Consider the following 111,996-nt stretch of genomic DNA (forward strand, 5'->3'; position numbering starts at 1 on the left):
GAGATCGCTACCACCTTCGGCTTCGCCTGTCGCAGTGCATGAGCGATGTGACTGTCCTGCTCGCCAAGGGCATGCCCGAAGATGCACAACCCGTCACCGTGGCCGAGTAACTGGTCGTAGCAGAACGACAGATAATCCGAACTGCGAATCGTCTTGAGCTTGTCTTGCGCTGGGCCTTCGTTGACGAACAGCGGCACGTCGTCGAGGGTCTTGATCGTATTGTTGATCGCGAAATTACCGAGCAACGTTCCCTCGGTCGACATCAACTTGCGCGCGGTGCCGTCCTGATTGCGCACCAGATGCAGGCCGCCGTGCAGGTACAGCAAACGTGGTTTGTCGGTGGCGCTGGCACTCAGATCGAAGCCGGGTTCGGCACCCTGGAACAGGTCGGTCACGACGTCCGGCCGATGCTGGATCGCCCAATAGCTGAGCAAGTCGTAGTTGGTGGTGAACACCGTCCGATAGCTGCCCAGTTCCTGATTGATCGTCGCCAGCGTCGAAGGCTTCACCAGCCGCCACGGGATATGCACCGCGTGCACGGTGTTGATCAGCGCTTCCTTGATCGCGTAGTAGCGATTGCGCGGTGCCGCAGAGCTGACGGCCAGGGCCTTGTTGACCCGGCTGGTGGTCTTCAGCGCCCCAAGCACTTGTTCAAAACTGCGCGTCTGCATCGCGTCGAACACGCTCAGCTCGGACTGGCTCAGCGGTTTTTCTTCGACGGTGCGGGCATTTTCGAACAGCGAGTCGTAGCCGAAGTCGTCCCACACGGCGCGGCTGGCGCCGTTACCCACCAGCAGGCCGCCGAATGAGGCGGTGGTGCGCAAGGCGTTCCAGTCTTCAAGTTGGGCATCGACATCCTGGAAATCGGTCATTGCGTTTGTCGTCTCGAAGCAAAAGGTCTGATGGACGGCGACTTTATCACGCCCGGGCGTTGAGCCAGATCAACATACCTCGTGACTGATCGGTCGACCCTGTGCGCACCCGCCGAATCGGCATTGCCGATTCGGTTTCAGCCAGGAGACTCGCGCATGAGCAGTACGTTTTTCATCCCCGCCGTGAACATCATGGGCACCGGTTGCCTCGACGAAGCCATGGACGCCATTGGCAAGTATGGTTTTCGCAAGGCGCTGATAGTCACTGACGCCGGGCTGGCCAAGGCTGGCGTGGCATCGAGGATTGCCGAGAAACTGGCGTTGCAGGACATCGACTCGGTGATCTTCGACGGCGCCAAGCCGAATCCGAGCATCGCCAACGTCGAGCACGGCCTGGGCCTGCTCAAGGAAAGTCGCTGTGATTTCGTGGTGTCTCTGGGCGGCGGTTCGCCTCACGACTGCGCCAAGGGTATCGCCTTGTGCGCCACAAACGGTGGGACGATCCGTGACTACGAAGGTGTCGATCGGTCGGCCAAACCCCAGCTACCGTTGATCGCGATCAACACCACCGCCGGCACTGCCAGCGAGATGACCCGTTTTTGCATCATCACGGATGAATCGCGCCACGTAAAAATGGCCATCGTAGACCGCAACGTTACGCCGCTGCTGTCAGTCAACGACCCAGAACTGATGGTCGCCATGCCCAAGGGCCTGACCGCCGCCACCGGCATGGACGCATTGACCCATGCCGTCGAAGCCTACGTCTCCACGGCAGCCAACCCGATTACCGATGCCTGTGCGCTGAAAGCCATCACATTGATCAGCGACAACCTGCGCCAAGCCGTGCAGGACGGCAGTGACATGATCGCGCGGGAAAACATGGCCTACGCGCAATTTATGGCGGGCATGGCGTTCAACAATGCGTCCCTTGGCTACGTTCACGCGATGGCCCATCAGTTAGGCGGGTTCTACGACCTGCCCCATGGTGTGTGTAACGCGGTGCTGCTACCTCACGTGCAGAGCTTCAACGCGCTGGTGTGCGCCCCTCGCCTGACCGACGTTGCCCACGCGATGGGGGCCGACATTCGCGGGCTCAGTCCGGAAGAGGGCGCGCAGGCGGCGATCGCGGCGATCCGCAGCCTGGCCAGGGATGTGGACATTCCCGCCGGTTTGCGTGAGCTCGGTGCCAGGCTCAATGACATCCCGGTCCTTGCCAGCAATGCCCTGAAAGACGCCTGTGGACTGACCAACCCACGGGCGGCGGATCAGCGGCAGATCGAGGAGATTTTCCGCAGCGCGTTCTAAGCGGTTCGACGGCCGGGCGCGAGCACTACGCAAAGCAGCGCGCCCAAGGCCAGCAAGGTGCATAACAGCGACAAAGGCCATGCCTGCTGGCTGGCTATCAGGCTGGCGATACCGCCGATAACGGCGGCCATCAGTTGATGAATGAAACCGCTCAACGCCATCGCATAAGCACCGCCGACCGGGGAACCGTGGTTGGCCAGGGACAAGCTGATTGGGTAAATCAGCGATTGGCCGAATACTGCAAAACAATAGGGCAACCAGAACAGCAGCGCGATAGACGTGCCTGCGAGGCTACCCAGCAACATGACTGCGCTGCCGGCCAGTATCAGCCCGACGCCCGCCGTCATCAGCCATTGCTGACCGGTATGCAGTACGAAGCGATTGACCGCCACGGCCCCGAGAAAGTACGCCGCGCTGATGGGCCAGCCCAACAAGCCGTATTCCACTGCCGACCACTTGAAGGCGCCTTGCAGAATCAGCGGTGCAGCGGTGTTGAACGCGACAATCACCCCATACCCCAAGCCACCGGCGAGGGCCGGTAACAGGAAGGCCCGATGCCGCAGAATGTGCCCGTAGCTCGTCCAGGCGGATGATGGTGTGTTCTCTTCTGCCAGCATCGGGAACGTGACCCGCACCACCACCAGCGCCATCAACAGGCTCACACCACCCAATAAGTAGAAAATCGCTGACCAGCCCAGTGTCACCTGGATGATCGACCCCAGGTATTGACCGATACCCAGCGCCACCACAAAGGAAATCGATATCCAGGACAACGCCTTGGCCAGCAGATCGCCGCGAAAACTGTCGCGGATCAGCACCCGGGCCATGACTGAAATCCCGCTGGCGCCAATCCCCTGAATCAGGCGAAAAACCAGGAACGATTCAAGTGTCTGGCCCAGAGGCAGGGCCAGGTTGCCCAGCCCATAGAGGCCGAGCGCCGCGAGCAATACCGGCTTGCGGCCAATGCGTTGGCCCAGGCTGCCCCAGAACAGCATCGGCAGCGCCATGCCGATCAGATACACCGCCAACCCCCATGAAACCTGTGAGGCATCTGCGGACAGATCCCGGGCAATATCCGGCAGCGCCGACAGATAAATGCTCATGCCCAATTGGGCGAGAAAAACCGTACAGCAGGTGATCAGGAGGGTGGTGCTGCTCTTCATTTAATCTTCCCTGTTTTTTCAGCCGCCGATGTCCCGGCCGTGAGCACGTAAAAGCTCGGTGATGAGTCCACAGAAATGGCGGATCAGCGTTGTCCCCATGTCGGCGCGCAGGGTGATTCTGATGGCTGCCTTGCCTTGTGCAACCACCGGGAAAAAGACTGCCGAGGTGAAGAATCCGTGATTGGCCAGTTCAATGGCGATGTGGTTGGCCAGCGATGCCTCACCGCAATTGACCAGTCGAATCGCCATGTTGCTGTTGTGTTGTGCGGTTCGTATGAGGCTGTCAAAGAGGCGGATATTAACCTGAAGCTTTTCCTGCAGCTCGGCGAATTCCAGGGTGTGGTGTAGCTGGATGGATGCCCGGCCCGCGCCAATGGCTGCACTGTTCAGGCTTTGCGACCAGTTGCTGGGGCCGCCGTAACGCGCAATGAGCTTCTTCTGCCGTTCACTGCCCAGCATCACCAGACCGCCGCTGGCGCCGAACGACTTGGCCAGCGAGGCGACGATGAGGCAGTCATCATCCAGGGTATGCAGCCTGGGACGCACAAGACCGGCGCCGAATGTTCCTACAGAGGAAAGCGCGTGGGAGTCGTCCAGATAGAGAAACAGCCCATAGCGGTCCTTCAGATACAAAAGGCTGTCCATGTCCGCAACCCCGCCCATGCTGTAGGCGCCGTCGGCGACATACGCGACCCTGGTGTGCTGTTGACACAGCGTCTCGAGGAAGTCCATGTCGTTATGCGGGCACGTCACGACCTTCGTTTCATCGGCACAGGCGGCTTTGAGGTGGCTTATCGAGTAATGCGCCGACCGGTCGAAAGCCATCACCGGAGGGCTATTTTCCGTGAATACGCCGCTGGCCAGCAGTGGCAGGATCCCGGCACTCGCCGCGCTGCACGACAGAGTGCTCAGGCAACTGGCGCCGAACAACTCGGACAGTTCGGTTTCGTATTGGTCCAGAATCGCCAGCTTGCAGCGGTTCTTGGAATTGGCGATGCGAAGTGTGCCGGTTTCCCACAGCGTGGTCATGGCGCCGTCGAGAATATCGGGATGGTGATCCAGCCCCAGGTATGACGTCGTACAGAAATCATGAAACGCTCTCCCGTACTGATCCAGCATGCGGTTGGCACTTTTTATCTCAACGTTGAGCCCCGCGATTTTTCCGGTTTCGGCGGCCTCCCAATCATGGTCAGCCAATGAAACGAGTTTGCGGTAGTTGGTGAAGGTGTGCGCCGTGTACGGTATCTGGCTCATGTGTAAGTGACATTCCTTGAATGAATCTATCCGTGGGTTTGTTGCAGTTTGTGTGTGTTGCCAGACTTTACAGAGAGTCCCGATGGGCTTTGAATCGGCTGTTTCCGGTAGTACTGAGAGTTGTAAGAGAATTAGTTGTAGGGCGATGCCCTGGGGTGCTGTGGGTAATTGGATGGCGGGCACGAATCGAATCCGGGCTATCCTGCCGACTCAGTCGAACCGAAATCATCGAGCCCTGCCATGCTGCAAAAAAGCCTGATCCGCCGCCTCGACCTGATCACTCTCCAGCTGTTTGTGGCCGTTCACGAAGAGGGCACCTTGACCCGTGCCGCCGCCCGCGAAGCGATCGCGGTGTCGGCGGCCAGCAAGCGGTTGATGGAGCTGGAGGAGGCGCTGGGCATCAGCCTGTTCGTACGCCAGGCCAAGGGCATGACGCTGACACCGGCCGGTGAAACCCTGCTGCACCATGCCCGGCAGATGCTGTTCAACGTCGAGAAAATGGGCCTCGAACTGGGCGAACACAGCCACGGTGTGCGCGGTTATGTGCGGATGCTCGCCAACCTGTCGGCGATCATTCAATTCCTGCCCGAAGACCTGCGGGACTTTTCCGCGCGCCATCCGCAGGTCAAGACCGACCTCGAAGAGCGCCCCAGCAGCGGGGTGATTCAAGGCGTGCTCGATGGCGTGGCGGACCTCGGGATCTGCTCCAGCGACAGCGACGTCAAGGGGCTGCACAGCGTTGTTTATCGCCAGGACAAACTGGTCGTACTTATGCCGGCCGATCATCCGCTGGCGAGTCGTTCGGCCTTGGCTTTTGCCGACACGCTGGACAGCGATTACGTCGGTCTGCATTCGGCCAGTTCCATCAACATGCGCACCCATGCGGCCGCGCGCAAGGCCGGCAAGGTGCTGAGGTTGCGGATCCATGTGCCGGGGTTCGACGCCATGTGCCGGATGGTCCAGGCCAACATGGGCATCGGCATCCTGCCGCTAAAGGCCTACGAACTGTTTGGCCGGGCGCTGGGGTTGCACGCGGTGCCGCTGACGGATGACTGGTCGGATCGTGCGTTGATTCTGGTGGTGCGCGATGAAGTGGCGCTGTCGCCGGTGAGCCGGATGTTGTTTGAGCATTTGCGCGGCCAGACCTGACAGTTCTCGATTGCATGGACGAGCATTCGCGTTTCGCGAACGGTCGTTGCCAACAGAAGGTTGGATTCCATGCCACTCGGTCCTCTAGCCTTGGCGCATATTCCAAGAACAAGAGGTACCCCCGCGATGACTGCCCCCTTGAGTGCAATCAAAGTGATCGAGATCGGCACGCTGATCGCCGCGCCGTTTGCCGCGCGCATGCTGGCCGAGTTCGGCGCCGAAGTGATCAAGATCGAAGCCATGGGCCAGGGCGATCCCCTGCGTAAATGGCGCAAGCTGCACGAGGGCACTTCGTTGTGGTGGTACCTGCAATCGCGAAACAAGAAGTCCCTGGCGCTGAATCTGAAATCCCCTGAAGGCATCGAACTGGTCAAGCAACTGGCGAGCGACGCCGATGTGCTGATCGAAAACCTGCGCCCCGGCGCCCTGGAGAAACTCGGCCTGGGCTGGGACGTGTTGCATGCCCTCAATCCCAACCTGACGCTGGTGCGCATTTCCGGTTACGGCCAGACCGGCCCGTACCGTGATCGTCCGGGTTTCGGGGCGATCGGCGAGGCGATGGGCGGGATTCGCTATACCACCGGTACTCCCGGTTCGCCGCCGGCCCGAGTGGGGGTGAGTCTGGGGGATTCCCTGGCTTCGCTGCACGCGGTCATCGGTGCCTTGATGTCGCTGCTGCGGGTCAAGACCGGGCAGGGCGGCGGGCAAGTGGTCGATGTGTCGTTGGCCGAAAGCGTGTTCAACGTCATGGAAAGCCTGGTGCCGGAATACGACATGCTCGGTCATGTGCGTGAGCGCAGCGGCGGGGCGTTACCGGGTATTGCGCCGTCCAACACCTACCTGACTGCCGACGGTGCCTACGTGGTGATCGCCGGCAACAGCGACCCGATCTACAAGCGTCTGATGGCGGTGATTGGCCGGGCCGACCTGGCCGAAGCGCCGGAGTTTGCGCATAACGATGGCCGCGCCGCCAAAAGTAATGTGCTCGACGCAGCCATTACTCACTGGACCAGCAGCCTGCCCATCGATGAGGTGTTGGCGGCTCTGGAAGCTGCCGAAGTCCCGGCCGGGCGCATCTATTCGGTGGCCGACATCGTTGCCGATCCTCACTATCAGGCGCGGGGCATGCTGCTCAACGCCGAACTGCCGGGCGGTGCCACGGTGAAGATGCCGGGCATCGTACCGAAAATGTCCGAGACCCCTGGTTGCGTGAACTGGTCGGGGCCGAGTCTGGGTCAGCACACCGACGGCATCCTCGCGGGGCTGGGCCTGACTGACCAGGACATCGAACGGTTGAAAGCTGAAGGGGTGGTGCAATGATCATTGATTATTCCCAGACGCTGATCGTTCAGGAGGTTTCCCCGCGTGACGGCTTGCAGATCGAGCCTACCTGGGTCGAAACCGCCGACAAGATTGCGTTGATCGATCAGTTGTCGCTGGCGGGTTTCAGCCGCATCGAAGCCGGTTCGTTCGTGTCGCCCAAGGCGATTCCGGCGCTGCGCGATGGCGAGCCAGTGTTCAAGGGCATCGCCCGACAGCCGGGCGTGATCTATGTCGCGTTGATCCCTAACCTCAAAGGCGCACAACGGGCACTGGACTCGGGGGCTGACGAGCTGAACCTGGTGATGTCCGCCAGCCAGACCCATAACCTGGCAAACATGCGGATGCGTTGCGAGGCGTCATTGGCCGCGTTTGGCGAGATCGTCGAGTTCGTTCGCGGCACGCCGGTGCGGCTCAACGGCAGCATCGCCACGACCTTCGGATGCCCGTTTGAAGGCACGATCGATGAGGATCGCGTGCTGCAGATTGTCGAGGCTTATCAGGAGCTCGGCATTACGGGCATTACCTTGGCCGACACCACCGGCATGGCCAATCCACGTCAGGTCGACCGCTTGGTGCGACGGGTGTTGCAACGGGTTTCACCGGCTGATCTGACCCTGCATTTCCACAACACGCGCGGCCTCGGTCTGTGCAACGTACTGGCAGCTTACGAGGCCGGAGCCCGGCGCTTTGACGCAGCCCTCGGTGGTCTTGGCGGTTGCCCGTTTGCACCGGGTGCCTCGGGCAATATCTGCACCGAAGATTTGGTCAACCTGTGCGATGAAGTCGGCATTCACACCGGCATCGACTTGCCGTTGTTGCTGCGATTGTCGCGAGGCTTACCCGCATTGCTGGGCCATGAAGTGCCCGGGCAGCTCGCCAAGGCCGGACGTAACTGCGACCTGCACCCGACACCGTCCTGAACCCACCGAACAAACACTGTAGGAGCGAGGCTTGCCCGCGAAAGCGGTCTGACATTCAGTATCGATGGAGGCCGACACACCGCCTTCGCGGGCAAGCCTCGCTCCTACAAAAGCCGCAACGAACCAGACAACAAAAACAATCGGACGCCCACGGGACGTCTGCCTGGAGAAACCACGATGAGCCTCAATGTTCTGGAGGCGGGCGTGAGCCCGTCCGTTAGTCACGACGCCGAAAAAGCCCTGGTCCGCAAAGTCGCCTGGCGACTGATGCCGCTGATCATGGTCTGCTACCTGTTCGCGTTTTTCGACCGCATCAACATCAGCTTCGCCAAATTCCAGTTGCAGGCCGACCTGAGCCTGAGCGATACCGCTTACGGCCTCGGCGCCGGGCTGTTTGTAGTCGGTTATGTGATCTTTGAAGTGCCGAGCAACATGATGCTTTACAAGGTGGGTGCCCGGCGCTGGATCGCCCGGATCATGATGTCGTGGGGGCTCGCGACGGCGGCCATGGTCTTCGTCAATAGCGAATGGCAGTTCTACGCCCTGCGTTTCGTGATCGGTGCGATGGAGGCGGGTTTTGCGCCGGGCGTGCTGTATTACCTGACGTTGTGGTTCCCGCAGCACTATCGCGGGCGCATCACCTCGATGCTGTTTCTCGCGTCGGCGTTTGCCGGGCTGGTTGGCGCACCGTTCTCCGGGTTGGTGCTGCAACACCTTGATGGCTTCCTCGATATGCGCGGCTGGCATTGGCTGTTTCTGCTCGGTGGCGTTCCTTGCATCGGCCTTGGCTTGTTGGTGCTGACCGTGCTCAAGGACCGCATCGAAGATGCCCATTGGTTGACCCCGTCGGAGAAGACACTGCTCGCCAGCCGTATCGCGCACCACGAACCCCACAAGAGCGGCGGCTCCTTGCTGGCCGCACTCCGGATTCCGGGTTTCCTGATGCTGGGGCTGATCTACTTTCTGATTCAGGTGGCATCCTACGGCTTGAATTTCTGGGCGCCGCAACTGATCCGCAGTGCCGGCACCGAGAGCCCGGTGATGATCGGCTTGCTGACCGCCATTCCCTACATCTGCGGCGCCATCAGCATGGTGGTGATCGGGCGGTTATCCGACGCCACCGGTGAGCGGCGCAAGTTTGTCGCAGGTCTGGTGGCGGCAGGCGCGGTGGGTTTCTTCTGCGCAGGAATTTTCGCCAACCACACGACTTTCCTGATTGTTGCCCTGGGCTTGCTCGGTGCCGGGATCATCGCGTCCATCCCGAGCTTCTGGACCCTGCCACCGAAACTCCTGGCCGGTGCCGGGGCAGGCGCCGCTGGCGGGATCGCGGTGATCAATACCCTTGGCCAGTTCGGTGGGATCGTCAGCCCGGTCATGGTCGGGCGGATCAAAGACCTGACCGGCAGCACCACCCCCGCGTTGTACGTCATCGGTGTCGCCGCGCTGATCGCCGCTGCGTTGTTGCTGTGGGGGTTGCCGCAGAAGCTGCGCACGCTCGACAAGTTCTGAAGTTCGCGGCGTCAGAAATACCGCTTTCGCGAGCAAGCCCGCTCCCACATTGACCGCGTCGGGCACAGGATTCGTGCCCGCCGCCACTCCCTGTGGGAGCGGGCTTGCTCGCGAAGACTGACTCTCAGCCAACAAAGCCCCCGTCGGCTGTACGCTCAAGGATGTTTAAGCTTTACTCTCCGCTCGCGACCACCCAGAGAGACTCAAGGTTACCCAACCCATGCTAACCGGCCTCAACCACCTGACCCTCGCCGTCACTGACCTGAACCGCAGCGTGGCGTTCTATCGCGATCTGCTGCAACTTCAGCTTTCAGCCACTTGGGACACCGGTGCCTATCTCTCGCTACCCGGTCTGTGGCTGTGCCTTTCTTTCGATCCACGGCGCGAATCCACGCCCGCCGCCGACTACACCCATTACGCCTTCAGCCTCGAAGCTGTGGACTTCCTGCCGTTCGTCGAACGCCTGCGATCCGCCAACGTGCGGGAATGGCGGGATAACCGCAGCGAAGGTGCGTCGTTCTATTTTCTCGACCCGGACGGGCACAATCTCGAGGCGCATGTCGGGTCTCTGGCGTCGCGGCTGGCGGCTTGTCGGCAGCGACCCTATGCGGGGATGAAGTTCTTCGACGATCAGTGAGTCGATGTTCGGCGTCCTGAGATAGAATTGCGCCCCTTCACCCGGCGTCCTCAGGAATTTCCATGACTCCATCGCTGCTAATGGCCGTTCTCGCCTCGGGCTTCATTTATGGCATTACTCCGGGGCCCGGTGTGCTGGCGGTGTTCGGCATCGGCGCGGCACGCGGACGGCGGGCCGGGGCGGGGTTTCTGTGCGGGCATTTGCTGGGCGACGTGGTCTGGTGCAGCACTGCACTGATCGCGATTGTCGGTGCGCGGGAAATCGGCAGCACTGCCTTCGATGTGCTGGGTGTGCTCAGCGGGCTTTATTTGTTCTGGCTGGGCCTGCGCGCGGTTCGCGCTCGTCGCGCCAGTGCCGAGGCGCCTCAGGGCCCGGCGCGGCAGCCATTCTGGCACGGCATCCTGTTCGGTCTGACCAACCCCAAGGCATACCCGGTGGCGGTGGCGACCTTTACTGCGCTGTTGTCCAGCCGTGCAGAGTTGCTGCATTGGTCCATGTTGCCCTGGTTGATCATCTTGAGCTTCATTGGTGGCCTTTTGGCCTACGCTATTCTCATTGGCATCGTCGGTGCGCGTCAGGTGCGCACGTTGTATCAGCGTCATGAACTGGCGATCACCCGCTTGTGCGGGGTTATGTTCATCGGTTTCGCCATCAATGCCCTGGTACATGCGCTGCCAGGGCTGGTGACGAACAAGGCTTGAGGCTGAACGCAGGGAAGCGTCGGCTGCACAGTCATCGCTCGGGCGTATGACCGGTCAGGGAGGGTTGTTCAATGTTGCATTGTCCGGACATGCTCTCGGCATCATGGAAACCAGAAATTCCGCGCCACTGGCGAGTTACATCGATCTCTTGCTGGACGCCGTCTGTGCGGTGGACAAACAAGGTCGCTTCGTATTTGTCAGCGCGGCCTGCGAGCGCATTTTCGGTTACACCCCCGACGAGCTGATCGGCCAGTCGATGATCGACCTGGTTCACCCTGCCGACCGACAGCGTACCCTCGACGCCGCGCGGGAGATCATGGGGGGCGAACCCAAGCTCAACTTTGAAAATCGTTATCTGCGCAAGGACGGCCGGGTGGTGCACATTCTCTGGTCGGCACGCTGGTCGGAGGTCGATCAGTTGCGTATCGCCGTGGCGCGCGACATCACCGAGCGCAAACAGGCCGAGTCCCGACAAGCGGCGCTGTATGCAATCTCCGAAGCGGCCCACGCGGCGGAAGATTTGCTGGCGCTGTTCAAACGCATCCATTCGATCATCGGCGAATGGCTGCCGGCGTTGAATTTCTCCGTGGCACTGTATGACGAGCACTGCGCGCGGCTGAATTTCCCCTATCACGTCGACGACCATGAGCTGCAACCCGAGGATCCCGGGACTGTTACCGGGCGTTTGTGCGCAGAAGTGATTCGCAGTGGCTTGCCGATTCTGCTGACCCCGGATCAGGACAATCTGCCGGAAGGGTTTGCGGCATTGGTCAAGGGCCAGGACTCACCCTGCTGGCTGGGCGTGCCGTTGAGTTCGCAAAACGGCACCATCGGCGCTCTGATCGTCAAAAGCGTGCCGGGCGGCGAGCGCTACACCGAGCAAGACAAGGAGTTGCTGCAGTATGTTTGCGCTCAGGTCGCGACCGCGATCGAGCGTAAGCAATTGCACGCCCGGCTCCAGCGCATGGCCCAGTACGATCAACTGACTCAGCTGCCCAATCGCGAATTGCTGCGCGAACGCCTGAAAGCTTCGCTGGCGCTGGCCCGGGCAGACTCCGGTCGAATGGCGTTGCTCTATGTCGACCTTGACCGCTTCAAGCAAGTCAACGACACCCTCGGTCATGCGGTCGGCGACATGTTGCTGCAAGCGGTCGCCAATCGGCTCAAGGGCTGCGTGCGCGAAACCGACACGGTGGCGCGCATTGGTGGTGATGAATTTGTCGTGTTGTTGCACAACATCCACGCCGCCGAAGATGCCGAGAATGTGGCGGGGAAAATCCGCCAGGTGCTGGTTCAGCCCCTGCGTCTGGACGGGCACAACCTGACGATCCAGCCGAGCATCGGCGTCGCGCGATACCCCGAACATGGCACCGAAGAAAAGCAGCTGTTCAGGCATGCCGATGAGGCAATGTACGCCGCCAAACGCCAGCACCATTCACGTCTCGAGGTCTGAAAATCCGTCACCGTTCGTCGCGACGTTGCCAGGTTTTCTAAACCTTTTCAGGCATGGAAATTCATATCCTATGCGGGCGTCTGCTCGCTGTGATCATCACCAAGAGGATGAGAACCATGCCTACTTCAAAAAATCCGAGCCCGGGTAGCGCCATCGATCGAACGAAGGCGTCTGAAGCCGCTCGCAAAGGTGGGAAAACTACCACGACGACTGTTGATAAAGACCCTGCCAAAGGCGGCATGGGCCGCAAAGGCGGTCAGAAAACTCCGTAATAGGTGAAGGTAGTTTTGTTTAATAGACGGGGGCGCAAGCTCCCGTTTGAATTTTCAGGAAGGAGGGCGCGACCATGAGCCGGATGGCCACCCGTTTACGCAATGCCGGTTTTGCCACGTTACTGGGCCTGTGCGCCAGCAGTGCCTTTGCCCAGTCTCCCGCCGAATTCGTCAATGAGGCGTCGGCCCAAGGCATGGCCGACATCGAAGCCAGCCGCCTGGCGCACCAGAAAACGGCATCCAAAGAGGTCAAGGATTACACCATCGTGGTGATCAACGATCGCACCACCGCCAACCAGCATCTGGCGAAAATTGCCAAGCAACTCGATTTACCGGTCGCGCCACGCGAAGAGGTGGTCGACAAGGCCAAAGCCTTGATACCGGAGATTAAGGACGATACCTCTTTCGATCAGGCGTACGTCGACAGTCAGGTAAAAACCACCCAGGAAGCCATCGAGCAACTTCAACAACAAGCGCAGACAACGGACGTGCCGCAAATCAAAGCCTTCGCCGAAGAAACCCTGCCCAAGCTGCAAAACCATCTGCAAATGGCCAGGGCGCTGCAAGCCAGTCGTTAGTCAGTCTGTTGCGCGGGTGACGTCGGTCACCCGCTGCCGGGATCAATCCTGATTCGAATCCTTCTTGGTTTCCTCGACGACCGTGCCGTCCAGGGAAATCGTTTCCCCCTCGCCGAGGGTGCGATATTTCTTTCTCAACGCTTCCAGCTGTTTGAGGTCCAGGGACTCGAGCCCCAGCATCGCGTTCTGCGCGTCCTTGGTCACCCGCAATAACTCATCGATCTTCAAGTGCAAAATGTCCGTGTCACGGTTCTGGGTGTTCTGGATCAGGAACACCATCAGGAAGGTGATGATCGTGGTCGAGGTGTTGATGATCAGTTGCCAGGTATCGTTGAAATGAAAAATCGGCCCACTCAGGCCCCAAAGGACAATCAGAATGATCGCGCCCATAAATGTCCGGGGTTGGCCCGCCCATAGGGAGAGTTTCTGTGCGATTTTCGCGAATTTCATTGCCGTGCTCCTTATAGGGATGCGCCTGATTTTCAGACCGCACGGGTGTCATGAAAATTCTGTTTGAAAGCCCCGTGGTTGATGAAAAGCCGGGGCTTTGAAGGGCACTTGCTGCGTTTGGAATCTTTAGAGGTATAGAGGCCTGACGTTTGACATGAGAGCCTTGGCCAGGCTTGCCAGAACAGCCTTACGATGGGCGGGTTAGACCTTAGGGGCAGGTAGCCAGAGGCCAACCGATGCGCGCAGCACTGCGGAGGCTGGCCTTAACAACCAAGCGGTGAAATGGGGCAATAACGAAGATGTAGGCCCGGCCTAGACGGTTGTGGCACTGGACCACGGTTGAAAAAACGAGTTGGCGACTGCCTTCTGGCTCTGCCTCTCCAGAACATAGGATCGATATCCGGAAGTCGAGGTGCTTGTCGTCCTCTCCCAACACGATTTCAGTCTGGTTCGTGCTGTAGACCTTGAAGATTCCAATCCGATTAGCAAGTGATGCCAGATGTTTGGTGGTTTTGAGACCAAAACAGGCAACGATAGTGTCTCGGACTTTCATGAGCCATCCGATCCAGGATGGCTGGTGGGAAAGGATGAATCGAGCTAGCAAATCTGGATTGCTGGATGTGCCCGCAGGGAGCCGAATCGCAAAAGCGTCCGCCAGGTTCATCGACTTGTAAAGGTGGGTGATGCCGGACCTCGAGGGGACTGGCACGGACATAATGAGCTCAAATTCTCGGGGCATCGGGGATCTCTCCTGAGTTCTAACTACCAATTAGACGACATGCCATGTCGCGTTTCTTGTTGCGATGGTTTGTCGTGTAACGCTCCTTGTCGCCCTGTAAGTGCTTGTCGGATACTGAACCCGATCAAGGCATCATATAACGCTTGCTGCCCAGCTGGCAGAACAGGGAGCAGCGTCGCACGGCGCTTGTCGACATCGAACCAGGATTCAACCAACCATCCCACCAGATAGAGCGCCGAAAGGCATCCGCCAGCGGTTGCGACGTTCCCCTGGCATACAAGAGGCTGGTCCATGGGCTCAAGCCCCAGAGCTTGCAAGCTCGATCGTGCATCCGGGTGTGTAGTTGCCTGGCCGCTGAGCAGCCCAAGCCGTTCGAGAATGAAAGCTCCGGCGCATATTGAGCCGATTCGCTGGCGTCTGGAGTCAAGTTCAAACGACGGCAGGAAATCTGGGGCGGCAAGTGCAGCGGGTATCCCTTCCTTGCCGCTGACGAACAATACCGCGTCGGCGCTATTGGCCTCGGAAAGCGGACCGTGCACCGAAACAGGCAGGCCGTGCGCCGATCTCACGATAGAGCTGGAACCCAATATTCGGACGTGCCAGTCCTCGGTGTTGCGGCCTAAGATGTCCCACATCAGGAATAGGTCGATATCAGTGAATTGGTCGAAAGCAACCAGAACGATTTTCTTCAAGGCGAGCTCCATGAAAAGTGCTGGCGTGCAAAACGCAACGGCCATCTTTGCTGGTGTTCGCAGCGTATCAATCGGTTGCGCACCATACACAGTCTGTATGGCGCTAAACATGGAGCGAAATAACGGGTGAGAAAACTAACTCGTAACCATTGGATCGCGGCTGGTTTTGAGGCCCTCGACCAAATAGGGCATATCGGCGTTTCGGCCGAGAGTCTATCGCGCCGATTGAATGTGACCCGCGGATCGTTCTATCACCATTTCCGCAATCGCGAAGACTTTGTCCGCACCTTGCTGGCCGCTTGGGAAGAAGACTACACGGAGCGCATGCTCGCTTATGCGGCGCAGGGTCGTAGCGCGGGCGAAACCTTGAAACGCTACTTGAGTATTGCCGCTGAGAAACAACCTGGGCGGGAAATTTCCATCCGAGCCTGGTCGCTGCATGATCCGTTGGTAGGCGAGTTTCAGCAGCGTGTTGACACAAGACGACTGGATTTCGCGATACGCACGTGCCGCCGCTTGGTCCATATGCCAGGCCAAGCAGAAGTGATTGCTCAGGTGGCCCATCTGTGCCTGATTGGAGGTCAACAGGCAGGGCTGCGGCGTGATGCCGCTCGCTTCAACAGTTTCCTGCATCGAGCCTTTTCACTTTTCGAAGGGGCTCTTCCACCGTGGCGGGCCTAGGTCATGAGCTAAATGGGGTAACTGAATAAATAGAGTTCGCGTGCCACTGCAAATGCGCGCCACTGCTCTCCTGGGTCTAAAAACAGGACAAATGAGGTGAGGGTTGACTGGCGAATGCAATCAGGTGCGCAACTGGCATGCAGTTTCGCACCTGAAAACTATTGGAGGTTGATTGACACTCCAAAGAGACCTGACGAAATGCTGGATTAATGTAATAACGAGCGGCGTCTCGCATAGGCGAAGTAGATCACCAGGCCAATTGCCAACCACGCCCCAAATGCCAGCCAGGTTGTCTGCTTGAGGAAGGTCATCAAGGTTACGCAGAACGCGATGGCGAGCAATGGAACAATGGGCACGCCCGGGCATCTGAATGCGCGAGGAAGATCGGGTCGGGTCTTGCGCAAGACGATCACTGCCACCGAGATCAGACTGAATGCGGCCAACGTACCGATGTTGATCAGCTCGGCGAGGACGTTCAGCGGAATCAGTGCCGAGATCAGCCCGAAGACTATTCCGACCATCCAGGTGGCGAAAAATGGGGTGCCGAATCGTGTATGAACCCTGGAAAGGCGCTGGGGAAGCAGTCCGTCGCGCGACATCGCGTAGATGATCCGGGTTTGACCGTAAGCCATCACCAGAATGACAGTCGTCATGCCAACGATTGCGCCTAAATCAACGAACCCGGCAACCCAGCTTTCACCGGCATGTTGCAACGCCAATGAGACCGGATGATCAACGCCAAGGAATTGGGCATAGGGCACGATGCCGGTCATGATCATTGAAACGGCAACGTATAACACCGCACAAACGGCCAAGGAACCGATAATACCGATGGGGAGGTCACGCGCCGGTTTTTTCACTTCTTCGGCGGCAGAGGAAACCGCATCGAAACCAATGAAAGCAAAAAAAACCAAGGCCGAAGCACTCAAAATGCCATGGCCACCGAAGGGCGCGAATGGTTGCCAGTTAGCCGGCTGAACATGTCGCACACCAACGGCGATGAAGAGCAGCACCACGGCGATTTTGATGATTACCATCACGTTGTTTACGCGCGCGGATTCCTTGATGCCCATGGAAAGCATCCAGGTAATTGCCAGCATAATCACCAGCGCGGGTAGGTTGAACCAGGTTTCCACGCCGGGCAAAGAGCCTGGCGCCGCCGTAAGCACAACCGGAAGATTCAGCCCAAATCCGCTCAGCAGGGACTGGAAGTAACCCGACCACCCAACAGACACAGCCGAACTGGCCAGTCCGTATTCGAGCATCAGATCCCAGCCGATCATCCAGGCCACCAACTCTCCCAGCGTCGCGTAGCTGTAGGTGTAAATCGAGCCTGCTACCGGTACAGATGAGGCGAACTCGGCATAACAGAGTGCTGCAAATGCACAGGCCAACGCCGCTATCAGGAATGAAACCATGAGGGCCGGTCCCGCAGTCAATGCGCCGGTTCCGGTCAATACGAAGATGCCCGTCCCCACGATTGCACCGATACCAATCAGGACCAAATCCATCGGCCCCAGCACTTTTTTCAACCCTGCAGGCGCTCGGGCAGCAGCAATCATTGCGTCCAGGTCTTTTGTTCTGAAAATGCTCAATATTGCCTCCGTTGTTACTTATTTTTATTGTCAGAGCCAGTGGCTTGGGTGTCGGAAATGACAAGAAATTGTATTTCAGTGCCTTGAAAATTAGTTTTCGAAACGGGTCTGTATTTAGTTATTTTTCAGTCGTTAATTATCCAAAATGTGTTCTTTACGTAATTTTCTTTCTAGTATTTGTAGTTTCTAGAAATGGATGCTTGATCAAGGACCTGCGGGATGGGGCCAATCGCCCTACCGCGTACGCATTGTTAAAGGGAGAGAACACATGGCGGAAATGGATAAGGTTGATCGTTCAATTCTGGAAATTCTGCAAATGAATGGTCGCCTGACGAACGCCGAGATCGCCGCTCGTGTTTGCCTGTCAGCGCCAGCCTGCTGGAAGCGCCTGAAGCGCCTGGAAGAGGAGGTGATTGTCGGGTATCACGCGCACTTGAACCCGAAGACCATAGGGCTGGGACTTTTCGCTTTCATCAGCGTCACCCTCGATAGTCACTCCGAGCAAGCCATGGAACATTTCGAAGCGGGCGTTCTGGCGCTGCCCAACATTATTGCCTGTCACAAAGTGTCGGGGAAATACGACTACCTCCTGCAGGTAGTCGTCAAAGACATGGAGGCATTCCATGAAGTCGCCATGCATCGCATACGTACGCTCGGCAATATCAAGGAAATGTACACCGGTTTTTCGCTCAAGGAGATCAAGCACTGCAATACCTTGCCACTGTAAATGCCTGGACTTGCTTGTTTCTGTACCTACGGTGGTGTGAGAGGACGACGGCTGTGAAGCCGCCTCCTACTCGATAATCTTTATTCACGCCGACAGCGTCACCTCAGTCTTCCACCTGAAATACCCGAGCGCTTCGCAGCGCTGGTTGATCAGCATGAAGCTCAGTTCGCAAGTTGCCACGCCCGTGCTCAGTTGCGAGCACTCCCAATAATGATCATCGGCCTTGTGGCTGCCCGGCTGGTTCGGGTTGGCGGGGTCGGGCGCGGGGACGGTCTGGTCGCCGTGGACGATCAGCTTGGGCGGAGAAAGGATCCCGGTATCGTCCACCGTGATGTTGTGGAATACCACGCTGTGTTCGGCCAGCAAACTGACGGTCCTGCCGCGAATATGAAAGACTTTTCCGTTGTGGGTGGTCAGTGTAATTTTGCTGTCATTTTTAACATTTTTCGTTTTTGGTGTAGCGCTGATGCCGAAGATGAAACCATCTTCAATCACGGTCGGCTTTTGCGGGTCAAGGCTGGGTTGCGCATAGCGCGAAAGCAGCGATTCGGCATCGACGACCAGCAGCACGCTATTGGCGGTCAGGGTACTCGCTGAAGGGGGGGTAATCGGTTCGGAAGTCATCATGGATTCCTTTCATGATGTTGACGCAAAACGGTAACCGCTTCGGTTTCAAGCAAGACATCCTGTTCCAGCCGAGGCGGCAACGGACTGGAGGTGACCCCTCGTTGCCAAGGGGTCGATTCCATCATCAGTTATGGATGGAAATGAACGGGTCCCACGAGCAGCAGCCGACAATCTGACAGTTGCGGTCGACGATCAGGAAGTTGAAATGGTAGGTCACGCGACCACACGCCAGGGTCTCCGAGGACCAGTAGTGGTTGGCAACTTTCTGACAGCTAGGCACCGAGGGATTGCTGGGGTTGGGTACCGCAACGCTAGCGGTAGCCGTGCGTGGCGAAGGCGGGGAGATCAGATCGTTGCCTTGGTTGCCGATGAATTTGTAGAAGATCACGGCCTGTTCGAAGCTCTGGGACAGGCTGGTTTCACGCCAGCGAATCAGATCGCCAACCTGGGCCTTGAGGTCCAGCTCGCCACCGGCCTGGCCACTGATCACGTTATCCTGGTTGGTGACCATGTAGACGTGCTTCCAGTCGATCAGCGTCGGTGAAGCAGGGTTTTTGCTGATGTTCGGGTAGTTTTTCAGAATGGTTTCAGTGTCGATGGAAACAAGTACATCCGTGACTCGAGACATAGTGAAGCTCCTTTTAACATAGTGATTGTCTGGCTACTTACCAGGCACGACAACGCTTGCTTGCCTTGTGGCCGTTGCGAACACACTACTGGGGAACCCACTCGATCACGGGTACGAGCTGGCCTTGCTCCTTGCCTTGAAATGACGGGTTGGGTTCCTTCCAACAGGCCGCGATAGGACTATAGATGCCATTTTCATACTGTCAAAAATGCTTTGCCGGTCGGTCGACGAACGGTCATTTCGGTTATGGCTTCCTACGATTTGGCGATAAAAAAGGCTCATCCGGATCCCCTGTGTTTTCCGATCGTCAAGTGATCCGGGTTCAGGCAATAGACAGACAAGACCTGTTAAAAAAGCAGTGAGCCAGGCAGGAGCATGGTGGAAAAGGGGGCGTTTTTTTGCTGGTTCACTCAACTTGGCTTTCAAGCCAGAGGAGGCGGCATGTTGTTACGTTACATGGTGTTGCTGGCAGTGGTGGTTACCGCAGCGGGTTGTGTGCAGGAACGGGTCGTTCATGACCGGCGTCCGGTGGAGCGTGAATATGTTGAGGTCATCGCACCGCAGCCGCCGCCGGAACGCGTTGTCGAGGTAGAGCCCGCGGGGCGACCGGGTTACCTCTGGTCCAGGGGGTACTGGCGTTGGGAAGGCGGGCGTTATGTCGCGGTTCATGGCCATTGGGTCCCGGAGCGACCGGGGTATCGTTATGTGCATCCGCACTGGGAGCAACGTAACGATGGTTGGCATTGGCGGGTGGGGGCGTGGGTTAACTGACGCGGACGATGTATCGTAGCCAACCGGTTGTCTGCCCCTGGCGACAACAATGCACCCGACAGGAGAGCGATATGAGTTGGTCCGCCAAACAATACGTAGCTTTCGAAGATGAGCGCACGCGCCCGGCGCGTGACTTGCTGGCCGCCATCCCAGCGGTGGACGTCCGTTCGGCCATCGACATCGGTTGCGGCCCCGGCAATTCGACCGAGTTGCTGGTGCAGCGTTTTCCCGATGCCGCGGTGCGTGGGTTGGACAGTTCGACCGATATGATCGAGGCCGCCCGCAAGCGTTTACCTCAGGTACGTTTCGACGTCGCTGACATTGATACCTGGAGCGACACCGGCCCGTTTGACGTGATCTTCGCCAATGCGGTGCTGCAGTGGGTGCCGGATCACGCCAGGCTGCTGCCGTCGCTGGTAAACAGGCTCACACCCGGCGGCAGCCTGGCGATCCAGATGCCCGATAACCTCAACGAACCGTCGCACCGGTTGATGCGCGAGGTCGCAGCGAACGGCCCTTGGGCTGACAAGCTGGCAAGGGCTGCCGGCCTGCGAACGGAAATGGAGGGTGCAAGCGGCTACTACTCAATGCTGCGTGGCCACTGCACTCGCGTCGATGTATGGCGCACCACTTACTATCATCCGCTCGCGGACGGCGCATCGGGCGTGGTCGAATGGTTCAAAGGCTCCGGTTTGCGGCCTTTTCTCGAACCATTGGATGACGTGGAACGGGCGCACTATCTCAAGCAGTATCAGGCGGCAATCGAGCAGGCCTATCCGGCGCTGAGTGATGGTTCGGTGCTGCTGCCGTTTCCGCGGTTGTTCATGGTGGCAACGCGCTGACGAATCAAAGGGGACACATTCGTCCCCTTGATTGATCCGATTTTCAGGCTATCAACTTTGCTGCAAGACCTTGAGCGCCGCCGAGGCTAGAAACCCTGAGCGACTTTTCTCTTCCGGATGGTGCAATACGTACTCATCGATGCGGTTGAGCAGATAGCCGGGCAGGGTGATGTTGAGTTTCTGCGCCTTGCCCAGGTATTTGGTGATATCGATATCCACCACGGCCCACGTGCACCCTGCGTACTGTGGATTGGCCGCATGCAGGGTCACTTTGTTGGCGGGCGGAATCGGTGATCCGTCTTCGGCCAGAATCTCGAAATGACCTTCGATGGCTTCGCGAGCCATGGCCATGGCGTCATCCAGATCTTCACCGGCGGAGAAGCAACCCGGAATATCCGGAACTTCTACGCCCCAGGCGTGTTCGTCATCACCCATGGAAATCGCGATGGGGTAAAGCATGTTCGTTATCCTCCGAGGGCGCAGTCCATCGGTTCGTCAGAGCAGCGCCTGTTGCAAAATACTAATGGCCGTTTTCTTGAGCAGGTCCTTTTTCGGGTGAGGAACCGTCACCAGTCCAGGCTTGGTCGGATGCTTGAAGTGGTGATGACTCCCTCTGATTCGTACCAGATACCAGCCGTCCGCAACGATTTGGCTTATCAAAAAACGGCTATTCACATCACCTCCCTGTGGTGTGCTTATGGTTACTATACCTACTGAAATTCACTAATCAACACTATAACCACCAACGCACCCTGGATACGGATGGAAGAGCTGCATGAAACGAGTCTAGGAGGGCATGTCGCGATGGTTTGGGTAGACCCCGTTTTCTGTATTGCAGGGTTTTGCCGCAGCGCCGAAGCGCCAGGAATGCTCAAATTTCAGGCATAAAAAACCGGCCGCTGCGGACCGGTTTTTTGCGTTCCCGCGCATCATGCGGCGTTTTTAAAGCAACTGATCAATCAAAACCGCATTGGTGTAGATCAAGCTTCCATCGCTCGCTCGATGCCCGACCAAATGGAACTGACCGCGCTCGTAATGCAGATAGACGCGCATCTGGCAGTCGGACAAGGGGCCATATCCCTCTGGCAAGACCAAATCCATTGTGCTCATGTCGACATCGACCATGGCTTCGGGCTCATGGGTCTCTTGTAGACGTTCTTCAGCTTGCTCCAGACGCAGATGAAGGGGGTCATCGACGTCAAAATGGATCTCACCGATCGGGATGGACTTCTGGTCGGGGCTGGGCTTGCACCAGCCTTCGATCGTCAGGGCACTCATGACGAAACCTCCGTCGTGGACTGCTGGATTTTGTGGCTGTTGTTCTCAATACCATCACTTATCTGACTGCTACGCACAGGCAGGGTTCGTCTTTTGGGCCGCTTCTGGCCGATCCCTGCCGTCCGTAATCTGAAATTGAGTATAGCTGGCAACCGGGCCTCGCTTGCCCGCCTCACGGTACAGCCCGATGGCTCTATACTTCTTACTGACTTTGCCACCGGGATGGGTGGCAGTTGTCTGCCCTGCTTGGACGTCAGTGGCGATGCTTTGGCATAACCAATGAGCAACAGGAACAGGATGAAGAGAACATGGCAATAGCAATTATCTTGATACTAATCGTTATTGCATCAGTACTCTTCCATATACTCGCGCCTTGGCATGCAACACCGGCAGCTTCCAACTGGGGATCCATAGACACCACCCTGTTTATCACCCTGATCATTAGCGGAATATTCTTCATCGCCATCACGGTTTTTATGGCGGTGGCGGTGATGCGTTATCGTCACAAGGAGGGATCCAGGGCGCACTACCAACCAGAAAGTAAAAAACTGGAACTATGGTTAATTATCGTTACTTCGGTAGGTATTGTCGCCATGTTGGCGCCAGGCCTGGTTGTTTACGATGATTTTATCCGGGTACCGAAAAATGCCTATGAGCTTGAAGTGATCGCCCAGCAGTGGCAGTGGGCCTTTCGCTTCCCTGGCCAAGACGGGAAGTTGGGTAAGTCAGATATCAAATTTGTTGATTCCACCAACCCCCTCGGCCTTGATCCCAATGATCCTGCCGGGCAGGACGATGTACTGATAAAAAGCAATGAAGTTCGTCTTCCGCTCGATAAGCCGGTGAAAGTTTTACTGCGATCCAAAGATGTGCTGCACGATTTCTATGTTCCGCAAATCCGCAGCAAGATGGACATGGTGCCGGGGATGGTGTCGTACTTTTGGTTTACTCCGACCAAAACCGGAAAGTATGAAATTCTTTGCGCTGAATATTGTGGTGTCGGTCATTACAACATGCGCGGCCAGATGATCGTGGAAGAGCAGGGCGCCTTCGATCAATGGCTGAAAAGCCAACCGACGTTTGCACAGACATTAGCCGCGGCTGCCAAGCCCAGTCAGGACAGCGTGCTGGAAAAAGGCCGCCAGTTGGTCGAAAAATACGGTTGCGGGGCCTGCCATAGCCAGGATGGCAGTGCCAGTCTCGGCCCGGGATGGAAGGGCTTGTATGGCCGCACTGAACAGCTTGCCGATGGCAGCAGTGTGCAGGTCGATGAGGCTTACCTGAAAGAGTCGATCCTCGATCCGAAGGCCCGCCTGGTACAAGGCTACCCGCCGGTCATGGTGACCTATACTCTCAATGACGATGAACTGGGTGCACTCATCGCCCTGATCAAATCACTGGGTGCTGCGCGACAAGGCGACGAATCTGCTGCCGGCCAAGCGCCGGGCCCAGGTGAGGACCTGGCGGCGCAGGGACAGCAGTTGGCTGAATCGCTCGGCTGCCTGGCCTGCCACAGTGTCGATGGCAGCAAGGGCATCGGTCCCAGCTGGCAGGGTCTGTACGGCAAGACCGAAACCCTTGCCGACGGTACGAGCATCAAGGTCGATGAGGGCTATATAAAAGACTCGGTTCTTAATCCCGCTGCCAAAATCGTCAAGGGATATGCACCCGTCATGCCGGTCTTTGCTCCCAGCGATAAGGAGTTGAATGCACTGATCGCCTTTATCAAATCCAAAGCGAATGCCGACGCTGATACGAGCAAGGCGCAGCCAGGGAAATAGCCGTAAGCAGCCAGAAGTACACCGAAACTTCGACAGGAGGATGACGTGATGGCCTATGCGGAGCAAGCCGAAACAGAAGCACTGCACGAGCCTAAAAGTTTCCTGACCAAATACATCTGGAGTCAGGACCACAAGGTCATAGCCATTCAATACTCCTTGACGGCTCTGTTCGTGGGGCTTATCGCCGTGGTGTTGTCCGACTTGATGCGCTTACAGATAGGCTTCCCTGGCAGTTTGGCGTTCATGGACGCCAATACTTACTATCAGGCGATGACCATGCACGGCATGATCATGGTCATTTATTTGCTGACGGCCCTGTTTCTGGGTGGCTTCGGTAACTATCTGATCCCACTGATGGTGGGCGCCCGCGACATGGTCTTCCCCTACGTCAACATGCTGAGCTACTGGTTCTACCTGGTGGCGGTACTGGTATTGCTCGCCGGTTTCTTTGTGCCGGGCGGTCCCACCGGTTCGGGCTGGACGCTCTATCCGCCGCAGTCCATCACCAAGGGGACACCGGGGGTCGAGTGGGGCATTGTCCTGATGCTCGTCTCTCTGGCGATTTTTATTGTCGCCGCCACCATGGGCGGGCTGAACTACGTCACCACGGTATTGCAGGCACGCACGCACGGCATGACATTGTTTCGCATGCCGCTCTCCGTATGGGGAATCTTCATGGCGTCGATCATGGCCTTGCTGGCCTTCCCTGCGTTGTTTGTCAGCGCGGTCATGATGCTGTTCGACAAGCTATTGGGTACCAGCTTCTTTATGCCGGCGATCATCTCGCTGGGGCAACAGCTCAATCATCAGGGCGGCAGCCCGATATTATTCCAGCACCTGTTCTGGTTCTTCGGCCACCCGGAAGTCTACATCGTGGCTCTTCCTGCATTTGGTCTGGTCTCCGACTTGATCAGCACCCATGCGCGTAAAAATATCTTCGGCTACCGAATGATGGTGTGGGCGATTATTGCGATTGGCGTGCTCAGCTTTGTGGTCTGGGCGCACCATATGTATGTCAGCGGGATGAACCCGTACTTTGGCTTTTTCTTCGCCGTCACCACCTTGATCATCGCAGTGCCGACTGCACTGAAAGTCTATAACTGGGTGTTGACCCTGTGGCGGGGCGACATTCATCTGACCGTGCCGATGCTGTTTGCCCTGGCCTTTATCGTCACCTTCCTGGTGGGCGGTCTGACCGGGTTGTTTCTCGGCAATGTGATCGTGGACATTCCGCTCTCGGACACCTATTTCGTCGTCGCCCATTTCCATATGGTCATGGGGGTCGCACCGGTACTGGTGGTGTTCGGCGGCATCTATCATTGGTTTCCGAAAGTCACCGGGCGCATGTTTAACGACACCCTGGGCAAGCTGCATTTCTGGATTACCTTTCTGGGTACCTACGCCATTTTCTTCCCCATGCACTACTTGGGTTTCCAGGGTATGCCGCGCCGTTACTACGCCTATGAAAACTACGCGTTCATCCCGCAGTCGGCGCAAGAGTTGAATGCCTTCATTACGGTGGTCGCATTGACCGTCGGCGTTTCCCAGTTGCTGTTCGTGTTCAACATGGCTTGGAGTGTATTTAAAGGTAAGCCCGCAGGCAGTAATCCCTGGGGCGCGGCCAGCCTGGAATGGCAAACACCGAACACCCCACCGGTACACGGTAACTGGGGAGCGAAACTGCCGGTGGTGCATCGCTGGGCCTATGACTACAGCGTGCCGGGGATAGAGCAGGATTTCGTGCCGCAAACGGTCTCTGCCGAGGAGCTGGAGCAAATGCGGCAACTCAGTGCCGGAACCAAGATAGCGGACGTTAAAACATGAACAGACTGCTATTGAGAAACGCCGACGACGCTGACCCCGGCGGCAGCTGGAATCGCGATCCTGAAGGTATTCAGGCCGACGCCGATAGAAGCCGAACCGCAAGGGTAGGCCTGCGCTTGTTTCTGGCTGTGGTGAGTTCGTTATTCTTTCTCTTCCTGCTCGCCTTCATTGCCCGCTCACAAATGGCCGACTGGCTCCCCCTGACAGACCCCTTGGCGCCTTTAGCCAACCCATGGCCGTTGTGGGTGAATTCGGCTTTTCTGGTACTGAGTTGCATCGCACTGCAGTGGTCGCGCATGGCCGCCCGACAGGATCGACTGGACGCAACGGTCATGGGGTTTGTAGTGGGGGGGGTATTTGCAATTGCCTTTCTGGTGGGGCAACTCTGGGTCTGGCAGCAGTTTGTCGCCTGGGGCTACTTTGTCGCCAGTAATCCGGCCAACAGTTTCTTCTACCTGTTGACCGGTGTGCATGGCCTTCACCTGCTGGGCGGGCTGATTGCCTGGGGCATAACCGTCGCTAAATTCCTGCGTCACGTGCCGTTGCCGCAACTGCGCGTCAGCGTAGAGCTCTGTACCACCTATTGGCACTACTTATTGGGTCTTTGGTTCGTGCTCTTCGCGCTGCTGACCAGCACGCCGCAAACCTATGAAGCCATCGCCAGATTCTGCGGCCTGAGGTGAAAAGCCATGGCATCGCACCCATTAGCACCGGCCGAGTCAAGTTCATCCAATCCACCAAGCCCGCCGCCTGCCCCGGGATGGCAGGGCATCGCCAGCGACTGGGCCTCGGATAGGGAGGCTTTCAGGCAGGTCCCCTGGGGCAAGGCGATGATGTGGATATTCCTGCTTAGCGACACGTTTATATTCACCTGTTTTTTAACCGGCTACATGTCGGTCCGCATGACCATCACCGCCCCTTGGCCGAACCCTAGTGAAGTGTTCGCATTGACGATTGGCGGTAGAGAAATCCCGCTTATTCTGATTGCCATCATGACCTTTGTGCTGATCAGCAGCAGCGGCACCATGGCCATGGCTGTTAACTTCGCCTATCGCCGTGATCGCGCGAAAACCACAGCCCTGATGCTGGCGACCGCTGCCTTGGGCGTGACCTTCGTCAGCATGCAGGCATTTGAATGGAGCAAGCTTATCGCCGAAGGCGTGCGTCCCTGGGGGAACCCCATGGGCGCGGCGCAATTTGGGGCCAGCTTCTTCATGATTACCGGTTTTCACGGACTGCATGTGTCAATCGGCGCCATCTACCTCAGCATTGTGGCGATGAAAGTCATGCGAGGAGATTATGAGCGCTCCGGAAATTATCAGAACGTCGAAATAGCCGGGCTTTACTGGCACTTCGTGGACTTGGTGTGGGTGTTTATTTTTGCTTTCTTCTATTTATGGTAGAGGAGCGCGGGTGATGGCGCATGCTCAGGGTCAACAACATCCGATCAGTTTGTACCTCAAAATCTGGGGGCTGTTATTCGTCCTCAGCACGATGTCGTATCTGGTCGATTATTTTCACTTCCATGGCTACCTTCGGTGGGCCCTGATTATCACTTTCATGTTGTTGAAGGCAGGTTTAATTGTCTCCATCTTCATGCACATGGCCTGGGAACGGTTGGCCATGGTCTACGCCATATTGGTGCCACCGTTGTGTTTGCTGGTGCTCGTCGGGTTGATGGCCACCGAGGCGGATTATGTTTTCCTCAGCCGGGTCATCTTCTTCGGTCAATAAACAGCTTACGGAGGGCTTTGAGCCTCCGGGGTCAACCCGCAATAAATGGCGTTATATCGTTCGCTTGAACTGATGCCATTTGTGCAGCCAGGCGACTGTCCAGTGAGGGGATGCCGTACCCGTGCCGGCGATCTTCAGTTTTGGATGATGTTCAATGACCCGATCCAATACCGGCTCCTGATTCGGATCAACATCCACGAAGAAGATATGTTTGCCGTCTTCCACCATCTGTTTAAAGTTGCGGAAGTGCGCGTTAGGTACCTGAATACCAAAAAAGCCGCCTTCCCAGATGCAGAAGCCAAATATAACAATGGCAAGGAAGATAAAAGGTACCCAGCCTGCGGCGGTTTCGGTCCAGCCCAGCCAATAGGCACCGCCAAGGATCAGCGCTGCGAGTGGCACACCAACCACTGCACCAATCTCGCCAGAGTGAACAACATCCTGTTTCATCAACGAGTTGACCTCGTGGAGATGATGTTCTTCAACATCAGCCACTTGTTCGCTGAGCACATGAATTTGTTCGGTATTGATGCCGTTGGCTTCCAGTTCGGTTTCAAGGGCTTCGAGATCGTCGAGATTGTCACTGATGTAATAGTGTCGGTTCATGCCACACCTCCCATCTCGTGTTGGCCGTAGGCCTCCTCTGTCCCGCAGCCGTAAACTGAGATTTGCAGTCGGTATCTGCGCCCGTGGGGAACGTTGCACACTTCATGCAATCCGTAGGAAGTATAGCATTCGCTAGTATGCGGGGCCGGAGGTGTCAAGGACTGGAGGGCCCCCAAATCCCAGGCACAAAAAAACCGGCCATCAAGGCCGGTTTTTTCTTTACTTGCATCCCCCGTCAAGAAACGACGTGAGACTGAAATCTGATTGGAGCGGGTGAAGGGAATCGAACCCTCGTTATCAGCTTGGGAAGCTGGAGTAATGCCATTATACGACACCCGCTCAGAGCGGCTGACTTTGTACCAGATGTGAGCGCGGATTTGAAGTTTTTCTTTATGCGCGATGGCTTTAGCGTCGGGTGAAACACAAACAGGGACCGCTTGGCGGTCATTCGCGGGCAAGCCTCGCGCCTACGGGAGTGCGTTCAACACAGTAGGGCGGGACTTGCTCGCGATGACTCTGTTTCAGATTGCAAATGCATGGTGGTCCTGGACGTACTGGTAACGCGGTCGGCTTTCGAGTTGCGTCGGTTTCAGGAAGCCCAGCAGTGCGTTACGGCTGTCTTGGCAAGCGGTTTTGTGTTCCATGTCGAGGAAGTGGCCGGTGGCCTGAAGGGTGCTGAAGGTGCTGTGTTGCACATGGCCGGCGAACAGCCTGGCATCGGCGGGGGCGGTGTACTCGTCCCATTCGCCGTTCATGAACAGCACTGGCACATTGATTTTCTTTGCCGCGTTCAGGTAGCAGTTGCGGTCGCTGTTGAGCACGTCGCTGATGTGGAAGTGCATCTGCCCGTATTCGTGTTCGGCCAACGAACTGACGTGACGGTGGTTGAAGCGCTTGAACAGCGAAGGCAGGTGTTTGCCGATGGTGCTGTTCACCAGATGGCCGACGCGGTCACCGTCCCGGTTGCCGAGGTAATCGACACCGCGCTGAAGGTAGTCGAGCATGTGCTCGTTGACCACCGGCGAGAACGAGCTGATCACAGCCTTTTCGATGCGCCGTGGCCGGTGGGCTAGGGCGACGAGCGTGGCGGCGCCACCAAAGGAGAACGACAGCACGTGTTCGGCGGCGAAGTGGTCGATCAGCTCCAGGAGGATCTGCCCTTCGATTTCCTTGGTCAGCATTTTCTCATGCAGGTTGTGAGCCTTGGACTTGCCCGCGTAGGGCTGGTCGTAGCACACCACATTGAACTGCGGATAAAGGTTTTTCACGGTTTGGGCAAACGACGCAGTCGTGGACATCGAGCCGTTGACCAGAATGATGGTCTTTTCTGCGGCGTCTGCGCGATAGAACTCCGTGTAAACCCGATACTGACCCTGTATATCCAGCACAGCGATTTCTGGCCTCATGACATAAGACTCCTGGCAAGCGGGTATGCGCGCAAATCAGATTGCACGAGCTTTGTGACAGGTAGGCATACGCCTGGAATTTTTGAAGGCCCATGTCGATCCATTGCACGCCGGTCGACGGGTATTGTTATAAGCGGGCAGTTTGCCGGGGGAAGGCGGAACCTGAGGGTTCTCTGCCGGCAAAAAGTTTCTTAGAGTAGTTTTGGTGACTCGCCGGTCACATTTCGCGCCGACGTCCTGATTCAAGCAGGGGTCACGTCATCGCGCAAGTATCTTTCGAAAAATGTTCGACAACTTCTGCTGAGCGGTCGTCGGCTTAGATCAATCGGATCTCTTCGATGCTCAACGGCCGGTATTCGCCGGGCTTCAGCGCGTCGTCGAGCAGCAGCGGCCCCATGCGTTCGCGGTGCAGGCGCAATACCTTGTTGTCGAAGTGGCCGAACATCCGTTTTACCTGATGATAACGGCCCTCGACGATGCTCAGGCGCGCCGATTTTGCCCCGAGCAAGACCAGTTCGGCAGGCTGGGTTGTAAGGTCTTCGAAGGCGAAGTACAGGCCTTTGGCGAACGTGATCGCGTAGTCGGCAGTGATCTCCTGCTCCGTCTCGACGTAGTACACCTTGGGCAGTTTGGTCTGTGGCTGGGTCAGGCGTCGCGACCAGGTGCCGTCGTTGGTGATCAGCATCAGGCCGGTGGTGTTGAAGTCCAGGCGACCGGCGATGTGCAGGTCATCCTTGTCCGCTTCATGGATCAGGTCGAGCACCGTCGGGTGTTGCGGGTCGCGGGTCGCACTGACGCAGCCGGGCGGTTTGTGCAGCATGAAGTAGCGGGCCGGTTTACCGACCTGCAGCACTTCGTCGTCGACTTCCACGCGGCTGAACTCGAGAACCTCGGCGTGAGGGTCGCTGACGATAGTTCCGTCGACCCTGACGCGCTTTTCCACCAGCAACAGGCGTACCTGCTTGCGGTTGAAGCGGGGCAGGTTGCTGAGGAAACGGTCAACGCGCATGGCCAGGGATCGGTGGGAAAAGGGCTGCGTATGTTACGTGATCGGCCAGGCGGTTGCTTGCAACTGCGCCTCGACCCGGGCGCAGGCCGGGCACAGGCAGGACTTGTCACGCAGCTCGGCCGGCAGCGTTTCGAACACCGCCGGGTCGATGCTGACGCCGTAGCACCAGCAGGCACGATCGACGGTTCGTGGGTCGGCCAGGCTGCAGTCGTTGGAAGCGCCGCAGGCCGGGCAGAGGTCTGGCTTATTCATGAAAGGGTCATTCGGTAATGGCCGGTTTGCTTGGCCCGAGCTGCGCATGATCGTCCCGCAAGCTGCCATGTGCAAGCTAACGCTCGCACATTCCTGAAGGAGTCTTGCCGGTGATCAGGCGATCAACCCAGGCTTTTCAAATACGCCCGCCACCCGCCCAAATGACTGATTTCCACCGCCCCGTCCAGCCCATACGGCTCACAGATAAACCCGCTCTCCCAACGCCCATCCGCCAGTTGCACCTTGCCCAGTCCCAGTGGAGCAGGAATCCCGGTGAGGAACGACCCCAGCTCACTGCTCGGCAATTCCCAGACTTCCACCGCAATCGCCACGCCGCCCTCTTTAACGCGGACCATGCCGGGGCGATACGGTGGGCCGCCGGCCAAGGCATACAGCTGATAGTCGGGAGAACTCTGAGTTGTTTCTACCAGCCGCGCTCCACGCTGTTTGAGTTGCCAGTTCAGCGCCAGCCCCTCCAGGTGCGCGCCGCAGACCACCAGTCGTGCCCGGTCATTGTGCGCGATGGCGGCCGGTGCGGGTGACGCCAGGCCCTGCTGACGTTGCAGGGCATCTGCCACGCTCAACAGATACTGATCGGTAAACGCGCGACCAAACAAGGTCACGCCCCATGGCAAACCATTGCCCATCAATCCGCTGGGCACGGCGACGGCAGCGTAGTCGAGCAGGTTCATGAAGTTGGTGTAGTAGCCCAGTTCCGAGTTGCGCAGTACCGGTTCGGCGGCAAGTTCCGCCAATGTCACCGGACGGCCAATGGTTGGCGTCAGCACGCAGTCGAGGCCCACCAATGCTCTGTCGCACAGCGCCTTCAAGGCTTGCAGCCGGTAGTGGGCGCGGAAGGTTTGCACGCCGGTCACCGCCGGGGCCTTGGCCAGCACGGCACGAATCACTGGCAACACGGCTTGAGGATTTTGCTCCATCAATTTGCCGGCCACGCTGTAACGCTCGGCCACCCATGGCCCTTCGTAGAGCAACCGCGCCGCTTCCAGGAAGGGCGACAAATCCAGTTCGACCGCTTCACCGCCCAGGGCTTTAAGCTGGTCGATGGCGTCGCCAAACAACAACGGGCCTTCAGGGCAGCCGAAGAACGCCAGGTCCTGCGCACGGGGCACACCGAAACGAAACGCGCGCGGCGTGCCGAAGGCCGAGCCGTCATTCCACAGCGGATTGCTGCGACTGTATTCATCCCGTGGGTCGAGATGAGCGGTCAGTGCCAACAATTGACTGGCTTCCCGGGCTGTGGCCGTAAAGGTCGTGACGCAATCGAGCGTGCGACAGGCCGGAACCACCCCGGCCGTGGAGATCAGCCCTTTGGTGGCTTTCAAACCGACCAGATTGTTCAGCGCCGCCGGTACGCGCCCGGAACCTGCGGTGTCGGTGCCCAGGGCAAAACTCGCCACGCCGAGCGCCACCGCCAGTGAAGAGCCGGCGCTGGAACCGCCCGACGGATATTCCGGCAACACGCTGTTCGGGCAAGCGCCATACGGCGAGCGGCTGCCGTTGAGGCCGGTGGCGAACTGGTCGAGATTGGTCTTGCCCAGCGGGATCGCGCCCAGCGCCAGCAGTTGCTCGACGATGGTCGCCGAACGTTCCGGCACGTAGGCAAACGCCGGGCACGCCGCCGTGGTCGGAATGCCCGCCAGATCGATATTGTCCTTGATCGCGAACGGCACGCCGTACAGCGGCAGGCTGCCTGGGTCACGACCATCGAGGGCGGCGAGGTACGGTTCCAGTTCCTCGGCGCTGAGTAAATGGATGAACAAGTGATAGTCCGGGTTCAGCGCCGCGGCTTTTTCCCGCAGGCTCGGCAGCAATTGCCGAGGCGTGATGTGGCCGTCACGGTAAGCGTTGCGCAGGGCGTCGAGTTGCAGATTGATGTTCATGGTTCAGATCCTTGTTGAAATGGCTTCAGTCGAGTTCCAGCACCACGACGCGCTGTCCGGCGCGCACTGGCGAACCCGGTTGCACACGAATCTCGCGCACCACACCGGCCATGGGCGCGAGCAGCGGGATTTCCATCTTCATCGACTCCAGAATCACCAGCACATCACCGGCGACCACTTGGCTGCCGACCTCCACCTGAACCTGCCAGAGGTTGCCGGCGATGTGGCTGTCGATGCTCTGCTGACCGTCGGCCAACAGCGCCTCTTCGGTCACTTGCGGCGTCGGTTCTTCACTGTCGAAATGCGCCTGACCGCTGGCGATCCAGCGCTCGCGCTCGGCGTTGAACGCACCTTTTTGCTGATCTCGAAACGCCGCAATGCTGTTGGCTTCCTTCGCCAGAAACGCCTGGTAATCCGCCAGGTTCAACTGACTGTGCTCGATGTTCAGAGCGAAGCGCCCGAGCGGGAAATCCCGTCGAATGCGCAGCAGTTCATCGGCGCTTACCGGGTAGAAGCGGATTTGATCGAAGAACCGCAGCAGCCACGGTTTGCCATCGAACGCGGCGACCTCGCGGTAGCGATTCCACATCTGCAAGGTCCGGCCGACGAATTGATAACCACCGGGGCCTTCCATGCCGTATACGCACATATAGGCGCCACCGATGCCCACCGAGTTTTCAGCGGTCCAGGTGCGGGCCGGGTTGTATTTGGTGGTGACCAGGCGATGCCGTGGGTCGAGCGGGGTGGCGACCGGAGCGCCGAGGTAGACATCGCCCAGCCCCATCACCAGATAGCGGGCGTCGAACACCGTGCGCTGCACTTCGTCGAGGTTCGGCAGATCGTTGATGCGGCGGATGAACTCCAGGTTGCTCGGGCACCATGGGGCGTCCTTGCGCACGGTGGTCATGTATTTCTCGATGGCCAACTGGCAAGCCGGGTCATCCCACGACAGCGGCAGGTGCACGATGCGTGAGGGAACCTGCAAGTCTTTGGCGGCGCACACGGCGTCCCACTCACCGGCGACGATGCCCAGCAGATCGGCAAGCGGCAGTTGCTCCGGTTGGTAATGCACCTGCAGCGAACGGATGCCCGGCGTCAGGTCGATCACCCCGTGCAGGCGTTTGCCTTGCAATGCCTGCATCAGCGCGTGGGCGCGGAAGCGCAGGACCAGGTCCAGTTCCGGTGCGCCGATTTCCAGTAACAGGTGAGTATCCCCCGACAACCGGGCGACCAACCGTGTATCTCCCTGGCCGATATCCAGCATCACAGGCGACACAACCCCCTGTGGGAGCTGACTTGCCTGCGATGAGGCCCGATCAGACACCGCATCAACTTCATCGCAGGCAAGCCAGCTCCCACAGGAATCCCATTTCAAGGCGAGGTTACGGGCGGTCTCGAGATCGACTGGTTGGAACTGCACCTTGTCTCCAGCCTTGAGCTGCCCGAGCTGCCAAAGATCCGCTTCGATCACCGTCACCGGGCAGACGAACCCACCGAGGCTCGGACCATCGGGACCGAGGATCACCGGCATATCACCGGTGAAATCCACCGCGCCAATGGCGTACGGATTGTCGTGAATATTCGAGGGATGCAACCCGGCTTCGCCACCGTCGGCCCGTACCCATTCCGGCTTCGGCCCGATCAGCCGCACACCGGTGCGGCTGGAGTTGAAATGCACTTCCCATTGAGTGGCGAAGAAGGTGCCGATGTAGTGTTCGGTGAAGTATTCCGGCGCGCCATGGGGGCCGTAGATCACCCGAATTTGCCGCACGGCCGGCAACTCGGTGACCTGCTCATCAGGCAATTGAACACCCGCGCTACGGTCGATCAAGGCTGGCACATGCAACACGTCCCCGGCACGCAACGCACGACCGCCATGGCCACCGAACTGACCGAGGGTGAAGGTACTTTTGCTGCCCAGGTAGTCCGGTACTTGCAGGCCGCCGCGCAGGCACAGATAGCTGCGAGCGCCTGCACCGGCGATTGTGCCGAGATGTACTGTGGCCCCGGCCGGAATCAGCAGCGCAGTGTTCATCGGTGCCGCTTCGCCGTTCAGCGTCAATGGAATCTGCGCACCGGTCACCGCCACAACCGCATCACAATTGAAGCGCAGCATCGGCCCGCTCATGGTGATTTCCAGGGCCGCTGCGCCTTCATCGTTACCCAGTAAAAGATTACCCAAACGCAATGCACGACTGTCCATCGGCCCCGACGGCGGCACGCCCACCGCCCAGTAACCAAGACGCCCCGGATAGTCCTGAACGCTGGTCTGGGTGCCGGCGCTGATCACCTCGAAGGTGTTGGCCTGGTAGACCAGCGCTTCCAGACAACGGGTCCATGGCTGGCCGCTGGCAAAGGGCGCATCGAGCAGAATCTGTCGCAGGTAATCGCGGTTGGTTTCCACGCCGTACAACAGGCTGTCGCCCAAGGTTTGGAGCAGGTCAGCGCGGGCTTCTTCGCGAGTCGGCGCCCAGCGGATGACCTTGGCAATCATCGGGTCGAAGTACGGCGGGATCTCGCAACCGGCCTCGACCCACGTGTCGATGCGCAGGTGTTTGCCATCGGCGACGGGGAAACTTACCGCCGTCAGCAGACCGGGGCTCGGTTGAAAATCGCGCCCCGGATCTTCGGCGTAGAGCCTTGCCTGGATCGCGTGGCCGTCGGCTTTCAAGCCTTGGCTCAATGCGTTCAATGGCGGTAAATCTCCGGCCGCCAGTTCCACCATCCAGCGCACCAGATCCACGCCCCACACTTGCTCGGTGACACCGTGCTCCACCTGCAAACGGGTGTTCACTTCAAGAAAATAGAAACGCTGGGCGTCACTGTCGAAGACGAACTCCACGGTGCCGGCGCTGCGGTAATTCACTGCCTTGGCGAGTTTGATCGCGGCAAGGCAGAGCGCTTCGGCCATGCCGTCGGGCAGGTTGGGTGCCGGGGTTTCTTCAAGGACTTTCTGGTTGCGCCGCTGCACCGAACAGTCGCGCACGCCGAGGGCAATCACCTCGCCCTGGCCGTCGCCGAACACCTGCACTTCCAGATGTCGCGCGCGCTGGATGTACTTCTCGATGAACACACCGGCGTCGCTGAAGTTGTTCTGCCCGAGGCGTTTGACCGCTTCGAAGGATTCGCCCAATTCGGCGGCGCTGCGGCACACGCGCATACCGATGCCGCCACCGCCGGCGGTGCTTTTGAGCATCACCGGGTAGCCGACCTGTTCGCCGGCGATCAATGCCGCGTCAAGGCTGTCGAGCAGTTCGGTGCCTTCGAGCATCGGCACGCCGTGTTGTTTGGCCAGGGCGCGGGCGGTGTGTTTGAGGCCAAACACGCGCAGTTGCTCTGGCGTGGGGCCGATGAAGGCGATATCGGCTGCTTCGCAGGCCTCGGCGAACGCGGCGTTTTCCGAGAGGAATCCGTAGCCGGGATGGATCGCCGTAGCGCCGGTGGATTTGGCGATGGCGAGGATTTTGTCCACGGCAAGGTAAGTGCCGACCGCGGCGCCTTCACCTAGCCTGTGAGCTTCATCGGCGTGCAGGATATGCAGGCTGGCGGCGTCGGCTTCGGAGTAAACGGCGACGCCCTTGACCTGCAACTCTCGCAGGGTCCGCAGAATGCGGCAGGCAATGGCGCCACGGTTGGCGATGAGGACTTTTTCGAACATGGCATAACCCCTGGAGGCGATAGCGCATCAGCCTCGACCTGGGATGCGGGCCGTCCCGCAGTTTTTCGAGATGCACCCGGGCCGTCCCGGATGAACAAAATTCACGCTTTTTTGTGGCGAGGGAGCTTGCTCCCGCTCGGCTGCGCAGCAGTCGCAAAACCTGCTGCTGTGGTCCGTCAGACATAGCGCGATAGCAGGGTTTGGGGCCGCTTCGCGACCCAGCGGGAGCAAGCTCCCTCGCCACAGGGATCAGCGTTGTTTGAGGCACTGGCCGGAGCGGGCCTGACACAGGGCAAATAACCACCGCCGCAAACGCGCAAGTTTCAGTTCCATACCAAAAGCTCCGCAGGCGTGGGGTTGTAGGCGTTGCACGGGTTGTTCAGTTGCGGGCAGTTGGAGATCAGCACGATCACGTCCATCTCGGCGCGCAGGTCGACGTATTTGCCGGGCGCTGAAATCCCGTCTTCAAACGTCAGCCCGCCATCGGCCGTCACCGGCACATTCATGAAGAAATTGATGTTCGGCCCGATGTCGCCCTTACCCAGGCGCCCGTCGTGGGCGCAGGCGCGCAGGTAGTTGTCGCGGCAGCTGTGCATGTAGCGTTTTTCCAGGGCGTAACGCACGGTGTTGCTCTCTTGCGCGCAGGCACCGCCGAGGGTGTCGTGACGCCCGCAGGTGTCTTCGACGATGGTCAGCATTGGCTTGCCGAGGTTGGAATAGAGCACGCTGCCGGTGCTCAGGTAGACGCTGTTCTGCCGACGCAACGTGCGTTGCACGTCATAGCGTTCCTTGGGATTGGCAAGGCTGTAGAACAAAGTGTCGACCGCCTGATTGCCTTCCAGGTCGAGGATACGCAGGGTCTGGCCGGCCTTGACCTCCATCAGCCAGGGTTCACCGGCGGCGATGGTGGCGCGGTAGACCGCTGTTTCCGGTTGCTTGTGGGCGGTGGCGATAGCGAGTGACATGGCAGCGATCCTCAGGCGAACAGACGGTCGGTGTTGATGAAGCCGCGCTCGTTTTCCGGGCGCGAGGTGCGGCAGTGTTCGGCGACGCTGGCATCGGCGTTCATCCAGCTCAGCTTCAGCGGTTTCGGTGCGTATTCCGGCGACGGATCCATCGGGTGTTGCAACGCGGTGAGTACCACCAGGGTGTCCATCGGCGCGTACAACTCGATGTAATCACCGGCCTTGGAATTGCCTTCGACGAAGTGGAAGCGGCCAGCCTCATCGACGTTCACCCGGCTGAACAGGTTGAGCGTCATCAGCAGGTCGGACAGGCCCAGTCCCCACTTGCCCAGCTCCACCAACAAGTTGTCGGTGCCGTTGCGGAAGAAACCGTTGCGCAGCTCTTGATAGCGGCCCTGGCCATATTTTTGTGCGACTTCTTCAGCGCAGAGCACGCCGCCGAGGCTGTCGCTCCAGCCACAGGTGTCGGCGGTGATGGCCGCCAGCACGCGGCCCATGTCCGAGTACAGGCAATGGCCGGTGGTGAGCTTGGCGGTGTGTTGGCATTTGAGGCTGTCGGGCAGATTCAGGCGTTCGGTTTTTTCGTTGGCGTTGAGCAACGTCAGGCTGACGTTGGCACCGCCGCGCAGGTCGGTCAGGCGCAGCAATTGGCCGCGTCTCAGGACGAATGAACGATGGCCGCCGCCGGGGAGCATTTCTTCGGCGAACGGCGGGAACAGTTGGGTCGAATCAGTCATGTGCAGATTCCTCTAAGCGATACGAAGCGTGCCTGCCAACTGAGCTGGCAGGGCGTCGACGGCGGCGCGGTTGGCGCGGCGGTCGCTGTTCAAAGGGATGTCGTAGGTGATGCGTGCGCCATAGGCGCCGGGGGCGTGCGGGTCGACACGGACCTTGTCGAACACCAGCAAGCGGGTGCCGAGACTGAAACCTTCGGACAGGTCGTGGGTGACCATGAACACCGTCAGTTGCGTCTCGCGCCACAGCTCCAGCAGCAGGCTGTGCATGTCTTTGCGGATGCCCGGATCGAGGGCGCCGAACGGTTCGTCGAGGAGCAACACGCGGGGTTTCATGATCAGCGCCTGGGCAATCGCCAGTCGTTGCTGCATACCACCTGAGAGCTGCGCCGGGTACTTGTCCAGTGAATGGCCAAGGCCGACTTTGTGCAGCAACACCGAGGCGTGATCGCGTGCCTCTTTCTTAGTGCTGCCGAACAACCGCCCCAGTAATGGCGAGCGCGGCAGTTCGAGGCCGAGGGCGACGTTGTCCAGCACGGTCAGGTGCGGGAACACCGAATAGCGCTGGAACACCACGCCACGGCTCGAATCCGGTTCGCCAGCCAATGCCTGACCGTCCAACAGAATCTCGCCACGACTGGCGCGTTCTTGGCCGAGCAATAGCCGCAGGAAGGTCGATTTGCCGCAACCCGACGCGCCGACCAAGGTGCAGAACTCACCTTCGTTGACGCTCAGGTTCAGCCCTTCAAGCACCACCTGATCGGCGTATTGCTGCCAGACGTTTTTCACTGTGATGAAGCTCATGCCCGCGCCTCTTCATAACTCATTTGGAGGCACCTTGGTGCCAGGGAAAGGCCCGTTGGGTCAGGTGCTTGAGGCCCCAGTCCATCAGCCAGGCGAGCAGGGTGATCCACGCCACGTAGGGCAGAATCACGTCCATCGCCAAGTAGCGGCGCACCAGGAAGATCCGGTAACCCAAACCGTCCGTGGAGGCGATGGCTTCGGCGGCGATCAAAAACAACCACGCCGAGCCGAGCATCAGTCGCAACGAGATCAGCAGGCGCGGCAGCAATTGCGGCAGCACCACGCGCAGCATCAGAGTCCAGGTTGAAGCACCGAGGGTCTGCGCCTTGATCAGCAATTCCAGCGGAATTTCCCGGGCGCGCTGTTCCAGATCACGGGCCAGGCATGGGGTGATGCCGATCACGATCAGCATCACTTTCGACAACTCCCCCAACCCGAACACGATGAACAGAATCGGCAGGATCGCCAGCGGCGGCACCATCGACAGCACCGTCAGCACGGGCGACAACGGCGCACCAAACAGCGGCAGCGTACCGGCGGCGATGCCCAGGCACAGCCCGGCCAGCGCACTGATGCCGAGGCCGATGGCCAACCGCCGCACGCTGGAGGCGGTGTCTTGCCAGAGCAGGTATTCACCAGTGCGGGCGTCGGCGGTGAAGGCCAGGCGTTTCACCGCGTCGGTCATCTGCACGGCACTGGGCAGCAGTTTGTCGTTGGGGTTGTCCATCAGCCGTTCGGCCGAGCCCATGAAGTAGGCGAACAGCACCAGGGCGAACGGCAGGATCACCAACAGCAGGCGACTCGGGCGATCCGGGTGGCGATTGATCAGGCGCATGGCCAGCTCCTCCTGTCTTACAGCTTGGCGTCGGCGGCCATCTGCACGTAAGTCGGGTCGAAGCGCAGCTTGAGGTTGCCTTTATCGCCGCTGGTCACGCCATTGGCGAAGGCCATGCCGATGGCGCTGGTGTCCTTGGCGCCTTCACCCAGCAAGCCGTGCTGGAACGAGAACTCGGCGACCTTGCGCATGGTGTCGGGCAGTTGCTTGCTGGTGGAGAACGCCAGGGCTTCTTTGGGCGTGGCGAACAGTTTGGTGGTGTCTAGTTGCGCCTGGAAACCGGCCAGGTCGGTGCCCGAAGCTTTGGCCATGTGTTCGAGGGCGGCCTGGCTGGTGGCGTTTTTCGCGTTCATCAACGCGACCACTTCGAACCAGGCGCCGGTCAGGGCTTTGCCCAGGGCCGGGTTGTCTTTGAGGGTGGCGCTGTTGACCACCATCATGTCCATGATTTCGCCGGGGATCTGGCTGGAATTGAACACTTCAGTCACCGCAGGCTTGGCCTTGATGTCCGAGAGCATCGGGTTCCAGGTGGTGACAGCGTTGACCTGCTCGGTGTTGAAGGCGGCGGAGATGTCGGCGTCGGAGGTGTTGACCACTTTCAGGTCCTTCTCGGTGAGGTCTACCGAATCCAGAGCACGGGCCAATAGATAGTGGGACACGGACAGCTCCACCAGATTGACGTCCATGCCTTTGAGGTCAGCGACTTTCTTGCCTTCGCCTTTGAGCACGATGCCGTCGTTGCCGTTGGAGAAGTCGCTGACGATCAGCGCCGTACTGTCGACGCCACCGGCAGCCGGAATGGTCAGCGCGTCCATGTTGGTCATGGTGCAGCCGTCGAACTGGCCGGCGGTGTATTGGTTGATGGATTCGACGTAGTCGTTGAGCTGCACCACATCAATCTTGATGCCGTACTTTTTCGCCCATTTGTCGACGATGCCTTGGCTGCCGGCATATTCCCAAGGCATCCAGCCGGCATAAATCGTCCAGCAGACGCTGAAATGGTCTTTCTGTGCGGCGTGGGACGAGACGCTCACGAGGGCTGCAAAAGCAGCGGCGAGCAGGGCGGGTAAACGAAGTCGGGACATGGGATGGTTCTCCAGTTGATCAAGGGCGGACAGGAAGGCAGCGGCACCGCGAACGGTGGCTTGTCTCCCGGGCTTTTGTCCCGCCGTGTAACCTCAACTGGAGGTCGCCAACTCTCGGACCAGTCACTCGCGATTGCGAGCCGGAACCCTAGTCAGCCATTGCAAATTGTGGTGCCGCGAACCTGTGATGACTCCTGCACGTCTTTGGTTAAGCGAGAGCCGTGCCAAGTCGGCTTGAGCGCTCTGGCTGGGGGCATGGAAGGGAGGGCGAGACAACCAGGGGAGGGCGCTTTGCCTTGTCATGGTGCGCAGCGCATGGGTATGCACCGTAGAAGGACAGCTAGCCGCTGATCTGAAGGTCGATGCGATCAGGCACTCGGTGCCTGTTTTAAAGTCAAAACAGGTGTGACTCGACTGCCGTTGCAGGTCTTTCAGGAGGCCTCCATGTTCTGTCAGAAAAAGCTCCGCCAAATACTGCTCAGTGTGTTTTTTGGTTTGGGTCTGTCCGGGTGTTACTACTATGTAGGGGGCGCCGATGTTTATCCGGCACCTTATTACTACCCCGGCTATTACTACTCACCTTACTACTACTACGGCGGCCCACGCTTTTACGGGGGTTATCGTTACTACTATTTCAGTGGGCCTCGCTATTACCATGGTGATCACGATCGCGGGCATCGCTAAACGGCTCATGAGCACAACGGCGCCTGCGGCTTACGCAGGCGCCGTTTTCTTTTGCGCAGGATGAAAAACCTTTCATCGGCTACTTGTATCGGCGTGTTACAGAAACGCACCAGATCCCGATTTCACTGTCTGATCTTTCGACAGTCGCCGAACAATTGACTGTCGCCTGCCAGCGTCGCTGGTGTGGCTCACTCGCGGTCCAGGAGGCCGCCATGCTCTGTCGAAAACAGCTCCGCCATATTCTGCTGATCGTTCTATCGGGATTGTTTCTTGGTGCGTGCGTGCCCTATTCCGATGGCGACAGCTACTACCGCTCGGATGTCTACACGTCCCCAGCGCCGTATTACTCCGATGGTGGTTACTACACAGCTCCGCGCAGGTATTACTCGCCGCCTGCACGGTATTACCAGCCATCGCCACGTTATTACTACCAGCCGCGGGTTTATCAACCGGCACCGCGCTATTACGACTACCGCGGCAACCAGAGTCGCGGATGGGACCGTCATGACCGCGGTGGTTGGGATGGTCGTCGCGACGGTTGGGATGGTCGTAGTCGCGGCAACTGGAACGACGATTCCCGGGGCCACAGTGGACGGGATCACCATGGCGGAAGAGGCGATCATGGCGATAACGATGGCCGAGGCGGCCGTCGCTAACTCCTCAATAGAAAGCGGCGCATGAAGCGCCGCTTTTTTGTGCCCGGATTTCAGTATTCCGACAGATCGGCCAACGGATGCCGACCTTCCCAGACCTTGTGAAAATGCGCTTCCACCGCCGCCTCCGGCACCGTGTTGATATCCGGCCAGTGCCAGTGAGGTTTCTGGTCCTTGTCGATCAACCGCGCGCGCACGCCCTCGCTGAATTCCGGATGACGGCAGCAATTGAGGCTCATGGTGTATTCCATCTGAAAGACTTGAGCCAGCGACAGGTGCCGGGCGCGGGCGATCTGTTCCCACACCAGATGAGCGGTCAGGGGCGAGCCTTCAATCATGGTGCAGGCCGCACGACTGAGTAGCGGGTCTTTATGAACGCGTAGCGCACTGATGGCCTTCCAGGCACAACGAACGTCGCTGACATCCAGCAACTCGTCGATCTGCTGGCGTCGCGGCAGCCACTGCGCTTCGGGCATTTTTACGAGCGCTTCTTGTTGCAAGGCCTTGAGCAGACTGTTGAGCTGCATGGCGGTCTGTTCCTGCCAGTTCAATTGCAGCAAACCTTCGATCAGCTCCGGCTGTTGTTGATCGAGCAAAAAGCGGTCCGCGAGGTCCAGATCGATTGCATCGCGACCGTTCATCCGGGCGCCGGTCAAGCCGAGAAACAACCCGAGCTTGCCGGGCAGCCGCGACAGAAACCAGCTGGCGCCGACGTCCGGGTACAAACCGATACTGATCTCCGGCATCGCCAGTCGGCTGCTCGGCGTGACAACCCGAATGCCCGCCCCTTGCAGCAGCCCCATGCCGCCACCCAACACGTAACCATGACCCCAGCAGATCAACGGTTTCGGGTAGGTGTGCAACTTGAAGTCGAGGCGATATTCTGCCGCGAAGAAGTGCGCAGCCAGGGGCGGTACTTCCCCGGGATGGGCGCGACACGCTTCCACCAGACTGCGCACTTCACCGCCGGCGCAAAAGGCCTTGTCGCCATTGCCGCGCAGCAGTACACAAACGATCTGTGGTTCCTTGGCCCAGGCGTCCAGTTGATCGCGCAAGGCGTTGATCATCGGCAAGGAGAGGGCGTTGAGGGACTTTTCGGCATCCAGGCTGGCGATGCCGATGCGTGCGCCGTCGGTGCCGGTGAGTTCTTCGAAGTGCAGATTCATCATGACCTCGATCGGGAATTTGAGCGTTCAGTATGATCGCTCTATAGGAAAATGCCGGATCTGCGTCAGATCAATTGACAAGCGTGATGGGCTTTCCTAGGGTTCGCCCCATTGTTTTTGCCGGATGTAACCATGACTGCTGACGACCGTATCAAACTCGAACCGAGCTGGAAGGAGGCCCTCCGTGCCGAATTCGACCAGCCTTACATGGCAGAGTTGCGCACTTTCCTGCAACAGGAACGCGCGGCGGGCAAGGAGATCTATCCGCCGGGACCGTTGATTTTCAATGCGCTCAATTCCACGCCGCTGGACAAGGTCAAGGTGGTCATCCTCGGGCAGGATCCATACCACGGCCCGGGTCAGGCCCATGGGCTGTGCTTCTCGGTGCAACCGGGTGTACCGGCGCCGCCGTCGCTGGTGAACATCTATAAAGAGTTGAAACGCGACCTGAACATCGACATCCCCAACCATGGCTACCTGCAGAGTTGGGCAGAGCAGGGCGTGTTGATGCTCAATACCACCATGACCGTGGAGCGGGCGAATGCCAACGCCCACGCGGGCAAGGGCTGGCAGCACTTTACCGACCGGATTATCGAAGTGGTCAGCGAGCACCAGCCGCATCTGGTGTTTTTGCTGTGGGGCGCGCATGCCCAGAGCAAGCAGAAACTCATCGACGCCACCAAGCATTTGGTATTGACGTCGGTTCACCCGTCACCGCTGTCCGCTTATCGCGGCTTCCTCGGGTGCGGGCATTTCAGTCGGGCGAACAAGTTTCTGGAACAGAATGGCGAGACGCCGATCGAGTGGCGGTTGCCGCCGGTGTGAAGAGTGTGAAGAGTGTGGCGAGGGGGCTCATATCAGACGGAATCCGGCTCCCGGTTCCAATACCTGAACAACGGCTCTGCCAAAAACAACACGAACAACAGCCGCATCACCTGCATCGCCGTCACCAGCGGTACCGATAGTTGCAGGGTTTCAGCCGTCAAACTCATCTCGGCAATCCCGCCGGGCATCATGCCCAGCGTCAGCGAACGCAGATCCAGATGGGTCAATACACTCAACCCCAGTGCCGCCAGCGTGGCGATCAACATGGTCAAGACCGTGCCGATCAGGGTCCGGCCCATGAAGGACGGTGCCCGTCGGAAGAACTGTCGATTGAAGTGGCAGCCCAACCCGCTGCCGATCAGCCACTGGCCGATCTGACTGCCGCCGTTGGGCAAGCCGATGTGCAGGTCCCAACCAATGCTCACTGCCGCACTCACCAGCAACGGCCCGAACAGCCAGGGGTTGGGTTGCCGCAGGCGCTCCCAGATCCAGGCGGCCAGGGCGCCCGCCGGGAACAGAAGGGCCAGCCACCACCAGTTGACGGTCGCTGCATGCAAGGCCGGCGCACCGTCGCCCAACAGATACTTGAACGCCGCTGGCACACACAGCACCACCACCAGCACCCGCAAGCTTTGTCCCGCCGCGACACGGCTGAGCACCGCGCCATTGCGGGCGCCGAGGTTGACCATCTCCCCGGAGCCACCGGGCATGCTGGAAAAGAACGCCGTGGCGCGATCTTCGCCGGTACGCCGCATCAACCAGACCCCGACCACCGCGGACAGGCTGGTGACCAACGCACCGAAGAAGATCAGACCGAAGTGGCTCAGCACCTGCTCCATCACCACCGGGGTGAAGTGCAGGCCGATGCCGATGCCGACAACCCACTGGCCGCACTTGCGCCCGCCAGGGATTTCCGCCAGTTGCCAGGGTGTCAGGCAGCGCACGAGGATGATCGCCAGTAACGAGCCGACCATCCACGGCAGTGGCCAGCCGATCTGGCTGGCGAGGTAACCGCCCAGCAGACCGACCAGCGGTGTACCCCACCAGGCTTTGAAGGGTGTTCGATCAGGCATCGGCGATAGCGCGCCGGGCGACCGAACGTTTGCGCCAGATGCGCAGCAGCGGCATCAGCAACATGATGGCAGTCAGCACCCAGCAACCGAACGTGATCGGGCTCGACCAGAGGATTTCCAGTGCACCGTTGGAAATCGACAGCGCGCGACGCAGGTTCTGTTCCATCAGACCACCGAGGATGAAGCCCAGCAGTACCGGCGACAACGGGAAGTCCAGCTTGCGCAGGATGTAGCCGAAGATGCCGATGCCGATCATCAGGAACAGGTCGAAGGTGGTGGCGTGTACGGCGTAGACGCCGATCCCGGTGATGATCGCGATCACCGGCACCAGTGCCCAGTTCGGCACGGCGAGGATGCGGGTGAAGATGCGGATCATCGGGATGTTGAGGATCACCAGCATCACGTTGGCGACGAACAACGACGCGATCAGGCCCCAGACGATGTCTGGCTGCTGCTGGAATAACAGCGGGCCCGGGGTGATGTTGTACAGCGACAGTGCGCCGATCATCACCGCCGTGGTCCCCGAGCCCGGAACACCGAGGGTCAGCATCGGCACCAGGGCACCGCAGGCTGCGCCACCGATGGCGGTTTCCGGAGCCGCGAGGCCACGCATGTCGCCTTGGCCGAAAGTGCCCTTGGCGCCGGCGATACGTTTCTCGGTCATGTAGGCCACCGCGCTGGCCAGCGTCGCGCCGGCACCCGGCAATACGCCCATGATGAAGCCCAGCAAACCGCAACGGACGTTTACAACGAACACCGCCGAGGCTTCCTTGAAGTTGAACATCATGCGCCCGGTGGCTTTCACCGCTTCCTGGCCACGGTGGGTTTTTTCCAGCAGCAAGAGGATTTCGCTGATGGAGAACAGGCCCAATACCAGCACGACGAACTGAATGCCGTCTGTCAGATGAATGTTATCCCCGGTGAAGCGGTATACGCCGCTGTTGGCATCGATGCCGACGCTCGACAGAAACAGACCGATCAGCGCTGCAATGAAGGTCTTCAGCGGTCGGTCGCCGGCCATGCCGCCGAGACAGACAATCGCAAACACCATCAGCACGAAATACTCCGCCGGCCCGAAGGCAATCGCCCATTTCGCCAGCAACGGGGCGAACAGCACCATGCCACAAGTCGCGATGAAGGCACCGATGAACGAACTCCACGCCGACAGCGACAGCGCTACACCGGCCAGACCCTTGCGGGCCATCGGGTAACCGTCGAGGGTGGTCATGACGGTGGAGGCTTCGCCCGGAATGTTCAGCAGGATGGAGCTGATCCGGCCGCCGTATTCGCAACCCAGGTACACCGCCGCCAGCAGGATCAACGCCGACTCCGGTGGCAGGCCGAGGGCGAACGCGATCGGAATCAGCAACGCCACGCCGTTGATCGGCCCCAGCCCCGGCAGCAGCCCGACGACGGTGCCGATCAAGGTGCCGCACAGTGCGGTCACCAGGTTGTACGGGCTCAGCGCAACGCCGAAGCCCTGACCCAAATAGCCAAGAGTATCCATATCAGTTCTCCAGAACGTCGAGCACGCCCAACGGCAGTGGCACGTCCATCAACTTGTCGAACAGCAGATAAAGACCGATGGCCATCAGGCTGATGATCACCGCGCTGGGCAGCCAGCGGCCGCCATACAGGCGTGCCATCGGGACCCCGATCAGAATGCTGGCGACGATGAAACCAAGGGGTTCGAAGGCCCCGGCGAACACCAGCAACAGCGCCACGCAGATGCCGATCTTGATCAGGGTTTCGCGGTCCAGTTTTGGGTCGTCATCGCTGTGCACGATCGGCGCCGGCCGAAACACCATGTACAGCAAAGCCAGGCCCATCAGGCCGAGCATCAGCAGGGGGAAGGCGCGAGGCCCGACCGGTTCGTAGGAAAAAGCCGCTTGATACGGCCACGCCATCAGCGCCAGGCCGACACAGGCCAGCAACAGCACCGAAGCAAAAATGCGTTGTATGAGCATGGGGAACTCCTGGGCCACGACCCCGAGAACCGGGGCCGCAGCCGCTAGACAGAGGCGATCACTGGATCAGGCCGAACTCTTTGGCCAGCACTTTGTAGTCCGCGACCTGCTTCTTCACGTAGGTGTCGAGCTCCGGGCCGGTCATGGCGAACGGGAACAGTTCACGCTGATCGCGCAGCTTGGCGAAATCCTCGGAGGCCAGCAGTTTGTCGAAGGCGTTTTTCCACCAGGCGTAGTCTTCGTCGCTGACTTTTGGCCCGAGGTAGAAGCCGCGAACCACCGGCCAGACGATGTTGTAGCCTTGCTCTTTAGCGGTCGGAATGTCTTTCATTTCCGGCTCGTCCAGACGCTTCTCGGAGAACACCGCCAGCAGACGCATGTCACCGCTCAGGATGTGTGGCATGGAGTCGGAGATGTCGGTGCTGCCAACCTGGATGTGGCCGCCGAGCAGGGCGGTGGCGATTTCACCGCCGCCTTCGAGGGCGACGTAACGCAGGTCGCGCGGGTTGATCCCGGCCGCTTTGGCGATCAGGGCGGTTTGCATCCAGTCCTGGCTGCCGACGGTGCCGCCGGAACCGATCACCACCGAGCTTGGGTCTTTCTTCAGGGCTTTGACCAGATCGTCCAGGGTCTTGTAAGGCGAATCGCTTTTCACCGCGATGGCGCCATAACTGGTGCCAACCGCCGCCAACCAGCGCACGGCGCTTTCATCGAAACGCCCGAATTTGCCTTGCGCCAGGTTCAGCAGCGAACCGCTGGACCAGGCCACCAGCGTACCGGCATCGGCCGGGCGCTGAGCGACCACAGCGTTGTACGCCACCGCGCCGACACCGCCGGGCATGTAGGTCACGCGCATCGGTTTGGTCAGCAGTTTTTCGTTGACCAGCGCGCTTTGCGCCAGTTTGCAGGTGAGGTCGAAACCACCGCCCGGCGAGGCTGGGGCGATGCATTCCGGGCGTTTGGGTTCGGCCAGCAATTGGCCGGCGAACAGCATGATGCCGGTGGCCAGAGCAACTTTACGCAGTGATAGGTTCATTCAAGTCTCCTTAAGAGTTTTTGTTATGGACGTACTGAATTACCAAAGGGCAACGCTATAGCTCACCAGCAGACGCACTTCATCGGCATCGCGAGCGGAGTAGTTGGAACGGTAGGTGGCATTGCGCAGGCGTACGGCAACGTCCTTGAGGGCGCCGCTTTGTACGACGTATTTGATCTCGGTGTTGCGTTCCCACTCTTTGCCTTCATCACCGTTCTTGAGCTTGATGTTGTCGCCGCTCACGTAACGGCTCATGAAGCTCAGGCCGGGAACGCCGAGTTTGGCGAAATCATAGTCGTAACGTGCCTGCCAGGAGTGTTCTTCGGCGCCGGCAAAGTCATTGATCTGCACGAAGTTGACCAGGTACGGATCGCTGCCATCGACGTAGGGGAAGGCGCTGTCACCGGACATGCGCTGATAGCCGGCGCTGAGTTTATGCCCGCTCAAGGCGTAGCTCACCAGCCCGTTCAGGGATTTGTTGTCGATCTTGCCGCCACGGGCCGCGCCCTCATCGTCACTGATGGCAAACCGCAGGTCGGTACCGAAAGTGCCGGGGCCGAACGGTTGCGAAGCGACAACACCGAGGAAGTGCTGGTTGTAGACTTCATCGAGTTGAGCGAAGTGGTAGCTGCCGGTGATCTTGTCGGTGAACTTGTAGTCCACGCCGCCAAAGTCAAAATGCTTGCCTGCCACGGTGCCGGCGAAGCGGCTGTTCTTGTTGTTGAGGGCGATGTCTTCGAAGTCGGTGCTGTCGCGGTCCTTGGCTTTCTCCAGACGCCCGCCGGTGAAGGTCAGGTTCTTGATCTCTTTGGAGGTCAGCATCCCGCCTTCAAAGGTCTGCGGCAGAATGCGGCCGTCGTTGGGCTTGAGGATCGGCAGTTCCGGAATCAGGCTGCCGATTTTCAGTTCCGTGGCGGAGATCTTCACTTTGCCGGTCAGGCCGAGCTTGGAATACTCGTTCGCCGCGCGCCCGTCGTCATGGGTTGGCAGCAGGCCGGTACCGGTGCGGTCCGGACTCGAATCGAGTTTTACCCCCAGCATGCCCAGCGCATCGACACCAAACCCCACGGTGCCGTCGGTGTAACCCGATTGCAGATTGAGCATGAACCCCTGGGCCCATTCGTCCCGCTTGGATTGCTGGGCGCTGGTGCCATCGCGAAAGTCGCGGTTGAAATACATGTTGCGGGTTTCGAAGGTTGCCTTACTGTCTTCGAAGAAGGCAGCCTGGCTCAACGGCGAAAAGCCGGCGAGGGCGGCGGCACTGACAAGGGCGGTGTGGTTGAGGCGGGAAAAACGAACAGGCGGGCGAGCCTGAAGCTGCATGGACAGCATGGTGACATACTCCGTTTATTATTCTTATTGGCGAAAACGCTTCGGGGCGTTTTTCGTATCGCTATGTGCTCTGACTACGGCAGTGAAAGCTGTCCGTAGCGGGACTCTAACCGGCCAACCTTTCGCTAACCTTTCAGCTGACTCTCACGGTTTTCGGGCTTCACAGCGACGGATGCGGCTGTAAACTCCGCGCCAAAGAATGGCGTCGACCATCCCTGAATGAGGTAAAGATCCATGCGTGTTCTGCTCGTCGAAGACCATCTGCAGCTTGCCGAAAGTGTCGCCCAGGCGCTCAAGAGCACCGGGCTGACCGTGGATGTGCTGCACGACGGTGTGGCGGCCGACCTGGCCTTGAGCAGCGAGGAATACGCCATGGCGATCCTCGATGTCGGCCTGCCGCGCATGGACGGTTTCGAAGTGCTGGCGCGCTTGCGGGCCCGGGGCAAGAACCTGCCGGTGCTGATGCTGACCGCCCGCAGCGACGTCAAGGACCGGGTCCATGGCCTGAACCTGGGGGCTGACGATTACCTGGCCAAACCTTTCGAACTGACCGAACTCGAAGCCCGGGTCAAAGCCTTGCTGCGCCGCAGTGTGCTCGGCGGTGAACGCCAGCAACGCTGTGGCGTGCTGGCTTACGATCTGGACACCCGGCGCTTCACCCTCGGCGAAGAATTGCTGACCCTGACCTCCCGCGAGCAGGCAGTGCTCGAAGCCCTGATCGCCCGTCCCGGCCGGGTGATGAGCAAGGAGCAATTGGCGGCTCAGGTCTTCGGCCTGGATGAGGAGGCCAGTCCCGATGCCATCGAGATCTACGTCCACCGCTTGCGCAAAAAACTCGACGGCCAACCGGTGGCCATCGTGACCTTCCGTGGCCTTGGCTATTTGCTGGAAAGCCGCGATGCATAAGCTCAGCAGCCTGCGTTGGCGGTTGCTGTGGAACCTCGCGCTGCTGCTGGTGGTGTTGATGCTCGCCAGTGGTTTGAGTGCGTACTGGAACGGTCGCGAAGCCGCCGACACCGCGTATGACCGGACCTTGCTGGCCTCGGCGCGGACCATCGCCGCCGGCCTGTCCCAGCGCGACGGCAGCCTCAGCGCCAACGTGCCTTACGTGGCCCTCGACACGTTCGCCTACGACAGCGCCGGGCGGATTTTTTACCTGGTCAACGACATCAATCAGAAGCTGATTTCGGGCTACGAAAACCTGCCGCCACCACCACCGGGAACGCCGCGCACCGATGACTATCCGGCGCTGGCGCGTTTCTACAATGCTACCTATCAAGGGCAGAACGTGCGGGTGGTCAGCCTGCTCAAAGCGGTCAGCGAACCGAACATGAACGGCATGGCGGAAATCCGCGTGGCGGAAACCGATGAGGCGCGGGTCCGTATGGCGCGCAGCCTGATGGCCGACACCTTGTTGCGGCTGGGCATGCTGGCGATCGGTGCGTTGTTGCTGGTGTGGTTTGCGGTCAGTGCGGCGCTGCGTCCACTGGAGCGCTTGCGTACCGCGGTGGAAGAGCGTCAACCCGATGACTTGCGCCCCTTGCCGCTGGTGGAAGTGCAGCACGAGCTGGGGCCGCTGGTGCGTGCGCTCAATCACTTTACCGAGCGGTTGCGCGGGCAGTTCGAGCGCCAGGCGCAATTCATCGCCGATGCCGCCCATGAACTGCGCACGCCGCTGGCGGCGCTCAAGGCTCGCCTCGAACTGGGCTTGCGCTCGAACGAACCCGAAATCTGGCGCAGCACCCTGGAAACGGCCGCCCAGGGTACGGATCGCCTGACCCATCTGGCCAATCAATTGCTCTCGCTGGCACGGGTCGAGAATGGCGCCCGGGCCATCGCCGAGGGCGGTGCGCAGTTGCTCGATCTCAGTCAATTGGCCCGTGAACTGGGCATGGCCATGGCGCCGCTGGCCCATGCACGTGGCGTGGCACTGGCGCTGGAAGCTGACGAGCCGGTGTGGATGCGTGGTGAGCCGACGCTGCTGAACGAGCTGTTGAGCAATCTGGTGGACAACGCACTGGCCCACACGCCACCGGGCGGCAATGTGATTCTGCGGGTCACGGCGCCGGCGGTGCTGGAGGTCGAGGACGATGGTCCGGGAATTCCCCTTGAAGAGCGGGAACGGGTGTTCGAGCGCTTTTACCGGCGCAACCAGCAGGTGGCTGGGTCGGGATTGGGGCTGGCGATTGTCGGCGAGATCTGCCGCGCCCATCTGGCGCAGATCAGCCTGCACGATGGCGAGTTGGCGGGGCTGAAAGTGCGGGTAAGTTTTATTGCGGGGGAGTGAACACACTCATACCTGCGGAGAGAGGCTTGTTGTGGCGAGGGAGCTTGCTCCCGTTGGGCAGCGAAGCGGCCCCAAGAAGGGACTGCTGCGCAGTCCAACGGGGGCAAGCCCCCTCGCCACAGAAATCAGTAAAACATCGACCGCGACTCTTCCAGATCCTTGCACATCGCTTCGTTCTCCGGATCGATCCCCAGCTTCTCGAAGGCAGGCACACTGACCGGGTCGATGCGAGCCAGAGGATGGTCGGTGTCCTTGTGGCAATACAGGCTGGCCACTTGCACCAGATCGACATAGTCGACCCGCGCCGATTGCCGCTTGAAATCCAGATACAGCCCCGGCAATTGCACCAGCATTTCCGGAAAATCCCAGACCCTGAGCAATTTATCGCCGAGCAGCGGATGGATGCGTTCGATCACATGGTTGAGGCTGACCGGGTCTGACAGCAATTCATAGTGATCTTCGGCGTAGGTCAGGATCGGCAGCACGCCAATCTGATGCACCAGCCCGCCGAGCGCCGCTTGATCAGGCTTGAGTTGTGTGTAGCTGCGGCACAACGCATAGCTGACGCCGGCGATTTCCAGGCTTTTGCGCCAGACCTCGCGCATTTTCTGTTCCACCACTTCGGAACGGGCATTGAAAATCTGTTCCATCACCAGGCCGATGGCCAGGTTGCTGCTGTAATTGACGCCCAGCCGGGTGATGGCCGTGTGCAAGTCAGTCACTTCCTGGGTCGCGCGCAGCAACGGGCTATTGACCACTTTGATCAGGCGCGCCGACAGCGCGGTGTCACGGCCGATCACTTTGCTCAGGGTGCTGACACTGATTTCCGGGTCTTCGGCGGCCTTGCGAATCTGCAGGGCCACTTCCGGTAATGTTGGCAGAACCAGGTCATCATTATCGATGGCCTCAACCAAATCCTGTTGGACCTTATCCGCCAGCTCACTCATTTCTTTTCTCTAGGGTATTGCGACAAGTGCTGCTGTTAACGCTGGATTTCGCGATCACGATCCAGTTGGTAAGGCAGGTCGAGCAAATGCAGGCCCGGACCTTCGAGTGCGCCAAGGTGCAGGTTGCCATCTTCTGCAGCTTCGGCTTGCAGCACGGCCAGGAGTTCAATGTTTTGCTCGGTGCGAGCAGCGATCACCACTTCACCGATCGAACTGCCGTGAGTCGGGGAGAACAGTGGCGTGCCGGGTTCAGGCAGTTCACTACCTTCCAGTTGCAAGCGATACAGACGACGCTTGAGTTTGCCCAGGTATTGCATGCGCGCAACGATTTCCTGGCCAGTGTAGCAACCCTTCTTGAAGCTCACGCCGCCGACGGCTTGCAGATTGAGCATCTGCGGGATGAACAGCTCGCGGGTGCTTGGCATGACCTGGCCGATCCCAGCGCGGATCTGGCCCAGCAGCCATTGATTCAGTTCGCCTTCGGCCAGCAGGGCGGACAGCTTGCCCTTGATGGTGTCGGCTTGATCGGCGTTCACCCAGAGTTCAGCGCGCTCAGGCGAGACGCGAAGGGCGATCAGGCCGTCATTGCGCACGACGCTGTCGGTGTCGACCGGTAGCGCCAGGCCCAGGCTGGCCAGTGCCGCATCGCCATGCTCAAGGCCAAAACGAACCCAGCCGGCACTTTCGTCGGTCAGTTTCGATTTGGAGAACACCGCGTACTTTTTCAGGTCCGCCAATTGCGGCTCCAGCAGCTCGCTGGCCATCGCCATGAGCACACCGTCGCCTTCCAGCAGAATGCGGAAACTCGACTGCATCCGGCCTTTCTGCGTGCAACGCGCGCCAAGGCTGGCCTGGGTTTCGCTCAGGTAATTGAGGTTGCAAGTCAATTGGCCTTGCAGGAATTTGCTGGCATCCGAGCCGCGTACCGCGAGAACGCCTTCGTGAGACAGGGTGCAGAAAAAAGCAGAATCGGCCATGGGTCATCGCAGGGTAAAGAGTCTGAGGGACATCATAAGGGGGCGCCCTTGAAATGGGTAGTTCACAAAGGATCGTCAGTGCCGACCAAAGCCGACTGTTCGGCTCGCCTCGGGGCTGTATACTTGCGGCCTATTTGAGGAGCGCTCCATGGTCGATAACGTTGAACTGAACCGCCTCTTTTGGCACAGCCGTCGCGGCATGCTGGAACTTGACGTGCTTCTGGTGCCGTTCGTGAAAGAGGTTTACGCGAATCTGAACGAGGTAGATCGCGCGCTGTATGTCCGCCTGCTGGAGTGCGAGGATCAGGACATGTTCGGCTGGTTCATGGAACGCGCCGAATCGGAAGATCCGGAGCTGCAGCGCATGGTTCGCATGATCCTGGATCGTGTCCAGCCCAAGTAACGCGTTCGAATGCCGCTGGCATGCCTCACGGCAGTTGCTGGCGGCCTATCTTCTCGCCCAGCTGTTCGCGTTGGGTTCGCTGTTTCTTCTCTCGATACCGCTCTGGGCCAACCTGCTCGGCGTAGCGTTGTGCGTGGCTCACAGCATTTGGGTATTGCCGCGACAGATTCTGCTGACACACCCACAGGCTTTTCGCGGCTTGCGTCGCGATGCCGATGGCTGGCAGTTGTGGAGTCAGGCGCAAGGTTGGCAACCCGTACAGCTACGGCCGGACAGCCTGGCGCTGCCGTTGGTTGTGGTGCTGCGCTTTCGCCTGCGGGGCGAGCGAGGTGTCAGGGCGATATGCGTGCCGCGGGATTCGCAGGCGGTGGATGTGCACCGACGCCTGCGGGTTCGGCTCAAGTTCAGTCGGCGTAGGTGGGCGGCACCAGAATAGTGTCCAGGGCGACCGGCAGCAGGTTCGGGTAGTCGAGGGTGTAATGCAGGCCGCGACTTTCCTTGCGTTCCATGGCCGACCGGATCATCAGGTCTGCTACCTGAGCCAGGTTCCTCAGCTCGATCAGGTCTCGGCTCACTTTATAGTTGCTGTAGAACTCGTCGATTTCGTCCAGCAATAACTGCACTCGGTGCTGGGCTCGTTGCAGGCGCTTGTTGGTGCGCACGATGCCCACATAGTCCCACATGAATCGCCGCAGTTCGTCCCAGTTGTGCGCGATGATCACGTCTTCGTCGGAGTCGGTGACCTGGCTGGCATCCCAGACGGGCAGGGCGGTCGGAATCGACACCTCTGGCAACTGCTCAAGAATGTCCGTCGCCGCCGAACGGGCATAAACGAAACATTCCAGCAGCGAGTTGCTGGCCATGCGGTTGGCGCCATGCAGGCCGGTGAAGCTGGTTTCACCAATCGCATACAGGCCCGGCACGTCGGTGCGACCCCGCTGATCGACCATCACGCCGCCGCAGGTGTAGTGCGCCGCCGGCACCACCGGAATCGGTTGTTTGGTGATGTCGATCGAGAATTCCAGGCAGCGTTCATAGACCGTCGGGAAGTGCGTCTTGATGAAGTCTTCAGGCTTGTGGCTGATGTCCAGGTAAACGCAGTCGATGCCCAGGCGCTTCATCTCATGGTCGATGGCGCGGGCGACGATGTCCCGTGGTGCCAGTTCGGCCCGTGGATCGAAGCGCTGCATGAAGCGTTCGCCGTTAGGCAGCTTCAAGTGTCCGCCTTCGCCGCGCAGGGCTTCGGTTATCAGGAAACTCTTGGCTTGCGGGTGATAAAGGCAGGTCGGGTGGAACTGGTTGAACTCCAGGTTCGCCACCCGGCAGCCCGAACGCCAGGCCATGGCGATGCCATCACCGCAGGCGCCATCAGGGTTGCTGGTATAGAGGTAGACCTTCGCCGCGCCGCCCGACGCAAGGATCACGAAGCGCGCACCGTAAGTGTCGACTTCACCCGTGCTGCGGTTGAGGACGTAGGCACCGAGGCAGCGGTCGCCTTCAAGGCCCAGGCGCTTTTCGGTGATCAGATCGATTGCGACCCGCTGTTCCAGCAGCTCGATGTTGGGCCGCTGTATGGCCTGGTCGAGCAGGGTTCTGAAGATCGCCGCACCTGTCGCATCGGCGGCGTGGATGATGCGTCGATGGCTGTGACCGCCTTCGCGGGTCAGGTGAAACTCGAAACCGCCGTCTTCGGTGCCGGACTGTTCGTCACGGGTAAAGGGTACGCCTTGGTCGATCAGCCATTGAATCGCTTCTCTGCTGTGCTCGACGGTAAAGCGCACGGCGTCTTCATGGCACAGGCCACCCCCGGCGTTGAGGGTATCGTCGACGTGGGACTCGACAGTATCGGTGTCATCCAGGACGGCGGCGACACCGCCCTGGGCCCAGAAGGTCGAGCCATTGGCGAGGTCGCCTTTGCTCAATACGGCGATGCGCAAATGACCGGGCAAGGTCAGCGCAAGACTCAAGCCGGCAGCACCGCTGCCAATTACCAGAACATCGTGTTGAAACTGTTGGCTCATTTCAGGATTCCGCTCAAAGCGACCCGGGTCGGGGGTGGCGCAAGACAGCTGGATCGGCGAGTCAGGACAGCCACACAGCCCACTAGTATATAGAGGGGGGGAGCGGCACAATAGCCGGGCCCACATGGCATTGTGAAACTACTGTGACGGAAAAGACTGGACTCTTCGTCGGAAGTTTTTTTGACTGTGTTGGCGACAAGGCGACTGTATCGTGGATTTAACAGTCTTTTTCGTTTCACGGTTGCACAATGTCGGTTTCAGGCGGCTATAAATATGGAACTTTTGCCAAAGGCTCAAGATCAATAGACGGTTGCCTGGAACAAGGGACAGTGTCGGTTTCGGTGCGGGACTTGCGGTTAGGTCCCTGCTGACGAATCCGATGACAAGATTATTCGCGCAGCCTGGGTTTCCCGCGCTGCGCTTTTCGTGCGTGCCAAATCAGAGCCCGCAGGAAACTTGCTTGGAGGGGGAGAACTTTTGCGAAAAGCCCGAGTCTATGTTTGCAAGTCTGGTCGTTCAGTAATGCAAGCCTCCTTCGAGCTTATCGAGGAGTGTTCATGCTAACCCAGGAAGAGGATCAGCAGCTGGTCGAGCGCGTTCAACGCGGCGACAAGCGAGCTTTCGATCTGCTAGTGCTGAAATACCAGCACAAAATTCTCGGGTTGATCGTGCGTTTCGTGCACGACACCCATGAAGCCCAGGATGTCGCACAGGAAGCCTTTATCAAGGCATACCGTGCACTTGGTAATTTTCGCGGAGACAGCGCGTTTTATACGTGGCTTTACCGTATCGCCATCAACACGGCGAAAAACTATCTGGTTTCACGCGGCCGTCGGCCGCCGGATAGCGATGTCAGTTCCGAGGATGCAGAGTTCTACGATGGCGATCATGGCCTCAAGGATCTCGAGTCGCCAGAACGTGCATTGCTGCGGGATGAGATCGAAGGCACCGTCCATCGAACCATTCAGCAACTGCCAGAAGATTTGCGTACGGCTTTAACTTTACGTGAATTCGATGGTCTGAGTTACGAGGACATTGCCAGCGTCATGCAGTGTCCGGTGGGTACCGTGCGCTCCCGGATCTTCCGCGCCCGGGAGGCCATCGATAAAGCCCTGCAGCCGTTGTTGCAGGAAAACTGAGACAGCGGCGACAGCCAAGAGAGGAACGCCATGAGTCGTGAAGCCCTGCAGGAATCGCTGTCCGCAGTGATGGATAACGAAGCGGACGAACTGGAATTGCGTCGGGTGTTGAATGCCTTCGACGATGTTGAAACCCGCGAAACCTGGGCTCGTTACCAGATCGCTCGGGCAGTCATGCACAAGGACCTGCTGCTCCCTCGTCTGGAAATCGCTGCAGCAGTTTCTGCTGCGCTGGCTGACGAAGCCGTACCGGCAAAAACCTCTCGTGGTCCATGGCGCAGCCTGGGTCGTCTGGCAGTCGCTGCTTCGGTGACCATTGCCGTGCTGGCAGGTGTACGTCTGTACAACCAGGACGAGATCGCAGGTGTCGAACTGGCTCAGCATTCTAATCAGCCAAGTCTGACCACTCCTCAGGTCAAGGGTCCCGCTGTATTGGCAGGCTACAATGAGAGTTCGGACGCCACTGGCCCTATGGCCAACGGTGTATTGCAAGGTCAGCCAGGCTGGCACGATCAGCGTCTGCCAGGTTACTTGCGCCAACATGCTCAACAGGCTGCACTGAAAGGTACTGAGAGCGCTCTGCCTTACGCTCGTGCAGCAAGCCTGGAAAACCGTTAAGGAGGATCATGCGCGCCATACCTCTACTTACGCTTCTGCTCAGTGGCTGGTTTATTGTTCCAGCCCATGCCGATGAAGCCCAGGACTGGCTGAAGCGTCTGGGACAGGCGGAGCAAACGCAGAGCTTTCACGGTACTTTCGTCTACGAGCGTAACGGTAGTTTTTCTACCCATAACATCTGGCATCGCGTCCAGGATGGCAAAGTCCAAGAGCGTTTACTTCAGCTCGACGGTTCGGCCCAGGAAGTCGTGCGCATTGATGGGCATACTCAATGCGTCAGCGGCACCCTGATGGCAGGGCTGGGGGACTCACCCAACTCCGCTGCTCGTGCACTCGATCCACAAAAGCTAAAGAATTGGTATGACCTTGCCGTCATCGGCAAGTCGCGCGTGGCCGGGCGTTCGGCGGTGATCGTCTCGTTGACACCTCGCGATCAGCACCGCTATGGTTTTGAACTGCATCTGGACAAGGAAACAGGCTTGCCGTTGAAGTCATTGTTGCTCAATGACAAAGGGCAACTGCTGGAACGGTTCCAGTTCACCCGGCTGGATACTGCCGAGGTGCCTTCCGACAGCGATTTGCAGGCAGGTTCCGAGTGCAAGCCCATTAACCTGGACAGTGACAAGGCGTCCGCCGTCAAGACTGCGCAGGTCTGGCATTCTGACTGGTTGCCGCCAGGTTTCGAACTGACCAGCAGTAACTCTCACAAGGATCCGGATACCAAAGTCCAGGTCAACAGTCTGATGTTCGACGACGGTCTGGCCCGATTCTCGGTGTTCCTTGAGCCATTGAATGGGGCAACAGTCACCGACACCCGTACCCAGCTGGGGCCAACAGTCGCTGTGTCCCGTCGCTTGACCACTCCGCAAGGCGAAATAATGGTGACCGTGGTCGGTGAAATACCGATTGGTACCGCCGAACGGATTGCGCTGTCCATGCGCAACGATGCCGCGGCTACCAACAAGCAGTGAGCTGATCAGTCATGCTCATCAATCGGGGCTGTAGGGTGCGGGAGGTTGGCAATGGCTGCCCCGTCGTTGAGGCCTCGAAATGTTTTGCCGAGCATTTTCATTTGCAAATATCCCGAAAATTTTTTATAGGTCAGAGCCCCTCGGCTCTGGCCTTGTTTGTTGTTCCCGGAACAAAAATACCGGCGTATCGTTTCCGGTGTTCCTTGCTCCATATCGCTTAACCATGCTCGTCGTAACGGGAGCCGTATGTCGATACCACGCTTGAAGTCTTATCTCTCCATTTTTGCCACCGTGTTGGTGCTCGGTCAGGCGGTCACTGCGCAAGCGGCCGACTTGCCTGACTTCACGCAACTGGTCGAGCAGGCCTCGCCCGCGGTGGTGAATATCAGTACTACCCAGAAGTTGCCGGAACGCAAAGTGTCCAGCGAGCAAATGCCTGATCTTGAAGGCTTGCCGCCGATGCTGCGCGAGTTCTTTGAACGTGGTATGCCGCAGCAGCCACGCTCACCTCGTGGCGATCGCCAGCGCGAAGCGCAGTCCCTGGGATCGGGTTTCATCATTTCGCCTGACGGCTACATCCTGACAAACAACCATGTGATCGCCGATGCCGACGAGATTCTCGTGCGCCTCGCCGATCGCAGTGAGTTGAAAGCCAAGCTGATCGGTACCGATCCGCGTTCCGACGTCGCCTTGCTGAAAATCGAAGGCAAGAACCTGCCGGTTCTGAAGCTCGGCAAATCGCAGGACCTGAAGGCCGGTCAGTGGGTCGTGGCCATCGGCTCGCCGTTCGGCTTTGATCACACAGTGACTCAAGGTATCGTCAGTGCCATCGGTCGCAGCCTGCCGAACGAAAACTATGTGCCGTTCATCCAGACCGACGTGCCGATCAACCCGGGTAACTCCGGTGGTCCGCTGTTCAACCTGGCCGGTGAAGTGGTCGGCATCAACTCGCAGATCTACACCCGTTCCGGCGGCTTCATGGGCGTGTCGTTCGCGATCCCTATCGATGTGGCGATGGACGTTTCCAATCAGCTGAAAAGCGGCGGTAAAGTCAGCCGTGGCTGGTTGGGTGTGGTGATCCAGGAAGTGAGCAAAGATCTGGCCGAGTCGTTCGGTCTTGAGAAACCGGCCGGTGCGCTGGTGGCTCAGATCCAGGATGACGGTCCGGCTGCCAAGGGTGGCCTGCAAGTGGGCGACGTGATCCTGAGCATGAACGGTCAACCGATCGTCATGTCCGCCGATCTGCCGCACTTGGTGGGTGCGCTGAAGGCAGGCTCGAAAGCCAATCTTGAGGTGATCCGCGAAGGCAAACGCAAGAATGTCGAGCTGACCGTCGGCGCTATCCCTGAAGAAGGCAAAGAGCTGGACGCCCAGCCTAAATCTGGCGCGGAGCGCAGCAGCAATCGCCTGGGTGTTTCCGTGGCCGAATTGACCGATGAGCAGAAGAAAGCCTACGACCTTAAAGGTGGTGTGGTAATCAAGGACGTGCAGGACGGTCCTGCTGCCCTGATCGGCTTGCAGCCTGGTGATGTGATCACTCACCTGAACAACCAGGCGATCGGCTCCACCAAGGAGTTCACCGAGATTGCCAAGGCGTTGCCGAAGAACCGCTCGGTGTCGATGCGGGTTCTGCGCCAGGGTCGCGCCAGCTTCATCACCTTCAAGCTGGCTGAATAAACCGGTTGTCGGCTGAATAAAAAACCGCCTCGAAAGAGGCGGTTTTTTTGTACCTGAATTTTGACCTCGAAGCGGTCAGCCCATCATGTCCTTGACCATGCGTTCCTGCTCTATCAGCTCGCGTTGCCGTGCGTCGATCCGCGATGACAGCGGGAAGTTGCTGCCCGCCTTGCGTTTGGCGAAGTCCAGTTGCTGGATCGCCTGGCGATAATCGCCGATCAGTGCGAAGTACTCTGCACGAGCTTGATGCAGGCCGATGATGTTGCCCGACAGGCCGCGAGTCTCGGCCACCAGGTACCAGACGTCCGGATCTTCGGGGCGGGTCTTGAGCAGGTTCTCCAGCGCTTTTTCCGCATCGGCTGCTCGATTCTGCTTGAGCAGCAGATCGACACGCACCTGATTCAGTGGGTAGTTGCCCGGATACTGAGTCAGCATCCGGTCAACCCGTGACTGAGCATCGGGCAGACGATTATTGGTGATGTCCAGATCGACCTGCGCCAGGTTGTAGATGATCTCGTTCGGCGACTTGGTCAGCAGCTGCTTGAGGTTCTCGCGAGCTTCATTCAGCTGGCCGCCCTTGATCTGGGCGATTGCCAGGCCATAGCGCGCGACGTCGTTTTTCGGGTTTTCATCGAGTTGGGCGCGGAAGCGCTTGGCACCCAAGCCTGGGGTTTCTTCATAGATCAGCTGCACGCGTGCACGAATCAGCTGATAACGCATGCTGTCTTCGATACCGCCCGGTTTGGCCTGTTCGGCACGGTTGCGGGTGTCGGCGATACGCGATTCGGTCACCGGGTGAGTCAGCAGGAATTCCGGCGGCTTGGCATCGTAGCGGTACTGGCGCATCAGCCGTTCGAACATGGTCGGCATCGAGCGCGGATCGTAACCGGCCTTCTCCAGATTCATGATGCCGATACGGTCGGCTTCCTGTTCGTTCTGGCGCGAGAACCGTCGTTGTTCCTGCATCGCCGCCGCCTGGGTGCCGGCAATGGTTGCGATCCCGGCATCGCCTGCGCCGGCAGCGGCAATCACGATCCCGGCCAGCAATGCAGCCATCATAGGAACTTGCATGCGTTGCGAGGCTTCGACACCACGGGCGAAGTGACGCTGCGACAAGTGGGCCAGTTCGTGGGCCAGGACCGAGGCATATTCGCCTTCGGTCTGGGCGTTGAGGAACAAGCCCCCGTTGACGCCGACGATCCCGCCCGGCGCGGCGAAAGCGTTGAGCTGTGGGCTGTTGATCAGGATGAACTCCAGGCGCCGGTCATTGACCTGGCTGGTCTCCACCAGTCGGTAGACGCTCGACTCGACGTAATCCTTGAGTTGCGGATCGTTGAGTTGCGACACCTGGCTGCGCAGCATCGCCAGCCACGCACGGCCCAGTTGGTATTCCTGTTGCGGCGAGACGATGGCAGAACTGGCGTCACCGAGTGACGGCAAGTCGTCGGCGAAGCCCGGTGAGGCGAGCAGGCAAGCGAGCGTCAGCAGGGTAGGGCGCAAAAAAGTCATGCACAAAGCCTTAGTCGACAAAGACGTTACTGTAGCCGGACACTACGCTTGGGACCAGATATTCTAAGCGACTCAACCCCTGCCCCGGAGTGATTCGATGACTGACGCTGTAACCCACGACGCCGAGCTGGACGCCAGCGGTCTGAATTGTCCGCTGCCGTTGCTCAAGGCCAAGATGGAACTCAACCGACTGGCCAGCGGGGCGGTGCTCAAGGTGATTGCCACCGATGCGGGCTCTCAGCGCGATTTTCGCACCTTTGCCCGATTGGCCGGTCATACGCTGCTTCGTGAAGAAGATGAGGCGGGCGTTTACCGCTATTGGTTGAAAAAAGCCTGAAACCTGCGGCGTTCGTTCCTAAGGATTATTGATGTTCAAAGTGTTACGCGACTGGATTCAGCGCTATTTCTCGGATGAAGAGGCCGTGGTGCTGGCGGTGCTGCTGTTTCTGGCATTTACCGCCGTACTCACCCTGGGTGGAATGCTTGCGCCAGTGCTGGCCGGGATGGTGCTGGCGTATCTGATGCAGGGGTTGGTGGTGATCCTCGAGCGCCTGCGTCTGCCGGGGGCCGCGGCGGTGGGGCTGGTCTTCGCGTTGTTCATGGGGGGGCTGCTGGTATTCATCCTCGTCGTGGTGCCATTGCTTTGGCATCAGTTGATCACGCTGTTCAACGAATTGCCCGGCATGCTCGCCAAGTGGCAATCACTGCTATTGCTGCTGCCCGAGCGTTATCCGCATCTGGTGTCGGATGAGCAAGTGCTACAGGCAATCGAAGTGGCGCGGGGCGAGATCGGCAAATTCGGCCAGTGGGCGCTGACGTTCTCGTTGTCGAGCTTGCCGCTGCTGGTGAACATCATGATCTACCTGGTGCTGGTGCCGATCCTGGTGTTCTTCTTCCTCAAGGACCGGGAGATGATCGGCCAGTGGGTGCGTGGTTACCTGCCGCGGGAGCGAGCGCTGATCACTCGGGTCGCCCAGGAAATGAACCGGCAGATTGCCAATTACATTCGTGGCAAGGTCATCGAAATCTTCATTTGTGGGGGCGTGACCTACATCGCTTTCGTGGCGCTGGGGCTCAACTATGCGGCGCTGCTGGCGTTGTTGGTGGGTGTGTCGGTAGTGGTGCCCTATGTCGGGGCGGTGGTGGTGACCGTGCCGGTGCTGCTGATTGCGCTGTTCCAATGGGGGTGGAGCGATCAGTTCATCTATTTGATGGCGGTCTACGGGATCATCCAGACGCTGGACGGTAACGTGCTGGTGCCGCTGCTGTTCTCGGAGGCGGTCAACCTGCACCCGGTGGCGATCATCTGCGCGGTGCTGCTGTTTGGCGGGTTGTGGGGCTTTTGGGGCGTGTTCTTTGCGATTCCCCTGGCGACGTTGTTCAAAGCCGTGCTGGATGCCTGGCCGCGCAAGGAGCCGGAGGTGTCGCCGCTGCTTTGATCGTCGATTTGAGGGCCTCTTTGCGGGCAAGCCCGCTCCCACAGGGTTCATACCATCCCTATGGGAGCGGGCTTGCCCGCGAAGGCGTCCGAATAGACGCCCAAAAAATCAGGCCTTGTTCAGCGCCTGAGCAGCCGCCAAAACCGCATCCACATGCCCCGGCACCTTCACGCCGCGCCATTCCTGACGCAGCACGCCATCCTTGTCGATCAGGAACGTGCTGCGATCAACACCCATATATTCCTTGCCGTAGAGCTTTTTAAGCTTGATCACGTCGAACAGCTGACAGATGGCTTCGTCCTTGTCGCTGATCAGCTCGAAGGGGAACTCCTGCTTGCACTTGAAGTTTTCGTGAGACTTCAGGCTGTCGCGAGATAGGCCGAACACCTCGGTGTTGGCCGCCTTGAACGCCGCGTACTGGTCGCGAAAACCCTGGCCTTCGGTGGTGCAGCCCGGCGTGCTGTCCTTCGGGTAGAAGTAAATCACCACTTGCTTGCCTTTGAGGGCCGCGAGGCTGACGGTCTGCCCGCTGGTGGCGGGTGCTTCGAAGTCGGCAACCGGTTGGTCGATGGCTACGGCCATGAAAGCTTCCTTACATTGGGTTTTGTGGGCGCCACGGTTCAATCAGTGCGTCCAGGTTCATGGCGTCGGCGAAATCCAGGAACTGGTCGCGCAGCCAGCTGATCTGGGTGCCGGCCGGCAAGGTCACGGTAAACGTGGCGTTGAGCATGGTGCCGCCGGTCTGCGGAGCCTGATAGGTGTCGCAGGTCAGATTCTCCAGCTCGACGTTGTGGTCCATGAAGAACTGGCACAGCTCGTTGATGATGTCCGGGCGGTAGGCCGAGCTGACGTAGGCGACGTACGGCAAGGCCTGGGGACGGTTCTCCAGGGCTGCGCTGCGCACCACGTTGACAGTGAAAGCGTGTCGTTTGGCCAGTACTGGCAGACTGCCTTCGAGGCGCGCCAGGGCGTCCCAGCTGCCGGAGATCTCAAGGATCAGCGCGCTGCATTCGCCATGACGCGTCAGGCGAGAGGTGACCACGGCGCAGCGGTTTTCATGGCTGGCGCGGCACAGGACGTTAGTCAGCTCCATGGGGTTGGCGCCGAGGGCACTGATGACAAGGAATTGTTCGCGAACTGTGGGGGTGGACATGCAGCATTCCTAAAGCGATGAGCGGTCGATACTGTTTATGGGCTTTTTTGCCGGGACGAGCCTGCGGATGCGAATTCACAAACCCCCAGCCGAAGGTTGCAACGTGCTCCAGTATGGCAAGAGCGAGGGGTGGCAACGCTGGATCGGGGCTTGTGATGCCGAAAATGGAGGCTGGAAACCGGCGTACGAGCTTATCAGTACCGATCAAAGTCTGAAGGGTAGCGAAAAGCAGCGCCAAGGGGAATGGCGGCAGCGCAGTACTTCGCTTGTACAAGCATCTTGGCGCCAGTACCATTACCGCTCTCTTTTTCCGGCAGGAGCGGTTGCATGATTGCGGGCAGTATGGTGGCACTGGTCACACCCATGGATGCACAGGGTCGTCTCGACTGGGACAGCCTGAGCAAACTGGTGGACTTCCACCTGCAAGAGGGCACCAACGCCATCGTGGCGGTCGGCACTACGGGTGAGTCGGCCACGCTTGACGTGAACGAGCACATCGAAGTGATTCGTCGCGTGGTTGCCCAGGTTGCAGGGCGTATTCCGGTGATCGCCGGTACGGGCGCCAATTCGACGCGTGAAGCGATCGAACTGACGACCAACGCGAAGAACGCTGGCGCCGATGCGTGCCTGCTGGTAACCCCTTATTACAACAAGCCGACGCAAGAAGGCCTGTACCTGCACTTCCGCGCCATCGCCGAAGCGGTCGATATCCCGCAGATTCTTTACAATGTGCCGGGTCGTACCGCGTGCGACATGCAGGCCGAGACGGTAATCCGCCTGTCGACCGTGAAGAACATCATCGGCATCAAGGAAGCCACGGGCGACCTGCAGCGCGCCAAGGATATCCTGGCCGGCGTGAGCAGCGACTTCCTGGTCTATTCCGGTGACGATGCGACCGCGGTCGAGCTGATGCTGCTCGGTGGCAAGGGCAATATTTCGGTGACCGCCAACGTTGCGCCGCGCGCCATGAGCGAGCTGTGCGCCGCTGCGATGGCCGGTGATGCCGTCAAAGCCCGGGCGATCCACGAAAAGCTGATGCCACTCAATAAAACCCTGTTTATCGAATCCAACCCTATCCCCGTGAAATGGGCGCTGCATGAAATGGGCCTGATGCCGGACGGTATCCGTCTGCCGCTCACCTGGCTCAGTGCTGCCTGTCACGAACCGCTGCGGCAGGCCATGCGCCAGTCCGGCGTCCTGGTTTAATTGAGGAAGTACTACGCATGAAGCGAATGGCCGGACTTTCCGCACTTGCCTTGATTATCTCCAGCACCAGTGGCTGCGGATGGATCTGGGGCCCGGAAGGTTACTTCCGTGACCGTGGTAGCGATTACCTGGAAGCGCAACAGACTGCACCGATGCAACTGCCACCGAACGTCAGCACCTCCAAGCGTCTGGATCCACTGTTGCCGATCCCGCGCAATGTGGCCGACGATACAGCCAAGGGCGAATATGTCGTGCCTCGTCCGCAGCCGCTGTCGGCGGCGGCTGATATCAGCGCCTACTCGTTGCAGAAGAGCGGCGATTCGCGTTGGATCATGGCGCAGAACCCACCGGCCGAAGTCTGGCCAGTGGCCGTGCAGTTCTTCCAGGACAACGGTTTCCGTCTGGACGAACAGCGCCCGCAAACCGGTGAGTTCACTACCACTTGGCAGCATTCCGACGAACTGTCCGCAGCCATGGCCAAGCGCCTGAGCGCGGCCGGTGTCGGCGCCGACAGCGAAACCCGCGTACGGGTGCGTATCGAGCCAGGCGTGCAGCGCAACACCAGTGAAGTCTATGTGGTCAGCGCCGAGCGTCCTGCCGGCAGCACCGCCAACGTCGACTTCACCAATCGTTCGGTCAATACCGGCCTGGACGCAGCATTGGTCGACGACATGCTCGCGAGCATGAGCCGCACTTCGGAGAAGGGCGGTTCGGTCTCCATGCTGGCCTCGCGTGATTTCGATACGCCAAGCCGTGTCAGCCTGACCGAGGATGGCAGCGGCAACCCGGTGCTCAACGTCGGTACCGACCTGGATCGTGCCTGGTCGAGCGTCGGTCGTGCGCTGGAACAGGGCGAATGGCGTGTTGAAGACATCAACCGCAGCCTGGGCCTGTACTACATCAACCTCGCCGAAAAGGCCGAGAAGAAGGATGAGCAGCCAGGTTTCTTCGGCAGCCTGTTTGGCAGCAAGCCGAACAAGGAAGAAGTTGAAGCCCGCGCCGAGCGTTATCAGGTTCGCCTGAGCAAGGTCGGCGAGAACGTACAAGTCACCGTCGAGAAAAACATCAACACCGTGGCGCCAGCAGACGTGGCGCGCAAAGTGTTGACCGTGATTCAGGACAACCTGGGCTGATCGCATGCGTTTTGCCGTTCTCGGCAGCGGTAGCCAAGGGAACGGCACGCTGGTAGCCAGCGATGACACGTATGTGCTGGTGGATTGTGGTTTCTCCTTGCGGGAAACCGAAAAACGCCTGCTGCGCCTTGGGGTAAACCCTGCGCAGTTGAGCGCGATACTTGTGACCCACGAACATGCCGATCACGTGCATGGCGTGGGTTTGCTGTCTCGGCGTTACAATCTGCCTGTCTACCTCAGTCGCGGGACCCTGCGCGGGATGCGCAAACCGATTGAACCCGCGGGCTTTCTGGCTGGCGGCGAGCAACTGCAAATCGGCCCTCTGAGCATCGGCGTCATTGCCGTGGCCCATGATGCACAGGAGCCGACGCAGTATGTTTTCAGCGACGGTCAGCGGCGTTTCGGCCTGTTGACCGACCTGGGCTCATACTGCAACAAGGTGCTGGACGGCTATCGGGACCTCGATGCGTTGATGATCGAGGCCAACCATTGCCGTGACATGCTGGCTCGCGGTCACTACCCGTACTTTCTCAAGCAGCGGGTGGGCGGTGAATTGGGACATTTGAACAACCATCAGGCGGCATTCCTGGTGGCCGAGTTGGGCTGGCAAGGCCTGCAACACCTGGTCCTGGCCCATCTGAGCAGCAAGAACAACCTGCCGCAGCTGGCCCGGCAATGTTTTGTCGACACCCTCGGGTGCGACCCGGACTGGCTGCAACTGGCCGATCAAGATTCAGGGCTCGACTGGCGACACATCGCCTAGCCCACCTACTTAGCAAGCGGAGCCCATCATGGAAAAACGTGAAGAACTCTACCGCGGCAAAGCCAAATCGGTTTACAAGACCGACGACGCTGACCGCTTGATCCTGCTGTTTCGCAACGACACCTCGGCGTTCGACGGCAAGCGTATCGAGCAGCTCGACCGCAAAGGCATGGTGAACAACAAGTTCAACGCTTTCATCATGCAGAAACTCGAAGCAGCCGGCGTGCCGACTCAATTCGACAAACTGCTGGGTGACAACGAATGCCTGGTGAAAAAACTCGACATGATTCCGGTCGAGTGCGTCGTGCGTAACTACGCCGCCGGCAGCCTGGTCAAGCGCCTGGGTGTTGAAGAGGGTATGAAGCTCAACCCTTACACCTTCGAACTGTTCCTGAAGGACGACGCCAAGGGCGACCCGTTCATCAACGAATCCCACGTAGTGGCATTCGGTTGGGGCACCGCCGAGCAACTGGTTCGCATGAAAGAACTGTCGCTCAAGGTCAACGAAGTACTGAGCAAACTGTTCGACGACGCCGGCCTGCTGCTGGTCGACTTCAAACTCGAATTTGGCGTGTTCTCCGACGGCTCCATCGTTCTGGGCGACGAATTCAGCCCGGACGGCTGCCGTCTGTGGGACAAGGCCACCAAGAAGAAAATGGACAAGGACCGCTTCCGTCAGGGCCTCGGTGACGTCATCGAAGCCTACGAAGAAGTCGCCAACCGTCTGGGCGTACCGCTTTAATCGACGCAAGCATCTGATAGCACGGAAAAAAATCGCTAAAGGGGGTTCGCTTCCAGCGATTGTGCTGTTATGATGCGCGCCGTTGGAGAGATGCCAGAGTGGCCGAATGGGACGGATTCGAAATCCGTTGTACCTTCACCGGTACCTAGGGTTCGAATCCCTATCTCTCCGCCATACATAGAAAAGCCCCGTAGATGAGAATCTACGGGGCTTTTTCGTTTGCGCAGCTTTTTCCATCGGGTCACTTTCGCATCCGTCCCGCTTTTTCCCCAAGCTTTTGGTGTCGGAAAAATCAGCACGACAGAGTAAGAAAGATATGTCCATCCACAGGAAAAGTTACTTCGCCAAGTCGTTCTAATTACCGTCCCCCGTATTCATTGAACGTTTCGGCAATCAAGGTTTTTCCTTCGAAATATCCCCTGACATTGAAAGACGTTGCCGCAAAAATTCCTCATCTACTCTGGTTTCGCAGGTCTCTGATCTGTCGTAATCAGCCATCGCAAGGAGCGATCAATGTACTTTGAGATTTACAGGCAAACCCGTGGCACCTCACAGACCGGCAAGGGCCAATGGCGCTGGCGTTTGCGAGCGGGGAATCATGAAACGATTGCCAGTGGGGAGGCTTACGTCAACAAGTCTGATTGCGTGCATGCCATCGATTTGATCAAAGGGACTCAAGAGCAGACACCGGTCAAGGAGATATAGGTTCCAGGCGGTGAAGCTGCTCAATCAGAGCAGCTTCGTTTCAGTCGGGTGCTCCTGAGTGGTGAGTGCCCCCGGATTTTATGGATCGGGTCGTTTGCCAACCTGCATAGACGCCGATCGCGACACCTCCCTAAACTGTCATCCAGTCTTGGGGACCGGGGTGCAACGGATGAATCGCAACGAACTACGCAAGGCCGACATCAACCTGATGGTGGTGTTCGAGACATTGATGCTCGAACGCAACGTCACGCGAGTGGCGGAGAAGCTGTTCCTCGGTCAGCCGACCATCAGTGCGGCGCTGAACCGCTTGCGGACGATGTTCAACGATCCGTTGTTCATTCGGGTTGGTCATCGCATGGAGCCGACAGCGCGGGCCGAGGAGATCATTCAGCATCTGTCGCCGGCACTGGATTCGCTGTCGGTGGCCTTGAGCCTGACCCACGATTTCGATCCGCTCAGCAGCACCATGACGTTTCGCATCGGGCTGTCGGACGATGTCGAGTTCGGCCTGTTGCCACCGTTGCTGCGCGCCTTGCGCCAGGAAGCGCCGAAGGTGGTGTTCGTGGTCCAGCATGTCGACTACTGGCGCATTCCCGACTTGCTGGCGTCTGGCGATATCACCGTTGGTATCAGCCAGACCCGCGGCCTGCCGGCCAACGCCAAACGCAAGTTGTTGCGACATATCCAGCCCAGTATCTTGCGTGCAGATGCGTCGGACACGCCGTTGACCCTCGATGAATATTGCGCGCGACCGCACGTGCTGGTGTCCCACACCGCCAATGTCAGTGGCTACGCCGATGAATGGCTGGCGGAGATTGGCCGAACACGCCACGTCGTGCTGTCCGTTCCGCAATACAGCTCATTGCCGGCGTTGCTCGCCGGCACCGATCTGATCGCCAGCCTGCCTGACTACACGGCGGAGGCGATGGCCGCGTCAGGCCAACTGTTCAAAGAGCCGTTTCCGTTCAAGACGCCGACCCTGGACCTGTCCATGGTCTGGCTCAGTCATGTCGACAGCGACCCGGCTGAACGCTGGCTGCGCTCGCGCCTGGAGGCGTTCATGAGTGAACGTCCGATCCTTCCGCTGACAGAGTGAGCAGGGCGGTGTTATATCTACGACCTTTCTGCCAATCCTCAGGAACCCCGTCATGCCCCACCTGCACATGGAATACACCACCAACCTGTCTGAACTGAATGCCGATGTGGCGTTGATGAGACTCAACAACGCACTGGTCGCTTCCGGGCAGTTTGAAGAGTTCGACATCAAGGCCCGTGCGGTGAAGGTCGAGACTTTCAGGGTGGGCACTGCACCGGGCGAGCGGGCGTTCGTGCATGTAAAGCTGGCGCTGTTGAGCGGTCGCTCGCCGCAGATCAAGAAGCAGTTGTCCGACAGCCTGCTGGCCGTGGTGCAGGATGTGTGCGAATGGCCGGTCGGGGTTGAGGTTCAACTCTGTGTGGAAATCATCGACATCGATCGAGAGTCCTACACCAAGACTGCCATCGGCCTCTGAGTTTCAGGCCATTTCCTGCTCGGCGCAGGCCTTGATCACTTGCTCGCGCAGCCAGGTGTTGGCGCTGTCCTGGTCGACGCTTTGACTCCACTGCATGTCCAGGGTGAAGCCCGGTAAACCATTGGGCGCTTCGCAGTGATTGAAGATCGCCTCATTGGCCAGCAATTGCTGGATGCGCCGGGGCAAGGTCAGGATGAAGTCGGTGCCGGTGATCATCTTCAGTGCCGCGCTGTAGCTGTTGGAGCGCGCGACAATCTGGCGTTTGTGGGCCTGTTGAGCCAGCCAGCCGTCAACCATGTTGGTGGTGGACGTCCAGGGCGTCGGGAACACATGCCGACGTTCAGTGAACGCTTGCAGGCTCAAGCGCGGCTCCAGCGGCGTGGCGCGTTTGTCGAAGACGCAGACCAGATCGTCCTCCAGTAGTCGTCTGGAGTTGAAGTCGGTGTGGCTTCGATGAAAGTTCGGGCCGAAACAGATCACCAGGTCGAGGCTGCCGTCGCGCAGTTCTTCGGCCGGGATGTCGGTTTCGAACTTGTGCATGTTGACCATCACCGGCAGGTCGGCGAAATCGAAGCTCTTCAACAGGCGCGGCAGGATCAGTTGCTCGAAGTACTCCGGCGCACAGATATTGAAGGTGACTGGTTGCAAGGTCGGATCGAACGTTGGTGTCCCGGCGTGACACAGGTTGATGCTTTCGAGAATCTTCAGCACATGGGCATACATGGTGCTGGCTTTGTAGGTGGGGCGCATACCCGTGCGGGTATTGATGAATAACTCGTCTTCGAAACTGGTGCGCAGTTTTTTCAGGCAGTAACTCACGGTGGACTGGCTGACGCAAAGTGCCTCCGACACACCGGTGACGCTGCTTTGCTCATACACGGCAACAAACACCATGAGGTCTTGCATATCGAGCTTTCTAAGCAAGTTACTGTTCAGCATCCGTTCTGTCTCGCTGTGCTCCTTGCGCTGACCGTGCGCAAACGTGTGCGAATGATCTTAGCGGAACGATAGTACCAAGAGAATGCCTTGTAGGATGTTTCATGGTCAGTTGTGGGACAGATAGTGTTATGAACACGACCTGTGAATTCAATCGCCCGAAACATGGCCAGAGGCCTTCAGCGCTGATTGCTGTGCAGGCATCGCATCGCGGCTGGATATTAACAGCGCCAACATGCCGACGCCCACCAGCAACGCGCCGATGATTTCCAGGGCGCGTGGCGACTGACGTAGCCACAACCAGTGGAACAATGTGATGAACAGGGTGCTCAGGTAGATGTAGGAAATGACTGAGGAAGGGGCGATCACGCCAATGGCTCGATGCAGCAGCCAGAAAGTCGCCAGGGTGGCAAACAGGGCCAGGTAGATCAACCACCAGAGATCGCTCGCGCTCAGCAACGACGCCGAACGCCAGCCGCCGCTGAATCCACAAAACGCCAATAGAAACAGTGCGCCGAACAGCATGTTCCAGAAAGTCATGCCCACCGGGCCGCGCCCCTTGAGGCTGTTGGCCTTGAGCCGTTGACTCAGGGGCGAGTAGAGCGCCATTGCCAGGCAACCGACCACATACACCGATACCGCGTACAGCGACGGCAGTTCGCCGGGGCCTGCGCCTTTCAATACCAGTAGTACGGCGCCGGCCGCGGCAACCAGCATGGGCAACACGCGCTGTTTCAGGCGGCTGTCGGGTGTCAGGATGGCTTCGAACAGCAGCGTCAGCAACGGCACCAGAGTAAACATCGTCCCGGTGTTCACCGCCGAGGTGTAACGCAGTGCTTCGAACAACGAGCCGAAGTACAGTGCCAACAACATGCCGAGCACGGCATGACCGAGCAGGCCGCGGGCGGTCATGGCGGTATCGCCCTTGAACAGCAGCAGGGGTAAAAACACCAGAGCGCAACACAACAAGCGCAACCCGGTCAGCAGAATCGGGTCTATGGCCTGGCTGACCTGGGCTGCCGCGGAAAACGAGACGGCAATCAACAGCGCCCAGAGCAACATGCCGACGTGAGCGGCAGCAAAACCTGTGCGTTTCATGGTGGGGGTTCCGGGTTAATGAATGTGTTTGGCGTAATGCCGCGGATCGAAGCGCAGAACCATCAGAATCATCAGTGCCATGACGCCCATCAGTGACCACCAGGCCCATTCGAAACTGCCCAGTTGATCGCGAATTATCCCGGCGATCAGCGGCGAGAGGCCGGCGATCAGGTAACCGATGCCTTGCACGAAGGCGGTCAACCCGCCCGCGCGTTGGGGATTGTCCAGATGATCCAGCGACACGATCAGGCTCATCGGGAACAGCCCGCCGATGCCCAGTCCCAGCAGGCACGGCCACAGCAGGCTCAGGTGTTGCGGGCTCAGAATCAGACCGCAAAAACCGGCCATGATCAGTGCCAGTAACACCACCAGCACCAGGCGCCGGTCACGGCTGCGGTTGGCGATGGCGGGCGTCAGTAGCCCCGACAACACTTCCATGGCCGTCAAAAAGCCCAGTAACAAGCCGGCCTGTTGTTCGCTCCAGCCTTTTTCCACGTAGTACGGTGCCAGCCAGGCCAGGACACAGGTGTAGGACGCCGTGCCCAGGCCGAAGAAGATCGCGAGTAACCAGGCGCGGGAACTGCGGAAAAAGGATTTTTTGCGGGACGACTTTTCCCCCAATGTCGGCATTCCCGTGCGTTGAACGCACCAGAACAGCAACGCCGCCAGCGCCAGTGCCGCCCAGATCGCCAACCCCACTCGCCAACTGCCGGTGCGGGTCATCACCAACGGCGCGAATGACGCCGCAATTGCCGCGCCGGCCATGATCGACGTCACGTAGAGACCCATGCACACGGAAACGTTGTCGCTGAAACGGGACTTGATCAGGGCCGGCATCAGCGCCTGAATCAGCGCAATGCCGACGCCGGCCAGCACGGCGCTCAGGATCAGTTCCGCCGCCGAATCAAGGAATAACCGCGACACCGTGGCCTGGCCGATGATCAACAGCGACAGCACTACGGTGCGCTGCTCGCCCAAGCGCTGACTGATACCGATACCAAAGAACATTGCCAGTCCCATGGCCATGACTGGCAGCATGGTCAACAGCGAGGCCAGGCTGAAACTCAGCGGGATATCACCGCGAATGGCTGACAGCAACGGGCCGACAGCGGCCATGGACGGACGCAGATTCAGGGCGACAAGAATGATGCTGAACATCAGCCAGGGGGCAGGGCGGGAGGTTGCGCGAACGTTTTCCATAATCGGACCTTCAGGAACAAGGAGCCGATTAGGCGCGCGAGCCCTGGAGGCGGCAAATCAGAAAGTCTGGAGCAGTATTTAGAAATTAAATAACTGTACCGCTCGGCTAATCCCCTTTAGCGAATAATCGATTGTTTAGCCAATCCACACCCAAGGTTCTTCAAATCCCGATTTAACGGCTTAACCGCCCGTGTGACGCTGCTGCTCATCTGTTTATCGCGGTCTTCCCTATGGACGGTTGTCCAGTCGCACTCCCTTCCGAACTGGCCTTCTGGGCGCTGTGGCACTGCCGTCACGCGCGCCCGCCGGATTCCTGCATCTCCCGCTGATTGTTCTGACAGGTCCCGCGCTGTGCGCCGGGATCAAACCGGCGGCGCCTGTGCGTTTGCCTGACGCGGAAAGACGAGGACTCCCATGAGCTGTGCCACGACATCCTTCGCTACGAAAGAACAAGCCCTGACGTTTCTTGAACAGAACCCGGATATCGAGATGTTCGAGCTGTTCATCCTCGACAATAACGGAGTGCCACGCGGCAAATTACTGCATCGCGATGAGTTGCTGGCGGTGTATGAAAGCGGTCGGCCACTACCGAGTACCATCCTGGGACTGACCATCAATGGCGATGACGTGGAAAACTCCGGTCTGGTCTGGGACGTCGGTGATATCGATTGCCGCGCTTATCCCGTCAGCGGCAGTTTGCAGCGCATGCCGTGGCGATTGATTCCCACGGCGGCGGTGCAGGTCAGCATGCATCCGCAAGAGGGCATGCCCGCGACCATCGCCGACCCACGGCACCTGCTGGCCAAGGTCATCGAAGGCTTGCAGGCCGACGGTTATTACCCGGTGATGGCGGCGGAGCTGGAGTTCTATCTGCTGGATCAGCAGCGCGACGGCAACGGTCGGCCGCAACCGGCGCGGGATGTCGACGGCGGGCGGCCACGCGGGACTCAGGTCTACGGCTTGCGTGAACTGGAACAGATCGAGCCATTTCTGGCCGACCTCTACAGCGCCTGCAAGCTCCAGGGCATTCCGACGCGCACGGCGATTTCCGAATACGCGCCGGGGCAAGTGGAAATCACCCTCGAACACCGCACCGACGCTTTGCAGGCGATGGACGAAGCCGTGCGCTACAAGCGGCTGGTCAAGGGCGTGGCGCACAAGCACGGGATGACGGCTTGTTTCATGGCCAAGCCGTTCGATGACCTGGCCGGCACCGGCATGCACATGCATGTCAGCCTGGCGGACAAGGACGGCAATAACCTGTTCGCCAGCGAGGCCCCGGTCGGCACGCCGCTGCTCAAACACGCGGTCGGCGGGATGCTCGCCACATTGCTCGATGCGTTGCTGTTGTTCTGTCCGAACGCCAACTCGTACCGTCGTTTCCAGACCAACAGCTACGCACCCCTGGCGGCCACTTGGGGCGTGGACAACCGCACCGTGAGTTTGCGAGTGCCCGGCGGGCCGGCATTCTCCCGGCATATCGAGCACCGTATTTGTGGTGCCGACGCCAACCCGTATCTGGCGGCGGCGGCGATCCTGGCCGGTATTCATCGCGGCATCCGCGAGCAACTTGACCCCGGGGCGCCGGTGGAGGGCAACGGTTACGCCCAGGCCGCGCAATTGTTGCCGACCGACTGGTTGACCACGTTGCGAGCGCTGGAAGGCTCGAATTGGGCCGGGGAAGCATTCGGCAGTGAGTTTCTAGGTGTCTATCTGGCAGTGAAACGCGCCGAATACCGGCAATTCATGGGCGAAGTCGGTGAGCAGGACTGGCGCTGGTATCTGCATCAGGCTTGAAACGGGTCGCCAGTGTTGGAAGTTTTGGCCTAATACCAGAAGCCAACTATTCGTTGGCTTCTTTTTCACGAAATATTGATGGTTGACTGATTAAGATTTGTGGCGTCTCGGTCAATGAAATTTTCACATTTGCCGCGGGCACTTCTTTTCAGGAACAGCCGATCACATGTTGAAGTTCAAAGCCGTGCGCCCCGAATGGGTGACGTTGGTTTCCAGTGCCTTTCTATTGGCAGGGTTCAATTTAGTTCTCTGGCAACACCTCTTCGATATCACTGCAGCAGACGGTCAAGGCATCGTCATGCGTGTCGCGTTCGGGCTGATGATCCTGGCGGCCTTTAACATTGTGCTGACCTTGCTGGCATTCCGACCCGTGATGAAACCCGTGTTGACGCTGATCTTTCTGATCAGTGCCGGTGTGGCGTACTTCATGAGCCAATATGGCGTGCTGATCGACGCCGGTATGTTGCGTAACTTCGCCGAAACCAATGCCACGGAAGTACGCGACTTACTCTCGCTAAAACTGTTTGTTTATATCGTGCTGCTCGGCGTCTTGCCGTCGTGGTTGTTGTGGAAAACCCCGGTTAATTATCGTCGCTGGCACCGTGAGTTATTAAGTAAAGTGCTGGTGAGTGTCGCGTCGGTTGCGGTGATCGGCGGTGTCGCATTGGTCAACTATCAAGGCCTGTCGTCGTTGTTTCGCAATCACCATGAATTGCGTCTGATGGTGGTGCCGAGCAACTACATCGGTGCCTCGTTCGGTTATCTGCGTGAGCAAGTGGTGTCTGCACGGCAACCTTTCGCCAAACTGGGTGAAGATGCCCAGAAAAAACCGGCCTGGCAGGCCCACGACCGTAAATCCCTGACGGTACTGGTGGTGGGCGAAAGTGCCCGGGCCGAGAACTTCGGCATCCTGGGTTATGACCGCGACACCACGCCGAAACTGAGTAAGGAATCCGGCCTGATTGCCTTCACCGATGTGCATTCGTGCGGCACGGAAACGGCGGTGTCGGTGCCCTGCATGTTCTCCAACATGGGTCGCAAGGATTACGACGCCAGCAAGGCGAAGAACCAGGAAGGCCTGCTGGACGTGCTCAAGCGTGCCGGTCTCGAGGTGATCTGGCGCGATAACCAGTCGGGCTGCAAAGGCACCTGCGATCGGGTCACTGTCGATGACGTGAGTGACCTGAAAGACCCTGTGCTGTGCGCCAACAGCGAGTGCCGCGATGAAATTCTCCTGCAAGGCATGCAGCACTTCATCGACACGCTGAATAAAGACACCGTGCTGGTCCTGCACCAAATGGGCAGTCACGGTCCGGAATACTTCAAGCGCTACCCGAAAGAATACGAACACTTCACACCTGTGTGTGAAAGCAATGCGCTGAACAATTGCAGCCGCGAAAGCATCGTCAATGGCTACGACAATACGCTGGTGTATACCGACCACGTGCTGTCGACCCTGATCGATCTGTTGCGCAGCAACCAGGGCAAAGTCGATACCGCGATGCTGTATCTGTCGGACCACGGCGAGTCGCTGGGCGAATACAACCTGTTCCTGCATGGCACGCCTTACATGCTTGCACCGGAACAACAGAAACATGTAGCGATGCTGGCGTGGTTCTCCGACAGCTATCAAAAGTCGTTCTCGGTGGACACCCATTGCCTGCAACTGAGTCGTGAAAAACCCTTGAGCCAGGACAACCTGTTCCATTCGATGCTCGGTCTGTTGGAGGTCAACAGCACGGTCTACAACCCGGGTCTGGATATGTTCGCCGGATGCCGCGGCGCAATGGGCGACGGTGTGCTGGCCAAAAAATGAGCGAATCGAGCTTTTTTTTACGTAACGACCGCTAATCTGCGGCGCCTGGAACATCCAACAAGAGCCATTACACATGTCCGCGCAGCCCCCATCCGCCTTCGAGCTTGAGTTCGCCCGGCGCTACGATCAGGAACACGCCCGCGTCTGTAAACAGCCGCGACCGCGCGGCCTGGCGGGGCGTTTGACGTTCTGGCGCGAAGAGCAATTGGTGCGTAACGCGCTTCAGGTCGCTGGCGAACCGGGATTGATTCTTGATGTGGCCTGCGGGGTCGGGCGTTTCTGGCCAGTTCTGGCCGAGCATGCGAACCGGGTGATTCTCGCGACCGATCCGTCTCAGGACATGCTCGATCACGCCAGCACCCACCATCCGCAGAACCTGCTGAAACGGATCAAGACCTTTCAGAGTTCTGCCTTCACCATCGGCTTGTCGGCGAATGCGGTTGACTGCATTTTTTGCCTGCAACTGTTTCAACGCATTGCCTGTCCCGAGCATCGATTGGCCATGCTGGGCGAGTTCCACCGGGTCAGTCGCGATACCGTGATTGTGGCGGTGCGGGTTGATGGGCGTTTCAAGCTCGAGCGTTCGGACGTGGAGGGCGCACAGGCCCAGCCACAGGCCAGCAAGGCCGAGCTTGAGGCCGAGTTCAGGCAAGCGGGTTTCTGCTTGCTCAGTCATCAGGACTTGGTACCGGGTTGCACGCGGATGCGGGTCTACGTGTTGCGTAAGGACAGCTAGCCTTTCAGACAATTCTTGCTGTCCGGCAGGTATTTTCGCTAAAGCTCTTGTTCAGTGGATGCGCGGAAATCGCCGGGGGCGATATATACTGCGCGCCATTCTTCAAGGGAGAGCCGTGTGGCCATCGATATTCACTGGATTCGCGACAACGATAGCCTCGGTCAGTTTTGCACCGAGTGGCAGCAGCTGCCATTCGTTGCCCTCGATACCGAATTCATGCGGGTCGACACCTTTTACCCAATCGCAGGCCTGCTGCAGATCGGCGATGGCGTACGCGCTTACCTGATTGACCCACTGACCATCGACAACTGGCAGCCCTTGGCCGCGTTGCTGGAAAACCCGGCCGTGGTCAAGGTCGTGCATGCGTGCAGCGAAGACCTCGAAGTCCTGCTGCGCCTGACCGGCAGCCTGCCGGTGCCGCTGTTCGATACCCAACTGGCCGCTGCTTACCTGAACCTGGGTTTCTCCATGGGCTATTCGCGGCTGGTGCAGGACGTGCTCGGCATCGACCTGCCCAAGGGCGAGACCCGTTCCGACTGGCTGCAACGTCCACTGTCCGAGACTCAGATCAGCTACGCCGCCGAAGATGCCGTGCATCTGGCGGAGGTTTTCGTACAGCTGCGTCCGAAGCTTTCTGACGAAAAATACGCGTGGGTCCTGGAAGACGGTGCCGAGCTGGTCGCCAATCTGCGGCGCGAGGTCGACCCGTACGAGGTCTATCGCGACGCCAAACTGGCCTGGAAGCTGTCCCGCGCCCAACTCGCCGTGTTGCGTGAACTCTGCGCCTGGCGCGAGCGTGAAGCCCGCGCCCGTGATCTGCCGCGCAACCGCATTATCCGTGAACATTCACTGTGGCCGTTGGCACGCACCCAACCGGACAACCTCGGCGCACTGGCGAAAATCGAAGACATGCACCCGCGCACCGTGCGTCAGGACGGCGAATTTCTGCTTGATCTGATCAAGCGCTCTGGCAGTGTGTCGCCTGATCAGTGGCCGCCAGCGGTGCCGGAGCCATTGCCGGTAGAAGCCGCCGCGCTGGTCAAACAGCTGCGTGCCATCGGCCAGGCCGAAGCCGAGCGCCTGAACATCGCGCCGGAGCTGATGCTGCGCAAGAAAACCCTGGAAGCGCTGCTCAAGAGCGGCTTCCCCAATGGTCCTTACCAATTGCCTGATTCGCTGCGTGGCTGGCGCCGCGAATTGATGGGCCAGGCGCTGCTCGACAGCCTGGCCACCGCCGGAGAACAGCCTTGAAACGTATTTGCTCGATTTATCGAAGCTCGAAGAAAAGCGGGATGTACCTCTATGTGCTCAAAAGCGATGCACTGGAGCGCGTGCCTGAACCCCTGATGGCGGCTTTCGGCAAAGCCATCCACGCTTTCGACCTGGTGTTGACCCCCGAGCGCAAGCTGTCGCGCGAAGACATTGCTGTAGTACTGGAGAACCTCGACAAGCAGGGCTACCACCTGCAAATGCCACCGGCCGAGGATGAATACATCGAACACTTGCCGGAAGAATTGCTGCGCCGCAACGACCCGATGTAATCGGCAGACAGGCTCTATTCAGAGCCTTATGAAACACTGGAATGATTTTGGCGATGGCCGTGACGATGGAGTGATCCTCTGTCGGCGGTCGTCTGCACTGCTTTTGAAAGGTTTGAAACATGCGCGTTCTGATTGCTGAACACGACCACCCTGTGTATGCCCAACTGTTGCGTCAGGCAGCGCCTGATCTGGAAGTATTGACCAGCGGCGACTCCGCCGAACTGGCCCGTCAGGCCGCCGACTGTCAGGTTTGGCTCGGTCAGCCGGACCTGCTGGCGACGCTGTTGCGTCAGGGCCACACGCCTGCATGGTTGCAGTCGACCTGGGCCGGTATCACGCCGCTGCTGGCCGATGGCTTGCCACGGCACTATCGGCTGACTCGCGCGGTAGGGATTTTTGGTCAGGTCATGGCTGAATACGTGCTGACTTACATGCTCGGCCACGAGCGCGAAGTGTTGGCGCGGCTGGTCAGCCAGGTCGAGCGCAAATGGGACAATCGCCAGGGTCAAAGCCTGGCTGGACGAAAGGTGCTGATTGTCGGCACCGGTGATATCGGTCAGACAGTGGCGCAGTTCCTGCTGCCGTTTGGCGTCGAGTTATACGGCATCGCCAGCACTGCCCGGGAGCAGGCGCCCTTTGTCGAAGTCGGCGCGCTGAGCGATTTGCCGCGCCTGGTCGGTGAGGTGGATTACGTGATCAATCTGCTGCCGAATACCCCCAATACGCACGACCTGTATGACGCTGCCCTGTTCAAGCAGTTCAAGGCGACGGGGTTGTTCATCAACGTCGGACGCGGCGTTGCGGTGGTCGATGCGGATCTGGTGGAAGCCTTGAAGGAAGGGCATCTGGCCGGGGCTGTGATCGACGTCTGCCGTCAGGAACCACTGCCGCAACGTCATCCGTTCTGGACCGCGTGGGGCCTGCTGCTGACCGGCCACAGCTCGGCACCGACCTCGCCACCGGCGATGGTGAAGCTGTTTGTCGAGAACCTGCGGGCGTATCAGGCGGGTGAAGCGTTGCGTGGGGAAGTGGATTTCGCGCGCGGGTATTGAGGCGCAGCTGAAAAGGTCGCAGCCTGCGGCAGCTCCTACAGGGCTTTGTGAACACCTGTAGGGAGCTGCCGCAGGCTGCGATCTTTTGTTTTTACAGGGTGAAATTACCTTCAGCCGCCAACTCGCTCAGCGGACGACGCGGGCTCGGCTCTTCACGTGCTTGCAGGTACTCGGCCAGTGTCGCCTTGTCGCCCAGCTTGCCGATCGCCACGGCGGCGTGCAGCGCGTAGCCTTCAGGAATGTTCAGCTCCTTGCGGGTCAGCTCCTGATCGAAACCGGCCATGCCGTGGGTGTGCCAGCCGCTGATGCTCGCTTGCAACGCCAGGTGGCCCCAGGCGGAACCGGTGTCGAAGGTGTGCCACAGCGCCGGGGTTTCTTCGCTGGCGCCAGGTGCCACGAAGGTGGTTTTCGAGATCACGATCACCAGTGCCGAGGCGTGCTGCGCCCAGCTGCGGTTGAACTCGTTCAGCAGGCCCAGGTAACGCTCCCAGTTCGGCGTGTCGCGACGCGCATAGAGAAACCGCCAAGGCTGCGAGTTGTACGCCGATGGTGCCCAGCGGGCGGCTTCGAAGAAGCTCAGCAGGGTCTCTTCGGGAATGGTTTCACCGGTGAAGGCGCGGGGCGACCAGCGATCGGTGAACTGAGGGTGAATGGCGTAATCGGCAACGCGTGGATTAGCACTCATCAAGAGATTCCTTTACGTTTGAAAGTGGGGGTCGTCGAAAAACCGGCGGGTACAGTTGAGCTGAGCGCCAGTTTTTTTGAGCCAGCAGTTCACCTGAATGCAACGCGGTTGAGCGTTAATGGCACTTGGGGAGGGCTCCTTGCGACTGGCAAAGCTACTGGGTGGCGCAAAAACTGACAAGTGCCGTCGTACCGGCAGTCGCCAATGCTTGGCCCGCCGATGCCTTGGCACTAGACTGGCGGCCTTTTCACCACCTGATGTTGATGCTTGAGCCATGGCCGCCAAAGTCGAACCGTTCTGGATACGCAAAACCCTCGATCAACTCGATCAAGAGGAATGGGAATCGCTGTGCGACGGCTGTGGCCTGTGCTGCCTGCAAAAGCTCGAGGATGAAGACGACAACGCCGTCTACTACACGCGTATCGCCTGCAAACTGCTGGACCTCAAAACCTGTCAGTGCACCGATTACCCCAACCGTCGCGACTTTGTCCCCGATTGCATCCAGCTCACGCCGGGCAAGGCCGATGAGTTCAAATGGTTGCCGCCGACCTGCGGTTATCGACTGGTCAGCGAAGGCAAGGACCTGCCGCTCTGGCATCACCTGGTATGCGGTGATCGTGATGCGGTGCATCACGAACGTATTTCCCAGTCCGGGCGCATGCTCGCCGAAGGCAGCGTGGCCGAAGACGATTGGGAAGATCATCTGATTTTTCGCGCGGGTTAATTCCCGATGCCATTTAGTCTGTGGCGAGGGAGCTTGCTCCCGCTTGACCGGGCTGGCGCTCCAGTGCGCAGCACTCACAAAATCGGCGGTGATCACAAGAATTTTGGGCCGCTACGCAGCCCGGCGCGAGCAAGCTCGCTCGCCACAATAGGAGTGTGTATGGCGGTGGGAGTGCTCCGGGCGTTGGCTGTCGGGCTGCTGGCCCTGAGTTCGCCCGTGTGGGCGGCGAAGAAAGTCGATCTGGATTATCACGTGCGCCTGTTGCCGCAAAGCGATCAGGCCGAAGTGCGCCTGACCCTGGCCCAAGGCTCGGCAGTGCGCAGTCTGGATTTCGACTTGGGCGACGGCAGTCACTACAGTGATTTCAAGGCCGACGGCCAATGGCAGCTCACACCGGGCACGCAGGTCCGTGGTGTCTGGCGCCCGGCCGCCGACAAGGCCAGCCTGACCTACCGCGTGCGCATCAGCCACGGGCGCAAGAGCGGCAGCTTCGATACACGCATGACGCCAACGTGGGCGCTGATGCGTGGCGATGACCTGGTGCCCGCAGCGAAACTCGATCAGCAGGACGGTATCGAGTTGGTGTCACGCCTGGAATTCGAATTGCCCACCGGTTGGAAAAGCGTCGAAACCGCCTGGCCGCGGATCGGCAAAAACAAGTTCCGCATCGATAACGTCTCGCGCCTGTTCGACCGTCCCACTGGCTGGATGCTCGCCGGTAACCTCGGCAGCCGTCGCACGCGGTTGGGGGAAACCGAAGTCACCGTGGCCTCGCCCCAAGGCCAGGGGATGCGCCGCATGGATGTGCTGACGCTGCTGACGTTCGTGTGGCCGCAAGTGCAGGAAGTTTTTCCGCGTCACCCCAGCAAATTGCTGATCGTCGGCGCCAATGACCCGATGTGGCGTGGCAGCCTGGCCGCGCGGGAATCGATCTATCTCAATAGCCGCCTGCCGCTGGTCAGCGAAAGCGGCACCAGTACCTTGATGCGTGAATTGGCTCAGGTGTTCGGGCGGATCAACGACAGCCAGCGCAGCGGCTGGATCAGCGAAGGGTTTGCCGAGTATTACGCCATCGAACTGGTGCGCCGTGCGGGCGGCATGAGTGATGAGCGGTATGAGAGCCTGCAGAGCAAGTTGGCCAAGGCCAGCCAGAAGGTCACCACCTTGCGCGGGGAGCAGATCAACCCGGCGCAGGTGGCCAAAGCGGTGGTGTTGCTGCAGGAACTGGATCGCGAGATTCGCCTGAAGACCCGCAACAAGCGTTCGCTGGATGATGTATTGCGTGGGGCGATGCGTTTGGAGAGTGTCGATACCAAGGAATTCGTTCAGCTCAGTGAGAGCGTTATTGGCGAGTCTTCCAAGGTGCTTGATACCGGGTTGCTTCAGTAATACCGCCTTCGCGGGCAAGTCGGGTCGCGAAGAGGCCCTGAGCCTCACCGCAAATGCCGGATCAAACCCCGGCTTTCGGCGACTTCAAAGAATCATTCCCGGTCACGGTGGCGGTTTTGGTCGCCGCCTCGGCATTGGCCTTCAACCGACTCAACTCTTCCCCGGCACGCTCAATCCTGGCTCGAGCGTTAACCATGTCCTGACGGCTCTTTTCCAGAAAGCTTTTCGCCGAACTGTGCCCGGTAATACCCCGCGCCATCGCTACGCCGCCAATGGCCACTTGAATCAACCCGAACACACCACCGCGCCGCAGGCCTTTGCCGACCATCACCACGCCGCCGGCCAGGGAACCGATGCGCTCCCAACCCTGGACGTTCTGCGCGGGCTGAGTCTGGAACGGGGTGGATTCGATGCGCTCTACGCGTTTGAGGTCGCTCATGATCTGTCTCCAGGCTTCAAGAATGGATAATTAAGCTGACTGCCGAGGCGGTCGGCTCGTTCCATCGGATGTGCGGTGATTCAGCGGAATTTCGGGCCTGAGCGGGTGTTGTTGCCCTTGGCCATGCGGTCGTACAGCACCACGTTGACCGTGGCCGCCAGGTTCATGCAGCCGGTGGTCGGGATATAGACCACGTCTTCGCACCAGTCGCGGATCTCTTTATCCAGCGAACCGTCTTCGGGGCCGAAGATGTAGAGGGCGCGATCCGGGTGCGTGTATTCCGGCAGCGAGCGGGCGCCGTCGACCAGTTCTACGGCGACCGGTACACAGCCCAGCGGCAGGATTTTCTTCAGGTCATCGATGCCGATCAGCGGAATGTCGTAGTGGACTTTCTTGGTGTCGGTGACGAAGTCGGCGGCGCGCTCATAGCGCTTGCCGGTGTAAAACACCGACGCCACGCCATAGCAACCGGCGGCGCGCATCACCGAACCGACGTTCTCCGGTGATTTGGGGTTATACAAACCAATGCAGCTGTACCGTTTGTCTGCCACGAGCGGGGTGCCTTCGGGAAAAAAGCGCGATTATACGGGGATTGGGGGAGGGGTGTTCAGTTTGGAGATGATCGTACCCACGGAGCGTGGGAACGATCAGCAGATCTTCAGTCTTCTTTCTTCATCAGTCCGGCCAACGCCGCAAACGGGTTATGCGTCGCCTTGGCAATCTTTGGCGTACTCAGCGAGCCTTCGTCGAAATACTGCTGATCGGTGTAACGCGAATGCTCGTTGTCATGGCAATACAGGCACAACAGCTCCCAGTTCGAGCCGTCCTGCGGGTTGTTGTCGTGGTTGTGGTCGCGGTGGTGCACGGTCAGTTCGCTCAGGCGTTTGCCGGAGAACTCACGGGCGCAGCGGCCGCACACGTGCGGGTACATCTTCAGGGCCTTGTCGCGGTAACCCATTTCCTTGTCGCGCTGGTTGTCGGCGAGGATGCGGTCCAACTTTGAGGTGTTGGTTGGAGGCGTTGACGAACTCATGGGTTCACCTTTGTAAAAGACTAATGACGGTTATGTGTTGAAGTTTAGCCTAGCCCTTGAGCTTCTCGGCAATCCAGATGGTGTGGCGGGTGCCTTTGTTGCCGTGGGCGAAGACCTGCACTTCTTCGGCCTTGAAGCCGGCCTTTTTCAGCTTGTCGGAAAACTGCCGGTCAGCGCTGGCCGACCATACCGCCAGCACGCCCTTGGGTCGCAGGGCCTTGGCGCAGGCGCTCAGGCCACCGGCGGAGTACAGCCAGCTATTGGCTTTCTGGGTCAGGCCTTCGGGACCGTTGTCGACGTCGAGCATGATTGCGTCGAAACCCTGCGGCTCGGCTTGCAGCACCTTGGCCACGTCTTCCATGCGGATCACCGTACGCGGGTCGAGCAATGGGTTGCCGGCTTTTTCCCCCAGCGGCCCACGGTTCCACTCCACCACGCCGGGCACCAGTTCGGCGACCACCACTTCAGCGGTCTTACCCAAATGCTTGAGCGCCGAGGCGAGGGTGAAGCCCATGCCCAGGCCGCCGATCAATACCCGCGAATTCGGCCGGCCGGCGACCTTGCGGCAGGGGATTTGCGCCAGGGCATCTTCGGAGCCGTGCATGCGGGTGTTCATCAACTGCCCGCCATCGCCGCCCTGAATCTTGATGACGAAGTCTTCGCCGTATTCGAACAGGCACAGGGCACCGCCGTTTTCAGGAATGGGGGTGGTGTCGAGCAGAACGAAACGTTTCATGGGGCTCTCTTGAGGAGAAAATGACAGGCGGAAGAAGGCAAACGAGCGCAGTTGGGAGTAGCCTGCAATAGACCACAAGGCCAACGGAGCCATTGATGAAGCGCATCATTCTAACGGCCATTGCCTTGGCCGCGCTCTCGATAACTGCAGTGCAGGCCCAGGAGCAGCAAACCATCCCCACCGGCCCTACGCCGATACCCGGTTCGCCCGGCACTGCTACGCCGACGCCGTACCCGCAGATTACCCCGACCACTGTGCCCAAGACCGGCAACGGTGGGCCACCATTGTTGCCGCCGATCGAAATGCCCAACCCGCCCAAGGACCAGACCTTGCCGGGCCTTGAGCCGAGCACGACGAAAATCAAAACGCCGGGCGGATAGTGTCTAGATCTGCTGCGAGAGCAGTTGCCCGTCGGCCATGCGCAAGCGTTTGGAGAGGGAGACGGCGAGGGCGCGGATGATCTTGGCGGCGATTTTCGGCGCTTCGTTGAGCATCTTTTCCAGGGAGTCCTTGCCCAGGTTGAGCAACTGGCAGTTGCTCGCGGCCACACAACTGGCTGAGCGCCGTTCGCCGTCGAGCACGGCCATTTCGCCGAACGCCCGACCGCTGCGCAAGGTGGCCATGGTCACCGGTTGCCCTTCGCTGTTGGTCTTCTGCACCGCAACCTGGCCGGTGTGGATGATGCACATGAAACTGCCGGCATCGCCCTCATGGAAGATCTCTTCGCCTTCGGCGATGGTGCTGATGCTGAAGTAACCTGAAGCCGCCACGAAGTCGGCCGGCAGCAGTTGATCGAACAGGCCGCAGTCCATCAGCCAGTCGCGAATTTCTTTGTTCAGTAAGGTCGGTTCTGACATGTCGTCACGGTCTTTTTCTTGTGTCTGTTGCTGTTCCAGGCGCGCCCGGCGTCTGGTGTTAAGACCGGGACGCCGGGCCAAGTTCCTCAGGCAATGCCCAAAACCTTCAAAACAAATGCGTATTCGAGGGCTACGTCACGTAATCCCTGGTAGCGACCGCTCATCCCACCATGCCCGGCGCCCAATTCAGTCTTGAGCAGCAGGGGATTGGTGTCGGTTTTGGTCGCGCGCAATTTCGCCACCCACTTGGCCGCTTCCCAGTACTGCACGCGACTGTCGTTGTAGCCGGCGATCACCAGCGTTGCCGGATAGGCTTGCGCGGTGACGTTTTCATACGGGGCGTAGGCCTTGATCCGATCATAGACGTCTGGCTCTTGCGGGTTGCCCCATTCGTCGTATTCGGTGACGGTCAGCGGCAACTCCGGGTCGAGCATGGTGTTGAGCACGTCGACGAACGGCACTTCGGCTATTGCCGCACCGAACAGCTCCGGCCGCTGATTGAGCACCGCGCCGATCAGCAGGCCACCGGCGCTGCCGCCACTGATTGCCAGCTGCGATGAGGTGGTGAAACCGTTGGCGATCAGGTGTTCGGCGCAGGCGATGAAGTCGCTGAAAGTGTTGTGCTTGTGTTCCTGCTTGCCGGCGCGATACCAGGCTTCACCCAATTCACCGCCGCCGCGAACATGCGCGATGGCAAACGCCATGCCGCGATCCAGCAGGCTCAGGCGGGCGTGGGAGAACCACGGGTCGAGGCTTTCGCCGTAAGCGCCATATCCGTACAGATAAAGTGGCGTCGGTTTACCGAGGAACTCGCGTTTGACCACCAGGCTGATCGGCACTTGCGTACCGTCCGGGGCCGTGGCCCAAAGCCGCTGGCTGACGTACGCGTCGGCGTCGAACGGGCCGAGCACCGGGGTTTCCTTGAGGACTTTCTGCTCGCCGGTGGCCAGGATCAGTTGACGGATTTGCGCCGGACGGTTCAAGGCCTCGTAGCGCAGACGGATTCTGTCGCTGACAAATTCCAGGCTGTTCTGCACATGCAGGCTGTAGGCCGCGTCCGGTAATTGCACGCGATACGGCGCCAGGCCTTGTGGGCGGACTTCAATGATCGGCAGGCCGCCTTCACGCAGGCTCAAGGTCATGGCCTCGGCGTTCAGGCTCATGCCATCGATCATCACCGCGTCGCTGTGGGGGATCAGGTTCTGCCAGTCGGCTTCGGTCGGCGCGACGCCGGTGTCGGCGGCCTGGTACAGGGCAAAGTTGATGCCGTCGCGGTTGGTGCGGATCAACCACGTCCACTCGCCATCGAGTTTGCCGTGGTCGACATCGTACTCATGGTCTTCGACCCGTGGTGCCAGGCAGGTAAAGGCCTGATGGGGCAGCGAGGCGTCGAGCACCCAGACTTCGCTGGTGGTCTTGCTGCCCAGCGACAGCAGCAATTGCCGTTCGGAGCTTGAGCGGTAGCAATGCAGGAAGAATCGGCCGTCCGGTTCATGGAACACTTCTTCGGCGGCGGTGCCGTCCAGCCGATAGCGGAACAGCTTGTGTGGGCGATGGGTGTCGTCGAGTTCACCGAAGAACAGCGTCAGGCTGTCATTGGCCCAGGTCATGCTGCCGTCGCAGTCCTGGAATTCCAGTTCGCTGACGCGGCCGCTGGACAACTCCTTCACGAACAGCGTGTAAACCTCCTCGCCACTGGAATCGATGCTGTAGGCCAGGCGCTGGTGGTCCGGGCTGACGCTGAACGCGCCCAGGGAAAAGAAACCGCCCTTGGCCAGCACGTTCGGATCGAGCAGCAGGAGTTCCTGGCTTTCGTCGATGTGCAGGCTGCCATCGGTCGGAAGTGGGCAGCGGTAATGACGGGCGTATTCGTCGCCGGCCGTGGTGCGGGTGTAATACAGGTACGGGCCCCAGGGCGAGGGCAGCGACAGATCGGTTTCGAGAATCCGCCCCTTGATCTCTTCGAACAGGATTTCGCGCAGCCCGGCCTGATCGGCGGTTTGCGCCTCCTGATAGCGGTTTTCAGCTTTCAAGTAATCAAGCACTGCGTCGGTGTCGCGCTCCTGCAGCCAGGCATACGGGTCATCGCCGTCGGCCTTGTGGGCAATGGGCGCGTCGGAAACGTTGGCGGATAGGGGCATGAAGGACTCTCGAACGTTGTACGAAATTGGGGGATCGCAGACGGCGGGGCAGCCTGAAGTGCGAAAAGTCGTTACTATAAGCGCCTCTTTGCCTGCCTTGCCATGGACACCATGACCGAGAACGACTATCTGATCGCTTGGGGCCTCTACGCCTTTGCCGCTTTAGGCTGCCTGTTGGTGTGGATGCGCATCACCCGCTGGATGTGGCGTTGGCTGCGTGAGCCGCTGCGGCTGCTGATGGCAGTGTTGCTGTTCAGCCCGACCATCATTGACCCGGTGAAGGAAAAGGTCGCCCCGGCCATTGCCATTACTGTGCTGGATCTGCTGTTCAAGGTCGGCAACAACGCCTGGCGGGCGATTTCCGACCTGTTCATGTACAGCATGATTGCCTTCGGCCTTTACCTGGTTCTCGTGGCGATCCGTTTCCCGATCGAGCGCGCATCCAAGGCTCGCAAGGAGCGGGCGGAGGCGGCCAAGGCTGCGGCGCGCACCGACGAGCCTGAAGGCGATCAACCGTTCGGCGGTGCCGGCGATGATCGTTACGGTCGGCCACCGGTGCCGAGCAACCCGCAGCGACTGCGGGTCGAGCCGCGTCTGTAACTGTGCCCCTGCATTGAATCGAGAGTCCGAGCATGTGTGAGTTATTGGGCATGAGCGCCAATGTCCCGACCGATATCGTGTTCAGCTTCACCGGGCTGATGCAGCGCGGCGGCCGCACCGGACCGCACCGTGACGGTTGGGGCATCGCTTTCTATGAAGGCCGTGGCCTGCGCCTGTTCCAGGACCCGGCGGCGAGCAGCGAGTCGGAAGTGGCGAACCTGGTGCAGCGCTATCCGATCAAGAGCGAAGTGGTGATCGGCCACATCCGCCAGGCCAATGTCGGCAAGGTCTGCCTGTCCAACACCCATCCGTTTGTGCGCGAGTTGTGGGGCCGCAACTGGTGTTTCGCCCACAATGGCCAGTTGGCCGACTTCAACCCGACCGCCAGTTTCTACCGCCCCGTCGGCGATACCGACAGCGAAGCGGCGTTCTGCGACTTGCTCAACCGGGTACGCGCTGCATTCCCTGAGCCGGTAGAGATCGAAGAACTGCTGCCGGACCTGGTGGCCGCTTGCGCCGAGTACCGCAGCAAAGGCGTGTTCAACTGCTTGCTCAGCGACGGCGACTGGCTGTTCTGCTACTGCTCGACCAAACTGGCGCAAATCACTCGCCGTGCCCCGTTCGGCCCGGCACGCTTGAAGGACGTCGATGTGATCGTCGACTTCCAGGCTGAAACCACGCCCAACGACGTGGTTACAGTGATCGCCACCGAACCCTTGACCGAAAACGAAACCTGGACCCGCTACGAACCGGGCCAATGGAGCCTCTGGCGACGCGGTGAATGCGTCAGCCAGGGCAATACCGAATAAGGATCTCTCCCCCCATGTTGCTCAGTTATCTACGGCTGGTGTTGTTTGCGGCAGGCCTGTTGATCGGCGTCCAGGTGCCTGGGTTCATCAGTGACTATGCCAAGCGGGTCGAGGCGCATCTGATCGAGGCGCAGAGCGGTTTGAGCGGTTTTCAGGGCACTGCCAATCAGTTTTTCAAGGGCGACATGCAGGCGTTGGTGGCCCATTACCGTGCCAGCGAAGACCCGATCTTTCGCAGCGATGCCGACAGCCTGAGCGCCTTGCTCACCCGTCAACTGGCCCTCGACAAGCAATTCCAGGCCATGCAGGGCCCGTGGTACATCCGCTTCCTGCAAGTGGTGCTGGCGGCCGACCCGGATATTCGCAAGGAAACCTGGAACGGCTACAGCTACCAGATCCTGCTGACGCCGGAAGCGATGATCTGGGGCATGAGCGGCGCGTTGCTGCTGTCGTTCGGCATTGAATGCCTGTTCCGACTGATCGACTGGGTGGTGCTGGGCGGCAAGCGCCTGCGCCAGAGCCGGCCGATCGAAGAGCGGGATTTGCGCGGGTTGTAACACTGGAGCCGACTTGCCGGCGATTGCCGCGAGATCGCATCGCTGGCAAGCCGGCTCCTGTTTTTACCAATCGACCGAGTAACTCATGCTCAGCGTGCGGCCTTCGGCATTGGCGTACGGCGCTCTGGCGTTGGCTTGGGTGAACAGGTTCTGGTACGTGCGATTGGTCAGGTTGTACACGCCGCCTTCAAGACGACCGACCGGCAGTTGCACGGAGCCGAGCAGGTCCACCAGCGTATAACCTTCGATGTCGCGTCCATTGTCGTCCTTGGCGGCGGCATCGTAATTGGCCAAACGCATGCCTTGCAGGCGCAGGCTGTAGTCGTCTTCGGTGTAGCCGACGAACAGTGTGGTCTTGGCGGGTGAGATGCGTGTGGCCGGCAGATCGATCCATTTGCCGTTCTGCTCGGTCTCGCCTTTGGCCCAGGCATAAGTGCCACCCACCGACCAGTGATCGGTCGCGCGGTAGGTCAGGCTGTTTTCGATGCCGCGAACTCGCTCTTTCTGGTTGATCAGGCGCAATACTCGATCATTGGCATCGTAGAACTGGGTCACGTCCGAGGTGTTTTCGTACACGGTGACGTCGGCTTGCCACTGGTCCCAGTTGCCACGCCAGCCCAACTCGTAACTGTCGACCTTGATGGCCTGGGCGTTAAGACTCTGGATGTCGAAGGTGCTGCTGACGTCACGCATGAAGCGCTGGATATCCGGCAGCGAAAACCCCTGGCTGTAATTGGCGAAGACGTCCTGGTTTTCACTCAGGTGGTAGACCGCCCCCAGGTTGTACAGCGTGGCGTCGTATTTGAGGGTGTCACCGGGCAGCGTTGCGCGTATGCCGGTCTGGACGATCTGACCGTAGGCGATGCTGTCGGAGACGTCGCTTTCGATCCATTCACGGCGCACTCCGCCACGCAAGGTCCAGTCTCCGATGTCCCAGGACATCTGCCCGAACAGCGATTTGGTGGTGGTTTCGATGTCCGGGCCCAGCTCGTAGGTGGTGCCGGTCTTGGTGTAGTTCAGGCCATTGAGCGTGTATTGATCACCTCGTTGACGGGAGCGCTCATTGTCATAGTCGGCGCCCCAGACCAGATTGCCCGTGGCGCTTCCGATCGCCGGCAGCGGCGTGTCGATGGCCGCGCGCAGGCCGTAGACGTCCTGCACACTGTTGTTGTTGGAGATCCCGGCTCTGCCTCGCGACAGGTCTGGAAAGAACAGTGCATCGGCGCGGCGCCAGTAGCTTTCCAGTTGCAGGCCCTGACCGTAGAAGTCCTTGTCGGTGTAGTTGAGATTGACCGCCTGGTTATGGGTATAGGGTTGGTCGTCGAGTTTCAGCCCTTTGACGGCCACCGCTTGCTGCGAGTTTTTCGGGTCTTTGGTGTAGCCGGTGTCCTGCTGGTCCTTGTAGTCCTGCAGCGACAGGCTGATTTTCTTGTCGGCATCCAGTTCGTAACCGAAACGACCTTGCAGGTCATAGGTTTCGGTGTCCATGTTGCTGCCCTGGGAGGTGTCCTGGGGGATGCGGTTGCCGTTGCCGTCGAACTGGTCGTTGCGCTGGGTCAGGTCGGCGGACACATACCAGTCCAACGCGTCCTTGCGCCCGGTGGCACTCTGGAAAGCTTCGTAGGCGAAGCCTTTTCTGTTGAGGTTGTTACCGCTGGTCAGGCCCAGTTTGCTGCTGTAGGCAATGTCCTGGCCCTGATTGCGCTTGGTGATGATGTTGATGATGCCGCCTGAAGCACCGGCCCCGTAAATGCTGCTGGCGCCGGAGATCACTTCGATGCGTTCGATGCTGGCCGGGGCGATGCTGTTGAGCTGGCGGAAGTTGTCACGGGTGGCGTTCTGCGATACGCCGTCGATCAACACCAGCATGTTGCGCCCGCGCAGGGTCTGGCCGAAGTTGCTCATCCCGCCGCTCGATGGCGCAATACCCGGGACCAATTGCCCGAGGATGTCGGAGACCCGGCGACCCGCGCCGCTCTGCTCACGGACTTGCTGCTCGTCGATCACCTGGACCGAGCCCGGAATCGAAGCGATGCTCGCTTCGCTGCGAGTCGCGGACACGACGGTGGCTTGCATGTTCAAGGTGCCGGGCTGCTGTTCGGTGTCCTCGGCCCAGGCCTGGGCGCTGAAGGTGCCAAGTAGCGGGATCAGCAGGGAGAGTTTGGTTCGGGTCATGACGTGGTCTTTTTTAGTTGTGATAAGTGTGGGGCGATAAGGTCGAGCGGTCAGGCGTAGCGTTGAACGACCGCACCCAGCGGATGCCGATGGCGGCTATGGCGTAGGTCAGTGCCACCAGCCAGAAACTGTGGGCCAGGCCCACCAGGCCCATGCCGATACCGCCAAGGACGACACCGAGCAGAGCACCAGCCTTTGCCGCACTGTTACCGAGGCCGAGCGCGAAGCCCTGCTGGGTGATGGAAACGGTGTTGGCGATCAGGGCATAGGCGACGGGCAGCAGGGCGCCTTGCCAGATGCCCCAGACGAGTCGGCTGACGAGAAAGCCCAGCCATTCATTGGCCAATGCCGTGGCCGCCAGCGTCAGGGCACATAACCAGGCCACGCCTTCGATGACGCGCAGGGTGTAGGCCGGCTGCCAGCGGTCGAACAGGCGTCCCCACAGCGGGGCGGAAATGGCCAGGGTCGCGGCGCTCGCCGCGTAGGTGGCGCCGATCAGCCAGCTTGGGGCATGCAGAATGTTCGCGACATATAGGGCGTAGAACGACTGCGGCATCATCTTCGCCGCTTGAATCAACACGATCACCAACAGGATTCCACTGAGCCAGCCTTTGGGCAGGGCCACCGGCTCAACAGGTTTTTTCTTCGCGGTTCGCGCCTTGTCGGCCGGCAGGAAAAAACTCCCCAGTGCGCACAGCAGGCAAATCGCCGTCGCGCCATAACACAGCAAGGCAAACCCCGAGACGTCCATCAGCCAGCCACCCAGCACCGGGCCGATCAACGAGCCGACGGCGGTTGCCGATTGCAGGCGGGCCAGGGTGTGACCCCGTCTGGCACTGTCGCAGCAGGCCAGGGCATAGGCTTGCGCGGCCGCGAGAAAACCGGCCAATGCGCCTTGCATCACGCGAATACCCACCAGCAGCCACGGGTCGAGGGTGATGGCTGCCAAGCCTTGGCACAGCGCGAGGGCCAGCAACGCCCGAACAATCATCGGTTTGTGCCCGGTGCGATCCCCCAGCCGACCCCACAGGGGGGTCAGCAACATGGCCGCCAGCATCGGGCCGGCATAGACCATCGCCGATAACAGCGCGGTGTAGCCGGCGCCTTCGGGCCCGAGCAGATGCTGGATCTGCAAGGGCCAGAACGGGCCGCTCATCTCCATGGCGCCCATGGAGACAAACTGGATGACGATCAGCAGTCGCAAGGCGCGACCGTCAGCGAGCATGGGTGTTGGGTCGCAGCGGATTACTCAGGCGTCCGACGATGTCGGCATGACTGTCGAGCAAGCGCATGCGCATGAACGATTTGGCGGGCCAATCCTGTTCCAGCAAGGCCTGGCGCTCGCATTCCCAACGTGCCGGTTCAACGCGCTCGCGCAAGGTCTCGAAGCACTGTGCAACGTGCGCTGCCAATCGCTCCCACAGGATATTTTCCGGCACATTCCAGTGGCGGGCACAAAGCAAGGTCAGCTCACCGAGGTGGCACATGAAAGTGGTGTGCAGGAGTTTGTCGCGGACAAAGCCGGCGTCGTCATACAGGGTCATTTTCGGATCGTGCAGCTGGATATCCAGACCCTTGGCGTGCAGGGTTTTGCGATCGATACGAACGTCGCCGAAATCACGCAACAGCAGCCGATTCAGCTGCCCGTCAGCGCCCATCACCATGAAACTGTTTTGCTGGTGCGCTTCGAACGCCACGCCGTACATCAGATAGATGCCCAGCAGACTTGGTACGGCAATCGACAGGTAATCATCGAAGAACGTCAGCATGGCCTCGCTGTCGTCCCGGCCTTGAGCCAGTCTGACCCAATCACGCAGCAACGGTTGTTCGAATTCGTTGACGGCGAACAGGCTGCCGACCGGCACCGCCAACTCGCCTGCTTGCAGCAGGGTCAGCGGGTTGTCGCGATACAGCACGCCAGCATGCCGGGAGCGTTCGTCATCGGCCGGCAGTGGTGAGTAATGCACACCGATGCGCTCTGGAACGATGTTCAGCAGGCGTTGAATCTGCGGTTCCTGATCGAGGATATCCAATACCAGTTGGCTGATGCGCGGACCCATCCGGGCCGAGCGCGGCGACACGGTGCGCTGCACGCTGGTCAGGCGCAAAGCCACCGGCAGTTTGACCATCGGTGCCGTGCGACTGGCCTGCGGCAGGACCGTGCGGAAGGACATGGTCGGGTGGCCGGTAAACGCCACGATGTCAGTGACGATCAGCAGGTTGTCGGTGATCTCGTTGGCGAATGAATGTGGCAGCTCTTCATGGGCTTGCCATGGGTGCGACGGCAGCGGGAGGTAGTCCTTTGCGTCCAGGCCCAGCTGCTGCAAATGGCGTTGCAATTGCTCGGCGGCTTGTGGGAAGTGACCTTGCCACCAATCCCAGTAGTCCGTGGTGCCAGCCAGCGCTTCAACATGTGCGTACTGGCGGTGCAGGGCGCACAGCACGATCGGAAAACTCGCTTCGAATTCTGGCGAGAAAGCGATGACCTGAGCGGCGCTCAAGCCCAGTTTGGTCTTGTAGTTCGGGTGCCACGGATGGCCGAGAGTCCCCCACTGTTCGAGCAGCGACGTAGGGTTCTGGTGGCAGGGGCTGGCTTTGAGCCAGGCGAGCAGATTGTCATCGTATCCGGTGTCGATCTGCTCTCTCAGGCGCTCGGTCCATCCGTGGTGAAACGCCAGGCACAGGGTGTCGTTGCTGAAGCTGTCATCCAGCTCCCGGGTCAGACGTTCCAGTACCTGCGGGGAGGCTGGCGGATTGAGCTGAGTGCTGAGGTGAGCGAGCAGTTCGCTGGGCAACTGGATTTTGTGCGGCAGTTTGTCGGGGGTGTGCAGGACGATGCTGCCGCGTACGTCCCAGCTGTTCATTCTGCTGCTGGACAAATGCTCGAAGCAAAGATGCGCGCCATCGCCAAGCGGCAGCCAGCAGCGGCTGGTGTCGTCGTATTCGCAGGTGTCGGGATCAATCAGCTCTTCACGGAACAGCGCCTGGATCAGGCGTTGGAAACAGCGCTGGGCGGCGGGCTCCAGGGCATTGCTCAAATGATCGAGCGTAATGCGGTGGGACTGGAAAGCCTGAGTACCGAGAGCTTCGCTCCAGTGAGCGAGCAATTGCTGCTGTTGTTGCGTGTAATCGCGCATCAGGTCCGACTCCTTCTGGACAATTGATTCTGAAAGCGCGCAAAGAATACCGCTTTGAAAAATTAATGCAAATGATAGTGGTTCATATTTACACTTCGGAAAATGCCTTTCAGGCTCTGGCCTGCGGTTTGCTCAAGACGATGTAGTGCTCGCCCACTTTCTGCGCATAACACTCCACGACTTGCTGACACAGCGCCACGATTTCTTCGACCCACTCCACACCCACCCGCCACGACACCACCACCGGCAAATTCGCTGGTCGCTGATCGATGGCCAGCAAGGTCAACTCTCCCCGGGCCAATTCCTCGGCCACCAGCACGGGCGACAGTGCGCCTATACCGAAACCGTCCCGCAGCAATCGGGTAATCGCCGACACCGAGTTCACGCAGTTCAGCCGTGGCGCCATGACCCCGTTGGCCTGCATCAGGCTCAAGATGTCCTGGTGCGGACGGGAGTTTTTCGAATAGGTGATGATCCGCTCCCGCGCCAGGTCGGCGACACCTGAATACTCACGGTTGTAGATGGAGTTGCTGGCCACGATCCAGCCCATCGGATGACTGGCCAGCTCCAGGCTGCGCACGCTTTCCTGGCGCAGCAGGTCGGTTTGCAGGATCAGATCGAGAAAGCCTTTTTGCAGCTGATCGCAGAGGTTGAGCGCGGTATCGGCCACCAGCTCGATTTCCACCAGCGGATAGTGATCCATCATCTGTGCCACCAACGGGCTGAGCCAGGTGTGGATCACCGTGTCCATGACGCCGATCCGCACCCGCCCGGCCTTGCTCGAACGCGTTTCGATCGACTGCTTGAGCGACTGCATCGTGTCCATCATCTGCTCGGCATATTCGAGCACTTTCAGGCCTTCGGGGGTCAGGCTCACGCCGCGGGAGTCGCGCAGAAACAGCTTCACCCCAAGCTCGCTTTCGAGCACGGCGATGCGGCTGGAAATCGACGCCTGGGTGGTGAAGAGCTTGTCCGCCGTCAGGCGAAAACTCTTGAGTCGGGCGACCCAGACAAACGTCTCGAGAAACTTCAGGTTCATGGGGTCAGCTCGTGGATAAAGTTTTTCTTATGTCTAGGGCGGGGTTTTATTAGTTGGACGCAGCGGGGCCAACCGCCCAAAAATCAGGCCATCCGGTTCCCACGATAGGCGTCGTCGGGGCTCAGAACAATACCAATAAAATATGCACGGAGATTTTGCCATGAGTGCGCCCGACACCCTCGATATCCCCAAGTCCACGGCTCGCCCGGGACCTTTTGACTGGTACCGCAACATCAACAAACAGGAGCGTCGCACGTTCTGGAGCTGCAAGATCGGCTATGGCCTGGACGGCATGGACACCCAGATGCTCAGCTTCGTGGTGCCGACCCTGATTGCCATGTGGGGCATCACCACCGGCCAGGCCGGGCTGATCCACACCAGCACCCTGATCGCCTCGGCTATTGGTGGTTGGGTGGCGGGGATTCTCTCCGACCGCATCGGTCGGGTGCGTACCTTGCAACTGACAGTGCTGTGGTTTGCGTTCTTCACTTTCCTCTGCGGCTTCGCCCAGAACTACGAGCAACTGTTGATCAGCCGCACGTTGATGGGCTTCGGTTTCGGTGGTGAATGGACCGCTGGCGCGGTGCTGATGGGCGAAGTGATTCGCGCCAAGGACCGTGGCAAAGCCGTCGGCATGGTGCAATCGGGTTGGGCATTGGGTTGGGGGCTGACAGCCATTCTGTATGCGCTGCTGTTCTCGGTGTTGCCGCCAGAAGACGCCTGGCGTGCGCTGTTCATTCTTGGCATCGTGCCGGCGATTTTCGTGATCTTCGTCCGTCGCCTGGTCAAGGATCCGGAAATCTACCGCGAAGCCAAAGCCAGGCAAGAGCCAGGCAACCCGGCGAAGTTTTACGAGATTTTCGCTCCCGGCATCCTCTTCACCACGATTCGCGCGTCGATACTGACCACCGGCGCACTCGGCGGTTACTACGCGATCACCTCCTGGCTGCCGACGTTTCTGAAGAACGAGCGGGGCTTGAGCGTACTCGGCACGGGCGGTTATCTGGCGATGGTGATCATCGGGTCTTACGTCGGTTATGTAATCAGCGCGTATCTGACTGACATCCTTGGTCGTAAAAAGAACTTCATTCTGTTTGCCGTCGGCTCGTTCACTATTGTTCTGCTGTACACCCAATTGCCGGTCAGCAACGGCGTGATGCTCTGGCTGGGCTTCCCCTTGGGCTTCTTCGCTTCGGGGATTTTCAGTGGCATGGGGTCGTTTCTGACCGAGTTGTTTCCAACGCGGATTCGCGGCTCGGGCCAGGGTTTTTGCTACAACATCGGTCGGGCACTGGCGGCGTTGTTTCCGCTGCTGATCGGCTTGCTCAGTCAGAAGGTGCCATTGAGCGTGGGAATCGGGGCTTTCGCTGCGGTGTCCTACGGGGTGGTGATCCTGGCGGCGCTCAGCTTGCCGGAAACCTGTGGTAAACAACTCGACGCCGAATAACCGAATGTCCGGTAACTGATAATCTGAGGGGCAGATGCCCTTCAGCTAAAAAGACAAAAGCCTACAGGAGTGTTCACCGTGAACCGCCTGCTATTGAACTGCGACATCGGCGAGAGTTTCGGCAACTGGACCATGGGTCTGGACGCCGAGGTCATGCCCTTCATCGACTGCGCCAACATCGCCTGCGGTTTCCATGCCGGCGACCCGAGCATCATGCGCAAGACCGTCAGCCTGGCCCTGAGCAACGGCGTGCAGATCGGCGCGCATCCGGCCTATCAGGATCTGGTCGGTTTCGGCCGCCGCTCCATGGCGTATACCGCCCAGGAACTGCAGGACCTGTTGCACTACCAGATTGGTGCCCTCGACGGCATTTGCCGGGCTCAGGGCGGGCGGGTGAGTTACGTCAAACCCCACGGCGCGATGTACAACGACATGATGGCCAACCCGGCGCAATTGCGCGCGGTGATCCAGGCCGTGGCGGCCTATGACCGGACGCTGCCGCTGATGCTGATGGCCACTCGCGACAACAGTGCCGCCCAGCAGTTGGGCGACGAATACGGCGTGACCCTGTGGTTTGAAGCCTTCGCCGATCGCGCTTACGACAGCGTCGGAATGCTGGTCTCGCGGCAACTGCCGGGGGCCGTGCATCACGATCCCGAGAAAATCATTGAGCAGGCGCTGATCATTGCCCGCGGTGACAACCTCACGGCCAACGATGGCAGCGCCTTGCACTTGCAGGCCAATACCTTGTGCGTACACGGTGACAACACCAGTTCGGTGGCCGCCGTGCGGCGCATTCGCGAGGCCTTGAATCAGCAGAGCGCATCATGAAACCACGGGTGGAAGTGGTGGCGCTCGATTGCCTGATGGTGCGCCTGTTCGATGAAATTGCCGAGGCCAACATGCCGTGGATGCTGGCTGCCAGTGAGCGTTTGCGAGAAGCATTCGCCAGCCATTTGATCGATCTGGTGCCGTCCTACACAACGTTGATGGTGCATTACGATCTGATGGCATTGAACCCGGCCCAGGCCCGGGAGTTGATCGCTCAAGCCCTGATCGATCTGACGCCCAACGCTCGGGCCAAGGGTAAATGCCATGTGCTGCCGGTCTGGTATGACTTGAGCGTTGGGCCGGAGTTGAACCTGTTGTCCCAGCGTAGCGGCTTGGCGGTGAATGAAGTGATCCGCCGTCACAGCGAACACGAGTATCAGGTGTTCGCGTTGGGCTTCGCGCCGGGGTTCGCGTTCATGGGGTTGGTGGAAGAAGTGTTGGCCGCACCGCGTCTGAGTACCCCGCGCAAAAAAGTCGCCGCCGGCAGTGTCGGCATTGCCGAACGCCAGACGGCGGCTTATCCGGTAGTGTCTCCCGGCGGCTGGAACCTGATCGGTCGCACACCGGCCAAATTGTTCGACCGTGAACGCGACGGCTATAGCTTGATGCAACCGGGCGACACGGTGCGCTTCGAGGCGGTCAGTCATGCCGAGTTCATCAACCTGGGCGGTGACGACACGCCGTTGGAGACCTTGGCATGAGCCGACTGACGATTGAAGCAAGTACACCGCTTTGCCTGTTGCAGGACGCCGGGCGATTTGGTGTGCGGCATCTGGGCGTGACCCAGGGCGGCGGACTGGATTGGCGATCGATGTCGTGGGCCAATTGGCTGTTGGGCAACGGGCTGGATGCGTCGGTGATCGAAATTACCTTCGGCGGGTTCAGTGTGGTGGCCGAGGACGATTGCTTGCTGGCATTGGCTGGTGCCGATCTTGGGGCGCAGATTGATGGCCAGCCCTTGGCGCCGTGGCGCAGTTTCAAACTGGGCAAAGGTCAACGATTGCAATTCACGCAACCGTTGCTTGGCGCTCGGGCGTACCTCGCGGCACCAGGCGGGTTTGATGCGCCGAAGGTGCTGGGCAGCACTGCGACTGTGGTGCGTGAGGAACTCGGCGGCCTCGACGGCATGGGCCGGGCGTTGGCCAAGGGATCGTCGTTGAAGTACTCCACCGAGGCGCCGCTGCTGGTACGGGAACTGCCTCGCGAGCACGTTCCGGATTTCAACCTCGATACGCCGCTGGACCTGGTGCTTGGTGCGCAAATCGGTGAATTCAGCGGGCAGAGTCTGTTTGACGCATTCAACAGCGTCTGGACCCTCGACAGTCGCGCCGATCGCATGGGCATTCGTCTGTTGGGAGCGGCATTGCAGTATCAGGGCAAGCCGATGATTTCCGAAGGCATCCCGCTGGGGGCGGTCCAGGTGCCGCCGGATGGGCAGCCGATTGTGCTGCTCAATGACCGGCAGACCATTGGCGGTTATCCGCGGTTGGGGGCGTTGACACCGTTGGCGTTGGCGCGGCTGGCGCAGTGTCTGCCGGGGGCGACGGTGCGGTTGAAACCGGTGGTGCAGGACGTCGCGCATCGCGAACAAGTCGAGTATTTGCGCCGGTTTTAACTGTGGCAAGGGGGCGTTCCGACAAGCCCCCCTCGCCATAGATGCAATGCTCTACTTGGAAAGAAACCGCATCCCTTCCTCCAACCCCCGCAACGTCAGCGGATACATTTGATCATCGATCAAATCCCGCACGATGTTGGTCGACGAGGTATAGCCCCAAGTGTCTTTCGGGTACGGGTTGATCCAGATGAGCTTCTTGTACTTTTCCTTGAAGCGCTGCATCCACACGTAACCGGCTTCTTCGTTCCAGTGCTCGACGCTGCCGCCGGCCTGGGTGATTTCATAGGGCGCCATGGCGGCGTCGCCGATGAAGATCACTTTGTAGTCGGCGCCGTACTTGTGCAGCAAGTCCTGGGTGGCGGTGCGCTCGGAGGTGCGGCGCATGTTGTTCTTCCACACCGATTCATAAATGAAGTTGTGGAAGTAGAAGTACTCCAGATGCTTGAACTCGGTCTTGCAGGCCGAGAACAGCTCTTCGCAGATCTTCACGTGGGCATCCATCGAACCGCCGATGTCGAACAGCAGCAGCAACTTGACGGTGTTGCGCCGCTCCGGACGCATCTGGATGTTCAACAACCCGGCATCGCGCGCGGTGTGGTCGATGGTGCCGTCGATGTCCAGTTCTTCCGCCGCGCCCTGACGGGCGAATTTACGCAAGCGACGCAGGGCGACCTTGATGTTGCGCGTGCCCAGTTCCACCGAATCGTCGAGGTTCTTGTACTCGCGCTGATCCCAGACTTTCACCGCTTTGCCCTGACGCTTACCGGCATCGCCGACCCGAATGCCTTCCGGGTTGAAACCGCCGGAACCGAACGGGCTGGTGCCGCCGGTGCCGATCCATTTGTTGCCGCCGGCATGGCGTTCTTTCTGTTCTTCCAGGCGTTTCTTGAACTCTTCGATCAGCTTGTCCAGGCCGCCGAGGGACTGGATCGCGGCCCGCTCTTCGTCAGTCAGGGAACGTTCGAATTCCTTGCGCAGCCAGTCTTCGGGGATCAACGCCTGAAGGTGATCGTCGAGCTTTTCCAGGCCATTGAAGTAGGCACCGAACGCCCGGTCGAACTTGTCGAAATGCCGTTCGTCCTTCACCAGGATCGCCCGCGACAAGTAATAAAACTCGTCCATGTCGGCGAAGGTCACGCGCTGTTTCAGCGCGTTGATCAGGTCCAGCAGCTCACGCACCGAGACCGGCACCTTGGCTGCGCGCATTTCGTTGAACAGATTGAGCAGCATGGCGATCGCCCTTATTGGTACTTAGCGAGTGCCGCGACGGCTCATGAACGCCAGGCGTTCAAGCAATTGCACGTCCTGTTCGTTCTTCACCAAGGCGCCTGCCAGCGGCGGAATAGCCTTGGTCGGATCGCGTTCGCGAAGCACCGCTTCGCCGATGTTGTCGGCCATCAGCAGTTTCAGCCAGTCCACCAGTTCGGAGGTCGAGGGCTTTTTCTTCAGGCCCGGCACCTTGCGCACGTCGAAGAACACGTCCAGCGCTTCGCTGACCAGGTCTTTCTTGATGTCCGGGTAGTGCACGTCGACGATCTTCTGCAGCGTCACGCGATCGGGGAACGCGATGTAATGGAAGAAGCAGCGGCGCAGGAAGGCGTCCGGCAGTTCTTTTTCGTTGTTGGAGGTAATGATGATGATCGGACGTTTCTTGGCCTTGATGGTCTCGTCGATCTCGTAAACGTAGAACTCCATCCTGTCGAGTTCTTGCAGCAAGTCGTTGGGGAACTCGATGTCGGCCTTGTCGATTTCGTCGATCAGCAGAATCACCCGCTCTTCGGACTCGAACGCCTCCCAGAGCTTGCCCTTTTTCAGGTAGTTGCGAACGTCGTGGACCTTGTCCACGCCCAGTTGCGAATCCCGCAGGCGGCTGACCGCGTCGTATTCGTACAGGCCTTGATGCGCCTTGGTGGTGGACTTGATGTGCCAGGTAATCAACTTGGCGCCGAAGGACTCGGCCAGTTGCTCTGCGAGCATGGTCTTGCCGGTGCCTGGCTCACCCTTGACCAGCAGTGGCCGCTCCAGGGTGATAGCGGCGTTGACCGCCAGCTTCAGGTCATCGGTGGCGACGTAGGCCTGGGTGCCTTCGAACTTCATCTGCTAATCCTCAAACGGTAACGCCGACCTGAGCGAGGCAGGGCGGGGCGCAATAAATGGTCAGGCTCGACTATAACGCGCAGGTCGGTCGACTGTGAACGCAGACGGGTTATTCAGTCTCTGAATGGGGCGTCACTTCGTGACTCATCCCGCATCCGGTTTGGGTCGTTCGTACTGGGCATTGAACGCCTGGATGAAACCGTTGCGTAAAATCTGCAAAAACGCCTCGAACGCGCTGATATTCCGCTGATGCACGTTGCCCTTGAGTTCGACGCGAGTGGCGAATTGGTTTTTCGCCTGGTTCTTCAATACATTCTGGGTGCCGCCGACGAGCGCTTCCCAAATGGAGCGGAAAATCCCTTTGTCCTTGTTTTCCACGTCCTGTTGCCAGTTGAACACTTCGACGTCCCGCAACAGTGGCTTGATGTAGCCGGTGAGTTGTCCCTTGTTGGCCTCGGCCTCGATGACCAGGTCGCCATGGCCGGCATTGAAGTCGAACTTGCCGTAGGCCGACGCGAAGTCGTTCAGGCGTTTGAGTTCAAGGTCCCTGGCGCGCAGGCGGAACTCGAAGTCTTCGAAATTGCTCAGCGGATCGAAGGTTGCCGTTGTTTCCAGCGGTGCATTCCCCGGTAACAGCGCCTTGCCATCGAAACGGGCATCGCGTTTGCCTTTGGTGTCGACTACGTTGGTCAGGTTGTAAATGTTGGCATTGACCTGAGTAGCGCTCAGGTTCACGGGTGGTTTTGAATTGAAGTTGTGAAAGGTGACCCGGCCATCGTTGATCCGCACTTCGTTCAGGGTAATCGGCAGCAATTTTTCCAATTGTGCCCGCCAGTCGGTGCCCTGACCGGTCTGGGAGTTTTTCTTGTTGGCGCCGCCATCGACGAAGTTCACCTCGGGTTTGTCGAACTGTGCCTTGGCCACCACGGCGTGGTCGTACCAAAGTGAGTGCCAGCTGACGGAGAGGTCGATCAATGGCGCGTTGACGAACGGCACCGGGACCTTGCCCTCGACCTTGACGATTTTCAGCCCGTTGATTTTGTAGGCGCCACGCCACAAGGCCAGGTCCACGTCGGTAACCTGCCCGCGATAGTCGCCCATGTTGGCCAATCGCTCGTTCAGGTAGTCACGCACGATGTAGGGCAGGGCGATATGCACGGCAACCAGCAACATGAGGAGGCCGGCGAGGGTCAACAGGGGCCAACTGTATCGACGCTTCATGGCGGCAAATCTCTGGCGGTGTAAAGCGGTTGACTGCTATGTCAGCCGGACGTTCGACTGACTGGACGACCACGAGCAACAGGCATACCTTGGAGGGCTAATTCAACGCGGTATAAGGACCCAGCCATGAGCCGTATCTATGCTGACAACGCCCACTCCATCGGCAATACGCCGCTGGTGCAGATCAACCGTATCGCCCCGCGCGGTGTCACCATTCTGGCCAAGATCGAAGGGCGCAACCCTGGATATTCGGTCAAGTGCCGAATCGGCGCGAACATGATCTGGGATGCTGAAAGCAGCGGTAAACTCAAGCCCGGCATGACCATCATCGAACCGACCTCGGGCAATACCGGTATCGGCCTGGCATTCGTTGCCGCCGCCCGTGGTTATCGGTTGATGTTGACCATGCCCGCGTCCATGAGCATCGAACGACGCAAGGTGCTCAAGGCCCTTGGCGCCGAACTGGTGTTGACGGAGCCGGCCAAGGGCATGAAAGGCGCGATCGAGAAAGCTGCCGAAATCCTCGCCAGTGATCCGTCCACCTACTTCATGCCGGGGCAGTTCGAAAACCCGGCCAACCCGGCCATCCACGAAAAAACCACCGGCCCGGAAATCTGGAACGACACCGACGGTGCGGTCGACGTGCTGGTAGCGGGCGTCGGAACGGGTGGAACCATTACCGGGGTTTCGCGGTATATCAAGAATACCCAGGGCAAACCGATTCTCTCGGTGGCGGTGGAGCCAATGGTGTCCCCGGTGATCACCCAGGCGATCGCCGGGGAAGAGATCAAACCGAGCCCCCACAAGATCCAGGGCATCGGCGCTGGTTTTGTGCCGAAGAACCTGGACCTGTCGATGGTCGACCGAGTGGAATTGGTCAGCGACGACGAATCCAAGGCGATGGCCCTGCGCCTGATGCAAGAAGAAGGGATTTTGAGTGGCATCTCTTGCGGCGCCGCCATGGCGGTGGCTGTACGCCTGGCCGAAACCCCGGAAATGCAGGGCAAAACCATCGTGGTGATCCTGCCCGACTCTGGCGAACGCTACCTGTCGAGCATGCTGTTCAGTGACTTGTTTACCGAACAGGAAAATCAGCAATAAGATTTTATGGCTGTTTTGAAGCCGATCAGGGGGTTGATTCAGGTCAGCCCCCGTTCAGGAACCCTATGTTAAGAAGTGCTTTATTGCACAATCCTTAACACTGAATGTTGAGTAATACGGGTTTTTCCCGAGGCCGGTAGTGTTTATCATGGCCGACTGCCACGTCGGGTAAAAGGCGTTGTGCGGAGTTTCCTATTCTCAAGGAGTCGTAGATGAGCTTTTCCTTTGTCGCGAAGGCGTCGGTGTTGCTGCTGTTCCTCGGCAGCACGCTCTATGTGCATTTGCGTGGCAAGGCGCGTTTGCCGGTCCTGCGTCAGTTCGTCAATCACTCGGCCCTGTTCGCGCCCTATAACGCCTTGATGTACCTGTTCTCCGGTGTGCCGTCCAAACCCTATCTGGACCGCAGCAAGTTCCCGGAGCTCGACGTGCTCAGGGACAACTGGGAAGTTATCCGCGACGAAGCCATGCACCTGTTCGACGAGGGCTACATTCGCGCCGCCGAAAAGAACAACGACGCCGGTTTCGGTTCGTTCTTCAAGAAGGGCTGGAAGCGTTTCTACCTCAAGTGGTACGACAAACCGCTGCCATCGGCTGAATTGCTCTGCCCGAAAACCGTCGAGCTGGTCAGCCGCATCCCCAATGTGAAAGGCGCGATGTTTGCGCTGTTGCCGGGCGGTAGCCACCTCAACCCGCACCGCGACCCGTTCGCCGGTTCCCTGCGTTATCACCTGGGGTTGTCGACGCCGAACTCCGATGATTGCCGCATCTTCGTCGACGGTCAGGTCTACGCCTGGCGTGATGGCGAAGACGTGATGTTCGATGAAACCTACGTGCACTGGGTCAAGAACGAAACCGAGCAAACCCGCGTCATCCTGTTCTGCGACATCGAACGTCCCTTGAGCAACCGCCTGATGACCCGCATCAACCGCTGGATCAGCGGCTGGCTGGGGCGTGCTACTGCGCCGCAGAACCTTGACGATGAGCGCGTTGGTGGGATTAACCAGGCTTATGCCTGGAGCAAGACTTTCAGCGACAAATTCAGCGGTATGGTCAAGCAGTGGAAGCGCCGCAACCCCAAGGCCTATCGCGTGCTGCGACCGGTGCTGGCGGTGGTGGTGTTGACGTTGTTGGGGTATTGGTTGTTCGGTTGAGGCCGACCATGGAATAAAAAAACCGCTCCTTGGGAGCGGTTTTTTTATGCGCGCTTGCTCATGAGCTCCGGGCCTTGTAAGTGATCCGACTTGCCTGCGAAGGCGTTTTATCGGGCAACCACCTCAACCGGCTTCACCACTGCCGGCTTCAACACCAGCCACAACGCCGCCGCAATCAACACTCCGCCATAGAGGTGCGCCATCGACAGCGGCTCATCCAGCAACAGCGCGCCCCACAACACCCCGAACGGTGGAATCATGAAGGTCACGGTCATCGACTTCACCGGGCCGATCGAGCTGAGCAAACGGAAGTAAACGATGTAGGCAAACGCGGTGCAGCCCAAGCCCAATCCCAGCAACGACAACCAGACACTCCAGCCGCCCCAGCTCGCCGGTGGCTGGCTGATCATGCTGTAGCCGAACAGCGGCAGCAAAAACAAGGTGGCGCCGAGCATGCTGCCCAGGGCCGACAGGCGACTGTCGAGGCCGCCGGCCTGGTCGAGCCAGCGGCGGGCGAGGAAGCCGGCAAAGCCATAACAGGTGGTAGCCATCAGGCACGCCAGTGCGCCCATCAGCAGTTGCATATCGAACGCCACCGGACCTGCACGGGTGAGGATGCCGACGCCAAACAGTCCGAGAAACACCCCGCAGACCTTCGCTCCGGTGAGTTTTTCACTGAAGAACAACCCGCCGATCAACACGCCCATCAAGGGCGTGGTGGCGTTGAAAATCGCCGAATAGCCCGCCGGCAGCACTTGCGCGGCCACGGAATAGAGCGTCGCCGGAACCCCTGAGTTGATCACTCCGAGCAGCATCACCGTCTTGAGTTTGCCTTTGAAATCCCAGCTGATACGCAGCAGCCCGACGATCACCAGCAGCCCGACAGCGGCAATCGATACACGGAAAAAGGCAGTGGGGATTGTGCCAATCACTGGGGCGATAATGCGCATGAACAGAAAGCTCGCCCCCCAAATGGCGGCAAGTGACAACAAACGCAGGATATCGACGGGGTTCACAGCACTTTCCTTCCTTGATTGGCGCGCAAGTGTCGCGCCAGTCGGGGTACAAGGCAATGGTTGCGTTGCGTCACACGGGGCCACTAAGCTCAAGCTCCAACGATAAGAACAGCCGCAGAGGTTTCACCATGCCGCAGCAATGGCCAGCCGCCGACATCGCCCGAATGATCCTCGATGGCTTTGACGATTACCGCGAGCATTTCCGTCAGATCACCGACGGTGCCCGAGGCCGCTTCGAGCAAGCCCAGTGGCAGGCGACACAAGTCGCGTCGGCGGCGCGGATCAACCTCTACGAAGAGAAAGTCGGCGAAACGGTCGGGCGCCTGCATCAGTCGTTCGCCGCCGATGTGCTGATGGACGTCAGCAGCTGGCCGTTGGTCAAAAGCGCCTATATCAGCCTGATCGACCTGCGCTTCGACGATGAGCTGTCCGAGACCTGGTACAACTCGATTTTCTGCGGGCTGTTCAGCCACGACCTGATCAGCGACGGCTGCATGTTCATCCACACCACGCGGCCAAGCCTGCGCCGCGCCCGGGCGGCGCAAACCCGCACCTACAAGCCCCATGGCCAGTTGTCCGGCATGCTCGCGAGTATTTTTACCGACTATCGCTTCAGCGAGGATTACGCCGATTTGCCCGGCGACCTGCGCCGCCTCGAAGCGCAATTGCGCGAGAACCTGCCGGACTGGGTCTGCAAGGACCCGGAACTGAGTGTCGAGCTGTTTTCCTCGGTGCTTTACCGCAACAAAGGTGCCTATCTGGTGGGGCGCATCTTCACCCAGGACGATCAATGGCCACTGGTGATTCCGCTGCTGCACCGCGAAGGGCGGGGCATCCAGATCGATGCACTGATCACCGACGAGGCGGAGGTGTCGATCATCTTCTCCTTCACCCGTTCGTACTTCATGGTCGATGTGCCGGTACCGGCGGAGTTCATCGGCTTTCTCAAACGCATCCTGCCAGGCAAACACATCGCCGAGCTGTACACCTCGATCGGCTTCTACAAGCATGGCAAGTCCGAGTTCTACCGGGCGCTGATCAATCACCTGGCCAACACCGACGACCAGTTCATCATGGCCCCCGGCGTGCGCGGGATGGTCATGAGCGTGTTTACGCTGCCGGGCTTCAACACCGTATTCAAAATCATCAAGGACCGCTTCTCACCGTCGAAAAACGTCGACCGTGCCACGGTGATCGAAAAGTATCGCCTGGTAAAAAGCGTCGACCGGGTCGGGCGCATGGCCGACACCCAGGAGTTCGCCGACTTCCGTTTCCCCCTGAGCAAGTTTGAGCCGGCATGCCTGGAAGAACTGCTTGAAGTGGCGCCGTCCACGGTGTCGGTGGAAGGCGATACGGTGCTGATCCGTCACTGCTGGACCGAACGCCGGATGACGCCGTTGAACCTTTATCTGGAACACGCCAACGAAGCGCAGGTGCGCGAGGCGCTGGAAGATTATGGCCTGGCGATCAAGCAACTGGCGGCGGCGAACATTTTCCCCGGCGACATGCTGTTGAAAAACTTTGGCGTCACCCGTCACGGTCGCGTGGTGTTCTATGACTACGACGAAATTTGCTTCCTGACCGAAGCCAACTTCCGCCACATCCCGCAACCGCGCACGCCGGAAGACGAAATGGCCTCCGAACCGTGGTACTCGATCGGGCCACTGGACGTGTTCCCCGAGGAGTTTCCACCGTTCCTGTTTGCCGATTCCGGGCAGCGAAAGTTGTTCGATCAGTTGCACGGCGAGCTGTACAACGCCGATTACTGGAAGGGGCTGCAGGAAGCAATTCGGGCGGGGAAGGTGATTGATGTGTTTCCGTATCGGCGCAAGGGGCTGGATAACGAATAACTCGTCTGAGCGAACACACTGTGGCGAGGGAGCTTGCTCCCGCTGGGTTGCGAAGCGACCCCAAAACCATTCATCGCGCAGATTCAGACAGCCGCGATGACAGGTTTACGACTGCTTCGCAGCCGAACGGGAGCAAGCTCCCTCGCCACAAAAGCGCGTCACTCAGCAGCCCAAATCTGCGACAATCCGCCTCCTGCGCCACTAGACGACTTTTGCGTACCTGATGACTGACGAATCGCCTTCCATCGACAAACTGCTGAAAAACCTCGATCACGCCATGCTCGCCGACCGCCACCGGCTGCGGCGGCAGTTGCTTGAGCTGCGCAAGAAACCTGACGAGGCCAAGCTGGCCCAGTGGGTGACGCGCACACAGGCGTCCTGTGATCAGGTGTTGGCGCGGCGCGCCAGCCTGCCGGTGATTCGCTACGACGACAGCCTGCCGATCGCCGCCAAGCGCGACGAAATCAAAGCGGCGTTGCTCAAACATCAGGTGCTGATCATTGCCGGCGAAACCGGTTCGGGTAAAACCACCCAGTTGCCGAAGATCTGCCTGGAAATCGGCCGCGGCCAGCACGGCCTGATCGGCCATACCCAGCCGCGTCGAATCGCCGCCCGCAGCGTGGCGAGCCGGGTCGCTGAAGAGTTGGCGACACCGTTGGGTGCGCTGGTGGGCTATCAGGTGCGGTTCGAGGACCAGAGCGATGCCAACACCCTGATCAAACTGATGACCGACGGCATCCTGCTGGCGGAAACCCAGAACGACCGCTACCTCGAGCGCTACGACACGATCATCGTCGACGAAGCCCACGAACGCAGCCTGAACATCGACTTCCTGCTCGGTTACCTGAAAACCCTGCTGCCCCGTCGTCCAGACCTGAAAGTCATCATCACCTCGGCCACCATCGACCTGGAGCGCTTCTCCAAGCACTTCGACGATGCGCCGATTGTCGAAGTCTCCGGCCGCACCTTCCCGGTGGAAACCTGGTATCGCCCGCTGACCCTGGAGCAGGACGAGGAGGGCAACCGTGTCGAGGATGACCTGACCGTGGATCAGGCGATCCTAGCCACCCTCGACGAAATCGCCGCGTTCGAACGCAGTGAGCGCAAGAGCCCCGGCGACGTGCTGGTGTTCCTGCCCGGCGAGCGCGAGATTCGCGACGCGGCGGACATGCTGCGCAAGGCACAGCTCAAGCACACCGAGATTCTGCCGTTGTACGCACGGCTGTCGCCGGCCGAGCAGCAGCGGATTTTCCAGTCGCATCCGGGGCGTCGAGTGGTTCTGGCGACCAACGTTGCGGAAACCTCTCTGACGGTGCCGGGCATTCGTTACGTGATCGACAGCGGCACCGCGCGCATCAGTCGTTACAGCTACCGCGCCAAGGTCCAGCGTTTGCCGATCGAAGCGATTTCCCAGGCCAGTGCCAACCAGCGTAAAGGTCGCTGCGGGCGGGTCGAGCCGGGTATTTGCGTGCGCTTGTACAGCGAAGAAGATTTCATCGGTCGGCCGGAATTCACCGACCCGGAAATCCTGCGGACCAACCTCGCGGCGGTGATTCTGCAGATGCTCCATCTGCGCCTCGGCGAGATCACTGATTTCCCGTTTATCGAACCGCCGGACGGCAAGGCCATCAGCGACGGTTTCAACCTGCTGCAAGAACTCTCGGCGGTGGACCGCAACAGCCAGCTGACCCCGCTCGGCCGGCAACTGGCGCGGCTGCCGGTGGACCCGCGCATGGGCCGAATGCTGCTGGAAGCGGCCAAACTCGGCAGCTTGCAGGAAGTGCTGATTGTCGCCAGCGCCATGTCGATCCAGGACCCGCGCGAGCGTCCGCCGGAGCGTCAGCAAGCCGCCGATCAGGCCCACGCCCAGTGGAAAGACGTGGACTCGGACTTCGCCGGGCTGGTCAATCTGTGGCGGGGTTTTGAAGAACAGCGCCAGGCACTGACGGCCAGTCCGCTGCGTAACTGGTGCCGCAAGAACTTCCTCAATTACCTGCGCCTGCGCGAGTGGCGCGATTCCCATCGCCAGTTGAGCCTGATCTGCCGCGACATGCAGCTGAGCCTCAACAAAGAGCCGGCGGATTACCCTAAGCTGCACAAAGCCGTGCTGTCGGGGTTGCTCAGCCAGATCGGCCAGAAAACCGAAGATGGCGATTACCTCGGTGCCCGTCAGCGACGCTTCTGGATTCACCCGTCGTCGGGACTGGGCAAGAAACGCCCGCAATGGCTGATGACCGCCGAACTGGTGGAAACCACCAAGCTGTACGCGCGGATGGTCGCCAAGATCGACGCCGACTGGATCGAGCCGCTGGCCGGGCACCTGATCAAGAAAAACCACTTCGAACCTCATTGGGAGAAGAGGCGTGGGCAGGTCGTGGCCTTCGAGCAAATCACCCTGTTCGGGCTGATCGTAGTCGGACGCCGGCCGGTGCATTACGGGCCGGTCGACCCGGTGGTGTCCCGCGAATTGTTT

112 protein-coding genes, 2 tRNA genes and 1 riboswitch (2 of these 115 only partly in view) are annotated in these 111,996 nt (G+C 59.5%); of the genes, 60 read left to right on the top strand and 54 right to left on the bottom strand.

Going from position 1 to position 111,996, the window contains the following annotated elements; all coding sequences use genetic code 11:
* Positions 1–872: the 5' portion of a DUF4917 family protein gene (locus AC07V0_RS08555; protein WP_018926836.1), read on the bottom strand. The gene continues 148 nt to the left of window position 1, outside the view; the window shows 872 of its 1,020 coding nt (coding positions 1–872); it begins with the start codon at positions 870–872; the stop codon falls past the left edge of the window.
* Positions 873–1,028: 156 nt separating this feature from the next.
* Here AC07V0_RS08555 and yiaY point away from each other — a divergent pair, with 156 nt between their 5' ends.
* On the top strand, positions 1,029–2,177 hold the full coding sequence (yiaY, locus tag AC07V0_RS08560; RefSeq protein ID WP_019580882.1) for an L-threonine dehydrogenase: 1,149 nt from the start codon (positions 1,029–1,031) through the stop codon (positions 2,175–2,177).
* Here the strand turns inward: yiaY and AC07V0_RS08565 are convergent.
* Both AC07V0_RS08565 and AC07V0_RS08570 read right to left on the bottom strand, forming a co-directional pair.
* On the bottom strand, positions 2,174–3,340 hold the full coding sequence (locus AC07V0_RS08565; RefSeq protein ID WP_086944810.1) for an MFS transporter: 1,167 nt from the start codon (positions 3,338–3,340) through the stop codon (positions 2,174–2,176). The genes yiaY and AC07V0_RS08565 overlap by 4 nt on opposite strands.
* Before the next feature lie 18 nt (positions 3,341–3,358).
* Complete coding sequence (locus tag AC07V0_RS08570; RefSeq protein WP_086944811.1) at positions 3,359–4,594, bottom strand: aminotransferase class I/II-fold pyridoxal phosphate-dependent enzyme; 1,236 nt, start codon at positions 4,592–4,594, stop codon at positions 3,359–3,361.
* Between the two features lie 240 nt (positions 4,595–4,834).
* On the opposite strand from AC07V0_RS08570, the gene AC07V0_RS08575 reads away from it, so the two are divergent.
* The 9 genes from AC07V0_RS08575 (at position 4,835) to AC07V0_RS08615 (ending at position 13,136) form a co-directional block, all read left to right on the top strand.
* Complete coding sequence (locus AC07V0_RS08575) at positions 4,835–5,743, top strand: LysR family transcriptional regulator (RefSeq protein ID WP_018926832.1); 909 nt, start codon at positions 4,835–4,837, stop codon at positions 5,741–5,743.
* 126 nt (positions 5,744–5,869) lie between these two features.
* A complete protein-coding gene (locus tag AC07V0_RS08580) occupies positions 5,870–7,063 on the top strand; it encodes a CaiB/BaiF CoA transferase family protein (RefSeq protein WP_086944812.1) in 1,194 nt (397 codons plus the stop codon).
* Positions 7,060–7,986: a hydroxymethylglutaryl-CoA lyase gene (locus tag AC07V0_RS08585; protein WP_086944813.1), complete on the top strand. Its 927-nt coding sequence runs from the start codon at positions 7,060–7,062 to the stop codon at positions 7,984–7,986. Before AC07V0_RS08580 ends, AC07V0_RS08585 begins: the two co-directional genes overlap by 4 nt.
* 177 nt (positions 7,987–8,163) lie before the next feature.
* Positions 8,164–9,495 (top strand): MFS transporter, encoded by a 1,332-nt coding sequence (locus AC07V0_RS08590; RefSeq protein ID WP_019580877.1) that lies wholly within the window; start codon positions 8,164–8,166, stop codon positions 9,493–9,495.
* Positions 9,496–9,715: 220 nt separating this feature from the next.
* The gene (gene fos / locus AC07V0_RS08595; protein WP_086944814.1) at positions 9,716–10,132 is read left to right on the top strand and encodes a fosfomycin resistance glutathione transferase; all 417 of its coding nucleotides are present in this window, start codon (positions 9,716–9,718) and stop codon (positions 10,130–10,132) included.
* Between the two features lie 62 nt (positions 10,133–10,194).
* The gene (locus AC07V0_RS08600) at positions 10,195–10,833 is read left to right on the top strand and encodes a LysE family translocator (protein ID WP_007935730.1); all 639 of its coding nucleotides are present in this window, start codon (positions 10,195–10,197) and stop codon (positions 10,831–10,833) included.
* Positions 10,834–10,936: 103 nt separating this feature from the next.
* Positions 10,937–12,286, top strand: a complete 1,350-nt coding sequence (locus AC07V0_RS08605) for a sensor domain-containing protein (protein ID WP_086944867.1) — start codon at positions 10,937–10,939, stop codon at positions 12,284–12,286.
* Positions 12,287–12,402: 116 nt separating this feature from the next.
* Entirely contained in the window at positions 12,403–12,558 is a 156-nt protein-coding gene (locus AC07V0_RS08610; protein WP_086944868.1) for a stress protein, read from the top strand.
* 74 nt (positions 12,559–12,632) lie between these two features.
* Complete coding sequence (locus AC07V0_RS08615) at positions 12,633–13,136, top strand: DUF4142 domain-containing protein (RefSeq protein ID WP_086944815.1); 504 nt, start codon at positions 12,633–12,635, stop codon at positions 13,134–13,136.
* Between the two features lie 42 nt (positions 13,137–13,178).
* Here AC07V0_RS08615 and AC07V0_RS08620 read toward each other — a convergent pair whose 3' ends face one another.
* The 3 genes from AC07V0_RS08620 to AC07V0_RS08630 form a co-directional block, all read right to left on the bottom strand.
* Positions 13,179–13,586: a low affinity iron permease family protein gene (locus AC07V0_RS08620; RefSeq protein WP_086944816.1), complete on the bottom strand. Its 408-nt coding sequence runs from the start codon at positions 13,584–13,586 to the stop codon at positions 13,179–13,181.
* Between the two features lie 208 nt (positions 13,587–13,794).
* Positions 13,795–14,325 (bottom strand): DUF2867 domain-containing protein, encoded by a 531-nt coding sequence (locus tag AC07V0_RS08625; RefSeq protein WP_086944817.1) that lies wholly within the window; start codon positions 14,323–14,325, stop codon positions 13,795–13,797.
* 23 nt (positions 14,326–14,348) lie between these two features.
* Complete coding sequence (locus AC07V0_RS08630; RefSeq protein WP_086944869.1) at positions 14,349–15,017, bottom strand: DJ-1/PfpI family protein; 669 nt, start codon at positions 15,015–15,017, stop codon at positions 14,349–14,351.
* A gap of 126 nt (positions 15,018–15,143) precedes the next feature.
* Between AC07V0_RS08630 and AC07V0_RS08635 the strand changes: the two genes are divergently transcribed.
* Positions 15,144–15,698, top strand: a complete 555-nt coding sequence (locus tag AC07V0_RS08635; RefSeq protein ID WP_086944818.1) for a TetR/AcrR family transcriptional regulator — start codon at positions 15,144–15,146, stop codon at positions 15,696–15,698.
* A gap of 206 nt (positions 15,699–15,904) precedes the next feature.
* Here AC07V0_RS08635 and bcaP read toward each other — a convergent pair whose 3' ends face one another.
* A complete protein-coding gene (gene bcaP, locus AC07V0_RS08640; protein ID WP_086944819.1) occupies positions 15,905–17,293 on the bottom strand; it encodes a branched-chain amino acid transporter BcaP in 1,389 nt (462 codons plus the stop codon).
* Between the two features lie 196 nt (positions 17,294–17,489).
* Here bcaP and AC07V0_RS08645 point away from each other — a divergent pair, with 196 nt between their 5' ends.
* Positions 17,490–18,020: an Lrp/AsnC family transcriptional regulator gene (locus AC07V0_RS08645; protein WP_225603008.1), complete on the top strand. Its 531-nt coding sequence runs from the start codon at positions 17,490–17,492 to the stop codon at positions 18,018–18,020.
* An 84-nt stretch (positions 18,021–18,104) separates the two neighbouring features.
* Here AC07V0_RS08645 and AC07V0_RS08650 read toward each other — a convergent pair whose 3' ends face one another.
* Positions 18,105–18,644, bottom strand: coding sequence for an AidA/PixA family protein (locus tag AC07V0_RS08650; RefSeq protein WP_086944820.1), 540 nt, complete (start codon positions 18,642–18,644; stop codon positions 18,105–18,107).
* A gap of 127 nt (positions 18,645–18,771) precedes the next feature.
* The gene (locus AC07V0_RS08655) at positions 18,772–19,275 is read right to left on the bottom strand and encodes an inclusion body family protein (protein ID WP_086944821.1); all 504 of its coding nucleotides are present in this window, start codon (positions 19,273–19,275) and stop codon (positions 18,772–18,774) included.
* A 441-nt stretch (positions 19,276–19,716) separates the two neighbouring features.
* On the opposite strand from AC07V0_RS08655, the gene AC07V0_RS08660 reads away from it, so the two are divergent.
* Positions 19,717–20,046, top strand: a complete 330-nt coding sequence (locus AC07V0_RS08660) for a YXWGXW repeat-containing protein (RefSeq protein ID WP_018926816.1) — start codon at positions 19,717–19,719, stop codon at positions 20,044–20,046.
* A gap of 71 nt (positions 20,047–20,117) precedes the next feature.
* The gene (gene tam / locus AC07V0_RS08665; protein ID WP_086944822.1) at positions 20,118–20,888 is read left to right on the top strand and encodes a trans-aconitate 2-methyltransferase; all 771 of its coding nucleotides are present in this window, start codon (positions 20,118–20,120) and stop codon (positions 20,886–20,888) included.
* A 51-nt stretch (positions 20,889–20,939) separates the two neighbouring features.
* Here tam and AC07V0_RS08670 read toward each other — a convergent pair whose 3' ends face one another.
* From AC07V0_RS08670 to AC07V0_RS08680, 3 genes are all read right to left on the bottom strand, one after another.
* On the bottom strand, positions 20,940–21,347 hold the full coding sequence (locus AC07V0_RS08670; RefSeq protein WP_064619786.1) for a type II toxin-antitoxin system HicB family antitoxin: 408 nt from the start codon (positions 21,345–21,347) through the stop codon (positions 20,940–20,942).
* Positions 21,348–21,383: 36 nt separating this feature from the next.
* Positions 21,384–21,563 (bottom strand): type II toxin-antitoxin system HicA family toxin, encoded by a 180-nt coding sequence (locus tag AC07V0_RS08675; RefSeq protein WP_007984690.1) that lies wholly within the window; start codon positions 21,561–21,563, stop codon positions 21,384–21,386.
* Between the two features lie 267 nt (positions 21,564–21,830).
* Positions 21,831–22,166 (bottom strand): hypothetical protein, encoded by a 336-nt coding sequence (locus AC07V0_RS08680; RefSeq protein ID WP_018926814.1) that lies wholly within the window; start codon positions 22,164–22,166, stop codon positions 21,831–21,833.
* A gap of 308 nt (positions 22,167–22,474) precedes the next feature.
* On the opposite strand from AC07V0_RS08680, the gene AC07V0_RS08685 reads away from it, so the two are divergent.
* The 5 genes from AC07V0_RS08685 to AC07V0_RS08705 are packed head-to-tail and all read left to right on the top strand — an operon-like array spanning position 22,475 to position 27,505.
* Entirely contained in the window at positions 22,475–23,947 is a 1,473-nt protein-coding gene (locus AC07V0_RS08685) for a cytochrome c oxidase subunit II (RefSeq protein ID WP_064619784.1), read from the top strand.
* Positions 23,948–23,995: 48 nt separating this feature from the next.
* Positions 23,996–25,771 carry a cytochrome c oxidase subunit I gene (gene ctaD / locus AC07V0_RS08690; RefSeq protein WP_086944823.1) on the top strand — a complete coding sequence of 592 codons (1,776 nt, stop codon included), beginning with the start codon at positions 23,996–23,998 and terminating at the stop codon, positions 25,769–25,771.
* Entirely contained in the window at positions 25,768–26,454 is a 687-nt protein-coding gene (locus tag AC07V0_RS08695; protein ID WP_086944824.1) for a cytochrome c oxidase subunit 3, read from the top strand. Before ctaD ends, AC07V0_RS08695 begins: the two co-directional genes overlap by 4 nt.
* A 6-nt stretch (positions 26,455–26,460) precedes the next feature.
* Positions 26,461–27,174, top strand: coding sequence for a heme-copper oxidase subunit III family protein (locus AC07V0_RS08700; protein WP_026286474.1), 714 nt, complete (start codon positions 26,461–26,463; stop codon positions 27,172–27,174).
* A 13-nt stretch (positions 27,175–27,187) separates the two neighbouring features.
* Entirely contained in the window at positions 27,188–27,505 is a 318-nt protein-coding gene (locus AC07V0_RS08705; protein WP_007935708.1) for a cytochrome C oxidase subunit IV family protein, read from the top strand.
* Positions 27,506–27,556: 51 nt separating this feature from the next.
* Here AC07V0_RS08705 and AC07V0_RS08710 read toward each other — a convergent pair whose 3' ends face one another.
* From AC07V0_RS08710 to AC07V0_RS08765, 12 genes are all read right to left on the bottom strand, one after another.
* Positions 27,557–28,111, bottom strand: a complete 555-nt coding sequence (locus tag AC07V0_RS08710) for a hypothetical protein (protein ID WP_018926809.1) — start codon at positions 28,109–28,111, stop codon at positions 27,557–27,559.
* 265 nt (positions 28,112–28,376) lie between these two features.
* Positions 28,377–28,450 (bottom strand) — tRNA-Gly (locus tag AC07V0_RS08715).
* 182 nt (positions 28,451–28,632) lie between these two features.
* Positions 28,633–29,517, bottom strand: coding sequence for an alpha/beta fold hydrolase (locus AC07V0_RS08720; RefSeq protein WP_018926808.1), 885 nt, complete (start codon positions 29,515–29,517; stop codon positions 28,633–28,635).
* A gap of 316 nt (positions 29,518–29,833) precedes the next feature.
* Positions 29,834–30,526: a pseudouridine synthase gene (locus tag AC07V0_RS08725; protein WP_018926807.1), complete on the bottom strand. Its 693-nt coding sequence runs from the start codon at positions 30,524–30,526 to the stop codon at positions 29,834–29,836.
* Between the two features lie 33 nt (positions 30,527–30,559).
* Positions 30,560–30,778 (bottom strand): cysteine-rich CWC family protein, encoded by a 219-nt coding sequence (locus tag AC07V0_RS08730; RefSeq protein ID WP_018926806.1) that lies wholly within the window; start codon positions 30,776–30,778, stop codon positions 30,560–30,562.
* Between the two features lie 122 nt (positions 30,779–30,900).
* Complete coding sequence (atzF, locus tag AC07V0_RS08735) at positions 30,901–32,679, bottom strand: allophanate hydrolase (protein WP_086944825.1); 1,779 nt, start codon at positions 32,677–32,679, stop codon at positions 30,901–30,903.
* 25 nt (positions 32,680–32,704) lie between these two features.
* Positions 32,705–36,337, bottom strand: a complete 3,633-nt coding sequence (gene uca, locus AC07V0_RS08740; RefSeq protein ID WP_086944826.1) for an urea carboxylase — start codon at positions 36,335–36,337, stop codon at positions 32,705–32,707.
* 323 nt (positions 36,338–36,660) lie between these two features.
* Positions 36,661–37,302, bottom strand: a complete 642-nt coding sequence (locus AC07V0_RS08745; protein ID WP_018926803.1) for an urea amidolyase associated protein UAAP2 — start codon at positions 37,300–37,302, stop codon at positions 36,661–36,663.
* An 11-nt stretch (positions 37,303–37,313) separates the two neighbouring features.
* Entirely contained in the window at positions 37,314–38,039 is a 726-nt protein-coding gene (locus tag AC07V0_RS08750; RefSeq protein WP_064619763.1) for an urea amidolyase associated protein UAAP1, read from the bottom strand.
* A 12-nt stretch (positions 38,040–38,051) separates the two neighbouring features.
* Positions 38,052–38,840 carry an ABC transporter ATP-binding protein gene (locus AC07V0_RS08755; protein ID WP_018926801.1) on the bottom strand — a complete coding sequence of 263 codons (789 nt, stop codon included), beginning with the start codon at positions 38,838–38,840 and terminating at the stop codon, positions 38,052–38,054.
* 19 nt (positions 38,841–38,859) lie between these two features.
* Positions 38,860–39,675, bottom strand: a complete 816-nt coding sequence (locus AC07V0_RS08760; RefSeq protein WP_064619757.1) for an ABC transporter permease — start codon at positions 39,673–39,675, stop codon at positions 38,860–38,862.
* A 17-nt stretch (positions 39,676–39,692) separates the two neighbouring features.
* A complete protein-coding gene (locus AC07V0_RS08765) occupies positions 39,693–40,760 on the bottom strand; it encodes a putative urea ABC transporter substrate-binding protein (protein ID WP_064619754.1) in 1,068 nt (355 codons plus the stop codon).
* Between the two features lie 62 nt (positions 40,761–40,822).
* Positions 40,823–40,923, bottom strand: a riboswitch (guanidine-I (ykkC/yxkD leader).
* A 281-nt stretch (positions 40,924–41,204) separates the two neighbouring features.
* Between AC07V0_RS08765 and AC07V0_RS08770 the strand changes: the two genes are divergently transcribed.
* Positions 41,205–41,444, top strand: a complete 240-nt coding sequence (locus AC07V0_RS08770; RefSeq protein WP_495019545.1) for a hypothetical protein — start codon at positions 41,205–41,207, stop codon at positions 41,442–41,444.
* Between the two features lie 212 nt (positions 41,445–41,656).
* Positions 41,657–42,100: a hypothetical protein gene (locus AC07V0_RS08775; protein ID WP_082920899.1), complete on the top strand. Its 444-nt coding sequence runs from the start codon at positions 41,657–41,659 to the stop codon at positions 42,098–42,100.
* Positions 42,101–42,150: 50 nt separating this feature from the next.
* Here the strand turns inward: AC07V0_RS08775 and dspII are convergent, their stop codons facing one another.
* Positions 42,151–43,263 (bottom strand): enoyl-CoA hydratase/isomerase DspII, encoded by a 1,113-nt coding sequence (dspII, locus tag AC07V0_RS08780; RefSeq protein ID WP_086944827.1) that lies wholly within the window; start codon positions 43,261–43,263, stop codon positions 42,151–42,153.
* A 132-nt stretch (positions 43,264–43,395) separates the two neighbouring features.
* On the opposite strand from dspII, the gene ung reads away from it, so the two are divergent.
* Positions 43,396–44,088 carry a uracil-DNA glycosylase gene (gene ung, locus AC07V0_RS08785; RefSeq protein WP_019580851.1) on the top strand — a complete coding sequence of 231 codons (693 nt, stop codon included), beginning with the start codon at positions 43,396–43,398 and terminating at the stop codon, positions 44,086–44,088.
* A 32-nt stretch (positions 44,089–44,120) separates the two neighbouring features.
* Here ung and AC07V0_RS08790 read toward each other — a convergent pair whose 3' ends face one another.
* The 5 genes from AC07V0_RS08790 to AC07V0_RS08810 are packed head-to-tail and all read right to left on the bottom strand — an operon-like array spanning position 44,121 to position 49,496.
* Positions 44,121–45,161: an AbrB family transcriptional regulator gene (locus AC07V0_RS08790; RefSeq protein WP_018926794.1), complete on the bottom strand. Its 1,041-nt coding sequence runs from the start codon at positions 45,159–45,161 to the stop codon at positions 44,121–44,123.
* Positions 45,154–46,668, bottom strand: a complete 1,515-nt coding sequence (locus AC07V0_RS08795; protein WP_064619745.1) for a tripartite tricarboxylate transporter permease — start codon at positions 46,666–46,668, stop codon at positions 45,154–45,156. The genes AC07V0_RS08790 and AC07V0_RS08795 overlap by 8 nt, the downstream gene beginning before the upstream one ends.
* Before the next feature lies 1 nt (position 46,669).
* Positions 46,670–47,128, bottom strand: a complete 459-nt coding sequence (locus AC07V0_RS08800) for a tripartite tricarboxylate transporter TctB family protein (protein WP_018926792.1) — start codon at positions 47,126–47,128, stop codon at positions 46,670–46,672.
* 58 nt (positions 47,129–47,186) lie between these two features.
* On the bottom strand, positions 47,187–48,164 hold the full coding sequence (locus tag AC07V0_RS08805; RefSeq protein WP_018926791.1) for a Bug family tripartite tricarboxylate transporter substrate binding protein: 978 nt from the start codon (positions 48,162–48,164) through the stop codon (positions 47,187–47,189).
* 39 nt (positions 48,165–48,203) lie between these two features.
* Positions 48,204–49,496, bottom strand: coding sequence for an OprD family porin (locus tag AC07V0_RS08810; protein WP_086944829.1), 1,293 nt, complete (start codon positions 49,494–49,496; stop codon positions 48,204–48,206).
* A 234-nt stretch (positions 49,497–49,730) separates the two neighbouring features.
* On the opposite strand from AC07V0_RS08810, the gene AC07V0_RS08815 reads away from it, so the two are divergent.
* Together AC07V0_RS08815 and AC07V0_RS08820 are read left to right on the top strand one after the other, a co-directional pair.
* A complete protein-coding gene (locus tag AC07V0_RS08815; protein WP_007941432.1) occupies positions 49,731–50,402 on the top strand; it encodes a response regulator in 672 nt (223 codons plus the stop codon).
* Positions 50,395–51,783, top strand: a complete 1,389-nt coding sequence (locus AC07V0_RS08820) for a sensor histidine kinase (protein ID WP_086944830.1) — start codon at positions 50,395–50,397, stop codon at positions 51,781–51,783. The genes AC07V0_RS08815 and AC07V0_RS08820 overlap by 8 nt, the downstream gene beginning before the upstream one ends.
* Before the next feature lie 125 nt (positions 51,784–51,908).
* Here AC07V0_RS08820 and AC07V0_RS08825 read toward each other — a convergent pair whose 3' ends face one another.
* Positions 51,909–52,730 carry an HDOD domain-containing protein gene (locus tag AC07V0_RS08825; protein WP_086944831.1) on the bottom strand — a complete coding sequence of 274 codons (822 nt, stop codon included), beginning with the start codon at positions 52,728–52,730 and terminating at the stop codon, positions 51,909–51,911.
* A 35-nt stretch (positions 52,731–52,765) separates the two neighbouring features.
* Positions 52,766–53,707, bottom strand: a complete 942-nt coding sequence (gene ygfZ / locus AC07V0_RS08830; protein WP_064619736.1) for a CAF17-like 4Fe-4S cluster assembly/insertion protein YgfZ — start codon at positions 53,705–53,707, stop codon at positions 52,766–52,768.
* 148 nt (positions 53,708–53,855) lie between these two features.
* Here ygfZ and AC07V0_RS08835 point away from each other — a divergent pair, with 148 nt between their 5' ends.
* Together AC07V0_RS08835 and AC07V0_RS08840 are read left to right on the top strand one after the other, a co-directional pair.
* The gene (locus AC07V0_RS08835; protein WP_007941436.1) at positions 53,856–54,110 is read left to right on the top strand and encodes an FAD assembly factor SdhE; all 255 of its coding nucleotides are present in this window, start codon (positions 53,856–53,858) and stop codon (positions 54,108–54,110) included.
* Complete coding sequence (locus AC07V0_RS08840) at positions 54,094–54,546, top strand: protein YgfX (protein ID WP_495019546.1); 453 nt, start codon at positions 54,094–54,096, stop codon at positions 54,544–54,546. Before AC07V0_RS08835 ends, AC07V0_RS08840 begins: the two co-directional genes overlap by 17 nt.
* On the opposite strand, the gene nadB is transcribed toward AC07V0_RS08840, so the two are convergent.
* The gene (gene nadB, locus AC07V0_RS08845; RefSeq protein WP_018926784.1) at positions 54,515–56,131 is read right to left on the bottom strand and encodes an L-aspartate oxidase; all 1,617 of its coding nucleotides are present in this window, start codon (positions 56,129–56,131) and stop codon (positions 54,515–54,517) included. The genes AC07V0_RS08840 and nadB overlap by 32 nt on opposite strands.
* Positions 56,132–56,688: 557 nt before the next feature.
* Here nadB and rpoE point away from each other — a divergent pair.
* From rpoE to AC07V0_RS08865, 4 genes are all read left to right on the top strand, one after another.
* Positions 56,689–57,270, top strand: a complete 582-nt coding sequence (gene rpoE / locus AC07V0_RS08850; RefSeq protein WP_003172477.1) for an RNA polymerase sigma factor RpoE/AlgU — start codon at positions 56,689–56,691, stop codon at positions 57,268–57,270.
* A gap of 30 nt (positions 57,271–57,300) precedes the next feature.
* The gene (locus AC07V0_RS08855) at positions 57,301–57,888 is read left to right on the top strand and encodes a sigma-E factor negative regulatory protein (protein WP_495019547.1); all 588 of its coding nucleotides are present in this window, start codon (positions 57,301–57,303) and stop codon (positions 57,886–57,888) included.
* A gap of 8 nt (positions 57,889–57,896) precedes the next feature.
* Complete coding sequence (locus tag AC07V0_RS08860; protein ID WP_064619726.1) at positions 57,897–58,859, top strand: MucB/RseB C-terminal domain-containing protein; 963 nt, start codon at positions 57,897–57,899, stop codon at positions 58,857–58,859.
* A gap of 246 nt (positions 58,860–59,105) precedes the next feature.
* The gene (locus tag AC07V0_RS08865) at positions 59,106–60,536 is read left to right on the top strand and encodes a DegQ family serine endoprotease (RefSeq protein ID WP_019647985.1); all 1,431 of its coding nucleotides are present in this window, start codon (positions 59,106–59,108) and stop codon (positions 60,534–60,536) included.
* A 75-nt stretch (positions 60,537–60,611) separates the two neighbouring features.
* On the opposite strand, the gene AC07V0_RS08870 is transcribed toward AC07V0_RS08865, so the two are convergent.
* On the bottom strand, positions 60,612–62,045 hold the full coding sequence (locus AC07V0_RS08870) for a M48 family metalloprotease (RefSeq protein ID WP_086944834.1): 1,434 nt from the start codon (positions 62,043–62,045) through the stop codon (positions 60,612–60,614).
* A gap of 97 nt (positions 62,046–62,142) precedes the next feature.
* Between AC07V0_RS08870 and AC07V0_RS08875 the strand changes: the two genes are divergently transcribed.
* Both AC07V0_RS08875 and AC07V0_RS08880 read left to right on the top strand, forming a co-directional pair.
* The gene (locus AC07V0_RS08875; protein WP_007941445.1) at positions 62,143–62,382 is read left to right on the top strand and encodes a sulfurtransferase TusA family protein; all 240 of its coding nucleotides are present in this window, start codon (positions 62,143–62,145) and stop codon (positions 62,380–62,382) included.
* A gap of 31 nt (positions 62,383–62,413) precedes the next feature.
* Complete coding sequence (locus tag AC07V0_RS08880) at positions 62,414–63,484, top strand: AI-2E family transporter (RefSeq protein WP_018926779.1); 1,071 nt, start codon at positions 62,414–62,416, stop codon at positions 63,482–63,484.
* Between the two features lie 108 nt (positions 63,485–63,592).
* Here the strand turns inward: AC07V0_RS08880 and AC07V0_RS08885 are convergent, their stop codons facing one another.
* Both AC07V0_RS08885 and AC07V0_RS08890 read right to left on the bottom strand, forming a co-directional pair.
* Positions 63,593–64,066, bottom strand: coding sequence for a peroxiredoxin (locus AC07V0_RS08885; RefSeq protein WP_018926778.1), 474 nt, complete (start codon positions 64,064–64,066; stop codon positions 63,593–63,595).
* Positions 64,067–64,076: 10 nt separating this feature from the next.
* Entirely contained in the window at positions 64,077–64,637 is a 561-nt protein-coding gene (locus tag AC07V0_RS08890) for a glycine cleavage system transcriptional repressor (RefSeq protein WP_007898662.1), read from the bottom strand.
* 327 nt (positions 64,638–64,964) lie between these two features.
* On the opposite strand from AC07V0_RS08890, the gene dapA reads away from it, so the two are divergent.
* The 8 genes from dapA (at position 64,965) to AC07V0_RS08930 (ending at position 70,697) form a co-directional block, all read left to right on the top strand.
* Positions 64,965–65,843, top strand: a complete 879-nt coding sequence (gene dapA, locus AC07V0_RS08895) for a 4-hydroxy-tetrahydrodipicolinate synthase (protein ID WP_007941448.1) — start codon at positions 64,965–64,967, stop codon at positions 65,841–65,843.
* A 17-nt stretch (positions 65,844–65,860) separates the two neighbouring features.
* Positions 65,861–66,976 carry an NlpB/DapX family lipoprotein gene (gene bamC, locus AC07V0_RS08900; RefSeq protein WP_018926776.1) on the top strand — a complete coding sequence of 372 codons (1,116 nt, stop codon included), beginning with the start codon at positions 65,861–65,863 and terminating at the stop codon, positions 66,974–66,976.
* A gap of 4 nt (positions 66,977–66,980) precedes the next feature.
* Positions 66,981–67,739, top strand: a complete 759-nt coding sequence (locus AC07V0_RS08905; RefSeq protein ID WP_019580834.1) for an MBL fold metallo-hydrolase — start codon at positions 66,981–66,983, stop codon at positions 67,737–67,739.
* Between the two features lie 28 nt (positions 67,740–67,767).
* Entirely contained in the window at positions 67,768–68,481 is a 714-nt protein-coding gene (gene purC, locus AC07V0_RS08910; protein WP_018926775.1) for a phosphoribosylaminoimidazolesuccinocarboxamide synthase, read from the top strand.
* An 84-nt stretch (positions 68,482–68,565) separates the two neighbouring features.
* A tRNA-Ser gene (locus AC07V0_RS08915) sits at positions 68,566–68,655 on the top strand.
* Between the two features lie 339 nt (positions 68,656–68,994).
* Positions 68,995–69,186, top strand: coding sequence for a YegP family protein (locus AC07V0_RS08920; protein WP_018926774.1), 192 nt, complete (start codon positions 68,995–68,997; stop codon positions 69,184–69,186).
* 169 nt (positions 69,187–69,355) lie between these two features.
* Positions 69,356–70,282, top strand: coding sequence for a LysR substrate-binding domain-containing protein (locus tag AC07V0_RS08925; protein ID WP_033064228.1), 927 nt, complete (start codon positions 69,356–69,358; stop codon positions 70,280–70,282).
* A 52-nt stretch (positions 70,283–70,334) separates the two neighbouring features.
* The gene (locus AC07V0_RS08930; RefSeq protein ID WP_086944836.1) at positions 70,335–70,697 is read left to right on the top strand and encodes a 5-carboxymethyl-2-hydroxymuconate Delta-isomerase; all 363 of its coding nucleotides are present in this window, start codon (positions 70,335–70,337) and stop codon (positions 70,695–70,697) included.
* A 3-nt stretch (positions 70,698–70,700) separates the two neighbouring features.
* Here the strand turns inward: AC07V0_RS08930 and AC07V0_RS08935 are convergent, their stop codons facing one another.
* From AC07V0_RS08935 to AC07V0_RS08945, 3 genes are all read right to left on the bottom strand, one after another.
* Positions 70,701–71,636, bottom strand: coding sequence for a LysR family transcriptional regulator (locus tag AC07V0_RS08935; protein ID WP_086944837.1), 936 nt, complete (start codon positions 71,634–71,636; stop codon positions 70,701–70,703).
* 147 nt (positions 71,637–71,783) lie between these two features.
* A complete protein-coding gene (locus AC07V0_RS08940; protein WP_086944838.1) occupies positions 71,784–72,731 on the bottom strand; it encodes a DMT family transporter in 948 nt (315 codons plus the stop codon).
* A gap of 15 nt (positions 72,732–72,746) precedes the next feature.
* Positions 72,747–73,931, bottom strand: coding sequence for a cyanate transporter (locus AC07V0_RS08945; RefSeq protein ID WP_086944839.1), 1,185 nt, complete (start codon positions 73,929–73,931; stop codon positions 72,747–72,749).
* Positions 73,932–74,345: 414 nt separating this feature from the next.
* On the opposite strand from AC07V0_RS08945, the gene AC07V0_RS08950 reads away from it, so the two are divergent.
* From AC07V0_RS08950 to AC07V0_RS08975, 6 genes are all read left to right on the top strand, one after another.
* Positions 74,346–75,728, top strand: a complete 1,383-nt coding sequence (locus AC07V0_RS08950) for a glutamine synthetase family protein (protein ID WP_086944840.1) — start codon at positions 74,346–74,348, stop codon at positions 75,726–75,728.
* Between the two features lie 166 nt (positions 75,729–75,894).
* The gene (locus tag AC07V0_RS08955; protein WP_086944841.1) at positions 75,895–77,544 is read left to right on the top strand and encodes a phosphoethanolamine transferase; all 1,650 of its coding nucleotides are present in this window, start codon (positions 75,895–75,897) and stop codon (positions 77,542–77,544) included.
* A 73-nt stretch (positions 77,545–77,617) separates the two neighbouring features.
* A complete protein-coding gene (locus tag AC07V0_RS08960; protein WP_086944842.1) occupies positions 77,618–78,280 on the top strand; it encodes a class I SAM-dependent methyltransferase in 663 nt (220 codons plus the stop codon).
* Positions 78,281–78,397: 117 nt separating this feature from the next.
* Positions 78,398–79,531, top strand: a complete 1,134-nt coding sequence (gene rnd / locus AC07V0_RS08965; RefSeq protein ID WP_086944843.1) for a ribonuclease D — start codon at positions 78,398–78,400, stop codon at positions 79,529–79,531.
* Complete coding sequence (locus AC07V0_RS08970) at positions 79,528–79,821, top strand: YcgL domain-containing protein (RefSeq protein WP_019580824.1); 294 nt, start codon at positions 79,528–79,530, stop codon at positions 79,819–79,821. The genes rnd and AC07V0_RS08970 overlap by 4 nt, the downstream gene beginning before the upstream one ends.
* Before the next feature lie 119 nt (positions 79,822–79,940).
* Positions 79,941–80,873 (top strand): D-2-hydroxyacid dehydrogenase, encoded by a 933-nt coding sequence (locus AC07V0_RS08975; protein WP_018926763.1) that lies wholly within the window; start codon positions 79,941–79,943, stop codon positions 80,871–80,873.
* Between the two features lie 91 nt (positions 80,874–80,964).
* Here AC07V0_RS08975 and AC07V0_RS08980 read toward each other — a convergent pair whose 3' ends face one another.
* Complete coding sequence (locus AC07V0_RS08980; protein ID WP_007942200.1) at positions 80,965–81,558, bottom strand: nitroreductase family protein; 594 nt, start codon at positions 81,556–81,558, stop codon at positions 80,965–80,967.
* 274 nt (positions 81,559–81,832) lie between these two features.
* Here AC07V0_RS08980 and AC07V0_RS08985 point away from each other — a divergent pair, with 274 nt between their 5' ends.
* Positions 81,833–82,282, top strand: coding sequence for a YcgN family cysteine cluster protein (locus tag AC07V0_RS08985; protein WP_007942199.1), 450 nt, complete (start codon positions 81,833–81,835; stop codon positions 82,280–82,282).
* A 159-nt stretch (positions 82,283–82,441) separates the two neighbouring features.
* Positions 82,442–83,671, top strand: a complete 1,230-nt coding sequence (locus tag AC07V0_RS08990) for a hypothetical protein (protein WP_086944844.1) — start codon at positions 82,442–82,444, stop codon at positions 83,669–83,671.
* 61 nt (positions 83,672–83,732) lie between these two features.
* Here AC07V0_RS08990 and AC07V0_RS08995 read toward each other — a convergent pair whose 3' ends face one another.
* The 4 genes from AC07V0_RS08995 to AC07V0_RS09010 all read right to left on the bottom strand — a co-directional run bounded on the left by AC07V0_RS08995 (position 83,733) and on the right by AC07V0_RS09010 (position 85,879).
* Complete coding sequence (locus tag AC07V0_RS08995) at positions 83,733–84,110, bottom strand: YgaP family membrane protein (protein WP_018926761.1); 378 nt, start codon at positions 84,108–84,110, stop codon at positions 83,733–83,735.
* A gap of 80 nt (positions 84,111–84,190) precedes the next feature.
* Positions 84,191–84,661: an RNA methyltransferase gene (locus tag AC07V0_RS09000; protein WP_007942196.1), complete on the bottom strand. Its 471-nt coding sequence runs from the start codon at positions 84,659–84,661 to the stop codon at positions 84,191–84,193.
* A gap of 107 nt (positions 84,662–84,768) precedes the next feature.
* Positions 84,769–85,143 carry a YajD family HNH nuclease gene (locus AC07V0_RS09005; RefSeq protein WP_007942195.1) on the bottom strand — a complete coding sequence of 125 codons (375 nt, stop codon included), beginning with the start codon at positions 85,141–85,143 and terminating at the stop codon, positions 84,769–84,771.
* A gap of 49 nt (positions 85,144–85,192) precedes the next feature.
* A complete protein-coding gene (locus AC07V0_RS09010) occupies positions 85,193–85,879 on the bottom strand; it encodes a spermidine synthase (protein ID WP_018926760.1) in 687 nt (228 codons plus the stop codon).
* A 95-nt stretch (positions 85,880–85,974) separates the two neighbouring features.
* Between AC07V0_RS09010 and AC07V0_RS09015 the strand changes: the two genes are divergently transcribed.
* The gene (locus AC07V0_RS09015; protein ID WP_018926759.1) at positions 85,975–86,259 is read left to right on the top strand and encodes a hypothetical protein; all 285 of its coding nucleotides are present in this window, start codon (positions 85,975–85,977) and stop codon (positions 86,257–86,259) included.
* Between the two features lie 3 nt (positions 86,260–86,262).
* On the opposite strand, the gene AC07V0_RS09020 is transcribed toward AC07V0_RS09015, so the two are convergent.
* Positions 86,263–86,736, bottom strand: coding sequence for a cyclic nucleotide-binding domain-containing protein (locus AC07V0_RS09020; RefSeq protein WP_018926758.1), 474 nt, complete (start codon positions 86,734–86,736; stop codon positions 86,263–86,265).
* 86 nt (positions 86,737–86,822) lie between these two features.
* Positions 86,823–88,877: a S9 family peptidase gene (locus AC07V0_RS09025; protein ID WP_064619681.1), complete on the bottom strand. Its 2,055-nt coding sequence runs from the start codon at positions 88,875–88,877 to the stop codon at positions 86,823–86,825.
* Between the two features lie 102 nt (positions 88,878–88,979).
* Here AC07V0_RS09025 and AC07V0_RS09030 point away from each other — a divergent pair, with 102 nt between their 5' ends.
* Genes AC07V0_RS09030 through AC07V0_RS09040 form a run of 3 tightly spaced genes read left to right on the top strand, consistent with a single transcriptional unit; the run spans position 88,980 to position 90,843 of the window.
* The gene (locus tag AC07V0_RS09030) at positions 88,980–89,477 is read left to right on the top strand and encodes a hypothetical protein (RefSeq protein WP_026286473.1); all 498 of its coding nucleotides are present in this window, start codon (positions 88,980–88,982) and stop codon (positions 89,475–89,477) included.
* A gap of 32 nt (positions 89,478–89,509) precedes the next feature.
* Positions 89,510–90,286 (top strand): class II glutamine amidotransferase, encoded by a 777-nt coding sequence (locus tag AC07V0_RS09035; RefSeq protein ID WP_018926755.1) that lies wholly within the window; start codon positions 89,510–89,512, stop codon positions 90,284–90,286.
* 14 nt (positions 90,287–90,300) lie between these two features.
* The gene (locus AC07V0_RS09040; RefSeq protein WP_018926754.1) at positions 90,301–90,843 is read left to right on the top strand and encodes a DUF2937 family protein; all 543 of its coding nucleotides are present in this window, start codon (positions 90,301–90,303) and stop codon (positions 90,841–90,843) included.
* A gap of 63 nt (positions 90,844–90,906) precedes the next feature.
* On the opposite strand, the gene AC07V0_RS09045 is transcribed toward AC07V0_RS09040, so the two are convergent.
* The 4 genes from AC07V0_RS09045 to AC07V0_RS09060 all read right to left on the bottom strand — a co-directional run bounded on the left by AC07V0_RS09045 (position 90,907) and on the right by AC07V0_RS09060 (position 97,194).
* Positions 90,907–93,018, bottom strand: a complete 2,112-nt coding sequence (locus AC07V0_RS09045; RefSeq protein ID WP_018926753.1) for a TonB-dependent receptor — start codon at positions 93,016–93,018, stop codon at positions 90,907–90,909.
* A gap of 13 nt (positions 93,019–93,031) precedes the next feature.
* On the bottom strand, positions 93,032–94,243 hold the full coding sequence (locus tag AC07V0_RS09050; RefSeq protein ID WP_018926752.1) for an MFS transporter: 1,212 nt from the start codon (positions 94,241–94,243) through the stop codon (positions 93,032–93,034).
* Positions 94,233–96,155: an IucA/IucC family protein gene (locus AC07V0_RS09055; RefSeq protein WP_086944845.1), complete on the bottom strand. Its 1,923-nt coding sequence runs from the start codon at positions 96,153–96,155 to the stop codon at positions 94,233–94,235. The genes AC07V0_RS09050 and AC07V0_RS09055 overlap by 11 nt, the downstream gene beginning before the upstream one ends.
* Positions 96,156–96,264: 109 nt before the next feature.
* Complete coding sequence (locus AC07V0_RS09060) at positions 96,265–97,194, bottom strand: LysR family transcriptional regulator (RefSeq protein WP_086944846.1); 930 nt, start codon at positions 97,192–97,194, stop codon at positions 96,265–96,267.
* A 160-nt stretch (positions 97,195–97,354) separates the two neighbouring features.
* Between AC07V0_RS09060 and AC07V0_RS09065 the strand changes: the two genes are divergently transcribed.
* From AC07V0_RS09065 to AC07V0_RS09080, 4 genes are all read left to right on the top strand, one after another.
* Complete coding sequence (locus tag AC07V0_RS09065; protein ID WP_086944847.1) at positions 97,355–98,641, top strand: MFS transporter; 1,287 nt, start codon at positions 97,355–97,357, stop codon at positions 98,639–98,641.
* A gap of 78 nt (positions 98,642–98,719) precedes the next feature.
* Positions 98,720–99,472 (top strand): 5-oxoprolinase subunit PxpA, encoded by a 753-nt coding sequence (locus tag AC07V0_RS09070; RefSeq protein WP_086944848.1) that lies wholly within the window; start codon positions 98,720–98,722, stop codon positions 99,470–99,472.
* Entirely contained in the window at positions 99,469–100,173 is a 705-nt protein-coding gene (gene pxpB / locus AC07V0_RS09075) for a 5-oxoprolinase subunit PxpB (RefSeq protein ID WP_018926747.1), read from the top strand. Before AC07V0_RS09070 ends, pxpB begins: the two co-directional genes overlap by 4 nt.
* Entirely contained in the window at positions 100,170–101,087 is a 918-nt protein-coding gene (locus AC07V0_RS09080; protein WP_086944849.1) for a 5-oxoprolinase subunit C family protein, read from the top strand. Before pxpB ends, AC07V0_RS09080 begins: the two co-directional genes overlap by 4 nt.
* Positions 101,088–101,138: 51 nt before the next feature.
* Here AC07V0_RS09080 and AC07V0_RS09085 read toward each other — a convergent pair whose 3' ends face one another.
* The 3 genes from AC07V0_RS09085 to AC07V0_RS09095 all read right to left on the bottom strand — a co-directional run bounded on the left by AC07V0_RS09085 (position 101,139) and on the right by AC07V0_RS09095 (position 104,405).
* Positions 101,139–102,317, bottom strand: coding sequence for a vWA domain-containing protein (locus AC07V0_RS09085; RefSeq protein ID WP_007934103.1), 1,179 nt, complete (start codon positions 102,315–102,317; stop codon positions 101,139–101,141).
* A 21-nt stretch (positions 102,318–102,338) separates the two neighbouring features.
* Positions 102,339–103,184, bottom strand: a complete 846-nt coding sequence (locus AC07V0_RS09090; protein ID WP_018926745.1) for an AAA family ATPase — start codon at positions 103,182–103,184, stop codon at positions 102,339–102,341.
* Positions 103,185–103,328: 144 nt separating this feature from the next.
* Entirely contained in the window at positions 103,329–104,405 is a 1,077-nt protein-coding gene (locus AC07V0_RS09095) for a DUF748 domain-containing protein (protein WP_064619657.1), read from the bottom strand.
* Between the two features lie 126 nt (positions 104,406–104,531).
* Between AC07V0_RS09095 and cysK the strand changes: the two genes are divergently transcribed.
* Positions 104,532–105,506, top strand: coding sequence for a cysteine synthase A (cysK, locus tag AC07V0_RS09100; RefSeq protein WP_018926743.1), 975 nt, complete (start codon positions 104,532–104,534; stop codon positions 105,504–105,506).
* 212 nt (positions 105,507–105,718) lie between these two features.
* Positions 105,719–106,657 carry an aspartyl/asparaginyl beta-hydroxylase domain-containing protein gene (locus tag AC07V0_RS09105; RefSeq protein WP_018926742.1) on the top strand — a complete coding sequence of 313 codons (939 nt, stop codon included), beginning with the start codon at positions 105,719–105,721 and terminating at the stop codon, positions 106,655–106,657.
* A gap of 107 nt (positions 106,658–106,764) precedes the next feature.
* Here the strand turns inward: AC07V0_RS09105 and AC07V0_RS09110 are convergent, their stop codons facing one another.
* The gene (locus AC07V0_RS09110; protein ID WP_086944850.1) at positions 106,765–107,673 is read right to left on the bottom strand and encodes a DMT family transporter; all 909 of its coding nucleotides are present in this window, start codon (positions 107,671–107,673) and stop codon (positions 106,765–106,767) included.
* Positions 107,674–107,801: 128 nt separating this feature from the next.
* On the opposite strand from AC07V0_RS09110, the gene aceK reads away from it, so the two are divergent.
* Both aceK and hrpA read left to right on the top strand, forming a co-directional pair.
* Positions 107,802–109,523, top strand: coding sequence for a bifunctional isocitrate dehydrogenase kinase/phosphatase (gene aceK, locus AC07V0_RS09115; protein ID WP_086944851.1), 1,722 nt, complete (start codon positions 107,802–107,804; stop codon positions 109,521–109,523).
* Positions 109,524–109,746: 223 nt separating this feature from the next.
* Positions 109,747–111,996, top strand: partial view of an ATP-dependent RNA helicase HrpA gene (gene hrpA / locus AC07V0_RS09120; protein ID WP_018926739.1) — the 5' portion only. 1,662 nt of this gene lie beyond the right edge of the window; 2,250 of the gene's 3,912 nt are visible here — the first part of the coding sequence; the start codon lies at positions 109,747–109,749; its stop codon lies beyond the right edge, outside the window.

This window comes from Pseudomonas sp. GW821-FHT01E10, from assembly GCF_059422365.1.

Coding starts and splice junctions, on each gene's coding strand:
- yiaY (WP_019580882.1), top strand. CDS start 1,029: ATGAGCAGTACGTTTTTCATCCCCGCCGTGAACATCATGGGCACCGGT.
- AC07V0_RS08565 (WP_086944810.1), bottom strand. CDS start 3,340: ATGAAGAGCAGCACCACCCTCCTGATCACCTGCTGTACGGTTTTTCTC.
- AC07V0_RS08570 (WP_086944811.1), bottom strand. CDS start 4,594: ATGAGCCAGATACCGTACACGGCGCACACCTTCACCAACTACCGCAAA.
- AC07V0_RS08575 (WP_018926832.1), top strand. CDS start 4,835: ATGCTGCAAAAAAGCCTGATCCGCCGCCTCGACCTGATCACTCTCCAG.
- AC07V0_RS08580 (WP_086944812.1), top strand. CDS start 5,870: ATGACTGCCCCCTTGAGTGCAATCAAAGTGATCGAGATCGGCACGCTG.
- AC07V0_RS08585 (WP_086944813.1), top strand. CDS start 7,060: ATGATCATTGATTATTCCCAGACGCTGATCGTTCAGGAGGTTTCCCCG.
- AC07V0_RS08590 (WP_019580877.1), top strand. CDS start 8,164: ATGAGCCTCAATGTTCTGGAGGCGGGCGTGAGCCCGTCCGTTAGTCAC.
- fos (WP_086944814.1), top strand. CDS start 9,716: ATGCTAACCGGCCTCAACCACCTGACCCTCGCCGTCACTGACCTGAAC.
- AC07V0_RS08600 (WP_007935730.1), top strand. CDS start 10,195: ATGACTCCATCGCTGCTAATGGCCGTTCTCGCCTCGGGCTTCATTTAT.
- AC07V0_RS08605 (WP_086944867.1), top strand. CDS start 10,937: ATGGAAACCAGAAATTCCGCGCCACTGGCGAGTTACATCGATCTCTTG.
- AC07V0_RS08610 (WP_086944868.1), top strand. CDS start 12,403: ATGCCTACTTCAAAAAATCCGAGCCCGGGTAGCGCCATCGATCGAACG.
- AC07V0_RS08615 (WP_086944815.1), top strand. CDS start 12,633: ATGAGCCGGATGGCCACCCGTTTACGCAATGCCGGTTTTGCCACGTTA.
- AC07V0_RS08620 (WP_086944816.1), bottom strand. CDS start 13,586: ATGAAATTCGCGAAAATCGCACAGAAACTCTCCCTATGGGCGGGCCAA.
- AC07V0_RS08625 (WP_086944817.1), bottom strand. CDS start 14,325: ATGCCCCGAGAATTTGAGCTCATTATGTCCGTGCCAGTCCCCTCGAGG.
- AC07V0_RS08645 (WP_225603008.1), top strand. CDS start 17,490: ATGCTTGATCAAGGACCTGCGGGATGGGGCCAATCGCCCTACCGCGTA.
- AC07V0_RS08650 (WP_086944820.1), bottom strand. CDS start 18,644: ATGACTTCCGAACCGATTACCCCCCCTTCAGCGAGTACCCTGACCGCC.
- AC07V0_RS08655 (WP_086944821.1), bottom strand. CDS start 19,275: ATGTCTCGAGTCACGGATGTACTTGTTTCCATCGACACTGAAACCATT.
- AC07V0_RS08660 (WP_018926816.1), top strand. CDS start 19,717: ATGTTGTTACGTTACATGGTGTTGCTGGCAGTGGTGGTTACCGCAGCG.
- tam (WP_086944822.1), top strand. CDS start 20,118: ATGAGTTGGTCCGCCAAACAATACGTAGCTTTCGAAGATGAGCGCACG.
- AC07V0_RS08670 (WP_064619786.1), bottom strand. CDS start 21,347: ATGCTTTACCCCATCGCGATTTCCATGGGTGATGACGAACACGCCTGG.
- AC07V0_RS08680 (WP_018926814.1), bottom strand. CDS start 22,166: ATGAGTGCCCTGACGATCGAAGGCTGGTGCAAGCCCAGCCCCGACCAG.
- AC07V0_RS08685 (WP_064619784.1), top strand. CDS start 22,475: ATGGCAATAGCAATTATCTTGATACTAATCGTTATTGCATCAGTACTC.
- ctaD (WP_086944823.1), top strand. CDS start 23,996: ATGGCCTATGCGGAGCAAGCCGAAACAGAAGCACTGCACGAGCCTAAA.
- AC07V0_RS08695 (WP_086944824.1), top strand. CDS start 25,768: ATGAACAGACTGCTATTGAGAAACGCCGACGACGCTGACCCCGGCGGC.
- AC07V0_RS08700 (WP_026286474.1), top strand. CDS start 26,461: ATGGCATCGCACCCATTAGCACCGGCCGAGTCAAGTTCATCCAATCCA.
- AC07V0_RS08705 (WP_007935708.1), top strand. CDS start 27,188: ATGGCGCATGCTCAGGGTCAACAACATCCGATCAGTTTGTACCTCAAA.
- AC07V0_RS08710 (WP_018926809.1), bottom strand. CDS start 28,111: ATGAACCGACACTATTACATCAGTGACAATCTCGACGATCTCGAAGCC.
- AC07V0_RS08720 (WP_018926808.1), bottom strand. CDS start 29,517: ATGAGGCCAGAAATCGCTGTGCTGGATATACAGGGTCAGTATCGGGTT.
- AC07V0_RS08725 (WP_018926807.1), bottom strand. CDS start 30,526: ATGCGCGTTGACCGTTTCCTCAGCAACCTGCCCCGCTTCAACCGCAAG.
- AC07V0_RS08730 (WP_018926806.1), bottom strand. CDS start 30,778: ATGAATAAGCCAGACCTCTGCCCGGCCTGCGGCGCTTCCAACGACTGC.
- atzF (WP_086944825.1), bottom strand. CDS start 32,679: ATGAACATCAATCTGCAACTCGACGCCCTGCGCAACGCTTACCGTGAC.
- uca (WP_086944826.1), bottom strand. CDS start 36,337: ATGTTCGAAAAAGTCCTCATCGCCAACCGTGGCGCCATTGCCTGCCGC.
- AC07V0_RS08745 (WP_018926803.1), bottom strand. CDS start 37,302: ATGTCACTCGCTATCGCCACCGCCCACAAGCAACCGGAAACAGCGGTC.
- AC07V0_RS08750 (WP_064619763.1), bottom strand. CDS start 38,039: ATGACTGATTCGACCCAACTGTTCCCGCCGTTCGCCGAAGAAATGCTC.
- AC07V0_RS08755 (WP_018926801.1), bottom strand. CDS start 38,840: ATGAGCTTCATCACAGTGAAAAACGTCTGGCAGCAATACGCCGATCAG.
- AC07V0_RS08760 (WP_064619757.1), bottom strand. CDS start 39,675: ATGCGCCTGATCAATCGCCACCCGGATCGCCCGAGTCGCCTGCTGTTG.
- AC07V0_RS08765 (WP_064619754.1), bottom strand. CDS start 40,760: ATGTCCCGACTTCGTTTACCCGCCCTGCTCGCCGCTGCTTTTGCAGCC.
- AC07V0_RS08770 (WP_495019545.1), top strand. CDS start 41,205: ATGTTCTGTCAGAAAAAGCTCCGCCAAATACTGCTCAGTGTGTTTTTT.
- AC07V0_RS08775 (WP_082920899.1), top strand. CDS start 41,657: ATGCTCTGTCGAAAACAGCTCCGCCATATTCTGCTGATCGTTCTATCG.
- dspII (WP_086944827.1), bottom strand. CDS start 43,263: ATGAATCTGCACTTCGAAGAACTCACCGGCACCGACGGCGCACGCATC.
- ung (WP_019580851.1), top strand. CDS start 43,396: ATGACTGCTGACGACCGTATCAAACTCGAACCGAGCTGGAAGGAGGCC.
- AC07V0_RS08790 (WP_018926794.1), bottom strand. CDS start 45,161: ATGCCTGATCGAACACCCTTCAAAGCCTGGTGGGGTACACCGCTGGTC.
- AC07V0_RS08795 (WP_064619745.1), bottom strand. CDS start 46,668: ATGGATACTCTTGGCTATTTGGGTCAGGGCTTCGGCGTTGCGCTGAGC.
- AC07V0_RS08800 (WP_018926792.1), bottom strand. CDS start 47,128: ATGCTCATACAACGCATTTTTGCTTCGGTGCTGTTGCTGGCCTGTGTC.
- AC07V0_RS08805 (WP_018926791.1), bottom strand. CDS start 48,164: ATGAACCTATCACTGCGTAAAGTTGCTCTGGCCACCGGCATCATGCTG.
- AC07V0_RS08810 (WP_086944829.1), bottom strand. CDS start 49,496: ATGCTGTCCATGCAGCTTCAGGCTCGCCCGCCTGTTCGTTTTTCCCGC.
- AC07V0_RS08815 (WP_007941432.1), top strand. CDS start 49,731: ATGCGTGTTCTGCTCGTCGAAGACCATCTGCAGCTTGCCGAAAGTGTC.
- AC07V0_RS08820 (WP_086944830.1), top strand. CDS start 50,395: ATGCATAAGCTCAGCAGCCTGCGTTGGCGGTTGCTGTGGAACCTCGCG.
- AC07V0_RS08825 (WP_086944831.1), bottom strand. CDS start 52,730: ATGAGTGAGCTGGCGGATAAGGTCCAACAGGATTTGGTTGAGGCCATC.
- ygfZ (WP_064619736.1), bottom strand. CDS start 53,707: ATGGCCGATTCTGCTTTTTTCTGCACCCTGTCTCACGAAGGCGTTCTC.
- AC07V0_RS08835 (WP_007941436.1), top strand. CDS start 53,856: ATGGTCGATAACGTTGAACTGAACCGCCTCTTTTGGCACAGCCGTCGC.
- nadB (WP_018926784.1), bottom strand. CDS start 56,131: ATGAGCCAACAGTTTCAACACGATGTTCTGGTAATTGGCAGCGGTGCT.
- rpoE (WP_003172477.1), top strand. CDS start 56,689: ATGCTAACCCAGGAAGAGGATCAGCAGCTGGTCGAGCGCGTTCAACGC.
- AC07V0_RS08855 (WP_495019547.1), top strand. CDS start 57,301: ATGAGTCGTGAAGCCCTGCAGGAATCGCTGTCCGCAGTGATGGATAAC.
- AC07V0_RS08860 (WP_064619726.1), top strand. CDS start 57,897: ATGCGCGCCATACCTCTACTTACGCTTCTGCTCAGTGGCTGGTTTATT.
- AC07V0_RS08865 (WP_019647985.1), top strand. CDS start 59,106: ATGTCGATACCACGCTTGAAGTCTTATCTCTCCATTTTTGCCACCGTG.
- AC07V0_RS08870 (WP_086944834.1), bottom strand. CDS start 62,045: ATGACTTTTTTGCGCCCTACCCTGCTGACGCTCGCTTGCCTGCTCGCC.
- AC07V0_RS08875 (WP_007941445.1), top strand. CDS start 62,143: ATGACTGACGCTGTAACCCACGACGCCGAGCTGGACGCCAGCGGTCTG.
- AC07V0_RS08880 (WP_018926779.1), top strand. CDS start 62,414: ATGTTCAAAGTGTTACGCGACTGGATTCAGCGCTATTTCTCGGATGAA.
- AC07V0_RS08885 (WP_018926778.1), bottom strand. CDS start 64,066: ATGGCCGTAGCCATCGACCAACCGGTTGCCGACTTCGAAGCACCCGCC.
- AC07V0_RS08890 (WP_007898662.1), bottom strand. CDS start 64,637: ATGTCCACCCCCACAGTTCGCGAACAATTCCTTGTCATCAGTGCCCTC.
- dapA (WP_007941448.1), top strand. CDS start 64,965: ATGATTGCGGGCAGTATGGTGGCACTGGTCACACCCATGGATGCACAG.
- bamC (WP_018926776.1), top strand. CDS start 65,861: ATGAAGCGAATGGCCGGACTTTCCGCACTTGCCTTGATTATCTCCAGC.
- AC07V0_RS08905 (WP_019580834.1), top strand. CDS start 66,981: ATGCGTTTTGCCGTTCTCGGCAGCGGTAGCCAAGGGAACGGCACGCTG.
- purC (WP_018926775.1), top strand. CDS start 67,768: ATGGAAAAACGTGAAGAACTCTACCGCGGCAAAGCCAAATCGGTTTAC.
- AC07V0_RS08920 (WP_018926774.1), top strand. CDS start 68,995: ATGTACTTTGAGATTTACAGGCAAACCCGTGGCACCTCACAGACCGGC.
- AC07V0_RS08925 (WP_033064228.1), top strand. CDS start 69,356: ATGAATCGCAACGAACTACGCAAGGCCGACATCAACCTGATGGTGGTG.
- AC07V0_RS08930 (WP_086944836.1), top strand. CDS start 70,335: ATGCCCCACCTGCACATGGAATACACCACCAACCTGTCTGAACTGAAT.
- AC07V0_RS08935 (WP_086944837.1), bottom strand. CDS start 71,636: ATGCTGAACAGTAACTTGCTTAGAAAGCTCGATATGCAAGACCTCATG.
- AC07V0_RS08940 (WP_086944838.1), bottom strand. CDS start 72,731: ATGAAACGCACAGGTTTTGCTGCCGCTCACGTCGGCATGTTGCTCTGG.
- AC07V0_RS08945 (WP_086944839.1), bottom strand. CDS start 73,931: ATGGAAAACGTTCGCGCAACCTCCCGCCCTGCCCCCTGGCTGATGTTC.
- AC07V0_RS08950 (WP_086944840.1), top strand. CDS start 74,346: ATGAGCTGTGCCACGACATCCTTCGCTACGAAAGAACAAGCCCTGACG.
- AC07V0_RS08955 (WP_086944841.1), top strand. CDS start 75,895: ATGTTGAAGTTCAAAGCCGTGCGCCCCGAATGGGTGACGTTGGTTTCC.
- AC07V0_RS08960 (WP_086944842.1), top strand. CDS start 77,618: ATGTCCGCGCAGCCCCCATCCGCCTTCGAGCTTGAGTTCGCCCGGCGC.
- AC07V0_RS08975 (WP_018926763.1), top strand. CDS start 79,941: ATGCGCGTTCTGATTGCTGAACACGACCACCCTGTGTATGCCCAACTG.
- AC07V0_RS08980 (WP_007942200.1), bottom strand. CDS start 81,558: ATGAGTGCTAATCCACGCGTTGCCGATTACGCCATTCACCCTCAGTTC.
- AC07V0_RS08985 (WP_007942199.1), top strand. CDS start 81,833: ATGGCCGCCAAAGTCGAACCGTTCTGGATACGCAAAACCCTCGATCAA.
- AC07V0_RS08990 (WP_086944844.1), top strand. CDS start 82,442: ATGGCGGTGGGAGTGCTCCGGGCGTTGGCTGTCGGGCTGCTGGCCCTG.
- AC07V0_RS08995 (WP_018926761.1), bottom strand. CDS start 84,110: ATGAGCGACCTCAAACGCGTAGAGCGCATCGAATCCACCCCGTTCCAG.
- AC07V0_RS09005 (WP_007942195.1), bottom strand. CDS start 85,143: ATGAGTTCGTCAACGCCTCCAACCAACACCTCAAAGTTGGACCGCATC.
- AC07V0_RS09010 (WP_018926760.1), bottom strand. CDS start 85,879: ATGAAACGTTTCGTTCTGCTCGACACCACCCCCATTCCTGAAAACGGC.
- AC07V0_RS09015 (WP_018926759.1), top strand. CDS start 85,975: ATGAAGCGCATCATTCTAACGGCCATTGCCTTGGCCGCGCTCTCGATA.
- AC07V0_RS09020 (WP_018926758.1), bottom strand. CDS start 86,736: ATGTCAGAACCGACCTTACTGAACAAAGAAATTCGCGACTGGCTGATG.
- AC07V0_RS09025 (WP_064619681.1), bottom strand. CDS start 88,877: ATGCCCCTATCCGCCAACGTTTCCGACGCGCCCATTGCCCACAAGGCC.
- AC07V0_RS09030 (WP_026286473.1), top strand. CDS start 88,980: ATGGACACCATGACCGAGAACGACTATCTGATCGCTTGGGGCCTCTAC.
- AC07V0_RS09035 (WP_018926755.1), top strand. CDS start 89,510: ATGTGTGAGTTATTGGGCATGAGCGCCAATGTCCCGACCGATATCGTG.
- AC07V0_RS09040 (WP_018926754.1), top strand. CDS start 90,301: ATGTTGCTCAGTTATCTACGGCTGGTGTTGTTTGCGGCAGGCCTGTTG.
- AC07V0_RS09045 (WP_018926753.1), bottom strand. CDS start 93,018: ATGACCCGAACCAAACTCTCCCTGCTGATCCCGCTACTTGGCACCTTC.
- AC07V0_RS09050 (WP_018926752.1), bottom strand. CDS start 94,243: ATGCTCGCTGACGGTCGCGCCTTGCGACTGCTGATCGTCATCCAGTTT.
- AC07V0_RS09055 (WP_086944845.1), bottom strand. CDS start 96,155: ATGCGCGATTACACGCAACAACAGCAGCAATTGCTCGCTCACTGGAGC.
- AC07V0_RS09060 (WP_086944846.1), bottom strand. CDS start 97,194: ATGAACCTGAAGTTTCTCGAGACGTTTGTCTGGGTCGCCCGACTCAAG.
- AC07V0_RS09065 (WP_086944847.1), top strand. CDS start 97,355: ATGAGTGCGCCCGACACCCTCGATATCCCCAAGTCCACGGCTCGCCCG.
- pxpB (WP_018926747.1), top strand. CDS start 99,469: ATGAAACCACGGGTGGAAGTGGTGGCGCTCGATTGCCTGATGGTGCGC.
- AC07V0_RS09080 (WP_086944849.1), top strand. CDS start 100,170: ATGAGCCGACTGACGATTGAAGCAAGTACACCGCTTTGCCTGTTGCAG.
- AC07V0_RS09085 (WP_007934103.1), bottom strand. CDS start 102,317: ATGCTGCTCAATCTGTTCAACGAAATGCGCGCAGCCAAGGTGCCGGTC.
- AC07V0_RS09090 (WP_018926745.1), bottom strand. CDS start 103,184: ATGAAGTTCGAAGGCACCCAGGCCTACGTCGCCACCGATGACCTGAAG.
- AC07V0_RS09095 (WP_064619657.1), bottom strand. CDS start 104,405: ATGAAGCGTCGATACAGTTGGCCCCTGTTGACCCTCGCCGGCCTCCTC.
- cysK (WP_018926743.1), top strand. CDS start 104,532: ATGAGCCGTATCTATGCTGACAACGCCCACTCCATCGGCAATACGCCG.
- AC07V0_RS09105 (WP_018926742.1), top strand. CDS start 105,719: ATGAGCTTTTCCTTTGTCGCGAAGGCGTCGGTGTTGCTGCTGTTCCTC.
- aceK (WP_086944851.1), top strand. CDS start 107,802: ATGCCGCAGCAATGGCCAGCCGCCGACATCGCCCGAATGATCCTCGAT.